Genomic DNA, 115,343 nt, shown 5'->3' with positions numbered 1-115,343 from the left:
CGCTTTTCGGAGCCATCAGTCTGGCAAGCGATTTGAGGATTGTCGATTTCCCGCAGCCATTGGCGCCGATGAGTGCAGTGATTTTTCCTTCTTCAATCTTTAAGTCAACACCGTCGATAATCACTGTGCTGTCATATGATAGAGTGAGCTGGTCTGCAGTCAATTTTCCCATTGTATTCTCTCCCTACTGTTTCCTCGCTTCGAATTTCAATAAATATAAAAAATAGGGCGCGCCGATCACGGCTGTCAATATTCCGGCCGGTATTTCAACCGGCGGCATGATGCCGCGTCCTAACGTATCTGCGATAAGTAATATAATAGCACCGATTAATGCCGATGCAGGCAGTAAATATTTGGCTTTTTCTCCGGCGAGCCGTCTGGCGATATGCGGGGCAAGCAGTCCGATAAAACCGATAGATCCGACAACGGCCACGCAGCTTCCGGCAAGCGCTACTGCGGTGAAAATCAGGATGAATCTCAGCCGATTAGCGTTTTCGCCAAGTCCTTGCGCAAGCTCATCTCCTAATGACATGAGATCAAGTTTTGGAATGAGGATGCAGACGATCGGCAAAAGAACCAAAAGCCATGGCGAAAGCAGCTTGACTTCTTCCCAATTTCTGCCCCAGAGGCTTCCTGTCAGCCAAATGAGCGCCGCATTCACATCACCCGGAAACTTCACCATCATATATTGCATGCCGGCGTGGCACACCGCGCCTAAGGCGATGCCTGATAAAGCCAATGAAGAGGGTTGAATGCTTTTTTTGCGGGCTATCAGTAATAATAGTACAGCAATAATGGCTGCTCCGGCAAATGCTGAGAACGGCAGCACGTAAACCGGAGATTTAGGAAAGATCAGGATGACGGCCATTGCCGCAAGACCTGATCCTTTTGAAATCCCTATCACGTCGGGAGAAGCAAGCGGATTTCGGATAACGCCCTGCAAAATTGCCCCCGCCGCAGCAAGTCCGGCACCGGCCAATATGGCTAAGATAATGCGCGGCAATCGATATTGCTGGATGATAAATTCAAAGGAGTCATCCAGTCCAAATAAGTTTGTAATCACCGCATCAGGTGAAATATATAATGCCCCGAATCCGATGCTGATCACGGAAAGAACGAGCAGGATCGCAGCCAGTATGAGTATGACGAACAAGGGGCGTTTTTGTTTTCTGGTTGTTTTCTTCATTTCAGATTTCGCCCTTTCCTTGCCAAGTATAAGAAAAATGGTGTCCCGATAATAGCTGTGACGATACCGACCGGAGATTCATAAGGAAAGGCAATCCATCTGGCCAGAACATCTGCGTATACCAATAAAATCGCGCCGAACAATGCGGAAAACGGAAGCACATACTTATAATTTTCTCCCGCGAGTTTGCGGACAATATGCGGAACAAGCAATCCGACAAAGCCGATCGGCCCGGCTACGGCGACAGAAGCACCTGAAAGGATCAAAATAATAAAACTGATCAGGATCCGGATTCCGTTCATATTTTGTCCGAGCCCTTTTGCCGTTTCATCACCAAGACCCAGAACAGAAACTGATCCGGAAAACACGAGGGCAAGAGCGATCCCGATGACTGAAAACGGGGCAATAGTCAGGACATCCTGCCAGCTGCTGCCGTCAATCGCTCCCGTCATCCAGTACAGAACATCCTCTCCGGACTCATTTAAAATAATGACCGCTTGTGTCATAGAAGACAGAAACAAATGCACCGCCATACCTGATAACGCCAGTTTGACAGGTGTCATTCCGCCTGATGAAGCAATCATATAAACGATCGCGCCGCCTGCTGCCGCGCCCGCAAAAGCAAACACAACAGAGGAGTAGGCTGACGCAGGCAATATGACAATTGAAGCAACGACAAAAAGGGATGCACCCGCGTTCACGCCGAAAATTTGAGGTGAAGCCAGAGGGTTTCTTGTCATAGCCTGCATCAGCGCGCCGGCCACAGCCAGGCTGGCGCCGACGAAAACGCCGATTAAGGTTCGGGGAAGGCGGAGGGTAGAGATGATGAGCTGTTCTTTTGACCCATCCCATACAAAAAGATATTTCAAAGCATCAATAATGCCGATGTCAGATGCTCCTACAGAAAGATTCAGCCCCAGCCCGAATATAAACAGGATAAGTGCGATGATAAAAATCATCAATCTAGATGCTGAGCGCCGTTTGGCTGAATGATACAACAGTCTCACTTCCTTATTGCGTCTGTTATCAAAAAGAAGCAAGGGATCTCCTCGCTTCTTTTTGGATACTACTTATTATACACTTTTTTGAGCACATCTTTGGCGCTTGTTTCACTTGACTGGATTCCTCTGAATCTTGTCCAAATATCACGGTCCGCGTCATAAATCTGGCCGTTTTTCACAGCTTTTAGGTTTTTCCAGAGCGGATTCTTTTTCCAATCGTCAACGATCGTTTTGCCCTCGTTAGCTGAAATAAATAAAATATCCGGGTCTATTTTGCTTAATTGTTCCAGGTTGACCTCTTGATAGGCGGTATCTGATTTGACAGCGTGTGTAAAGCCAAGCATTCTGAAAATTTCGCCGTCATATGAAGAAGATGTATGGAGCTGGAAGGAATCTGATCTTGCTACCCCGAGAACAATGCTGCGGTCTTCATCTTTCGGGAGCTCCGCTTTCAGGCCGTCAATTACCTTATTATGCTGCGTAAGCTTTTCTTTTCCTTCCTCTTCCTTGTTTAAAGCTTTAGAAATCGTTTTGTAGCTGTCAATTGTTTCGTCATACGTCGCTTCCCGGCTCTTTAATTCAATTGTCGGTGCAATTTGTTTCAGTTGTTTATAAATATTTTTATGACGCTCAGCGTCAGCGATGATCAAATCAGGTTTTAAGGAGCTGATCACTTCAAGGTTCGGCTCGCTTCGTGTGCCTACCGATGTGTAATCGATTGAGCTGCCGGCAAGCTTTTTAATCATATCTTTTTTGTTGTCATCGGCAATGCCAACCGGCGTTATGCCGAGATTTTTCACAGCGTCTAAGAATGATAGTTCAAGGACAACGACCTTTTTAGGAGTGCCGGTCACTGGCGTTTTTCCTTCTTCGTGCTGGATCACTCTGGAATTCTTATCGGATTTGCTGCCTTTGTTTTCTTGGCTGGATGAACATCCTGACACGATCAAACAGGCTAGTAATAAAACACTCATGATTGCAATGAATTTTTTCTGATAGGTACGCATTTTATTCTTCCCTTTTCTGATTTTTAATAATGAGAATCATTATCACAAATAAAACACTATAATAGTATGGCTTATCATGTCAAGATGTTTTAAGGAAACGATAATTATTGCTTTCTGATGAATGCGTCATCAGGAAGAAATAAATGGTATGCATTGGTGTCGTGTTTATTAGACAAAAATTCATTGGCATTTGCTTGAGAAGCAGCGAGCATATCAGCACTGACAAACGGAAGGAGAGCGCTGAGATAGCCGGACAGTTTTTCCTCTAACTCTTCAGAGGCGGCGAATTCAATGTCTCCGATATTCATAATAATAGAGAAAACAAAGTCAATATCGATATGAAAGGTTTCCTCTGCAAAGACTGCCAGCTCATGAATTCCGGCCGGGCTGCCAATACGCTGATGAAATACCTGTTTGACTAAATCACTCACAACCCACGCGTTGTATTGTTGTTCGGGTGAAAAATATTGTATGGGACCCACCTCCTGCTCGTACGGAACACGATCGGGCTTTCCGCGAACCATTTTTTACAAGTTTTGATTATTCTGAAAACAAGTAACGGTTAGTTTTACTTTAACATAGCAGGGAAATAAATATCTACTACCATTCTTCCTGTTTTCAGAGAGAAATGTTCTCCGGCTTGTTTAACAAAAAAACACACCGGGTATGAAATAAATAGAATCATCAAAGGAGGAATTCAAGATGAAACCGGTAGTAAGAGAATATACAAATGATGAAAAGCTAATGAAGGATGTCGAAGAGCTGAAACAGCTGGGCGTAGCGAAAGAAGATGTGTACGTCTTATCCCACGACGATGACAGAACAGAACGATTAGCCGACAATACGGACGCCAATACAATTGGGGCGAAAGAAACAGGGCTTAAGCATGCGGTAGGCAATGTCTTTAATAAAAAAGGCGATGAGCTTCGCAACAAAATCCATGAAATTGGCTTTTCAGAACAAGAGGCTTCACAATTTGAAGAACGCCTGGATGAAGGAAAAGTGCTTCTATTTGTAACGGATAATGAAAAAGTTAAATCATGGGCGTAATGCAGAAACTAAATCCCGAAAGGCGATAAATAAGCCTTTCGGGATTTTTTGCGCAAAAACAAATTTGCGGTCTCTGCGGTGATTTTTGCAGAATGCCGCAATCAGAATGGTATATATTTTCGGTTATGAATGCCCCTGAATTTGCTATTATGTTTCCGAGAGAAAATGGAATAAAATCTCACAAAATAGTAAATGGGGGTACATAGTTAATGAAAAAAATGGTATTAGCCACGGCTCTTTTTTTAGGTTTGACTCCGGTTGGGGCAAACGCGGCGGATTTGGGCCATCAGACGTTAGGGTCAAATGATGGCTGGGGAGCGTACTCAACGGGCACGACCGGCGGATCAAAAGCATCTTCATCCCAAGTATATACAGCCAGCAACAGAAACCAGCTTGTTTCTGCATTGGGCAAAGACACCAACACAACGCCAAAAATCATTTATATCAAGGGAACGATTGACATGAATGTGGATGACAATCTGAAGCCGCTTGGTTTAAATGATTATAAAGATCCAGAGTACGACCTTAACAAATATTTGAAAGCTTACGACCCAAGCACATGGGGCAAAAAAGAGCCGTCGGGAACACAGGAAGAGGCCAGAGCGCGTTCTCAGAAAAACCAAAAGGCCCGCGTTATGCTCGATATTCCTTCGAATACGACGATCGTCGGTTCGGGGACAGACGCCAAGATCCTGGGGGGAAACTTCCAAATCAAGAGCGATAACGTGATCATCCGCAATATTGAATTCCAAGACGCATATGATTATTTCCCGCAATGGGATCCGACTGACGGAAGCTCAGGAAACTGGAACTCACAATATGACAACATCACCATAAACGGCGGCACACACGTGTGGATCGATCATTGTACATTTAATGACGGCTCCCGCCCGGACAGCACATCTCCAAATTATTTCGGAAGAAAATATCAGCACCATGACGGCCAAACCGATTCCTCTAATGGCGCAAACTATATTACAATGTCTTACAACTATTATCACGATCATGATAAAAGCTCTATTTTCGGATCAAGCGACAGCAAAACATCAGATGATGGCAAATTAAAAATAACCCTTCACCATAACCGCTACAAAAATATCGTCCAGCGCGCACCGAGAGTCCGTTTTGGGCAGGTACACGTGTACAACAACTATTATGAAGGCAGCACAGGCTCTTCAGGTTATGCCTTCAGCTATGCGTGGGGAGTAGGAAAATCATCTAAAATCTACGCGCAAAACAATGCGATTGATGTACCGGGACTATCAGCGGCTAAGACGATCAGCGTGTTCAGCGGGGGGACGGCTTTATATGATTCCGGCACATTGCTGAATGGTACTCAGATCAACGCATCGTCTGCCAACGGGCTGAGTGCTTCTGTCGGCTGGACGCCATCGCTGCACGGATCAATCGGATCTTCCGCGAATGTGAAATCATATGTTACATCTCAAGCGGGGGCAGGTAAAATAAACTGAATTTTAAAAAACACAAAGGACTGATCCCCTTTGTGTTTTTTAATTAAGAAAAACGTTTATTAACTTAGTTAAGGAGTAAAATAAAAGGGGGGATGGGAAAACAAGTTTACAGGAGGAGACCTACAATGGCTTCAGAAAAAGACGCAGAAAAACAGTCAGCAGTAAAACTCGTTCCTTTACTGATTACTGTCGCTGTGGGATTAATCATTTGGTTTATTCCCGCGCCGTCCGGACTTGAACCTAAAGCTTGGCATTTGTTCGCGATCTTCGTCGCAACGATTATCGGCTTTATCTCCAAGCCCTTGCCAATGGGAGCAATCGCTATTTTTGCATTGGCAGTTACTGCTTTAACCGGAACGTTATCTATCGAGAATACATTAAGCGGATTCGGAAATAAGACTATCTGGCTTATCGTTATCGCATTCTTTATTTCCCGGGGATTTATCAAAACCGGACTGGGTGCGAGAATTTCGTATGTATTCGTTCAGAAATTCGGGAAGAAAACACTTGGACTTTCTTATTCACTGTTATTCAGTGATTTAATACTATCACCTGCTATTCCAAGTAATACGGCGCGTGCAGGAGGCATTATTTTTCCTATTATCAGATCATTATCCGAGACATTCGGATCAAGCCCGGCAGATGGGACAGAAAGAAAGATCGGTGCTTTCTTATTGAAAACCGGTTTTCAGGGGAACTTGATTACATCTGCCATGTTCTTGACAGCGATGGCGGCAAACCCGCTGATTGCCAAGCTGGCCCATGATGTCGCAGGGGTGGATTTAACATGGACAAGCTGGGCAATTGCCGCAATTGTGCCGGGACTTGTGAGCTTAATCATCACACCGCTTGTTATTTACAAGCTGTATCCGCCGGAAATTAAAGAAACACCCGATGCAGCTAAAATTGCAACAGAAAAGCTGAAAGAAATGGGACCATTTAAAAAATCTGAACTATCCATGGTTGTTGTCTTTCTTTTGGTGCTCGCTCTTTGGATCTTTGGCGGAAGCTTCAACATTGATGCCACGACAACAGCGTTAATTGGATTGTCCGTTCTTTTATTATCACAGGTATTGACTTGGGATGATATTAAGAAAGAACAAGGCGCGTGGGATACGCTCACATGGTTTGCGGCGCTTGTCATGCTGGCCAATTTCCTGAATGAGTTAGGTATGGTTTCTTGGTTCAGTAACGCTATGAAATCTTCAGTATCAGGATTCTCATGGATTGTGGCATTCTTAATCTTAATTGTTGTGTATTTTTATTCTCACTACTTCTTTGCAAGTGCAACAGCCCACATCAGTGCGATGTATTCAGCATTTTTGGCTGTGGTTGTGGCAGCGGGCGCACCGCCGCTTTTAGCAGCGCTGAGCCTCGCATTCTTCAGCAATCTGTTCGGGTCAACAACCCACTACGGTTCTGGAGCGGCTCCGGTCTTCTTCGGAGCAGGCTACATTCCGCAAGGCAAATGGTGGTCTATCGGATTTATCCTGTCGATTGTCCATATTGTGACATGGCTGGTCATCGGCGGATTATGGTGGAAAGTGTTAGGGATATGGTAGAAAAAAGGCAGACGCGTTCTCGCGTTCTGCTTTTTTTTGTCCAGAAATTGCATCTTGGCCAAAAATATTAAAATTTCTGAATAAAAAAATGGTATCATTTTAGGTAGAAAGGACGGCTGGTGTCTGTGGTCAAAAAGCGGTTCAACTTTTCTCTGCAAACAAAAATTATGGGTTTGATTGCGGTGCTGCTTATGTTTGTGATCGGGGTGCTGACGGTTACGTTTGCTGTTCAGCAAACAAAGGAAGGCCAAAAACAGGGAGAACAGCTCGCGGTCCAGACGGCGCGAACCATTTCGTATATGCCCCCGATTAAGGAATCCATACAAACAGAAGGCAATAGGATGAAAGAGGCACAAGAGGTCATTGAGCAAATGAAAGAACAGACCGGCGCCTATGCGATTTATGTATTGGATGAAAAAGGAGAAATCAAAACAACTTCAGAAAACAGCGGAAAAACAAGGCTGACCCCTAGCAGAGCGATATTATTCGGGGGATCTCACGTATCCGGAACAAAAGACGATGACCGCAAAGTGATCAGAGGAAGTGCGCCCATTATGCAAGAGCATAAGGGACATAGCCAGATTATTGGCAGTGTGTCTGTTGATTTCTTGCAAAATGAAACCGAACAAGGAATTAAAGATCACTTACGCGACTTAAGCTATATGGCAGTGCTCGTTTTGCTGTTAGGTTTTGGGGGTGCCGCCGCGCTCGCCAAAAGCATCAGAAAGGATACGCTTGGTCTTGAACCTCAGGAAATCGCCTCTCTTTACCGGGAACGGAATGCGATGCTTCGTGCGATTAAGGAAGGAATCATCGCCACCAATCGTGAAGGTGTCGTCACGATGATGAACTTATCGGCAGCCGAGATGCTCAAGCTTCCCGAGCCGGTCATTCATTGTCCTATTGATGAGGTGATGCCTGGAGCCGGGCTGATGTCTGTCCTTCATCAAAAAAAGATGCTGCTAAATCAGGAGGTCTGTGTCAATGATCAAGTCTTTATCTTAAATACAAAGATCATGACACAAGGCGGACAAGCATACGGGATTGTCGTGAGCTTCCGGGAAAAAACAGAACTGAAAAAGCTGATTGATGCCCTGACAGAGGTGCGAAAATACTCAGAAGATCTCCGGGCGCAAACACATGAATTTTCAAACAAGCTCTATGCGATATTGGGACTTCTTGAACTTGGTGAGTATGAAGAGGCGATCGATCTGATTAAAGAAGAATACGCTATCCAAAATGAACAGCACGATATCTTATTCCAAAACATTCATTCACAGCAGGTACAAGCCATTCTATTAGGGAAAATGGGCAAGGCGTCTGAAAAAAAGGTCAAGCTTTTCATTGATGAAAACAGCACGTTAGAACCGCTCCCAGAGCATATCGGTTTATCACATTTGATTACGATTATCGGAAACTTAATTGATAACGCTTTCGAAGCTGTGGCTGATAAGAAAATGCGACAGGTCTCTTTTTTCATCACGGATATCGGGCATGACATTGTGATAGAAGTTTCCGATACAGGTGACGGGGTACCGCCTGACAAAATGGATACCGTGTTTCAAAGGGGATACTCTTCAAAGGGGATGAAGAGAGGCTATGGGTTAGCCAATGTTAAGGAATCAGTAAAGGAAGTCCACGGATGGGTCGAACTGACAAATCAAAAAAACGGCGGGGCGGTATTTACTGTATTTATACCGAAGGAGAAATAAACAAAGGGGGAATCCATTTGATTAACATCGTGATTGCGGAGGACGATTTTCGAGTAGCGCAAATTCATGAGAGATTGATTGATCAGCTTGATGGATTCAATATCATAGGCAAAGCGGCCAATGCAAAAGAGACCATGTCGCTTTTGGCCGCCCAAAAGGCGGACCTGCTGCTTTTAGATATTTATATGCCTGATGAACTGGGAACAGCATTACTTCCGGTGATTCGAAGCCGTTTTCCGGCAGTGGATATTATGATCATTACAGCGGCCACAGAAACCCGTCTTCTGCAGGAATCACTCCGGGCGGGTATTTCACATTATCTCATTAAGCCTGTAACCGCAGATAAATTCAAACAGGTGCTTTTGCAGTATAAAGAAAAAAGACAGATGCTGCTGTCTCAAACAGAAGTGAGCCAGTCTGTGATTGACTATATTTTCGGAGGAAGCACCAGTGTGAAAGAAGCTGGGCAAGCCAAGGAACTACCCACCGGGATCAGCTCCATTACACTGCAAAAGATAAAAGATACGCTGCGCGGTGCACAAGAGGGGATGACGGCTGAAGAGCTGGGAGAAAAAATGGGCGCGTCACGGACAACGGCACGCCGCTATGCCGAGTATCTGGTCTCTAAGGAAGAAGCGCGCGCCGAATTGGAATACGGCATTATCGGCAGACCCGAAAGAAAATATTATCTGGCGGCGGAATAGGACGGGAAGATATGAAGAAGCTGGGGATTATGTTCATCGTTAGTCTGATCGTGTTGTCAGGGGATATACGGCACAAAACCGCTCCCCGTTTGCCCGACGGGCCGATTGAAATTGTCGTGCCCGCAGAACCATCCGGGGGCTGGGATTTAACAGCACAGGCTATCCAATCTGTGCTCAAGCAAAAAAACATTGTAAGAAATTCCGTTCACATTGTGTATAAGCCCGGAAGCGGCGGTGATAAAGGCTGGAATTACGTGAACACACAGGATAAACCCACCATCAGCATGACATCTAGCTTGATACTAAGCAATTACATTCTCGGCCAAAGCAAACTGAAGCCAGACGATTTCACTCCATTAGCCATTCTCGCAAAAGAATGGCAGACTGTCGCCCTGCCAAAAGGGTCGGCGATACAAAACGGAAAACAGCTGCTGCGCCATATTAAGCAACATCCAGGCGAGGTCAAAATCGGCTTTGCGCCCGGACTTGGAAATGATGATCAGCTATCGTTCGTCAGGGCGGCTGAGATGTACGGCATTGACCCCTTTGACATCCAATTTTATCAGTATGACAGCAGCGAAGAACTGATTCAGGGGCTCATCAGGCATGAGATAGAAGCGGCGTCGATGACGGCATCTGAAGCAAGAAAATACTACAGGACCGGCGAGATCACATTAGCGGCGGTGACATCAGAAAAAAGGCTCGCCGGCTTTGGCAGCGTGCCGACTTGGAAAGAGCAAGGCATTCCGTTTGTCTTTTCTCATTGGAGAGGTATCATGGGACCGAAAGACATGTCGGATGAAGAGATTTTATATTGGGATCAGGCGTTAAAAAAAGTCACATCATCAGCTGAATGGAAGCGGAAGATAAAGGAGCAGGACTGGGAAAGCTTCTATTTAAACAGCCAAGAAACGAAACGGTTCTTAGAAGAACAATCAAGGTTTTATAAAGACATCATGAGCGGAGACCAATGAGTATTCTGTAAACTTGCAGAATACTTTTTTTATGATCAAAATGAACAAAAAGGTTATAAAAAATTAAAAATATATAAAATTCACAATATTTACTTTAGTATTTTTTTCTCATAAGATGACAAAAAGGCAAAGCAAAGGGGAGCAGAGCCTTTCGAAATGAAAGCGGATTCATAACTAGGGGGGATACTGTGTTAGCAATCTTAGGCTTTTTTATGATGCTTGTGTTTATGTTGCTGATTATGACGAAACGGCTTTCTGTTCTGACGGCATTAGTCTTGACGCCGATTATATTTGCGCTGATTGCCGGGTTTAGATTCAACGCTATCGGCGACATGATGATATCGGGGATTCAGCAGGTGGCGCCCACTGCGGTCATGATTATGTTTGCGATTTTATATTTCGGCATTATGATTGATACAGGATTGTTCGATCCCATGGTCGCGAAAATATTAAATTTGGTCAAAGGCGATCCGTTAAAAATCGTGGTCGGGACTGCGGTGCTTACCATGCTTGTCGCTTTGGACGGAGACGGCTCGACCACCTATATGATTACGACAAGCGCCATGCTTCCGCTTTATTTGCTGCTTGGTATCCGGCCGATTATTTTAGCCGGTATTGCAGGCGTCGGCATGGGGATTATGAATACGATTCCGTGGGGCGGTGCGACACCAAGAGCGGCGAGCGCGCTGGGAGTTGATCCGGCTGAGCTCACGGGACCAATGATTCCTGTTATAGCAAGCGGGATGCTTTGTATGATTGCAGTCGCTTATGGTCTGGGAAAAATAGAAAGAAAACGTCTCGGCGTCATCGAGCTTAAGCAGCCCGCTCATACGAACGAAACGGCAGCCGCAGTAGAGGACGAATGGAAACGGCCGAAGCTTTGGTGGTTCAACTTATTGATAACGCTTACATTAATAGGGTTTTTAGTTTCCGGAAAAGTGAATTTGACTGTGCTGTTTGTTATCGCGTTTTGTGTCGCCTTGATTGTGAACTATCCGAGGCTTGATCATCAAAGAGAACGCATCTCTGCCCATTCCAGCAATGTGCTCGCAATCGGTTCAATGATCTTTGCGGCGGGTGTATTTACCGGTATTTTAACAGGAACAAAAATGGTCGATGAAATGGCGATTTCCCTGGTGTCTATGATCCCTGAACAAATGGGCGGGTTTATTCCGGTGATTGTAGCGTTAACGAGCGGCATATTTACGTTCCTCATGCCAAATGACGCGTATTTCTACGGGGTGCTTCCGATTTTATCCGAAACGGCTGTTGCCTATGGCGTGGATAAAGTTGAAATCGCAAGAGCCTCCATCATCGGGCAGCCTATTCATATGCTCAGCCCGCTGGTTCCATCTACACATTTGTTAGTCGGCCTTGTCGGCGTATCAATTGATGAACATCAGAAATTTGCGATGAAATGGGCCGTTCTCGCTGTCGTCGTGATGACGGTGTGCGCTCTCTTAATCGGCGCGATTTCTATTGTATAAACATAAATTCAATTTAAAAGACGCAGACTAATGGCATTCAACGTTATGACGGAGGTGCCAACAATGAGTGATCCTTATATGCCGCTGTCATCAGTGAGAAGCGGCATGGGGTTTGAAGCGGCAAAGGGCGTGCATGGTCTGACTGTGCAGATTGTGAATGTGTATTTTGTTCAAAATCCGTCGCAGCCTCATGAGTTTGTATTAATAGATGCCGGAATGCCGAAATCAGCCGGCATGATTATAAAAGAAGCGAAACAAAGGTTTGGAGACAACTGTACATGTAAAGCAATTATTCTGACACACGGGCATTTCGACCATATCGGGGCCATTGAGGAGATATTGGAGCAATGGAAAGTCCCGGTTTATGTTCATGAAAAAGAGCTGCCGTATGTAACGGGACAAGAGGATTATCCGCCGGCCAGGCCAGATAGTAAAAGCGGGCTTGTCGCAAAGCTGTCTCCTCTGTTCCCACGTCACTCCATTAATATCTCTTCCCATGTGCACACACTGCCGGAAGACGGCTCAGTTCCATTTCTTGAGGAGTGGGAATGGCTGTTTACGCCGGGACACACCCCCGGCCATATTTCTTTATTTCGTGAATCCGGCCGTGTGCTGCTGGCAGGTGATGCCGTCATCACGGTGGAACAGGAATCATTGGCCGATGTCGTCATCCAAAAGCAGGAGCTTCATGGCCCGCCGGCATATTTTACGATGGACACAGCATTGGCATCCGAGTCGATTCAAGGGCTTGCGAAGCTCGAGCCGGAAGCGCTGCTGACAGGACACGGCATACCGATGACGGGCAGGAACTATCGCCAAGACTTGAGTGCATTGGCAGAACGTTTGTCGGCCATTACGTAAACACCCCCAGCGGGTGTTTTTTTATGCCCTGTTTACCAAAAGATACAAAAAACAATTTATGTTCCATAACAAAAACGATACAATGAAAAGCATGAATTGTGTTATGAAGGAGAGAGTTTGTTGAAAGATCTAGAAATGCTCTGGTACGAAGCGAAAGAGTTTATTGCCGTTTGCTATCAGGAATTGGGGAAAAGAGGGGAAGAAGCGAAACAACGTCTTGAGGACATTAAGAACGAGATTGATCAGACGGGAAGTTATGTACATACAAGAGAAGAGCTGGAACACGGGGCAAAGATGGCATGGAGAAACAGCAACCGCTGCATCGGCCGTTTGTTTTGGAACTCGCTGAACGTCATTGACAGGCGGGATGTCCGGACGAAGGAAGAGGTGCGTGACGCATTATTCCAACATATTGATACCGCAACAAATAACGGGAAAATCAAACCGACAATTACGATTTTTCCTCCAGAGTACCAAGGAGAAAAACAGATTGAAATCTGGAATCATCAGTTAATCCGCTATGCCGGATATGAATCCGAAGACGGAAGAATCGGTGACCCGGCATCCGCTTCCCTGACGGCTGCATGTGAGAAGCTCGGCTGGCGCGGGGAGCGAACCGACTTTGATTTGCTGCCGATCGTCTTCCGCTTGAAGGGTGAGGCGCATCCGGTTTGGTATGAGCTGCCCCGTTCGCTCGTCATAGAGGTGCCGCTCTCGCACCCCGAAATAGAGTCGTTCTCAGATTTGGAGCTGAAGTGGTATGGTGTGCCGATTATTTCGGATATGAAGCTTGAAATCGGCGGCATTCATTACAACGCCGCTCCGTTCAACGGCTGGTACATGGGAACGGAGATCGGAGCAAGGAACCTCGCTGATGAAAAGAGATATGATATGCTGAAAAAAATCGCCTCCATCATGGGAATTGCCGCTGATTTTAATACCGATCTGTGGAAGGATCAGGCGCTTGTGGAATTGAACAAAGCCGTGCTTTATTCTTACAAAAAACACGGGGTGAGTATTGTCGACCATCATACAGCCGCAAGCCAATTTAAACGATTTGAAGAACAGGAAGAAGAGGCTGGCAGGAAGCTGACGGGAGATTGGACGTGGCTGATTCCGCCGATATCTCCCGCTTCCACTCATATTTTTCACCGTTGCTATGACAACACGATCGTCAAACCGAATTATTTCTACCAAGATAAGCCTTATCAATAAATGATGGAAAACTTGTGATGGCCTTCAAGGGTGCGCGATTCTGAAACAGAGACGTTTGTGACTTCTGAAAAAGGGCTGCCCTTTTTGACAGCGTTCAGAAAAGGCTTCAAGGATTCTTCGGAACCTTCCGCCAGAATCTCGACCCGGCCGTCATCCCGGTTTTTCACCCAGCCGGCCAACTTGTAGCGATCCGCTTCTGATTGAACAAAGTAGCGGAAACCCACACCTTGGACCCGACCGTCTGCAATGATTCGATATTGGAGCATGTCAAAACCACCTTTTCTTATTATGATAATCGAATGGTTCCTATCACTGCAAAGGATGTGTTTATATGAATTCAACGCGTTTTCCCATTCTTTCTATTAATATCGGCAAACCGCAAACCTATGAATTTGAAGGGGGAAAAGTGAAAACCGGGATTGTGAAGCGCCCGGCAGAGTCGGCTGTCATGCTGTACCGTGAGAATTTTGCAGGAGACGGACAAGCCGACCTAGTCAATCACGGCGGCCGTGATAAAGCGGTTTGTGTATACCCGTCCGAGCATTATCCATATTGGGAGAACGCCCTGGCAAGACAACTGCCGGAAGCGGCGTTTGGCGAAAACCTGACGGTAAAAGGACTGACGGAGCGGGACGTCTGGATCGGAGATGTGTATCAGCTAGACGAAGCGATTGTTCAGGTCAGCCAGCCGCGCCAGCCCTGTGTGAAGCTTGCGAAGAAATACGGTGTGAAGGATATGGTGCTTCAAGTTCAGAAAACGGGATATACAGGCTTTTATTTCAGAGTGCTCGAGGAAGGGAACGTCTCGCCGGGCGCTGAGCTGGAATTGCTGTCCCGCGGCGCGCAAAAGATTTCAATTTCGTATGCGAACCAAGTAAAATACCATGACGCAAAAAATCTGACGGCGATTGAAGCGATCCTGCGTGAGAACACACTGTCAGAAAGCTGGAGAACATCTTTTATCAAGAAACGGGACAGACTGCTGCAAGCTTGACCGCAAAAAAAGCCGGGCACTCAATGTGCGCGGCTTTTAAACGTTAGGATTGTTGGCTTTTTCTCGTTTCAAGCAAGTTGGCAAGAAAATAGGTTTTAAAGCTTTGAAGCTTTCTTCCTTCATAGTGTGTTACACCGTGTTTTTTTAATTCTTCTACATACCAGCCTTTACTGCCATAATGCATGTCAGAAAACTCCTTTCCCATCTCCTGCACAGGAGAGTTTGTTCAGTTTTTTTACCAAACTTTTGGCATTGTAACATCTATAAAAAGACGTTGAAAAGGGGTGTTTGGCAAACTGAGTCTTTCGGTCTAGAAGTGTGAAGTTCTCTAACATGTATATGTAAAGGACAAGCGCTTCATGCTTTAATGGCCGGTCAATTTTAAAAGCACGATGCCAAGCGTCATAATGCCGAACACGATTCCGATATAGATCAGCATCCCGTTTTTTTTCTTGATTCCAAAAAAGGTCAGGATGATGCTCTCAATGAAAAAAATGATCCCAAAAATAATAAACCACATGCGGACTGGCTCCTTTCACAACATCATGTATAGTGTACCATAATGGACAGCCTTGAGCCCGGGGCGTACACTAAAAATGCCGGGCACTGTACTGTGCCCGGCAGCCTATTATTCTGTATCAACCAGCTTGACAAGAAGCTGGGCCAAACGCTGCTTTTCATCCTCGTCTGCCACTCGCCACAACTCTTGCAGAAGCATTTCTTCTCCGTTTTGCGGCCCCTCGTGTTTGGCGAGATAGTCCCCGAGGATGGCGGCGCTTTTGATGATTTTTCCATCATCTAATCCGAATTTCTTTCCTAGGTCCACTTGTTTTTTCAAATAAGCTTTAAATTCTTCAAAGTCTTTTAAAATGTCCTTTTTATCTGTTCCGTGCATTGCATGCATTTCGTTTTCGATTTGGATTTTTTCTTTATCTCTGTTGATGACTATCCCTCCTTCGCCGATAGTATTGTTTTACCTGTTCTTGAAGGGGGATAAACATGCCGGATGTCGACCTGTTTTTACAGCATTGTTAAGATAATCGGTTTGTCTTTCGTAATCACGATCGTATGCTCAACTTGGGCGACTAGACTTTTGTCAGGTGTCTTAAAGGTCCAGCCGTCTCCGCTCTCAACAATGGTTTCTGCTTTCGTTGAGATAAACGGTTCGAGCGCAATCACCGTGCCATTTTTGAAAAGGGCGTTATCAAACGGATCATAATAATTCATGATGTGATTCGGCTCTTCATGCAGGCTTCTGCCGATACCGTGGCCCGTCAGTGTTTTAATGACGGTAAAGCCTTGAGAACGGGCTTCATGATATACGGCTCTTCCGATCTGGTTTTGGCGCTTGCCCGCTTTGGCCTGCTGGAGCCCTTTTTGAAAGGCGTCTTCAGCGCATTGGCAAAGCTTATGGAGGCGTTCTTCTCCTTCACCGAGAACAAAGGAAATGCCGGTATCCGAGTAAAAGCCGCCGAATTCAGCGGAGATATCAATGTTAACCAGATCGCCCGCTTTTAAAATGGTCGATGTGCTCGGAATGCCATGAGCCACTTCGTCATTTACACTGATGCATGTCACACCGGGAAAATCATATTCCTTTTCCGGAGCTGACACGGCCCCATGTTCATCAAGCACCGCTTTACCGATCAGGTCAAGATCTTTTGTGCTCATCCCGGGCTCTGCTTTTTGCTTCATTTCTTCTCGTGCCAAGGCAACGATTCGGCCAATTTTTTTAAGGCCTTCTAATTCTTGATCGTTTGTTACAATCATCTTCATTCCCGCTTTCTTTTTACATAATCTTATTTAAGCTTACCACAACTGGTTCAAAAATAGGAAACACGCCGGCCTGGTAAATATGAAAGTGATACAGGAAAATTGGTATAGATAACTAGTTATCTTATGTGGTATATTTGAAAAAAAGGGTTAGAGGGGGATGGGTGTTATGCTTCAGTTTTTGCAAAAACTCGGGAAATCATTTATGCTCCCGATTGCGGTGCTGCCCGCAGTCGGGATTATCCTTGCGATAGGGAGAGAGGATTTGTTTAATATCCCATTTGTGTATCAAGCGGGGTCAGCGGTTTTTGCTCATTTGCCGCTTGTTTTTGCGATCGGGATAGCTATCGGCATTGCCAAAGACAGCAATGGAGCGGCGGCCTTATCGGGTGCGATATCCTATGTTATGCTGGATGCCGCGACAAAAGCGATTGATAAAACGAACAACATGGCGGTGTTTGGAGGAATTATCGCCGGTTTAATTGCGGGTTATACGTATAACCGCTTTAAGGATACGAAGCTGCCGGAATACCTTGGGTTTTTCAGCGGCAGGCGTCTGGTTCCAATTGTAACCGCTATCGTGACGGTTATACTGGCAGGAATATTCGGTTTTGTATGGCCTCCGATTCAGTCGGCAATCAATGAATTTGGGGAATGGATGCTTGGACTCGGCGGAGTCGGGGCGGGAATATTCGGTGTGTTTAACAGGCTGCTGATTCCGATGGGGCTGCATCATGTGCTGAATAATATTTTCTGGTTCCAGTTTGGTGAATTTAATGGAGTCACAGGCGATTTGGCGCGATTCTTTGCCAAGGACCCGACAGCAGGCACATACATGACCGGGTTTTTCCCGATTATGATGTTCGGTCTGCCCGCGGCTTGTTTTGCGATGATTGTAACTGCTAAGCCTGAAAAACGGAAAGCGACAGCAGGCATGATGATTGGATTAGCGCTGACCGCTTTCATTACGGGAATTACAGAGCCGATTGAATTTTCCTTTATGTTTTTATCACCGCTGTTATATGTTGTTCATGCCATATTAACGGGATTGTCCTTATTTATCGTAAATGTTCTTGGAATACGGTCCGGGTTTACTTTTTCTGCCGGAGGCATTGATTATTTGGCCAGCTACGGAATAGCGGAAAAACCGCTGCTTTTGCTAGTGGTCGGGTTGTGTTACGCTGTTTTATACTTTGTCGTCTTTTATGTGCTGATCAGAGTATTGAACTTGAAAACACCTGGACGGGAAGATGATGATCCGGATGAAGTGCTGGATGAGGACACAGCGAATTCCGTCAATGACAACCTTATGCTGAGGGGCCTGGGCGGAAAAACGAATCTTCAAACCATCGACCACTGTGCGACAAGGCTTCGGCTGACTGTCAACAGCACGTCGTTGATAGATGAGGCCCTGCTCAAAAAAGCGGGAGCAAAAGGCGTTGTGAAAGCTGGCAGCAACTCGGTGCAAGTTATCATCGGGCCGAATGTGGAATTTGCAGCGGAAGAATTAAAAGCTGCGGTAAAAGATTGATGAAATAAAAAAAAGCGGAGAGGCTGCCCTCTCCACTTTTTTATTTGTCTTTATCGTCTGATGAAGTTGTTTCAGATTCATCATGCTTCGTATAATCATAGTCGGACGGGTTCACTTTTTCGAAACCTTTCGGTGTATAGAAACGCAGCAAATCGCCGTTTATGATTTTATCGGACATTTCGAGTTCTTTTTTGACAAGCGAGTCTTCTTTCTTATCGACTTCAGATTCTTCCAGAAGCTCTCCGGTCTTTGTATCATAATATTTACCGGATATTTTCGTGTACTTAGGAGAAATAAAGTCACCGTTTCGGAACGGAATCACTTCACGGTGCTCTTTCGATAAGATATCAGAGCCTGACATCAGATAATCCTTCGTATCCACTCCGAGTAAATGAAGAACAGTCGGAGCCACATCGACATCACCGGCGTATTTATGAACTTTCTCACCTTTTACGCCCGCAGCGTGAATAAATAATGGAACCCGCTGAAGCTGAGCATTATCATAATCGGTGATTTCGTCTTTGCCGAGTACTTTTGCCATTGCTGTATTGTGGTTTTCAGAGATGCCGTAATGGTCTCCGTACATCACAATAATGGATTTATCGTACAGACCGTCTTTTTTCAGATCATTAAAGAACTGCTCAATCGACTGGTCAAGGTAATTCGCGGACTGGAAGTAATTGTTGACGACAGAATCGCCAAAGTCTCCGGCCGGGAAGTCTGTATCCTCTTTATCCATTCCGAATGGGAAATGGTTGGACAGCGTAATGAACTTCGTATAGAACGGTTCTTGTAAGCTTTCCAAAAGCGGCATGGATTCTTTGAAATACGGTTTATCTTTCATACCGTAGTTTTTAATGTTTTCTTCACTCATGTCATAGTAAGCGGAATCGAAAAACTTATCAATGCCTTCCGCTTTGTACATTTCATTCCGGTTCCAGAAGGTTTGCGTATTGCCATGGAAAGCTGCAGACGTGTAGTCTTGAGATTTCAGAATGGCAGGAACCGATTGAAGCGTGTTTTGCGCTTTGTTTACAAATACCGATCCTTGAGACAATGGATACAGAGAGTTTTCCATCATAAACTCTGCATCAGAGGTTTTGCCTTGTCCCGTTTGGTGGAAAAAGTTATCAAAGTAGAACGTTTCGTTATCGTGTGCCAGTTTGTTTAAAAACGGCGTGACTTCCTTACCGTTAATTTTGTAGTCAATGATAAATGACTGCAGCGATTCTAAAGACACGTAAATCACATTTTTGCCTTCCGCTTTGCCGAAGTACACATTATTCGGCACGTCATAGTTGGCCTTCATATAGTTTTCAACGTCCGTTACATCGCTTGAATCCGCAAGTACACGCTGGCTGTTTGATTTCACATTTTGCACGGCGTCATAAATCGTAAAGTTATAGGTCCCCAGATATTTGACGAGATAGTTGCGGTCGAATGATCTTGTCAGCAATTCAGGACGGTCCGATTCAGCCACGGCAAGGTTGATTAAGAAAACCAGCACGGCAGAGGCAAGGACAATGCGGAAAGATTTTTTATTCGACGTTGTTTCGGCAGGCTTATTGACCTTGAGGGCCAAAATAATCAAAATGACCGTATCAATAAAATAGAAAACGTCAGTCGGGCTCATCAGCGAAAAGGCGCTGTCTCCAAGCTGCCCTCCGTTTGTTTTAGCCTGCATAATAACGGGAATGGTAATAAAATCATTAAAGAATCTGTAATACACAATGTTTGCGTACAGTAAAAAAGACATTAAAAAATGAATCACTATAATGGCTGTCTGCTGTAATCTTTTCTTGAATAAGAGTCCAAATCCAAGAAAGAACAGGCTGGAGCTGAGCGGATTCACAAAAAGCAATATTTTTTGGATCATGTTGTCAATTCCCAAATTGAAGTTCAGAACATAAGCGACATACGTTTTGATCCATAAGAGGACGGCGGCAACCAAGAAGAAGGCCAGTCCTTTTTCTTTTATAAATTTTTTCATTGTTACACTCCTTTTTCCCGATCACAGTTCAAGGCGGAACGATAGAAAAAACGAACGTAATTAAATATACCATGAATCCGGCGATTAGAAAAGTGAAAAACGGTTTATGGATAAAGTGCCGAAAAACACTGGCGAACCAACGTTTATCATAGGTTTTTCCGGCTTTTCTTGCGGTGTTGTTTATTTGTAAATATGGATGGATATGGGTTGGTATGCACGCATATGGTAAAATAGAAACAATAAATGAAAAAGGAGCGGGATCATGGATTTTGCGCAAATTGTGGCTGAGGATAAAATCAAACGCGCCATTCAAGAAGGAGAATTTAAAAGCCTGCCGGGGATGGGAAAGCCGCTTCCAAAGGATGACGCAGCCCACTTGCCGGAATCGCTCAGAATGGGATACCGCATCTTGAAAAATGCCGGAATGGCAGAAGGCGAAGGCGCGCTCAAAAAAGAGCTGATGACCATTAACCAGTTGATAGCCAAATGCTATGACGAAGAAGAGCGAAAGCAATTAATCAGGACGAAAACGGAAAAACAGCTCAGACTCGACAAGCTGATCAGCAAAAAAGGCATGTTTGCCAAGCCGGCTTCTGCCTTTTATAAAAGCAAGGTGGATGACAAGCTGGGACGGTAGTCATTTCAATCAGTTCCTGAAAAACGCCAAACAACGTTTACTTTCTTCCTATTGTGGTAATGACCCATAAATGAAAAAAAGGGTGATGGGATGGATCAGTTATTGCAATGGGTGGAACGTGTATCCGACTGGATGTGGGGCCCTCCTCTGATTATATTGCTGACGGGGACAGGACTGTATTTTACGATTTTACTGAAATTTTTTCAGTTTCGTTATCCGTTATATATTTTCAAACAAACGATCGGCAGTGTAGGAAAAGAGCCGAAAGGAGAGGGGACGGTCACGCCGCTGCAGGCATTGACGTCGGCTCTAAGCTCGACTATCGGGGCCGCTAATATTGTCGGTGTGCCGGCAGCCATTATGTTCGGCGGGCCGGGAGCAGTCTTTTGGATGTGGCTGATCGCTCTGTTTGCCATGGCGATTAAGTTTTCGGAAAGCGTGCTTGCCGTTCATTATAGAGAAAAAAATGAACAGGGCGAATTTGTCGGGGGACCGATGTATTACATAACAAAAGGGTTAAAGATGAAATGGCTTGGCGTCTTCTTTTCAGTGGCACTTATTGTGGAGTTGATTCCAAGTATTATGGTGCAAGGGAATTCCGTTTCTTCATCGCTTGCCTTAACCTTTTCCTTTAATAAATGGGCTGTAGGCATTGTCATGGCTGTTATTGTTGGATTCGTCGTGCTTGGCGGGATTACAAGAATCGGGAAAGTGACGGAGTGCTTCGTACCGCTGATGGCGGGAATTTACATAGGAGCGGGCGTATGGATTATGGTAACGAACGGCTCGAGTATTCCTGCATTTTTTTCACTGGTATTTTCTGACGCGTTTCAGCCTTCTGCCGCTGTCGGCGGTTTTGGCGGCGCCGCATTGGCGGAAACGATCCGCTGGGGTTTCGCCAGGGGGCTTTATTCCAACGAAGCGGGAATGGGAACGGCTCCGATTGCCCACGCCGCGGCGATGACCGATCATCCTGTCAGACAGGGTTTCTGGTCGATTATCGGAATTGTCATTGATACACTAATCATTTGTACGGTGACAGCGTTTGTCGTGGTGTCGTCAGGGGTATGGACGAAAGAGAATGCAGCGTCTGATCCTTCTTCTTTGACAGCAGCAGCCTTTGAACATTATTTCGGCGCTTTTGGCGGGTATTTGGTTGCTGTGTCTCTTGTATTCTTTGTGGTCTCAACGATATTGGTTTTGATTTTTTACGGAGCCAAACAGGCAGAATTTTTATTCGGCTTAAAAGCAGGCCCCGTGATGAAAGCTGTTTATTTAGCAGCCATCATTGTGGGTGCAGTCGGCGGCGCGAAGCTGATTTGGGGTTTTCTTGATCTTGCGCTGTGCGGCATTCTTCTGCCTAATATTATCGCGTTGCTTCTATTAAGTAAGAAAGTCCGCGCCTTATTTGACGAATTTTTTCAATCCGAACAGTTTTATTTACGGGATATAAAAAAAGCAAAATCATCTGAGAAAGTCGTAAAGTCCTGATATTCAGGGCTTTTTTTGTGTAAAGGTCTTTTGGCACGATTCTGGTATGAAAGCGCTATAAAAAGTTGTTGACTACATGTATATACAAGAATACAATAGATTCATAACATGTATATACAAGTTTATCAATAGAAATGAAAACGGTTACGGAGGGGTTGGCATGGGTGAGCTTACTAGATCTGTACAGCAGATTGTCGATGCTGTCGGCGGAAGAGAAAATATAGCAGCGGCGACTCATTGTGTTACACGTTTACGGTTTGCGTTACTGGATGATAGCAAGGTTGATCAAGAGGTGCTTGATCAAATTGATGTGGTAAAGGGATCTTTTTCAACAAACGGCCAGTTTCAGGTGGTCATCGGCCAGGGAACAGTCAATAAAGTATATGCGGAACTGGTGAAGGAAACGGGAATCGGTGAGTCGTCAAAGGATGAGGTAAAGAAAGCTTCAGAAAAAAACATGAATCCTTTGCAGCGTGCTGTGAAAACGCTTGCTGATATTTTTATCCCGATTCTGCCTGCGATTGTTACAGCGGGTTTGCTAATGGGGATCAACAACATTTTAACCGCTGAGGGCATTTTCTTCAGCTCAAAATCAATTGTTCAAGTCTATCCGCAGTGGGCGGATCTTGCGAATATGATTAACTTGATTGCGGGGACGGCCTTTACTTTTCTGCCTGCTTTAATCGGATGGTCGGCGGTGAAGCGGTTTGGGGGCAATCCTCTGCTCGGCATTGTGCTTGGCGTAATGCTTGTGCATCCGGATTTGTTGAACGCGTGGGGCTACGGTGCGGCAGAGCAAAGCGGCGAGATTCCGGTCTGGAATTTATTCGGCTTAGAAGTGCAAAAGGTCGGCTATCAGGGGCAAGTGCTTCCGATCCTGCTTGCTTCCTATTTATTGGCGAAGCTGGAGCTGTTTTTAACAAAACGCACACCTGAGGGCATACAGCTATTGGTTGTAGCGCCTATCACTCTGCTTGTCATCGGATTTGCTTCCTTTATCATTATTGGACCGATTACTTTTGCGATCGGCAATGTATTGACATCAGGACTCATTGCGGTTTTCGGATCATTCTCCGCGCTTGGCGGTCTGTTGTATGGCGGGTTATACTCGGCCCTTGTTATTACAGGAATGCATCACACGTTCTTAGCAGTCGATCTTCAGCTGATCGGTTCCAAGCTCGGCGGCACGTTCTTATGGCCGATGCTTGCGCTTTCTAATATCGCACAAGGCTCAGCTGCGTTAGCGATGATGTTTATCGTCAAGGATGAGAAACAAAAAGGACTTTCATTAACTTCAGGGATTTCTGCCTATCTCGGCATTACGGAGCCGGCGATATTCGGGGTGAATCTCCGTTACAGATTCCCGTTTATCATCGCCATGATCAGCTCAGGGCTGGCCGGCATGTACATTTCTACACAAGGTGTATTGGCAAGTTCAGTCGGCGTTGGCGGCGTGCCGGGGATCTTCTCCATCATGAGCCAGTACTGGGGTGCGTTTGCGATCGGAATGGCGATTGTGCTGATCGTGCCGTTTGCGGGCACATACGCCTACGCAAGATTGAAGCGAAAATAATAATAGAACGGGAGCGGGACGCATATACAGCAGTCCCTTTTCCCCTTTCAATAGAAAAAAATAGTGGTGGTGCTGAATATGAAAACAACGCAACAGCCATGGTGGAAAAAAGCCGTGGTTTATCAAATTTATCCGAAAAGTTTTAACGATACGACAGGAAACGGCATTGGCGATTTGAATGGTGTGATAGAGAAGCTTGATTATTTGAAGGAGCTTTCTGTTGATGTCATATGGCTGACGCCTGTTTATGACTCTCCGCAGTATGATAACGGTTATGATATAAGGGATTATTACAGCATTTATAAGGACTACGGTACAATGGAAGATTTTGAACGCTTATTAGATGAAGCGCACAATAGAGGCATCAAGGTTGTGATGGATCTTGTTGTGAACCATACCTCAGTTGAGCATCAATGGTTTAAGGACGCCGCTTCCTCAAAGGATTCTCCGTACCGTGATTTTTATATTTGGAAGGACCCGAGGGAAGACGGCTCGGCTCCGACTAATTGGGAATCGAAATTCGGAGGCTCCGCATGGAAATTTGACGCTTTTAGCAGGCAGTATTATTTGCACTTGTTTGATGTGACGCAGGCTGACCTGAACTGGGAAAATGAAGAAGTCAGAAAGCATGTATATGACATGATGCATTTTTGGTTTCAAAAGGGCATTGACGGTTTCCGGCTCGATGTCATCAATTTGATTTCCAAAGATCGGCGTTTTCCTGATGCAGAGAACGGAAGTGATGGGCGTTCGTTTTATACAGACGGACCTCGGGTGCATGAATATCTTCATGAAATGAACAAAGAAGTATTTTCCCATTATGACAGTATGACCGTCGGAGAGATGTCTTCTACATCGGTTGATCATTGCGTCCGGTATACAAATCCGGCAAGCAAAGAGCTTGATATGACATTCAACTTTCACCATTTAAAAGTAGACTATCCGAACGGAGAAAAGTGGGCGCTGGCTCCGTTTGATTTTCTGAAACTGAAGGAGATTTTGTCGGCATGGCAGACGGAAATGCATGCCGGCGGAGGCTGGAACGCTTTGTTTTGGTGTAATCACGACCAGCCGCGAATTGTCTCCAGATACGGAGATGACGGAATATATCGGGAAAAATCGGCAAAAATGCTGGCAACCGTGATTCATATGATGCAGGGCACTCCGTACATTTACCAAGGTGAAGAATTTGGCATGACGAATCCGAAGTTTCAGCAAATAAGCTCTTATCGGGATGTGGAATCGCTGAATATGTACCGTCTTATGAAGGAAAATGGTGTGGCGGAAGAGGAGATTCTGGCAATACTGAGAGAGAAATCCCGTGATAATTCCAGAACCCCTGTGCAGTGGAACGGCGAGGCGAATGCGGGTTTTACAACCGGGACGCCATGGATACCGGTTGCAGGCAATTACCGGGAGATCAACGCCGAAGCCGCACGCAAGGACAAACATTCGATTTTTCACCATTACAAAAAACTGATCCGGATCAGAAAAGAATATGATATTGTCACCGATGGGAAGTACGAACTGATCGAAAAAGACGATCCGAACATTTTTGCGTATGTAAGGCACGGTGAGAATGAAAAATTGCTCGTCATCAATAACTTTTACGGTACGGAAGCGGTTTTTACCCGTCCTGAGCAGCTTGAGCTTGAGCAATGGACGTATACGGTGCTTCTCACAAACGACGAAGAAATGAGGGAAGGATGCCCAAAACAGCTCACGCTCCGCCCATATGAATTCATCGTTTATCATCTGACAAAACCGTGCTAAACTATTCTGGGTGGTAAAAAATGAAAGCAAATAAATATATCTCGATTTATAAGGATATCGCACAGCAAATTGAATGGGAAAAATGGAAGGCGGAGGAGACTCTCCCGTCTGAAAATGACCTGTCCGTACAATACGATACATCCAGAGAAACCGTCCGCAAGGCGCTCAACATGCTTGCGCAAAACGGTTATATTCAGAAGATCAAAGGCAAAGGCTCGGTCATTCTGAACAGAGAAAAAATGCAATTTCCCGTCTCAGGCCTTGTCAGTTTCAAAGAGCTTGCGCAGACGCTCGGCAAGGAAACCGAAACAACCGTCCATAAATTCGGACTGATTCTTCCGCCTGATCTGATACAAAAGCAGCTTCAGGCACTTCCGAATGAGGATGTATGGGAAGTGATCAGATCGAGAAAGATTGACGGCGAGCACGTCATCTTGGACAAGGATTACTTCTACAGAAAACATGTCCCGCATCTGACAAAGGAAATTTGCGAAGACTCGATTTACGAATATATTGAAGGGGAGCTTGGGCTTGCCATCAGCTACGCGCAAAAAGAAATCGTCGCTGAGCCGTGCACAGATGAAGACAGGGACTATCTTGATCTATACGGATATGATCATATGGTGGTCGTGAAAAACTACGTCTTCTTAGAGGACACAACCCTTTTTCAATATACAGAAAGCAGACACCGTTTGGATAAATTCCGCTTTGTAGATTTCGCGAGACGGGGAAAATAAAGCGCGGCTGCCTTTGGCAGATCGCGTTTTTGTATTTGATTGGTATCAAAATTGATACTATCCAACAAAAATGTGCGTACTTTTACTTTTTAAAATAATGGCTACAATAGAAATCAGATTAACCAAAAGGAGAGGTGCTGACATGGCAGATTTAAAAACACAAATTATTGATGCATACAAATTCAGACACGCGACGAAGGAATTTGATCCTGCTAAAAAAATATCAGAAAGCGATTTTGAATTTATTTTAGAAACAGGCAGACTGTCTCCAAGCTCGCTCGGTCTTGAGCCTTGGAAATTCGTAGTCGTGCAAGATCCGGCATTGCGTGAAAAGCTTCGCGAATATACATGGGGCGCGCAAAAGCAATTGCCGACGGCAAGCCACTTTGTGCTGATCCTCGCGCGTACGGCAAAGGATATCACATTTGATTCCGATTACGTGAAACAGCATTTAAGAGAAGTGAAACAAATGCCGGAAGACATGTATGAAGGATATTTAAAAAAGACCGAAGAATTCCAGAAACATGATTTCCATTTGTTAGAAAGCGACAGAGCCATATTTGACTGGGCTTCAAAACAAACATATATTGCGCTTGGCAACATGATGACCGCTGCCGCGCAAATCGGAATCGATTCCTGCCCTGTCGAAGGATTCAATTACGACGAGATCCACCGTATCCTTGAGGAAGAAGGGTTACTTGAAAACGGAAGCTTCGACATCTCCGTTATGGCGGCATTCGGCTACCGTGTCAGAGAACCTCGTCCGAAAACAAGATCGGCTGTCGAAGATGTTGTGAAGTGGGTATAAAAAAAAGCTGCTCGTTATGAGCAGCTCTTTTTTTTATGCTTGATCCGCTTTATTCTGCTTTCTCCGCTGATACAGATACAGAGCGGTGCCGAGTGCGCTGAGCAAGAATCCGGCTAACAGAATGGAGTACATAGAGGTGGCGGTGTCAGGCAGTAAGCCGCCGCCCGGCGTGTCATCACCTGAACCTCCTGTTGTGTCTGTCGGTTTGGTGCCTGGCGGTGTTTGTGTGTCACTGCCATCATTCGGCTGTTTTCCGTCATTACCGCCGCCATCACTGCCGTTATTCCCGTCTGACGGGTTATCGGCTGGAAAATCAGGCGGTGTGCCGTCAGCTCCGGCGTTTAAGACGGTGTATTCACTAAAGTGATTCGTATATCCGGTGACAACGTCATGCCGAACGGAGCCATTGTCTGTTTTTGTGAATAGTTTCTTTTTCCGGTCAACATAGTAGACCGCGGGATTTTTCGCTTTTTTCATATCATTGATCCGAAGGGACAGCTGAACCGGTTCCTTGAAGGTGTTAACGTCTTTTCCGTTTTGCTCAATGCTGAAATCATACACATTTGTCAGTGCAGCGTCCATATCTTCTGTCGATTCAACCCCGATTGCGGCCTCGGCTGATTCGATGTTGGAAAGCGGAAGCTTCATGCCGAACCAATGGTTAAATATCGTGACAGTCGGATCGGTTTTCCGTGCTTTTAACAAATCAATTTGATTTTTCGTCAGCTTGAGATTGATTTTGTTTACAGTGCCTTCGTCCTTTTCAAAGTAGACCATCGCCGTGTTTGCGTTGTTTGCGTAAACGGAAAACGATTCATCATTGTCAAGCGTCCAGCTGCCATCTTTTTGCTTTGTCGGCAGGTAGACTTCTTTGACACGGTTTTCGATTTTCGGAGAAACTTTTTCTTCTTTTTCAAGCTGTTCCGTGAAAATCTCATAATCAACATAGCCTAAGTCTTCTCCGCGGGAAGCCTTTGTAAAGACGGAATACCCGTCACCGCCCGCTCCGACGAAATTATTTGTCGCCACACGGTAGGTGCGGTCCTCGTTTAGATTCTCTGTGCTTCCGTCGCCATTTACCATTTTGACTTCAATCACGCGTTTTCCCGGCTCATTTTGTAACGTGAAAGTATATTCAATGCCGGCCACGTGAGGGAAAGCGCCGCCTCCGTCTTCCACGCCGCTCAAGCCTTGCTCGAGGGCTTCTTTAATTTGTTTTCCTGTTAAGTCTGCGACATAAAGGGTATTGCCGAACGGCATGACGTTCAGAACTTCTCCGAGTGTGATTTTGCCCTTATCAATGCCCGCTCTGATGCCGCCGCCATTTGTGATGGCGATTTGTGCGCCCACTGATTCTTTCGCTTTTGCCAGCATGCCGTCAGCGATAAAGTTACCGAGATTGGTTTCCTTTGTTCGCACATGTTCACGCTGTCCGTCGAGCGGCACGTCGGTATAGCCGACTTTTTCATTTTTTACGTCTTCTAACTCGTTTTTGAACTTGCTGAGCTGATTTTTTGCATCTGGGTCTTCTTCAATGGTTTCATCGATCGGAAGAGCTTTGAGATTTGATTTGTCCGTCTGAACGATTCCGTCTTTATCAAACGCAAGATCCACCCGGCCTAAATACTGGCCATATTCCTTAGCTTGCGCCACGATTGTCGGTTCTTCATTGTCCACAACCGCCATCTTGTCAACGAGCGTATGAGTATGTCCGCCGACAATCAAGTCGATGCCTTTTACTTTTTTGGCCAGCTCAAGATCACGATTATGCCCGATATGGGTCAGGGCGATAATTTTGTTGACCTTCTCTTTGTCCTGAATTTCCTTCACTGTGTTTTGCGCTGTTTCAAAGGCATCATTAAAAACAATGCTTTTTCCCGGACTGGATGTTGTCGAGGTATCTTCTGTCGTGAGTCCGAATACGGCGACTTTTTCGCCGTCAACGTCAAGCAAAATATATGGGTGGATGCCTGCTTCCTTCTTTTCTCCCGCGGTGAATGTCTGCGGATCTTTCATGAATAGCTTCAGTTTAGGCTCTTTGGAGACATCCACATTGGCACTGACGATTGGAAACTCAGGCGCTTTGAATTGATAGTGGTTCGCCGGGTCGACGGCGGTGCTGTCTCCGCTGAGAAAATCAGCAAGCACTTTCGGGCCTTTGTCAAATTCATGGTTCCCAAAAGTCATCGCGTCATATCCCATCTTATTCATGAATTGAAGGTCAGCCAGCCCGTTCCATTTTGTGAAATAAAGGTCGCCGGAAAACACATCTCCCGCGTCAAGCAGAAGATTGTGATCCGTTTCGTTACGCACCTCGTTTACTTTCGTCATCCGTCTTGCTGCATCATCGAGGTGGGCGTGCGTGTCATTGGTATGCATAACCGTCAGATTCCATAAGTCATCATCCGGCGGATTTGTCACTGGATCTTCATCAAACTGAAGCTTGTACAATCCATAGCCCGCGTTAGACGATTCGCCCAGATAGGCAACGTCATCAGCTTCATCTGCGAACGGTTTAGCAAGCAGAGAAGACTCAAACGTAAGGTTCGTTCCCGCCACAGGGGCGATGGACCAGTTGTTATCCGCTTTTGGATTGATCTTTTTCTGATCAAGAATGTAATTCATCAACACCTGTCTGTTTTCATCAGCTGATGCATACACAATTTTATCATTGGACAAATGAGGGAAGCCTCCGCCGCCCGAAGCCCGGTAATTGTTTGTGACGACAAGAAACTCTTGATCGGCGTCTATCGGTTTTCCTTCGTAGGAAAGATTGATGATTCGGCCGGCATCGGAATTGATCATTTTGCCGTTTGCGTTATATTTAGCAGGTTTTGTGACATCAACTTGGTAGGTGACACCGTCAATCACATCAAAATTGTAAGAACGGAAGCTGTCATTCAGCAAAACCTGATTCCCGCCTTTATTAGGTGTGATCTGATTAAATTGGCCTGCGGACATTTCCAGCCAATCCTTAACCTCACTTCCGGTCAGTTTTACGATTTGCACGGTATTGTCATACAGATACAAATCACCTACATTTTTAATTGCCAGATCGCCTGCTGCGATGTTGGTGTAATAATTGGACCCGTTTCGCCCGCCTGCTTTAAAGGGCGCTCCTGCTGACAAAATCGGGAGGTCCTTATATTTTGAATCCTTCATGACATCCTGCGCATACCATTTCTGCGCGTCTGTCACGATTTGGATGGACGGGTCGTCTTTCACCTGTGCAAAAAAGCTATTGATATCGGCTTCCGTTTGCCCGACCGGTTTTCTGACATACTCCAGCGTGTTTTCATGTGTTTGCTTAATTGTGTTTGTTACCGTTTCATCTCTGCTTGTGACTGTACCTGCAATCGGTTCGATGCTCCCTTTGGAATCAGCGACTCGCCATGAGCCGTCCGATTGTTTCAGATTAAGATCAATGACGCCTAAATACTTGCCCCAGTTGCTCGGCATCACAACTGGAATGCCATTAATCGTACCTTTTTCAACATCGAACTTGTCGATTCCAGCATACTCTGCATCAGGAAAGAGTCCGTGCTGGTGGCCGGAGACGATGGCGTCAATGCCGTCTGTTTTTGTGGCAAGATCGAATACCGCATTTTCCGCACCGGTTGACTGTGCTTGTTTTTCAATGCCGGTATGGGCGAGGGCAATAATGACATCCGCGCCTTCCGCCTTCATTTGCGGAATTGTTTCATTGGCTGATTCGACAATATCCTGAACTTGGACGTTTCCTTCCAGATGTTTTTTATCCCATGTCATGATTTGCGGCGGAACAAAGCCGATATAGCCGACTTTAATGCTCTGCTTGTTTCCATTTTCATCTGTTACGGTTTTTTCATCAATCACATACGGCGTAAAGCGATGCTTGCCGCTGAGTGTTTTGACATTGGCGTTTACAATCGGAAAACCGGCGCCTTTTATCGTGCCGTCCAAAAAGTCAAGACCGTAATTGAACTCATGATTGCCGAGTGTGCCGGCGTCATAATCCAAGTGGTTCATGACATCGATAATCGGATGGGTTTTTGCGCCCGATATAATGTCGTCTTTTTCATATTTCACCGCATACTCGCCAAGCGGATTCCCCTGAATTAAGTCTCCGTTATCAACGAGAAGGGTGTTTGGGTTTTCTTTGCGGTGCTTTGCGATTAATTCAGCTGTTCTTGCGAGGCCGAATTCCGCTGTTTCTTTGTCGCTGTAGTAATCATAATCCATCATGTGGGCATGAATGTCCGTTGTCGCTAAAATACTAAGATTCACATGAGGATCGGCGTTTTCTTCTGCTCGAATGGGTGATGCTGGGAGGATTAGACTAAGTATCATAATTGAGGATAGCAGAATACGGAGAATCGTTTTGTTATTGCCTCGGCTTTTCTGTATTCCCACCTGTTCTCCACCTTTCAACCAAATTTATGTCACATTCCCTATTGTAAGAATGTTTTGTAAACTTTTGTAGATGTTTCGCCCCGATTATTGTAAAATGGTGAAAAAATGAGGATAATGGCGCATGTGTCCGACTTGTTGAATGAGCCTTATTGCTCAGAAGGCCTTTGTTTTTAGAAGACAATGTTTTACTTTAGTGTGGCTGGGGTACATTGTTTTATGTAGACACATTGAGCAGGAGGTAATCAACGATGGGTAAAAAAATTGCAGTTGTATTAACGGATTATTTTGAGGATGTTGAGTACACTGAGCCTGCAAAAGCATTTAAAGAAGCGGGCCATGACTTAACAGTTATTGAAAATGAAAAAGGGAAGACTGTAAAAGGAAAACAAGGTGATGCGGAAGTAACGGTTGACGCGTCTATTGATGAAGTAAATGCTTCAGATTTCGATGCGCTTCTCATTCCGGGAGGTTTTTCACCTGACATGCTGCGCGCGGATGATCGGTTTGTACAGTTTGCGAAATCCTTTATGGATGACAAGAAACCTGTATTTGCCATTTGCCATGGGCCGCAGCTGCTGATCAACGCAAAAACGCTTGACGGCCGCAAAGCAACAGGATTTACATCAATTCGTGTCGATATGGAAAACGCCGGCGCGAACGTGGTGGATGAAGAAGTTGTCGTCTGCCAAAACCAATTGGTGACAAGCCGTACGCCGGATGATATTCCAGCGTTTAACCGCGAGTCTTTAAAATTACTCGCCTAACTTAATAAAAAAAGCGGGCGCCCGTGCTGGTGTCCGCTTTTTTGTTGCTTCCGTACTCTGATTAAGAAGATTCACGGATTATCAGCTCCGGTTTTAAAATAATCCGCTGCTGCTTATGATTCGTATTGGACATTTTGTGGTGCAAAAGGTTTGCCGCCTCGGTCCCGGAACGGCGGGGAAATGAGGAGACCGTTGTTAAAGGGGGGTGGGAAATTTCCGCTTCAGGTACATTATCAAAGCCGACAATATCCACATCCTCACCAGGTATCAGGCCTGCCTGTCTTAACCCTTGCATCCTTCTTTTTATCTATGTCAAACTTGTGAACAAATATTTTTTTATTATTTAAACCGAGAATTTATTATTTAAACCAGGGCATACAAAAAGACTTACCGGTTTACGGCAAGCCAAAATTTTTGTTATTTGCGAAGAGAGGCAAGCTCTTGAGCGATCGCCTGCATTTCGCTTGGGCTGAATGATGCTTTTTTCATTACCATTTTATGAAGGTAGGTAAGATCCTCAATTTTTTCATCGCTGAAATCTTCCGCTCTGATCACGCCGACATTCAGCATGTTGAGCTTTTGGGAAATCTCTTCAATCATTTGGTTCAATGTCTCTGTGTTTTGGCTGGACAAATGCATCCATCCTTTCTTTAGGCCATATTTGTCCTTTATATTCTAACAGAATTCCCTGAGAAAAAAAGCGCGTTTTCACAGTGGTTATGTAAGCTGGCGTATCTTTTTAGGGGGCTGTTTCTCCGGCGATTTCCGAAAAGAGAATGATGAGTCCGCAGACCACATAAAATATAAAGCATCAAACCGGCTTGTACAGGACGCAGACAGTTTTAAAAAAATGACGGCAGATGTTGAAAACTTTTCGGTTTTCTTACTATGATATCCTAAAGGTTTCTTTTTATAGAAATGTGGGGAAAGATTAGGGAGGTCATACAACATGATAAAAGTTTTATTTGTTTGCTTGGGAAATATTTGCCGGTCACCCATGGCAGAGGCAGTGTTCAAGGATTTGGCCGAAAAAAACGGTCTGCAAGAGCAGATCAAAACAGATTCTGCCGGAATCGGCGGCTGGCACATCGGCAGCCCTCCGCATGAAGGGACACAGGAGATATTGAAGAGGAAGGGGATCAGCTTTGAAGGCATGCTGGCACGCCAAGTGTGTGAGCAGGATTTGGCTGATTTTGATTACGTGATAGCCATGGATGCGGAAAACATCGGACATTTGAGAAGCATGGCGGGTTTTAAAAAAGCACCCCGTCTGGGAAGGCTGCTTGATTATGTGAAGGAGTCAGATGCGGCCGACGTGCCGGATCCTTATTACACAGGAAATTTTGATGAAGTTTATCAGTTGGTTAAATCAGGGTGCCGGAATTTGCTGGAATCCATCAGAAAAGAACAAAATCTGTAATCGAAAACGAAAGGGGTTTTGTATGATGAAAAATGAACGAATGATGCTGAAAAATATGATGATCGGTGCGTCCATCGGCGCCGCATTGTCTCTTTTTCATAAACCGACAAGGGATGCGTGCGGGATGAAATGGATGATGTGCAAAAATAAGGTCCGGCTGTATCGGAGCAATCCGGAGCTTTTGAAACATTCGATGATCACAAAATTGGATGATACAAAAAAGCTCGCCCAATCGCTTTCAGATGATTTAGGCTTTTTGAATAAGCAAGTAAGCGAATTGAAGAAAACAACACCGAAAGTCATGGAGCTTGTTGAGGAAACCAAGGAGCATTTTTCAAAGAAAACAACTGACAATTGAGCTGAGGTGAGACAGACATGGACTTTATAAAAGAGCTATTCGGGAGATTTACCCTGCATGAAGGACAAAGCAAATCAGCAGAACTGGCGTATTTTTTTCTTCTATCTTTGTTTCCGTTTATGATCTTTATTTTAACGCTTGCCGCCTATCTCCCGCTGACATCGGATGACGTGCTCGGAGTAGTGGATCAATATGCTCCGGACGGCGCTATGTCGCTTATACAATCTATTACCGAGCAAACATTAAACAACCGCAACGGCGGGCTGCTTTCTTTCGGGATCATCGCGGCTCTCTGGTCGGCTTCAAACGGGATGAACGCCATCGTCAGAGCGTTTAACCACGCGTATGAAGTTGAGGAAAACCGCTCTTTTATCATTGTTCGTCTAACCTCTATTTTCTTAACGATCGGGATGGTATTTACCATTTTAGTTGCCTTGCTGCTGCCGGTATTCGGTAAGCAGATCGGGCTTTTAACCGCTGAATTTGTCGGCGCGTCTGATATGTTTTTAGCGGTATGGGCCGCGGTGCGCTGGGGAATCAGCCCTTTGATTTTGCTGATCGTATTTTCCGCTTTGTATTTATTCGCCCCGAACAAAAAGCTGTCATTGCGTTTTGTATTTCCAGGCGCGCTGTTTGCGACCATTGGCTGGATCGCGGTAAGCACATTATTTTCCTTTTACGTGGGCACCTACGCGAATTACAGTGCGACATACGGAAGCATCGGGGGAATTATCGTGCTGATGATCTGGTTTTACTTAAGCGGGATTTTAATTATTTTAGGAGGAGAAATCAACGCGCTTTTACATAAACGTAAAAAGCTTCCTGATGAAAATCCGGTTGATTCGAGCAACCTATAAATGAACAGATATTGTTCAATCAGGCATGCGGAGGGATCACCATGACAAAGCAAAAAGGCGGAAGCCATAACAAACAAAATTCGAAAAGCAAACCGAAACAAAAAACGAGCGGAAGTTCCAACGGACAAAACGGTTACCATTAGATAAAGAGGCGGCGCTTTGGCCGCCTTAAAAAGAGCTGGCTTTTAGCGTCAGCTCTTTTTTTAATGGGTGACAGAGTGTGACCCTCTATGGGAAGTATGTTTGGTTTTACCAAAAGCAATAGCAATCCAAACAACTGATAAAACAAAGGTGATGAAGTAAAACAGATTGGCATTTTTAAATATCTGCATATACCAGCCGCCGGCAATCGGACCGATGATGCTTCCGAGACTGAATGAGATACCGCAGAGCAAATTCCCCGCCGGAAGAAGGTGGGACGGCAAAAGGTCGGTCATATAACTGATCCCGAGTGTAAAGGTTGACCCAACAGCCATTCCGGCAATGAAAAAACAGCACCCCAATACATAAGGCGACGGGAACAGACCGGCTGTCAAAAAACATAATGCGCCCGTTAATAGAATGATGAGCAGGACGTTCCTTCTGCCGTATTTATCACTTATTATGCCAAGCGGAAATTGAAACACAATGCTTCCGATGGCAAAAGCCGGCAGGATGAGTGCCACCGCATCAACCGAAATTCCCAGACGCAGCGCGTACACGGGAAAACTGCCGTTTAACGCCGTTTCTAAAAAACCGTAGCCAAAGGTCGGCATAAAAGCGATCCACCCTAAAAGCACAGCCTGATAAAATCGTGAAAAACTATTTTCCGTCCCGGTTTCGTGAGGACTGGTTTCCGGGTATTCATTTTGTAGAAAGAACACAAAAACCCACGCAAACAGACTGATGCAGCCGGATACGATAAAAGGCAGCGCTGGATTTGACTGAACGAGCGGCACCATAAAAGGGCCCGCGGCAAACCCAAGGCCGAATGACAGCCCGTACAGTGAAAGATTTTTTCCGCGATTTTGTTTAGACGATCTGGTTGTCACCCATGTTTGGGTGGAAAAATGAAGCATGTGATCTCCGATTCCGATTAAAAGGCGCAGGAAAAACCAGATCCAAACGGATTGAAGCCAAATAAAGCTGAATAAACTGACAATAACAAGGGCGCCGCCGATCACAATGAGCGGTTTGAACCCAAGCTTTCGAAGCGGCGCCTCCATAAAAGGCGCCGCGAGCAATACGCCGATATATAATCCGGTCGCATGCAATCCGTTTACAGCGGCTGATTCGCCTTGTGTTTCAAAAATAATTGAGATCACAGGCAGCAGCATTCCTTGAGAAAATCCTGAAATTGAAACAAGCAGCACAAGAATGAAGAAATGAAATCGTGACATCGCGTTTTCTCCTTAGATGGGATCTATTCTTGATCGTACACCGATTTCCAAAAGACGGCAACAGGAAATTAGGCACGGAAAGGAGGTGAGGGCTGAAACGGACTTGGTGTAATCATGATGTTTTTTGAGAAGAATAAAAAATAAATCAATATGATAAAAGGAGCCAATCAAATGAATCGTATCTTTTTCATCTTAGTGGCGGCGGGGGTGCCGCTGTCAGTCATCGGCAGTTTTGTGCATTGGCCTGCGGCAATCTTATTTACCATCTATTGTATCACCATTATAGCGCTGGCAAGCTATATGGGAAGGGCGACAGAATCGCTGGCCATTATTGCCGGGCCCCGAATCGGCGGGCTTTTAAACGCGACCTTCGGCAATGCAGTTGAGCTTATCATTTCGATTTTCGCTTTAAAGGAAGGATTAACGGGCATCGTGCTCGCGTCTTTGACCGGTTCTGTTTTAGGAAATTTACTTTTGGTTGCTGGCTTATCGTTTTTTGTCGGCGGTTTGAAATACAAGCGGCAGGTATTCAATATTCATGATGCACGCCATAATTCCGGCCTTTTGGTTTTTGCCGTTATCGTCGCTTTTGTTATTCCTGAGATTTTTTCAATCGGTATGGGACATACAAGCAAGCTTAATTTAAGTGTCGGCATCAGCGTGATCATGATTCTCCTGTATGTGGCTGCTCTTTATTTCAAGCTTGTCACGCACCGAGGCGTCTATCAGCCGAAAAATGAAACAGCAAAACCGGAGGAAGAGGAACAGCCGGAATGGTCATTGAAAGCGGCTACTGCGGTATTGTTTGCGGCAACCATTGTCGTCGCCTACATTTCAGAAAATCTTGTGCACACCTTCCATTCCGTTGCGGCGCAATTCGGCTGGAGCGAACTTTTTATCGGGGTCATTATCGTTGCCATTGTCGGAAACGCGGCGGAGCACGCGTCTGCTATTATTATGGCCTATAAAAATAAAATGGACGTGGCTGTTGAAATTGCGGTCGGCTCCACATTGCAGATTGCGATGTTTGTTGCACCGATACTCGTCATCTGTTCGCTGTTTTTCCCGACAAGCATGCCGCTCGTCTTTACGCTGCCGGAGCTCGTCTCGATGGTATCGGCGGTGCTCCTGATGATTGCCATTTCAAATGACGGTGATTCCAATTGGTTTGAAGGAGCCACCCTGCTTGCGGCATATGTCATTATGGCGATCGGTTTTTTCCTGCTTTAACCTGAAAAAATAACGGATAACAATATAGAGGGCGGAAAAGACTAAAGGAAAATGCCATAGAAAGAGTGATATGATGAAAAAGCTATGTAAGGCCACACTCATTGTGTTATTATCCTTTAGTTTTTTCGGCGTTCAGCCTATCCATGCTACAAAACCGTTTAAGATCCCTGATTCTGTTGCAAGCATTTCTAAGGAAAATACGTATCCGAATGCTTCGCAAGATCAGCCGACTCTCCAGCCGAGTAAGCTGGCGCAAGAATTGCTAGATACATCAGAGGTGGCAATTGAAAACCCGCATCTGATTAAAATGCTGAACGAGTCCACCATCTCCGGAACACCTCTTGCTGTAGGCTACAGGGCGACAGTATTTCTTGGGAAATGGGCGCTCGGGTACGAATCAAACGAAACCGTCGCCAACTGGGAGTACAAAAAAATCAATACAAACCGCGCTGACAACCGAGGCGGAGAGCAAACGGCTGAAATGAGATATTCTCAGGAGCGGCAATTCAGAGTTAAAGGCGATTTGACGGCAAAGGTTCCGAACGCAGAAGATGTAAGAAGCATGATGATGCAAAAAGCCATGAAGAAAACCAGCCTTCCGCTCGCATTTGAGACAGTTGTGGGAGCCGGAACGAAGCGTGACCAAATGTATAAAATAGCAGCCAAAAAACTTGGTTACCTAAACGCTTATGCTCCGGCCGTAAATGAAAAGGGGAAAGTCACATACGGAGAAGTGTACTTGGTGCTGAAAGGCAATAAACGAAAGCTTGTTGTGAAAAATGTCACTTCACAAGGGATCGGCGCTTGGATCCCCGTTCAAGACCACGTTACTTTCAGCTTCCAGCTTTCCGCACAGCCGAGATAATAAAAAAAACTGATTCCGTCTTAAACGGAATCAGTTTTTTATTGGCTTTTTTCAACCCGGATCGCTTCCTCAAGCATTTGTACATTATGTTGATAAAGCTGACGGACAAGGACCCGTCTTACTGTGAGGCTGGCGCTGAAATAATCCTGATCCTTCACCATGCCCTTCACTGTAAACTCGATCCCGCGATTGATCTTATTCAAGCTTGTAATGCCGTGTACTTGAAACGGTTCTTCCGGGTTTAGAAACTCGTCTCTTTTTAAGGAATCGCGAAGCTCTTGGTTCAGCATATCGCACGCTTCCTCAAGCACGCGATACACGCGCTCGGGATCTTCCTTAAAGCTCACAAGAAGAGACTCAGTAATTCGCATGTAATTGATATTGTAGTTTTCAATTTGTCTGACTTCCCCATTGCTGATTGTTAAAAGCTTCCCGCTCCATTCCCTGATTTGCAGCGAACGAAGGCCGATTTCTTCCACAGTGCCGTTAAACAAATTGTTCACCGTCACATAATCGCCTTTATGGAGCTGGCGCTCGTATATTAAGAAAATCCCGGCCACTATATCTTTAATCAGTGATTGGGCGCCAAACCCGATAACGATACCCGCGACACCGGCTCCTGCGAGTATTTTTCCAAAATCATCCACAAACAGTGAAACTACATACAATATAAAGCCGATGGTCGCTGAATAACGGGTAAGCGAACGAACAAGGCTTTCAATTGTTTTCTCTTTCCGTTCTTCAATAAAGTCAGTCCGTTTAAAAAACGCCTGCACAAACCGATTGATGATAAACACACCAACCCAGAGCAGGGCGGCGACAATGAGTATATCGAATGTTTTGCTTTTCAGAATGTCAATAAACGTTTCTTTCATCCGCATCTAACTCCTGGCTTGGCGTACTGAAAAATCTTCATTTTGATAATAACTGTTTTTCACCAGAACATTCGGGCCGAGGCACCGCACATTTGGGCAATGGCAATTCAGCTCTTTAGCCAGCTTCGTTTCTCTCCACTTTTCATAAGCGGAAGGCAGGCTGTCTGTTTGGATATTGCCAAGCGGAGGTGTATCCCCAAAGTCTGTCACAATAATATTCCCATCAAAAATATTTACATTCAGGCGTGAACGGCCATCGGGATCATTTCGCACTGTCACATTTTTCGCCTGGCGCAGCCGCTTTAATAATGTCTGATCTTCTTCATCAGGGCTGCACGCATAAAACGGCAATGTGCCAAACAGCATCCACGTGTTTTCGTCACGCACATCTAGCAGTTTGTGAATGGCTTTTCTCATATCCTTTAAGCTGAGTGAATCAAGCGCACTGGCAAAATCACTTGGATACATCGGATGCACTTCATGGCGCTGGCACTTCATTTCTTCAACGATTTGCCGGTGAATATGCTCGATATGGGGAAGTGTGCGTTTATTCAGCATGGTTTCCGCTGAGACCATTACGCCGGCGTCGACCAAGGTGCGGCTGTTTTGAATCATTTTTTCAAAATATCTGGCGCGCTGTTCGAAGGTCGGTTTTTTATCCATCATCGCAAAACCGATATCGGCAAAATCCTCAACCGTTCCCCAGTTATGGGAAATATGCAGAACGTCAAGGTAAGGAATGATCCATTCATAGCGCTCGATATCAAGCGTTAAATTGGAATTAATCTGTGTCCGCACGCCGCGTTCATGAGCGTATTTTAATAAAGGGACAACGTACTCCTTCACCGATTTTAATGAAAGCATCGGTTCACCGCCGGTAATGCTGATTGACCGAAGAAGGGGGATTTCCTCAAGCCGCTGTAACAAAAGATCTATCGGAAGAGCATTGGGGTCCTTCGGCTGTAGCGTGTAACCGACAGCACAATGCTCACATCTCATATTGCACAGAGTCGTCGTTGTGAATTCAACGTTCGTCAGCTGCATGTCTCCATATTGGTCTACGTCCATATACGCTTCCCACGGATCAAATTGGGGCGTAATTGGACGGAGCTTCGTATTTTGCATCATGGTCTATCTAACTCCTTTATCATTGGGGCATACTAACGTCTGCCAACTGTTAATTTTAGACCTGATCCACAAAGATCGCAAGGGGCGAAGCCGTTGAAAAACAGGAAAAAATGAGCTACCATTAAAAAAATGAAAGGAGGAGAAAAATGGGGAATGCAATAAACAACAAGGATCAGCAGATTGATTATTTGAAGAACAGACTGGATATGTTTATGAACGTGATAGATTCATTAGACCCTGAATCAACAGACGTTGAAGATATAGACCGCCTCATCAGCATGCTTGACGATCTTGAAGCCAAATATGAACGATTCAAAAAAGATTGGGAATAACCGGGGCGGACGCCGCGGTTTTTTTATGCCAAAAAACGGCTGTACGGACATACCGACCTGGAAAGAAAGCAATGGTATAAAACAAAGCGCTCTACTGCAAAATAAGAAAAACTGCAGAAGGAGCGCTGACCATGAAATGGATTTGTTCTGTATGCTGCATTGCCGCTTTGCTCACAGGCGGAGTGAGCGGTGCAAAAGCAGTATCAAACGAACCGGTAAACTGGGGATTTAAACGAAGTGTCAATCACGCGCCGGCTGACGCGGGCAAACAACTGAACAGTCTGATCAAAAAATATGACGCGTTTTACTTAGGAAACACTAAAGAAAAGACGATCTATTTAACATTCGATAACGGTTACGAAAACGGTTATACGCCGAAAGTGCTCGATGTGCTGAAGAAGCATCACGTGACGGGAACCTTTTTTGTGACGGGCCATTTTGTTAAAGATCAGCCGGAACTCATCAAACGCATGTCTGATGAAGGCCATATTATCGGCAATCATTCCTTTCATCACCCTGATCTGACAACCAAAACGGCCGATGAAATTCAGGATGAACTGGATTCGGTGAAGGAAGAAGTGTATAAGATTACCGGGAAACAGGACAATCTCTATTTGCGTCCGCCGCGCGGCGTGTTCAGCGAATATGTGCTTCAGGAAGCAAAACGGCTCGGGTATCAAACGGTGTTTTGGTCAGTTGCGTTTGTGGACTGGAAAATCAATCACCAGAAGGGAAAACAATACGCCTACGACCATATGATGAAGCAGGCGCATCCCGGAGCGATTTATCTTCTCCATACCGTCTCAAAAGACAATTCAGAAGCGCTTGATGACGCGATCACTGACTTGAAGAAAAAAGGGTATACGTTTAAAAGCATTGACGATCTGATGTTTGAAAAAGAAATGCGCTTACCCAAGTTTTAATGCTGATAAAGCCTCTCCCGCACATTATAGGGAGAGGTTTTTGTTGATAGCGCGTTATTTTTGTTTTGACAAGAGTTCAACGCTTTTGATGAGAGCGGCCCAGTCCAACTCTCCCCAGCCTTTGTCTATCCCGCTTTCAAAATGAGTTTTTGCAAGTTCGGCTGTCGGGAGCTTGGCGGAAACCTGTTCGGCCGCGGCGAGCGCAAGGTTTGTATCTTTTAATCCTAATTTGAGTGTAAAGCCTGCGGGATCAAATGTCTGCTCGGCCATAATGGTCCCATAATTCTGATATACCGGAGAGCCAAAAAGCGCGTTTGTGATTTTTAAAAATTGTTTTTGCTCCAATCCGTACTTTTCCACCATGACAAAAGCCTCAGATAAGGCCTCCAGCATGGAAACAAGCAAAAAGTTGTTCCCGATTTTGGCGACATTGGCTGTGCGGCTTTCTTCGCCGACGTCAAACAATTGCTGGCCTAAGCTTTCAAGAAGAGGCTTCGCTTTTTTCTTTGCTTCCGCAGGACCGGCAACGATGATGCGAAGTGCGGCTTTCTCTGCGGCATCGGGGCGGCCGAGTACAGGCGCCGCGAGAAAGAACTGGCCCTTCTCTCTATGAGCTGACGACAGTTGTTGGGAACATTCGGCACTGATCGTACTCATAGATATGTGAATTGCTTTTTCTGACAAGCCTTCTAAAATCCCGTCGACTCCGAAGGTTACGGCGCTGACAGCCTCGTCATCAGTAAGCATTGTCAGCACGATGTCTGCTGTCTCCGCTGCTTTGCGCGGCGTATCCGCTGTGTGCGCTCCTTTTGATATCAGTTCTTCCGCTTTTTGTTTCGTTCTGTTGTACACAATCAATTCATAGCCCGCTTGTATGACATTTTCGGCGATAGGGCGGCCCATGTTGCCGAGACCGATGATTGCAATTTTCATTTGTATCACTCCACTATAGGTTTTTTCACATTATATATTTAATGGGAAGTGACAGCATAAAAATTGCCTGAGCATGACTCTGCTCATTCTGTATGGTTCGTAACGGTCAACTTCATGTCAGCAGAATCGCCTTCCATCTGTATATCTTTTTTTGAAATCCCGGTAAATCGGATGTTTAGATTCGTTTTAGATCGGGGACTGAGGGTAAAGGTTTTTGCTTTTATTTTGACATCCTGGGGTTTTATCATTTCTTTATCAAAATAAGGCTGAATCGCTACTTCGGTATCCTGTTTTCCGTAGTGATTGATGCGGAGAGTACATGTAATATGCACTTTCTTTTGTTCTATTCTATTGTGGCAATAGCTGCGCGGCTGAATGTATTCGACAGCGCTGCTGCCCTCAGCCGGCCTTTTAATGAAAAAAACAATATGTTCAGATAAGGGCTGCACAGCGGCAGCGGCTGTAAAACTGAGTAATAACAATGTAAAGCCCGCCGCGGGAAGCTTTTTCACAAAATGAAACGAACTCCAAACCCAACCGGTCAAAAACAAAACCAGGCCGCAAACCGCGCTAATATGCGAGCCTTTTTTCGGCCAATCTGAAAGGCCGGCCAGCTGAAAAACAAGATCGCCAAGAGTTGTGCCATTGTAAAGGGGGATGGAAGTGAGCAATCCGAATATCATCAGACAGAGGGCAATGACCCCTCTATAGGAAACCATACGTGTCATCCTCTCCAGAGGTTTTTTAATTACCATTATAAGGATGCGAATAAAAAAAGAACAGCCTAAAGCCGTTCTTTACTTAAATATTTTGAACCATCCTTTATGTATAAACCAAATCATCATTCCGACAACTACGGCTCCCATTACACCAAGCACGCCAAAATATCCGTATTTCCAGTGAAGTTCCGGCATATTGTCAAAGTTCATGCCGTAAACGCCGGCAATAAACGTGAGTGGGATAAAAATCGTCGACACGATGGTTAATGTCATCATGATGGCGTTCATCCGGTTTGAATTCATCGTCACATAGCTGTCTCTTAAATCAGATGTCATGTCGCGGTTCGACTCGACAAGCTCCGACAGCTTCAACAAGTGATCGTAAATGTCGCTGAAATATGCTTTTGTTTCGCGCTGGTCTTTTACATGATCAAGGCTTAAAATCCGATACAGCAAGTCACGCATCGGAATAATGGTCCGTCTGAGGTGCAGAAGATCTGTCCTCAGGTCAAACACCTCGCTCATCAGCGTGCCGTATGTCTTATGGCTGCGGCTGTCTTCAATCTCATTCAGCCGGTCTTCAATTTTATAAAGCACAGGGAAATATTCATCCACAAGCTGGTCTATCACCATGTATGAAATATGCCCGGGGCCTTTCTTTAAAATGTCCGGTGAAGCATAAACACGCTCTCTTACTTTGGCAATTCCCTGTGATTCATGCAAATGAAAGGTAACAACATAGTTTTCCCCTTGAAAGATATCAACCTCTTCTGTTTCCAGCGTATCCTGATTCAACGCATGCAGCACATAAAAGCGATAGCCGTCATAATGATCAAGCTTCGGCCGCTGCATATGCTGGAAGCAATCCTCAATCGCCAGGGGATGAAAATGAAAAAAATCCCTCAATAGTGCGGTTTCTGTTTCCTCAGGCCCGAAAAAATCAACCCAATACCATGCAATATCCGGCTGCTTAACCCGTTCGATCGGTATATTTTTCAGAAGCTGATGCTGTGTTGTGATTGCGGTAATGTTGATCATAAACAACCCTCCGATTGCCATTATATCATGCGGTGTTTTCGAGAAAAGTATACGGTGTTTTCAACCCTGTTCCCGGGACGTGTTATACTGAACAAAAAAATGGAAAAAGGGTTGATTACATGTGGAAGGAAAAGGTTTCAGTTACACCGCCGTACCATTTCGATCGCGTGTTGGCAAGATTGTCGTTAGACCCGCTGAATGCGGTTGATATCAAAGCGCGGGAAGTTCGTGTGCCGATCAGGAACCGGGCCAAAGACGTGTGTATTGTGAAGGTGCAAGCTTTAGGCCATGAAGACGAACCTGAGTTTCTTGTCAGCGGGGAAACAGATCAGGAAGACATAATGATGGAAATCAAGCGAATTTTCCAATGGGAGAATGACCTTCGGCACGTACTCGATCATTTCTCGAAAACGAGTCTATCCGCTATTTTTGAAGAGCATGCGGGCACGCCGCTTGTGCTGGATTACAGTGTGTACAATTGTATCATGAAGTGCATCGTCCACCAGCAGCTTAATCTATCCTTCGCCTACACATTAACCGAACGGTTTGTCCATACGTTCGGCGAGCAGAAGGACGGCGTGTGGTGCTATCCGAAGCCTGAAACGATTGCTGCGCTGGATTACCAAGACTTACGCGATCTCCAGTTCAGTATGAGAAAAGCGGAATATGCAATTGATACATCAAGAATGATCGCAGAAGGAATACTCGACTTATCAGAGCTGGCGCAATTGACGGATGAAGAAATTATGAAAAAACTGATCAAAATCAGAGGCATCGGCCCATGGACCGTGCAAAACGTGCTCATGTTCGGGCTTGGGCGCCCTAATTTATTCCCGCTTGCTGATATCGGACTCCAAAACGCAATCAAACGCCATTTTGCTCTCGATGATAAACCGGCGAAAGATGTCATGTCAGCGATGAGCAAGGAGTGGGAGCCGTATTTAAGCTATGCGTCGTTGTATTTGTGGCGGAGTATCGAATGAAAACGGCTGCCTTTTTGGCAGCCGCAGCTGGAGATTAATCTAGCTTCACTGTGATGTTCTGGCCTGAATCGGCACTTTTAACAGGGGAAAATGTAATTTTTAATTGATGGAGATCTTCCGCTTTTCCACTGTATACAGCTCCTATCACACCTTCGTTTTCTGTGTGCGGTGCGAAAACATGATCATTGTCTTTTAGTATGTTATTATCAGCAATTGTCAGCTTTTGTCCGTTATCTGTTTCTACAGATTCGATACCTTGCCAATCAATTTGTGTGTCTCCGGTATTCTCAGCTTTATAAGTGATCTGAATGTATCGAAGCGGTTCAGACACTTTTTGATCTGTCATTCTTTTAAAGAGTTTCAGCTGGAAGGGGCTGATATTTGTACGTGACAGCAATTTAACTTGATCGACAGTAATCGTTAAGGGCTTCATTGCTGTCTGTTTCTGGACATCAGCAATTTTGTCTAATGTAACAATTTCTCCATTGTCCTCGGTGGATGTTTCACCGGGCTTGGAAAGAATTTTATGCCCGCTGTCTTGGCTTGAATTATCTGTTTCATTGTCGGTATCCATCGGCTTATCACTTTCCTGAACCAGCTGATTCTTAAGATCAACAAACCGAATTGTCGGCTCGCTGCCGTCGTAGTAAGATGAATGCGTATATAAAGCGCGAAGAAACTGATCAAAGACAATCGCCAATAAACCATTTTCCATGGATTTTCCGTCTGAATTATTAAAGGTGACAACGACTGTATTGTTCTTTTTTACATCCGCTTCTTTAATCACTTTTTCTCCATTGGAATTGGCTTCTGTCATTTTTTCAATAGCGCCGTTGAAATCCTTTTTCGAAATGTGGATTTTTTCCCATTCTTCTTTTGTAATGCTGTTAAAACCCTTTTTCAGCAAATCTAAGTTTTTGCTTTCGTCTTCTTCTTTTGTTTCTGCTTTAGCAGAGCTTTCGCTGCTGTTTCCGCAGCCTGCCGCGCTGAACATCAATCCCAATGCACAGACAGCAATTAGAAATTTCTTCATCGAATCCCTCTTTTATCAAATAGTATACTTAAGGTGTATCAGTTAACTTATTGATTTATTGAGTAAATTTGGAAAAACATTTGAAAAACATGAAGGATTTCCGCTATGCGTGTTATACTAAAGAGATGTAATAGAACACAATATTACTTTCTGTAACTTGCAGAAAGCTTTATATAGAAACGGAGAGAACAACGTGAACCAACAAAACAAAAAGGCGCCCGTCGAACTGAAAGTCGGACAAACCTTTCCTCTGACCATTAAGCGACTCGGCATTAACGGGGAAGGCGTCGGCTATTTTAAGAAAAAGGTCGTTTTTGTCCCCGGCGCACTGCCTGGTGAAGAGGTTGTGGTCCAAGCGACGAACGTTCAGCCTAAGTTTTCGGAGGGACGGGTCAAAAAGATTCGCAAGCCTTCGGAGCATCGGGTCACACCGCCTTGTCCGGTATACGAGCAATGCGGCGGCTGCCAGCTTCAGCACCTTGCCTACACACAGCAGCTTCGGGAAAAACGCGATATCGTGATCCAGTCTCTTGAGCGACATACGAAATTTAAAGTTGAAGACATGAATATTAAAGAAACAATCGGAATGGACAATCCGTGGAATTACCGCAACAAAAGCCAATTCCAGATCGGACGCTCACAAAGCGGCAGCATCATCGCCGGTTTATACGGGATGGATTCCCATAACATCGTGCCGATCAAGGACTGTAAAGTTCAGCATCCAGCCACAAACAAAACAACAGGCATCGTCCGCCGGATTTTGGAGGACTTCAATGTGTCTGTTTATAATGAACGGAAACGAAAAGGCGACGTCCGCACCATCGTGACAAGAGTCGGTTTTGAAACAGGCGAAGTACAGGTTGTGCTGATTACGTCCAAAGAAACGCTTCCCCATAAGGATGAAATCGTCCAAGCCATCCAAAAGCGCCTGCCAGAAGTCAAATCGATCATTCAGAATGTGAACGGAGCAAAAACATCTGTTATTTTCGGAGACAAAACAAAAGCGCTTGCCGGAAACACGGTGATCCAAGAAGTGCTGGGCGATGTTTCATTTGAATTGAGCGCCCGCGCCTTCTTCCAGCTCAACCCGGAGCAGACCGTCAAGCTGTATGACGAAGTGAAAAAAGCAGCTCAATTGACAGGGAAAGAAAAAGTCGTTGACGCCTATTGCGGCGTCGGCACCATCGGCATGTGGGTGGCGGACGGAGCGAAGGAAGTCCGCGGCATGGACGTCATCAAGGAATCTATTGATGATGCGAAGAAAAACGCCAAAAAACACGGCATGACAAACGCAGCTTATGTGACAGGAACAGCCGAGCACTGGCTCCCGAAATGGACGAAAGAAGGTTTCCGCCCGGACGTCGTCATCGTAGATCCGCCTAGAACCGGCTGCGACGGAACATTCTTAGACACGATCAAAAAAGTAAAACCGAAACGCTTTGTATACGTATCCTGCAACCCATCAACATTAGCGAAAGATTTGCAGACGCTGTCGAAAGACTATCGCGTGGAATATATTCAGCCTGTGGATATGTTTCCGCAGACAGCTCATGTCGAAGCGGTGGCGCAGCTTGTATTGAAATCGTCTAACTAAAATAAACATCATCCAGTAAAAATAAACGATTCCTAATCAGGTCTGGATTTCGGCAGAATTAACATTGCCGATTTCCGGGTCTTTTTCATGCACAGCCCATCCAAGCTATTGTAAGAAAATTTGCAGGAACATACACTGAAACTTGAATAATGTACCTAACCCTATGACTCAAACTGCTTTTCTAGTCGGTTTCCTTTGTCACTTTTTATATGTTATTAGTAAAGATTTAAATGTTCAAAATTTACTATCGTTTGATAAGAAGTGCTTAAGCATGCTATAAGTGTAAAAGCAGCATGGTCAGCTTTTTAATTTTGGGATAAAGGTTTGGGTTGGTATCCCATAATGAAAGGATTTGAATGGAATGACGATAGATAATTTCTGGCGTGAATTACCACGGCCTTTTTTTGTACTGGCACCAATGGAAGATGTGACGGATGTTGTGTTTCGCCATGTAGTAAGTGAAGCAGGCAGGCCGGATGTGTTTTTTACAGAGTTCACAAACTCAGAGAGCTATTGCCACCCGGATGGGAAGGATAGTGTGCGCGGCCGTTTGACTTTCACGGAGGACGAACAGCCAATGGTGGCTCATATATGGGGAGATAAACCTGAAAACTTCCGGCAAATGAGTATTGGGATGGCGGAACTAGGATTTAAGGGTCTAGATATCAATATGGGCTGTCCTGTGCCTAATGTGGCAGGCAATGGGAAGGGAAGCGGCCTTATTTGTCGTCCTGAAGTTGCAGCAGAATTAATACAAGCTGCAAAAGCAGGGGGATTGCCTGTAAGTGTGAAGACAAGGCTTGGTTACACAGATGTAGACGAATGGCGCGATTGGCTGACACACGTATTGAAACAGGACATTGCTAATCTCTCTATTCATCTGCGTACAAGAGCTGAAATGAGCAAAGTGGATGCGCATTGGGAACTCATCCCGGAGATTAAGAAACTCCGTGACGAGGTGGCGCCAGATACTCTTTTGACGATCAATGGGGATGTTCCTGACCGCCAAACTGGCTTGAAACTCGCTCAACAATACGGTGTTGATGGGATTATGATTGGGCGCGGTATTTTTACAAATCCATTTGCCTTTGAAAAGGAGCCGAAAGAGCATAGCAGTAAGGAATTGCTTGATCTCTTAAGGCTGCATCTGGATCTCCATGATAAATATTCAAAATTAGAAGCCCGACCGTACAAGCCTCTTCCTCGCTTTTTCAAGATTTATCTCCGTGGATTCCGCGGGGCAAGTGAATTAAGAAATCAATGCATGAACACAAAGTCAACGGATGAAGTGCGGGCATTGCTCGATGACTTTGAGAGAAAGTATCTTGATGGGGTGGAGCAACAGTAAAAGTATCCTAATTCTTTGTTCAACTATGTCTAACTAAATAAACATCTCCCAGTAAAAATAAACAACTCCTAATAAGACCTGGATTTCGGTAAAATAAATAATTCCGATTTCCGGGTTTTTTTCAGGCGCAGCCCTTGTCCTAGCTGTCTTTTCTCGAATTTCTCTTCGTTTTCTTTTCGGAGATCTTTATATTAAATGAAGAAAAGAGGTGAAAAAGGGGCGAAAAACGGTCGATTTTGAACCGAAAAAGTGAAAATGGGGGTTTTAATATAGACGCGCTCCCAATTACAGAAAGCGCAGATACGGACTATGTTCCGTTCGCCAAGGGCTTCCGTCTACCGTGAAGTGTCCAGCTGCTGGAGCGGGCGGTAAATAAACTGCTGAAGAAGGAGAGACCTCTCTTTTTTTATTTAGACATGCAGGAAAAATAAAATAATGATACATTGATAGGAAATACCTTATCAAGGGGAAAAAAAAAATGAAACGACTATGCATCATCCCCTGCGGCAAGAAAAAAATTTGGGATGCTCATCCTGATGCGGGGCCGACGAGGGCGGAGGACGCTTATCTCAGCCCGTTTCATCTGGCGTGCGAGCGGTACGCGAAAGCTTTTTTTGACGAGTGGGTCATTTTGTCGGCGAAGCACGGATTCCTGCGTCCTGATGACATCGTCCCGAACAACTACGATGTGGCATTCGGGAGCGGTCATCCAGAGATCATGACAGCGGAGGAGTTAAGCCGCCAATTTCGTGAAAAGGGTTTTCTCGAAAAAGAAGAGCTCTTCATGCTCGGCGGGAAAAAATATCGTAAAGTCCTTAACAGGGTCGTCGGAGATCATCAGCACATCAACTGGCCGCTGGCACCGTACAAAGGCATTGGCTACATGCTTCAGGCACTGAACAGGGCGGTTGAAGAAAAACAAGAACTATAAAATGTACATATCCGGAAAAGAGTGTAAAAATGAAAAATTGTGTTTGGCTTCCTTGCCATTACGATATTTGGGAGCGAATGGCGGAAACCGTTAGAAAAACGCTTAATGAAAAGGGGTATACATACTCAAACGGCACGATACGATAGATTGCATGCAGAAGGATGGGGACGGCACCTCGTTTATGTGAAATATTCAATTGATTTTGCTCCCGAAACCGCCATTCAGACAAAAGATGCAGAGGTATTAGGAAGTTGAAAAGATTTCCGAGGAAATAAATATGTCGATCGACGTCAAAAGACCGGGCATCTGCCCGGTCTTTTTTATTTGGAATAAAACGAGACACATGGTTTCATATCGAGACAAAATGAGACACTTGTCTCAAACTGTCTCCTAGTATGAATATAGAAGGCTGGTTTTACGGGTCTCCAAAGGCTGGCACACTTCTTGCATTTATTATCGTGAACCCTAAATAGAAGGAGGCACACACAATGGAACTGTTAAAACGAGAAGGCTTGTCATTAACTGAGGAAAAAGCGCTGTGGATGTACCAAAAGATGCTGGAAATCAGGGGCTTTGAGGACAAAGTGCATGAACTGTTCGCAGAGGGAGTGCTTCCCGGATTCGTCCATTTGTATGCCGGTGAAGAAGCGGTAGCTGTAGGCGTGTGCGCTCACTTAGATGATGGCGACAGCATTACAAGCACACACAGAGGGCATGGCCATTGTATCGCCAAGGGCTGTGATCTGAACGGCATGATGGCTGAAATTTTCGGGAAAGCGACCGGGCTTTGTAAAGGCAAAGGCGGATCGATGCACATTGCTGATCTCGATAAAGGCATGTTGGGGGCAAATGGAATCGTCGGGGGCGGGTTTACGCTCGCATGCGGGTCAGCGCTCACGGCTAAATATAAACAGACTAAAAATGTAAGCGTTTGCTTTTTCGGAGACGGAGCAAATAACCAAGGAACCTTCCATGAAGGCCTCAACTTAGCGGCTGTATGGAACCTTCCAGTTGTGTTTATTGCTGAAAACAATGGCTACGGCGAAGCCACGCCATTTGAGTACGCGTCAGCCTGTGATTCAATCGCTGATCGGGCAGCTGCCTATAACATGCCGGGAGTAACCGTGGACGGAAAAGATATTTTAGCAGTTTACCAGGCAGCGGAGGAAGCAATTGAACGAGCAAGAAACGGCGGAGGCCCGTCTTTGATTGAATGCATGACCTACCGAAACTACGGCCATTTCGAAGGAGATGCCCAAACCTATAAAACAAAGGATGAAAGAGCTGAGCACCTTGAAGAAAAGGACGCTGTACAAGGCTTTAAAAACTATCTGTTAAACGAGACGGATGCAAAAAAACTGGCAGACATTGAACAAAGCGTGAATGAAGCAATTGAAAAAGCAGTCTCCTTCAGCCAAGACAGCCCATATCCGAAAGAATCAGAGCTGCTGACAGATGTATATGTCTCATATGAAAAAGGAGGAATGTAAGATGGCAAGAGTCATAAGCATGTCAGACGCGATCAACGAGGCGATGAAACTTGCGATGAGAAGGGACGAAAATGTGCTGTTGATTGGTGAGGATGTAGCCGGAGGAGCGGCAGTCGATCATTTGCAAGACGATGAAGCATGGGGCGGCGTATTAGGCGTCACCAAAGGGCTCGTTCAGGAATTTGGACGGAGCAGGGTGCTGGATACGCCTATTTCTGAAGCGGGCTATATGGGTGCCGCTATGGCTGCGGCATCAACAGGGCTGAGACCGATTGCGGAGCTGATGTTTAACGACTTCATCGGCACGTGCTTTGACCAGGTCATTAACCAAGGGGCAAAATTCCGCTATATGTTCGGCGGAAAAGCGCAAGTGCCAATTACCGTCCGCACCACATACGGAGCGGGTTTCCGGGCTGCGGCACAGCACTCCCAGGCGCTGTACGGCCTTTTCACAAGCATTCCGGGGCTGAAGACGGTTGTTCCATCGAATCCGTATGACGCCAAAGGTCTGCTGCTTGCGGCAATCGAAGACAACGATCCTGTATTCTTTTTTGAGGACAAAACGTCCTACAACATGAAAGGCGAAGTACCGGAAGAGTATTATACAATCCCGCTCGGAAAAGCGGACATCAAACGCGAGGGCAGCGACATCACGCTGTTTGCGATCGGCAAGCAGGTCAATACCGCACTCGAAGCGGCAGCACAATTATCAGAAAAAGGCATCGAAGCCGAGGTAATCGATCCCCGCAGTCTGTCTCCTCTGGATGAGCACGCGATTTTCACATCGTTAGAAAAAACAAACCGGCTGATCATCGTTGACGAAGCCAACCCGCGATGCAGCATAGCGACAGATATTGCCGCGATTGTGGCCGACAAAGGCTTTGATCTGCTAGATGCGCCGATTAAGCGGATTACAGCGCCGCACACACCTGTACCGTTTTCGCCAGTGCTTGAAGATCAATATTTGCCGACACCAGATAAAATCGTCAGCGTCACGCTTGAATTGCTTGGCGAGCCGGCAGTGAATTAAAGGGGGGACACATATGGCGGTAAAAGTAGTGATGCCAAAGTTGGGAATGGCCATGAAACAAGGAGAAGTATCAATTTGGAACAAAAAAGTGGGAGATCCGGTTGAAAAAGGAGAAAGCATCGCCAGCATTCAGTCGGAAAAAATTGAAATGGAAATTGAAGCGCCAGAAAAGGGCACGCTGATTGATATTAAGGTGAAAGAAGGGGAAGAGGTTCCGCCCGGTACGGCCATCTGCTACATCGGAGATGCCGATGAATCGGTGCAGGCAGAAACGGAAGAGCCGGCAGCTGAAGCAAGCAGGCAAGCAGATCCCCAGCCTCCTAAACATGAAAACAAACCCGCAAACACTAAAAAAGATAGACTGAAAATCTCTCCAGTCGCCAGAAAAATAGCGGAAAAAGCAGGGTTAGACCTGAAAAATCTGAAGGGCACGGGACCGGGCGGACGAATCGTGAAGGATGATGTCACAAAGGCGCTTTCTGAACAAAAAAGAGAACAGGCTAAGCCAGTTTCCGACCAAAAGGCGCAGGAAACGCCGGTTACAGGCATGAGAAAAGTGATCGCGTCCAGAATGCAGGAAAGCTTGGCAAATAGCGCCCAGCTGACGATTACAATGAAGGCTGATATCACTAAGCTGGCAGCGCTTCAAAAACAGCTTTCGCCGACAGCAGAGGAATGGCACGGCATGAAATTAACGATGACTCATTTTGTCTCAAGAGCTGCGGTGCTCGCTCTCCAATCACATCCTATGCTGAACAGCTTCTACAAAAATGAGCGCATTATCACACATCCTCATGTTCATCTTGGAATGGCTGTTGCTCTTGAAAAAGGGTTGGTTGTGCCTGTGATCCGCCATGCTGAAAACAAATCGCTGATTGAACTGGCTCAATCCATCTCGGAAAATGCCAAAAAAGCACGCGAGGGACGGGCGGGAAGCGAAGAACTGCAAGGCTCAACCTTCTCCATTACAAACCTTGGCGCTTTTGGAGTGGAGCATTTCACGCCGATATTAAATCCGCCGGAAACAGGCATTCTCGGCATCGGAGCAAGCTATGACACGCCGGTGTATCTAGGGGAGGAAATTGTCAGAAGCACGATCCTGCCGCTCAGCCTGACATTTGATCACAGAGTCTGTGACGGCGCTCCGGCCGCTGCCTTTCTGAAGGCGATTAAAACATATTTGGAAGAACCGGCAGCATTAATTTTATAGGAAAAGCAGGTGAAAACGACATGACACTAGCCATTATCGGAGGGGGACCAGCAGGCTATGCCGCTGCAGTCTCAGCGGCACAGCAGGGAAAAAAGGTGCTGCTCATTGACAAAGGCTCGCTTGGAGGAACCTGCCTGAATGAAGGCTGCATTCCGACGAAGTCTTTGTTAGAAAGCGCAAATATTCTCGATAAAATCAAACATGCCGGGCGCTTCGGAATTGAACTTCCGCCTGGTGCAATCTCGGTTGATTGGAACAAGATGCAGAGCCGGAAACAGCAGGTTGTCAGCCAGCTTGTCCAAGGCGTACAGTACTTAATGAAGAAAAATCAAATACAGGTCGTAAAGGGAGAGGCTTCCTTTCTTTCTGACAAGAAGCTCTTGATCAAAGGGGAGAACGGAAAAGAAATCAGAGAGGCGGAACAAATATTGATCGCAACCGGATCAGAGCCGATCGAGCTGCCCTTCGCCCCGTTTGACGGCGAATGGGTGATTGACAGCAAAGACGCACTCAACCTCTCTGAAATTCCCGCTTCGCTTGTGATTGTCGGCGGCGGTGTGATCGGCTGTGAGTATGCCGGATTGTTCGCGAGACTTGGATCAAAGGTGACGATTATTGAAACAGCCGGCCAGCTAATCCCGGCAGAGGATGAGGATATCGCCCGTCTCTTTCTGGAAAAGCTCGAGGAAGACGGAGTTGAAGTTCATACCTCCTCCCGGTTAGAGCGTGTTGATCAAGCAGCCAAAACGGCGATATGGAAAAGCGGACAGCGTGAGTTTAAGACAAAGGCCGATTATGTGCTTGTGGCGGTCGGCAGAAAACCTCGTCTGGATGGTTTGCAGCTTGAACAGGCGGGAATAGATTTTTCCCAAAAAGGTATTCCCGTAAATGAGCAGATGCAGACCAATGTGCCTCATATTTACGCATGCGGAGACGCGATCGGTGGCATTCAGCTGGCTCATGCCGCTTTCCATGAAGGGATCATCGCTGCTTCACACGCTTCAGGACGGGACGTCAAAATGAACGAAAAAAATGTGCCCCGATGTATTTATACATCCCCGGAAATTGCTTGTATCGGATTGACGGAAAAACAGGCGAGAAACGTTTACGGAGATGTACAGATTGGTGAATTTCCTTTTTCCGCAAACGGGAAGGCGCTCATCAAACACCAAGCAGAAGGAAAGGTCAAGATCGTGGCGGAGCCGGAGTTCGGTGAAATCGTCGGAGTCTCAATGATCGGACCGGATGTGACCGAGCTCATCGGCCAGGCGGCTGCCATCATGAACGGAGAAATGACGGCGGATATGGCAGAGCATTTTATCGCGGCCCATCCGACACTCTCGGAAACGCTGCACGAAGCGTTGTTAAGCACAATTGGGCTTGCGGTGCATGCATAATAAAAAAGCTGGCGAATCCGCCGGCTTTTTTTGTTGAAAGCGCTTTATTTTTCCCCTACAATAGATGAAAACGGCGTGTAAGGGAGGAACGATCAAGGAATGAATTCGATCCCGAACGATTTGCAAACCTGGAAACGTTTTGTGAAGGACGGCGTGCTGGACGAATCCCGAATAAGAAAAAGGATAGCCGAGTCTTGGCATCGCTGCAGAAAGGCTGAGGTTAACCCCTATTTAGAAAAAGGCCCGAAGGTTTTGCAGCAAACGGAACTGGATCAGCAGTCAAACAAACATTCATTCTTTTTTTCGACCGCAATGCCTTACCTGGAAAAACTGCTGCCCGCAATAAAAGAAATGGAAATGATGGCGCTATTAATTGATGCGGACGGCGTGGTGCTGGCGCTTGACGGCCATCGCCGCGCGCTGCATGAAGCCAAACGCATTAACTTTGTCGAAGGCGCGTGCTGGACGGAAACGGCGGTTGGCACCAATGCAATCGGCACGGCGCTTCACATTAGCGAGCCGGTTGTCATTCAAGGGTCAGAGCATTATTCTGTCGCCTCCCATCGCTGGAATTGCTCAGCAGCTCCGATTCATTATGAGGACGGCAGTCTTGCGGGGGTGATTGATATCTCTTGCCCGGCAGCGCACGCATACCCAAATATGCTAGGCATTGCCGCGGCGATTGCCTATGCCGCAGAAAGAGAATTGGCAGCCAAAAGCAGGGAGAAAGAGCTTGAACTGCTCAGCCGCTTTGCTGATAGGGCAGCGTCCCGTGTGCCGATAGTGCTTTGCAATGCCAAACAGCACATCATCGGCGCAAGCCTACCGATACGAACGTCAATACCGGATTGGCAAGGCCGGCATCTTTATGAGTTGAAGGAAAGGGGTTTTACGATCGAAAAAGCGGTCACCATGGGGAACAGCGGCACTTGTTTTTATTTATCGGAACAAAAGAAAAAGCCAGCCTTTCGATTTAATGGAGTCCTCGGACAAAGCAGGCAATCGCAAGTGATGCTCAAAATCCTCGAACGAGCGGCTTCGGCTGATGCGACAGTTTGTCTGTCGGGCGAAACCGGCACGGGGAAGGAAGTAGCGGCCCGCGCGCTCCATGAAAACAGCGGCCGTAAGCATGGCCCGTTTGTAGCCGTGAATTGCGGAGCGATCCCGTCGGATTTAATCGCAAGCGAGCTGTTCGGCTATGCAGAAGGCGCATTTACGGGAGCAAAACGAAATGGCTACAAAGGAGCCTTCCAAAAAGCGAATCATGGCACCTTATTTCTAGATGAAATCGGAGAGATTTCCCACTCGATGCAGGTAGCGCTTTTACGGGTGCTTCAGGAACGCAAGATTACACCGATCGGAGGAACAAAAGAAATCCCGATTGATATCAGAGTTGTAACTGCCACACACTGTGACTTGCGTGAGCTTGTCGAAAGCGGGAAACTGCGAGAGGATTTGTTTTACCGTCTTCACGTGTTTCCGATTCGGCTTCCTCCTTTACGAGAGCGACCCGAAGATATTCCCGCCCTCTTTGCTTGCTTTAAAGAAAAAAACAAGTGGAATGCAGAGCTTCCCCAAGAATTTCTGGAAACCTTGAAAGTGATGGAGTGGCCCGGAAATATTCGCGAGCTGTTTAATGTATTTGAACGTCTTTCGATCATCTTTCCGGACGGCCGACTGAAAAGCCGCTCGCTCCCATCATTGCTTCAAGCGGCAGGACTCCCGACAAATCACGAGCAGGCAGAGAAGGACAGCGCCGCTTCACTCACACTCCGTGAACATATCCAAAAAAACATTATCATCAGCGCTTTGGAATCTACAAATGGAAACGTATCAAAAGCCGCTGAGATGACAGGCATTCCGCGCAGCACATTTTATAAACGGCTTAAGAAATTCAAGGTGTCGCCATAGAATATTTTCATGTGTTCAAGGAAACGTTACCTTTATATTAAAAAAGGAGGCTGGAACATTGAACACACAGCGAGCAAAAGAAATTGCTGCGTCCGCCGAAATGGCGAATGTCACATATAATGGAGTTCCCATCTATATTCAGCATGTAGACGAAGACCACGGGCTGGCGAGAATCTTTCCGCTGGATGAGCCGCAGAAGGAACACGAGGTTTTGTTAACCAATTTAAAAGAACATTAATTTTCAGACGGCAAAAACCGGTGCTGCTTATATTTGCAGACCGGTTTTTGTAAAAAACTATCCTCTCGGAGCAAAAAGCATGATGCCAACTCCGAAGAGACAAATCAATGCCCCCGCCCAGTCATACAGATCAGGCGTTTTTCGATCAATAAGCCAGCCCCACAGCACGGACAGCACGATAAATACGCCTCCGTAAGCGGCATATACACGGCCAAATGAAGGGAACGTCTGAAACGTCGGAAGAACGCCGTAGACAATGAGAATCAGCGCCCCGGCAATCCCATACCCCACGGGTTTTGTCTCCCTAAGCCACAGCCAAATCAAATACCCGCCGCCAATCTCCGCTGCCCCGGCTGCGAGAAACAAAAGAATCGACAAAAGCATAGCAGCACTCCTAGTTACCAGTGATCGTTATTTCTTATTATATAGTAACAGGCAGTAATGACGAGAGGCGAGAAGAAATCACAGTTTCGGGTTATTTTCAAATTCTTTTAAATACACATTTCTCTGGACTTCAGTAAACTGGCTGATCCAATTGGTTTGCGCTTCACTGTTCATATGGGGCAGTATGTATCGCTCAACGGCTTCGAAAAACAAAGGGTTAGGAATGATGTTCCAAGTAGGAATTTGAATCATCTTATTTTCAACTGTTTGAATCATGATATCTTCTAAAAAAATCCCCTTTACACTGTTCTTATGTCGATTCATTTCAATCTTCTTAATGTCTTTGAACTCTACGGTGTGTTTATCAGTAAATATTTCACCATCTTCTCCTGTTTTCAATCGAAAAATCACATTTCCCCGCTTTGTAAATGCCGGAAACAAGATGATAAATAGATACAAACAAAACAAACTGAATAACAATCCGGCAGGTATTGCTATCAAATAGTATTTCGTCTGAAAGGTAATTCCCATATAAAAGAGCCATAAACAAGCCAAGCCCATACCGCCAGAGGCGGCAAATGCCCAGATTCTAAAGAACATTCTGCTTCTGACTTCAATGATTTCACTATTTCTCAATGATCTTCTCCTTTTAAGAATTCAGGTTGATGTTCTTTTCAAAAATGATTTCTTTGACATCATTTTTATGAGCAGGCACGATCGAGAATTCATTTTGAGTGATGCCGGTTACAAGCCATGTAAAGCGGTTGCCTGGAATAACAAATGCCATTTTTGCCACTTCCGGCGTGTTGTCTTTATCGTACAGGAGACGCATCATGGTATCCATTTTTCCTTTGCGCAAAGACAGATCCTGCACAAACTGAGATACGCCTTCTCGGTTACCATGCATATCAAGGAATTCCATCATACGTGATTGGTTCTCGGAAACGCCCTCAAGGAGCTGTTCAAATTCCTCTGATGTAAGTGTCAGGACTGGACCGCTCTGTTCTTCTGATTCTATTATATGTAAAAACTCGGATGCTTTTGCATATAATTCTTCTTTGGAAGCGATTGTCATGATTCTATGTACTTGCTGCTCATGTATTACTTCATGAGAATAGATCCCTGATTTTGATACATGACAGGAAAAGTTCAGCTCATTGCCGTTCTCATCAAATTTTGACATTTTCATCGTATAGTCAGCATCATTTAATACATGAATAAACGGGCGATATTCTTCCTTCAGCCGATATTGATGATTGCGGTACTCCGCGACCTCTTTAGCTAAAAGCGAACGGCAGGCCGCTTCAAATAAAAATCCGAGCTGCTCATCTTCCATGTCAGGAAAGTAGTTTTGTTTCATTGCCATGCCTTGTTCAAAAAACCCCTCGCTATAAAAACAAAAAATGAGTTCTTCAATACTGATCCTAAGCTGGTTCATTATCATTCTCCTATCCAAATGAAAGTTTGCCTCTGAGGAAATGGCTTGCGCCGATTAACAGTGATCCTGCTGTGTCCTTCGCCTTGTCCACGCCTTTTTTCGCGCTGTCTATTCCTTTATGAATCGTTTGGTTGGCCGTCTCTATACCATCATTCACCAACTTCACGGCTTTTCCGGCTGTTTCCCAGCCTTTTCTCCCTGTATCAATTACTTTGTGAATGGGGTCTTTCAGTTTTACCGCTGCTTTTTCGGCAAAACCTGCCGTGAATGTGGCGATTTTTTCTCCGGCTACTCCTCCTACAAATGAGCCGGCTGCGCCAAGCACAACTGTGCCTGCAGGGCCCGCTAAGCTGCCAATTGCACCGCCGACTACCGCTCCGACAGTTGACCCGCCCGTAATAAATACCGTATCATTTACAGCTTTTCCGACGGCTTTCGCATTTTCCCGCTTCAATACTTCAGGGTTGTTTTCGTATCTTGCATAATTATCGGCGATTTTTAAGCCCGCTCCGACTGTTTCGGTTGCCCCTGTTATGATGCCTGCCGTTATCATATTTCCTTTCGCAAATTTAAGGCATGTTTTCCCGACATCTTTTAGTGTTGAGCGGACCCCGGCTTCGTCTGCTAATCCCTTTGTATAACTCCTTACACTGTTTGAGAAATTCACCGCATCCTGCGGAAAGAACTTCGTGAATTTTTTGTGGACTAAATCTGCAAAGGGCTTGTTTGTCTTTTTATATAGATATTTCGGATTGAGAAGGACTCTGGCCGCTTTTTGATAACGAGAGCTATCGACAGTTCTGGAAATATCTAATAATAGCTTCGAGTGCTGGGCTGTATGCAAGCCGCTGCTTTGCTTTACAAATGTCGTCAGCCCTAATCCATAATATTTTCCCTGAGTAATCATGAGGGCTGATAAGCTTGCCATCATGCCATATTTGTCATATACGTTATAAAGCTTTCTTAACATATCATCTTTCTCAACAAATTGATCACTGGTTTTTCTGATAAAGATCTCATGATCACTTAGTTTGCTGACGAGCGCGCTTCCCGAGCCCCATGCATCGCCGACACCGGAAAAACAGCTGCTGTATTGCGGATCGCATTGTAAGATCAGCTGTGCCAGTTCGAGGTGTAAGTCTTTATATTTGTTTTCCATATCCTTTAATTCTGTGACAAAATCATTTGCCAAATGTTCTAGCTTATCGGGATCGACTGCAATTTTTCCTGACATGGCGGGTACCCCCTAATTCTATTTCTTTATTTCTCTTGCTTTTCTTTCGAGTTCTTCCATTCTGGCAATCTCTGCTTTTCGTTCTTCTATTTTCACAGCGGCTGCCTTGAGTTCATTGCTTGTTTCAATTAAATCCTGTTCAAATTGGTCGTAATCAGATTTTGTCTCCTCAAACTTTTGGTCGAACGTTTCTCTTGCTTTTCCTTGCCAAGCGCCGCCCAATGCAAATAAACGTGAATTCAGGAGCTGTTTTGAGTTTCTGACCTCTTCTGCCGCTTCACTATATTTGTTTGCCAGCTCGATTACTTTATTTGAGTCCAACTTTTGCCCCCCCGCCTTTCCTAATTTAACGCACAAATGGATGGTTTTATATAAATGATTATAAATAATTAGGCATATATTCGAATCATACAAAAGAACCTTTTCATAAAGGATAAAAGGGTGTATATCCACTTTTATTTTAAGGAAAAAGAGACTTTAAGCTTACTTGGAGGTGAATAGATCAATCTGTGAACACTTTCAATAAAACAACCGGGAATTTTCCCGCCTGCTGAGAAAATAAACTAAAACTGATCAAATGACCTAACTGCACCAAACGCGTTACGGAGAGGATCGTCCCATGATATAAATATAATGTAAACGTTATCAAGGAGGTCGTCATATGAAGAAAAAATCATTCTCGATTGTGATCGCAGGCGGGGGCAGCACGTTTACCCCGGGTGTTGTCTTAATGCTCTTGGATCATTTGCAGGAGTTTCCAATCAAAAAGCTGAAGCTATATGATAATGACAAAGCAAGGCAGGAACGAATCGCGGGTGCTTGTGACGTGTTCATAAAGGAAAAAGCGCCGGATATTGAATTTACAGCGACGACTGATCCAAAAGAGGCTTTTACAGATGTGGATTTTGTGATGGCGCATATCAGAGTCGGCAAATATGCGATGCGCGCGCTTGATGAACAAATTCCGTTAAAGTACGGAGTCGTCGGGCAGGAGACATGCGGGCCGGGCGGAATTGCGTACGGGATGCGTTCGATCGGCGGTGTGCTCGAGATTCTGGATTATATGGAAACCTATTCACCGGATGCGTGGATGCTGAACTATTCAAACCCTGCAGCAATCGTGGCCGAAGCGACGCGCCGCCTCAGACCGAATTCAAAAATCTTAAATATATGCGACATGCCGGTCGGAATTGAAGACCGCATGGCACAAATACTCGGCCTGTCCTCAAGAAAAGAGATGAAGATCCGTTATTACGGCTTGAATCACTTTGGATGGTGGACATCCATAGAGGATCAAGAGGGCAACGATTTAATGCCGAAACTGAAAGAGCATGTTCGTGAATACGGATATATACCAAAGACGGAAACCGAACAGGTGGAAGCAAGCTGGAATGATACATTCGGAAAAGCGCGCGATGTGCAGGCAGCTGATCCGGACACTTTACCGAATACGTATTTGCAGTATTATTTGTTCCCGGATGATATGGTCAAAAAATCAAATCCAAATCATACGAGGGCAAATGAAGTCATGGAAGGACGAGAGGCATTTATTTTCAGCCAATGTGACATGATTACACGTGAGCAGTCTTCTAAAAACAGTGACATTACGATTGATGATCACGCTTCTTATATCGTCGATCTGGCCCGAGCTATCGCTTACAATACGGGCGAAAGAATGCTGCTGATTGTAGAAAACAACGGCGCGATCGTTAACTTTGACCCTTCTGCGATGGTCGAAGTGCCATGTATCGTTGGTTCGAACGGCCCTGAACCTGTCACAGTCGGCAAAATCCCGCAGTTCCAAAAAGGGCTGATGGAGCAGCAGGTGTCTGTTGAAAAATTAACGGTGGAAGCTTGGGAAGAGAAATCATTCCAAAAGCTGTGGCAGGCGCTGATCCTCTCAAAAACAGTGCCGAACGCCCGCGTGGCGAGATTGATTTTAGAGGATTTAATGGAGGCCAACAAGGAGTACTGGCCTGAGCTTGACCAAAGCCCGAGCCGCATTTCTTAATAAGTTCCCCCATTTTCTTGGTCTATTATTGTATATAATAGAAAGAAAATGGGGGGATCATATGAGCTTGGAAGAATTGATCAATCAGCATTACAATAAATTAAATGATAACGATTTTTATATTTTAAAATATATCTTGAATCACAAGCACACATGCTATCTTCTAGGAATAAATGATCTGGCGAAAGAGTGCAGTGTGTCGCGTTCTTCGATCTTGCGCCTCTCCCAAAAGCTCGGCTTCAGCGGCTATAGCGAATTCCGTGTGTACTTGAAATGGGAGGATCAGACTGAAGAAGGGGAAAGCCTGAGCTTTGAAAAGCTGCTTGATGATATAGAAGCCAACCTGAAGTTTTTAAAGACGAAGGATATGACGGAAATGTGCCGGCTGATTGATGAAGCTGAACGAATCTTTGTCTATGGATCGGGGACGGCGCAAACAACGTGCGCCCGAGAGCTGCAGAGAATGTTTGTGTCCCGCCGCCGGTATTTGATTTTGATACAAGACAAAATAGAGTTTGATACGATGCTGGATGATTTCAAAGGTAATGACTTATTTATTATTATTTCACTCTCCGGAGAAACGCCGGAATTAATTCCGCAGGCCCGAATCCTTTCTGCAAAAGGGATTCCCTTTATTTCCATTACAAATTTGAAAAATAACGTGCTCGCCCAGACAACGCCATACAATCTGTATGCGACAAGCAAGCCCGTGACTTTAAGCGATAAAACGGAGATTGTCGCGTTTGCGCCATTTTTTCTCGTTGGAGAAGCATTGTTCCGGGCATATGTTGATTATAAAGAGGATGAGAAAAACAACATTGATTAACAGGGGGGTCATGGTATGATGCAAAAAGTGCAGCGCTTTGGAAGCGCCATGTTTGTACCTGTTTTATTATTTGCGTTTGCCGGTATTATTGTCGGCCTTAGCACAGTGTTTAAAAATGAAGCCCTGATGGGATCGCTCGCCGATCCTAAAGGGTTTTGGTATCAATGCTGGTATGTCATTGAGCAGGGCGGCTGGACCGTGTTTAATCAAATGCCTCTATTATTTGCGATCGGCATCCCGGTTGCATTGGCGAAGAAGGCTCAGGCGCGCGCATGTTTGGAAGCGCTTACTGTATACTTGACGTTCAATTATTTTATTAATGCGATCCTTACCGTGTGGGGCGGCGCATTTGGTGTTGATATGGATCAAGAGGTCGGCGGCACAAGCGGATTAACCATGATTGCGGGCATTAAAACGCTTGATACGAATATTATCGGAGCGATTTTAATTTCCTCCATTGTGGTCTATTTGCACAATCGTTATTTTGATAAGAAGCTGCCGGATTTTCTCGGCATATTCCAAGGCTCAACATACATCGTCATGATCTCATTTTTTATCATGATACCAGTCGCTTTGGCCGTTGCTTATATATGGCCGATGGTGCAGAACGGCATCGCTTCTTTGCAAGGATTTCTCGTCGCATCAGGAGCATTCGGGGTTTGGGTATATACCTTTTTAGAACGCATTTTAATTCCGACAGGCCTTCATCATTTCATTTACTCTCCATTTATTTACGGACCTGCTGTCGCAGAAGGCGGAATTGTCACCTATTGGGCGCAGCATCTCGGCCCATATTCAGAAAGCGCCAAACCGTTGAAAGAGTTATTCCCTCAGGGGGGATTTGCGCTTCACGGCAATTCAAAAATCTTCGGCATCCCGGGAATCGCTCTGGCCTTCTATGTGACTGCTTCAAAAGAAAAGAAAAAAATTGTCGCAGGCCTGCTGATTCCCGTCACGCTGACGGCCATCATCGCCGGCATTACAGAGCCGATTGAATTCACCTTTTTATTTATTTCGCCGTTATTGTTTGCAGTTCATGCGTTATTGGCAGCCACAATGTCTACGGTGATGTTTATGGCCGGGCTCGTCGGAAATATGGGGGGCGGCTTAATAGAAGTGGTCACCCTGAATTGGATTCCGCTTTTCAGCAGCCACGGAATGACCTATGTAAATCAAATCCTGATCGGGCTCGCTTTTACAGCCATTTACTTTTTCACTTTCAGATTCCTTATCCTGAAATTCAATATCGCCACACCAGGAAGGGAAAAGGACGATCAGCAGGAAACAAAGCTATATTCAAAAAAGGAATACAGAGAAAGAAAGAACACACAGCAGGAAACAGCCTCTGCAAAAGAAACAGCGGATGATGAGGCGTTTTTATACATTGAAGCTTTAGGCGGAAAAGATAATATTACAGATGTCACCAACTGCGCCACACGTCTCAGGGTCAGCGTAAAGGACGAATCAAAGGTCGAGCCGGACAACGTATTCCGGGCATTGGGCGCCCACGGCGTCGTAAGAAACGGCAAAGCGCTTCAGGTCATTGTCGGGCTGAGTGTTCCGCAGGTGCGGGAGCGTGTGGAGAGAATACTGAACGGTTAAATAATGCTGCAGAAGTCTATATGCAGAGTGGAAAGAGCGCTTGTTTATCCAGCGCTTTTTTTTTATGTTTTAAAAAGATGTATGAATTTGTCGTACCTTTGCCACCTGTACATGTAGAAGCGAATGACTTCTATGGTGTTCGTGTTTTAAATAACAATTAAAAAAATAGGAGGCAGGACAATGACAAACTATACTACTTTCTTAGGACTTTACAAGCCCGATAAAGCTGAGGGCGTTGAAGTTGAAAGCCTTGCTCAAAACTTTGAAGCGATTGACAGCAAAATCGGTGCCGCTCTTAGCAATGGTACGTCAACTTATGAAAACTTAAACGAAAGGCTTAAAACGTATGAAAACAGATTTGAACATGTTACAGAGCGCAACGTTATGGATTTTGGGGCTAAAGGAGACGGAGTAACAGATGATACGCAAGCATTTCATGATGCTATGGCTGACGGAGGCTATGTAGTAACAGTTCCCGCCGGTGTTTTCAGAACATCGGGATTATTTGTTCCTTCAAATACAATGCTTATCGGAGCAGGCAAGAAAAGAACGGTCATTAAATTATTAGACAAAACACCGGTCGGGCATTCTGTTCTTACCAACAGTGATTACACGAACGGTAATGAAAATATTTACGTCGGCCACCTCACACTGGACTGGAACAAGGATACGCGCCCTGCCGGCTGGAAGATTCCGAAAGGCCCCACTTCAAGCTGTTTGCTTTTTGCGAATGTTGACTATTCTTTTGTCGAGCATGTGTTTGCCAAGAATGGCGGCCTTCACGGCTTTGATTCGACAAGCCCGAACTATAATAGACATGGTGAAATGGACGACCCAACTTATTATCAGCCCAATGGCTGTAACTTTGTAACATTTTCACATTGTGAAGCAACAGGGTCCGGCGATGATAACTTTACTTGTCATTTTGGTAAACACACTACTTTCAGTCATTGCCTCTCTTACCATCCTATGGGGTTAAATGACGGAACTTCTAACACGAACTGTTTTGAAATTGATGACGGCTCTCAAGACGTAATGATTGATAGTTGTATCTCAATTGGAGGAGTCCGAGGTTTTGAGATTAAAGCACATGGTTATGCACCGGCAGCGAAGAGAGTCCAGCTTGTTAACTGTCGCGCATACGAAAATGCAATTGGATATAGCATTCGCCATATCGGTCACCACACAGCAAGCGATCCTCAGTCAGCGACAGCCCATGATGTGCAGCTCGCGAATTGTATCGCATATAACCCTAAACCAAATGACCTTTACAAAGGGGCGGGACCAAACGCGTTGCAAATCTCCGGATATGATGGTGTGAGTGTTATGAATTTCCATGCTATTTGTGATGATAGTTCAATTGATTATAAGGGTAATTCTGTAGTCAGTGTATTTTATAAAGGACGCTTAATGAGCTTGAAGAATATAACCATTCGCGGATTTAAGACTGCAGACAATGATTTATATATTGTCGGCGGGGATAACTCAGTAGGTAAAGTAATGGTAGATGGTGTCACCTTGATTGACTCCGGAAAAAATGGAGTTGCATTTGGCAGCGGAATGTACGAGTCTGTTGTTAGTAATGTTTGGGGGCAGAGATCTCCAAAAAATAATAGCGGTACAGTTGGAATTTATTCCTCAGATCCAGACCTTAATGTATCCAATTGTGATTTTTCAGGTTATGAAACTGACTTTCACATTGGAGGAGCAGTCACTCCTTATTTCTTATTCAAACATAAAGGAAGCGGAGTCATTGGCTCCCGTGAATCTCACGCTACAGGCAACAATAATTTTGTGGCTGGTTCTGTTCGGGGAAGAGCAACCGGAGCGGCTCAATCTTCAGTGCTTTCTTCGTACAATACAATTAACCCGAATTCAGATTCTGTAGCACTTGGCTGGGGTGCAGGCAGCACTCCGTCATCAGCAAACAGAAAAATTGAGCTTCATGCAAAAGAAGGATCAATTAAGGCCACAGGAAAGATAACAGGTTCCGCGACATTCTCTGACTATGCCGAGTATTTTGAGAGCCTGAGCGGGGAGAAGATTCCGACAGGAACACTGGTCACACTTGAAGGTGATAAGATCAGACCGGCTGAAAAAGGTGATCTCATGCTTGGAGTAATTTCCGAGACTGCCGGAGTGATTCTTGGTGAGTCGAGTTTCCATTGGTCGGGACGATACGTAAAGAATGAGTTTGGCGGCTACGTTTATGAAGAACAGAAAGATGCAAACGGCCAAATGGTCATGGCTCCCAAAGAAAATCCTGACTATCGACCTGAAGAAGACTATGCTTCAAGAGATGAGAGAGACGAGTGGAACATTGTCGGACTCATCGGCCAGGTATATGTCAGATGCGATGAGACGGTGAAAGCAGGAGATTTTATTCACGCTCATAACGGGATCGCAACAAAATCCGATTCTCCAAATCAGCGCTGGCAGGTCATGAAAGTGATCCAAGAGTTTGATGCTGATAAAGGATTTGGGGTTGCTTTCGTTTTTATTCGTTAAATGAAATGACACGCCATGAATGATCATCTGAATAGCGGACGCCTTTAAAGGCTCCGCTATTCATCTTAAAATAAAACACTCCGGTTCACGCTGGTAAAAAAAAAGATAAGTCAGCCTCCATATTTACATGCTTCAATCCTTCCTTTTTTATCTTCAATGATTTTCATTTTTTACACAAAGTACATAATAAAAGTGCGGGTTCAAGGGTTAATCCTTTATTCATTTAAGACAAACAAATAAAATAAAAATACATATTGATAAACAGGTTTGGGAGGCTTTCAGATGTCAAAGGCTTTATCATACTTAAAACCATACTATTTGATAGCGGGGATAGCTCTTGTCTTGATGCTGACTGAGCTTGCCGTAGAGCTTGTGCAGCCCCTCCTTATCGCAAAAATTATAGATGAGGGGATTTTAAAACAAGACCTTAGGACAGTCTGGGTATGGGGAGCTGTAATGGTCGGGCTTACACTGGTGTCATTTGCGGCGGGAATGTTGAATTCCTTCTATGCGGCTCATGTCAGCCAAAGCTATGCTTACGATACGAGAAAAGGGATATTTCAAAAAATCCAGTCCTTCTCTTTTTCTACTTTTGCGCAATTTTCCTCCTCATCATTTATTACGAGGCTGACCAATGACGTGACACAGGTTCAAAATATGATTTTTATGAGCCTCAGGTTTATGCTTCGGGCGCCTTTAATGATTGTCGGCGGTGTTATTTTATCATTGACCGTCAATGTGAAACTCGGTTTTTCTCTGCTTGTGACGATTCCGATTTTGATTCTTTTTTTACTTTGGGTATTAAAAAAAGGGGGTTCGCTGTTCCGCTCTGTGCAGAAACGGCTTGACCAAGTGAACACCATCATGCAGGAAAACCTGGCGGCTATCAAATTGATTAAGGCGCTGCTTCGCGGGAGCCACGAGATCAAACGGTTTCTGAAATCAAACACCATACTGATGCAAAAAACAGTATCGGCCTTTCGCCTCGTTGAAGCAACGATGCCTGTTTTGGTGCTGTTAATGAATATATGCATTCTGTTTATTTTGTGGCTTGGCGCCAATAGTGTGGCACAAAACGGTACGCAGGTCGGCGATGTTGTCGCGATTATAAACTACGCCACACGTATTACAGGCGCGTTGTCCGTTTTTCCGTTCTTGATTATGATTTTTTCACGGGCGAAAGCTTCCGGGGAAAGAATCGGAGAGGTGCTTGAGACAGAAGGCGACGAACGGGAGCGCGGCAAAACGGATGAGCCGCTGAGCGGCCGTATTGATTTTGAAGATGTGTCATTCCGCTATCCCGATATGGAAAGAGAAGCGCTTCAGCACATAACCTTTACAGCAAAACCAAAGGAAACGATTGCTCTCTTAGGAGCGACGGGCTCTGGAAAATCAACGCTCTTTCAGTTAATTCCGCGGCTATACAAATCGGATTCAGGCAGGGTTTTGATTGACCGGAAGCCGATTGGCGAATTTCCGGCTGAAGGGCTTCGGAAGCAAATCGGCTACGTTCCGCAGGAAGTGCTGCTCTTCTCGGGAACGATCAGAGAAAATATCGCCTGGGGCAAAGAAAATGCTTCACTAGATGAAGTAATGGAAGCGGCCAAAAGCGCGCAAATTCATGACACGATTATGAAACTCCCGAAAGGCTATGATACGGTGCTTGGGCAAAAGGGCGTCAATTTGTCAGGCGGTCAGAAACAGAGGATTTCCATCGCCAGAGCCTTTATCAGAAAGCCCGCCATTCTTTTATTGGATGACAGTACAAGCGCCCTCGACCTGCAAACAGAAGGAAAGCTGCTTGAGGCGATCAGCGCTTATGAGTGCACAACACTGATCATTACCCAAAAAGTCAGTACGGCCATGAAAGCCGACGTCATATTGCTTCTTGAGGACGGCGAACTGATTGAAAAAGGCACGCATCACGAGCTGCTTTCACAGTCTCATTTGTATCAGCTTATTTACGAGTCTCAATTCGGAAAGGAGGGGGCTGGTCATGCTGAAAGACATTCGTAGTCCTTTCCAATATAAAAAAATACCTATTGATCAAAAAGACCGCTCTAAAAAAAGAACGAAAGCAAAGGATGCCAAAGGGACGCTAGGCAGAATGTGGTCTTACTTAGCTGAGAAAAAAGGCATGCTCACACTTGTCATGATCATGGTTGTGGTCAGTGCTGTGTTTGGCTTGCTTGGGCCTATTGTGATCGGCCGTGCCATCGACCATTTTATTGTCGGCCGGACGGCAAGCGGGCTTTTTCCGGTATTGCTTGGTTTGTTAGGGATCTATGTCATCCAGTCCCTGTCTTTATGGTTTCAAAACTATTGGATGATTAATATTTCTCAAAGCACTGTATTCAGAATGCGGAGTGAGCTGTTCACCCACTTGCACGAGCTGCCGATACCGTTCTTCGATAAACAGCGGCACGGCGAGCTGATGAGCCGGGTGACGAATGATATTGAAAATGTCAGTTCAACTTTAAACACGTCGGTCATCCAAATCTTATCAAGCGTCATCACCTTTGTGGGAACGATCTCAGTGATGCTGTACATGAGCCCGCTGCTGACGCTCATCACGCTGATTATCGTGCCGATTATGGCAGTCAGCATCAAATGGATCACCAACCGTACGGGAAAGCTTTTTAAAGAGCAGCAAAAAAACCTTGGAGAGCTTAATGGTTATATAGAAGAATCCATATCAGGCGCCAAGGTCATCAAAGCTTATTCGCGGGAAGAACAGGTGACTGCTGAGTTTTTGGAAAAAAGTGATAGTCTGAAGGCATCCGGCTTTTGGGCACAGACGATCTCCGGCTTTATCCCGAAAGTGATGAACACGTTGAACAATCTAAGCTTTACGATTATTGCGGCCATCGGCGGTTGGTTTGCGTTAAAGGGCTGGATTACGATTGGCTCAATCGTGGTGTTCGCCGAGTATTCAAGACAGTTTACCCGCCCTTTGAACGATCTTGCCAACCAATTTAATACGATGTTGTCCGCCATTGCCGGAGCTGAACGTGTCTTCGATGTGCTCGATGAAAAAGAAGAACGGGAGGATGAAAAGAAAGCCTTACATCAGCCGATTCAAACAGGCGCAATTGAATTCAGGCACGTCTCTTTCGGATATGAGGAAGGGAGCCAGACGCTGAAACACCTCAGCTTCACAGTGCCGGCGGGACAATCCATTGCGTTTGTCGGCCCGACAGGCGCGGGAAAAACGACTGTCACTAATCTTCTCGCCCGTTTTTATGAACCGGATGAGGGAGCGATTTTGATTGACGGCATTGATATTAAGGACATGACGAGGTCCAGCCTTCGGAAACATATGGGGTTTGTCCTTCAGGATTCCTTTTTGTTTCAGGGAACCATCAGAGAGAATATCCGCTATGGCCGTTTGGACGCAACGGACCAAGAAGTGGAAGAGGCAGCAAAAAACGCTAATGCGCACAGCTTTATCGAACGGCTGCCGAAGGGATATGATACGGTGCTGACCCAAAACGGAGCAGGTATCAGCCAAGGGCAAAAACAGTTGATTTCCATTGCCAGAGCGGTGCTGGCAGATCCGGTTTTGCTGATTTTAGATGAGGCGACAAGCAACATTGATACAGTCACAGAAGTCAAAATTCAGCAAGCCCTTGCCCGCTTGATGGAAGGGAGAACAAGCGTAATGATCGCCCACAGGCTGAACACGATTCAAAGAGCGGATCAAATCGTTGTTTTAAAAGACGGAGAGATGATAGAAAGGGGCAGCCATGCCGAGCTTCTCCGGCAAAAAGGATTTTACAGCAATTTATATGAAAGCCAATTTAAAAGAGCCTAAGTGAGAAAAAAGACCTTTGTGCCGGCAGCAAAGGCCTTTTTTTTATATCATTTATGGTACTTTTATTTCATTTTCGTAAAATGTAACAAAATTACTTGACGTAAACAAGTTATCTATATATACTAACTTACACAAAGTAAGTGATAACACTTATCAAGGAGGAACATAATGAATAAATCATTTGAAATTGGCACATTACTTTTAAGGGCAGTTACAGGTATTATCTTTTTTGTTCACGGTTTATCAAAGTTTACGGCGATGGAGGGCACAATCCAATTTTTTGGAAGTATAGGGCTCCCAAGTTTTATGGCTTATATCATCGCAACCATTGAACTCGTCGGAGGAGTGCTTGTCTTTTTCGGATTAGCGACACGTATCGTGGGCGTATTGTTTGCCCTAACTCTGCTCGGAGCCATCTTTACAGTAAAACTTAAAGCGCCTTTCATGGGGAATTCTGAATTTGATTATCTTCTGTTGGTAGCATCTATCCATTTAGCTCTTTCAGGGAGCCGCTTCTTGGCGCTAGATTCGTTTGTTTTTAAAGCGAAAAAGGAAGAAAACGTTTCAGCATAAGAAGAGAGGCCACCAATATGACGAGTATCCACGAAGATACAAACATCGGTTATGTCAAATTAAACATCCGCAGCTTAGAGCGTTCCCTGCAGTTCTATTGCGGCGTGATCGGCTTTCAAGTGCTGAAGCAAACAGATACCGCGGCAGAATTGACGGCCGACGGAGAGCACGTTTTGCTTATCCTTGAAGAAAATCCGAGCGCTGTCGTCTTGCCTGAACGGACAGTAACGGGCCTTTATCACTTTGCGATTCTTCTTCCCGACAGAAAAGAACTCGGCATTGCCATCAACCGCCTGATTGAAAACGGCATCGCACTCGGGCAGGGGGACCACGGCGTGAGTGAGGCATTCTATCTGTCCGACCCGGACCAAAACGGCATTGAAATATATGCTGACCGGCCGCGCAGCACATGGCAGCGTGATGCAAAAGGAAACTATATCATGGGCACGGCGCCCGTTGATGTGGTAGGTCTGTTAGCCGAGGGGGGAGATGAGCGAAAAAGCTTGCTTCCGGAGGGAACGGTGATAGGCCACATCCATCTTCATGTAAATGATTTAAAAAAGGCGAAAGCATTCTACACAGATATATTAGGATTTGACATTACAGGCGACTACGCAGGGATGTCCGCCCTCTTCGTATCAGCGGGAGGCTACCACCATCATGTCGGCTTAAACATCTGGGCGGGGAAAAATGCCCCTCCGAAGCCGACAAACGCCAGCGGCCTGACTTATTACACCATTGTGCTCCCAAACAAGGAAGAGCTCGAAAAGGTGGCAGACAGGCTGCAGAATGCCGGATACTCCGTTGAAGAAAAGCACGAAGGATTATATGTAAAAGATCCGGCTTCAGGCGCAGGTATCGTATTTGTGATCTGACAAAAAAAGTCCCCTTGCATAGCTCGCAAGGGGGCTTTTTTTATGTGCGTGGGCAAATATTTATCTGAAGTTCGCCATCGCCATTGATGCCAAAAATCGCGGCAATGAAGAAACATTGCAAAATCTCATTTATCCTGACATTGATGCCGGACTGGAAGGCATTCGCTGGATTGAAAATGGTGTGCGTTCAGCAGAAAATGGTTCAGTGTGGGTGGATTTTGTGTAGCCGAAAAGAATAAATTTGAAGTGCACACTCAGCTTGAAGAGAAAACAGTTTCTCTTTAAGCTTTTTTCTTTTTGCCAGACCCCTGTATTACTCCTCCCCTGCAGCCTGAACGAAGACCATTTATTTTTTCGAAACATCTGTCAAAAATTTCAGCAGGAAGGTATGATAGAAAATGGAATTTATTGCGGGAGTGAACCAACATGTCGACTCTTCTATTTACAAGGCTATTTACGTTATTGGTGATTTGTTCAGTTTATTTGTTTGTTGCAGCTGACAATCTGTACCATTACATATTTATATGCGGCGGGGCATGTATATTTTTGTCCAACCATTTCTTACTGATAAAAACAAAGCCCCCACTTATTTTTTGTCTTATTGATATTATTGTGGGTTTTTCATTCGCTTTCGTTTTTCCGGGGACAGGTTTATATATTACGCTGCTCAGCCCTGTCGCGGTTACATTTTTTTTGAAGGGATTTAAACGAAGAACAGTATGGTCTGTCTTGTGTCTTTGTACCATCCTGTGGCTTATTGTGCTGTTCCGTACCTATCAGCTCTTTGGAAATGAACATGTCATGGACCATTGCATCAGTATGACATTTGTTGTGTTCTGCGGAGTGGTCGGCAAATTGATCCGCAAACTAATGGAAGCGCAGGAAACAACAAAACAGCAGTATCAGGAATTGACCGATTCTCATCAAGCCCTCTCTGCGGCCCATCAAGAGCTGCATCTGTACGCGAAACAAGTGGAGGAGCTGACGGCTATTCATGAACGGAACCGAATGGCGAGGGACATCCATGATACTGTCGGCCACAAAATGACAGCCTTGCTCGTTCAGCTTCAGCTCCTGAGAGAATGGCAAAAACGGGACAGCCAAAAAGCGGAGCAAACGGTGGGCGTATGTGAAGCTTTGTCACGTGAAGCATTAGAGGAAATCCGGCTATCCGTCCGGACGCTGCAAGCCGAAAACAGCCAGCCGTCTTTTGTCGAAACGCTTAAACAGCTGACTGAGGATTTTTATCAAAACGCGAGGGTGGCGTCCGAGATCGCGCTAAACGGCGATCCCTCACTGATACCGCTATCACTCCAGCCAGCCATTACAAGAACGGTGCAAGAGGCTTTAACAAATGCCAAACGCCATGGGGGAGCGGCAAGATGCGGCATTCATTTAACATGTGAACCAGATAAGATCAGCGTGATAATCGTGGATGACGGCAAAGGCAATCATGAGGCGGAAGCCGGATTTGGCCTTTTGAATATGAAAAAGCGGGCGGCAGAGCATGGGGGAACAATCCGTTTTGAAAGCGAACGGGGTAAAGGTTTTAAAGTAATAGCGGAATTTTCACTGGCCATAAAGAAATGGAGCTTTGGGCCGGTTCAGCAAAAGGAGAGCTTGTCATGATTAGGATTATGATTACAGATGACCAGGATATTATCAGAGAAGGAATGGCATCCTTGCTTCAGCTTAGGGAGGAGCTGGATGTTGTCGCCACCGCAAGCAGCGGGCAGGAGGCTTTTGAAAAGGCAAAAGAATACCAGCCTGATATCGTGCTAATGGATATCCGCATGCCGATCTCAAGCGGAGTGGAAGGAACGAGACTGATTACAAGCAGCCTCCCAAATGTCAAGGTGCTGATGCTGACTACATTTAAAGATAACGAGTTGATCATTGAGGCGCTGCAAGAGGGCGCAAGCGGGTATCTGTTAAAGGACATGTCGGCAGATACAATCGTAAAAGCCATCATGACTGTGCAATCTGGGGGAATGGTTCTCCCGCCCGAACTGACCGCGCAAATGCTGAACGAATGGAAGAGTGAAAAGAAGCTTAAAGGAATAGAAGAACAAGCGAAGCCGAAAGAGCTGCTCGAATTGACGGAGAGAGAAACGGAAGTACTGGCTGAGCTCGGCCGCGGCCTGAACAATAAAGAGATTGCCGAAAAACTTTTTATTACAGAAGGCACGGTGAAAAATCACGTTTCAAGCATTATTAATAAATTGGCTGTAAGGGACAGAACCCAGGCAGCGATTTATTCTGTCCGTTACGGTGTGACCATTTTTCAATAGATTATATGACTTTTGGCATATAGAACGCTCCGGAAAGGCCTGTCACAGGCTTTTTTTTTATGCCTGATTTTCTATCGCGCGCCACATGTGCAAACCATCTGCATTTTTTAGACTAGGGTAGGTGACAAAAAAGGAGTGAACACAAGTGCTGCAAGTAGAAAATATCGAAAAAGCTTATGAAAAGAAACTGATCGTAAAAGGGATTTCTTTTACATTAGAAAAAGGCGAAGCATTCGGTTTGTTAGGGCCGAACGGAGCTGGTAAGTCAACAACTATCTCAATGATTGCAGGCCTCGTGCCGTCTGACAAAGGTGAAATTACAGTCGGCGGCTGCATTGTCGGAAAAGATACAAATCAAGCCAAACAGAAAATCGGTGTGGTTCCGCAGGATATCGCTCTTTATCCGACGTTAACAGCGAAGGAAAACTTGCTGTTCTGGGGAAAAATGTATGGCTTAACGAGTGCCAAAGCGAAAAAACGGGCCATTGAAGTTCTCGAATATGTCGGATTGACAGAACGGGCAAAGGATAAAATTCAGACGTTTTCCGGAGGAATGAAACGCAGAATCAATATCGGCGCCGCTTTAATGCATCGGCCTGAACTGCTCATTATGGATGAGCCGACAGTCGGCATTGACCCCCAATCAAGAAATCATATTTTGCAAACAGTCAAACAGCTGAATGAAGAGGGGATGACGATCATTTATACAAGTCATTACATGGAAGAGGTAGAGTATTTGTGCGATCGAATTGGAATTATGGATAAAGGCGACATGATTGCCATCGGAACAAAAACGGATTTGTGCACACGCTTGGCAGGGGGAACCATCATTCATCTCGCCGTACAATCTATCAATGATGATTTTATTTCCGCGATCCGCTCTCAGGAAAATGTCAGTGATATAGTGGTCCATTCCGATGAGAACAAAATAGACATTCTCGCCAAGCAGCATGAAAGAGTAATCAGCGGCATCCTTGCCCTGGCGGCCGCTCACCATGTCAGCTTGAAATCCCTGCACGTCCAAGAGCCGAATCTCGAGCGGCTATTCCTACACCTGACCGGACGCGCGCTGCGAGATTAGGAGGGAGAAAAATGAAAAAAAGCCTAGTGATCGCATGGAAGGATTTCACCATTAGAATGAGGGACCGAAGAGGCTTTATGATGATGATTTTGATGCCGGTTTTATTAACCGTAATTTTGGGTGCTGCACTCGGATCAATGTTTGACGGGGGAAATGAGCTTGATCACATCACAATCGGCTATGTGCAATCAGATCAGTCTGATGCAGCGGTCACCTTCAAAAAGCAAGTCCTGAAAAAAATGGATATGGTAAAAGTGAAGAACGCTGACAATCTGCAAGAATTGAAGAAGCTGCTGAAGGATAAAAAAATAGATGTCGGCCTCGTCATTCCTGAAAACTGGGAAGATACAAAGCAGCTCCCATCCATCTATGCAGATGCAGAGCACAATCTGAAAGCATCCGTTGTGGAATCCATAACCGTCTCGTATGCAGACCAATACAGCACGGTACAACATGCAGCGTCATCTTCTATGGCGTATATCGCACAATCTGAAGCGATGAAAGAAGGCAAGATTGATGCTACATCCTTTAGCGCAAGCCTCGCCAATGACCTTCAAAAGGCTGCGGCTGCCAAGCTGAGTGTAACAGAGCAATCCGCCGGAAAACACTCGGCGACATCCTTTCAATATTACGCAGCTGCCATGCTTTGTATGTTTATGCTGTTTAATATCACCATCGGCGCTAAATCGCTGCTTCAGGAAAAGGACACGGAGACGTTTGCCAGATTGCTTGTCACACCAACAGCGAAATATTCGATCCTGTTTGGAAAATTTCTCGGTACATATCTGTTTGCCATTATTCAATTTTTTATTTTCATGGCGGTGACCGCATTGCTGTTTGACATCGATTGGGGAGACAATTATCTTGCAGCTATTCTTGGGCTTTCCTACGGGGCGGCAGTGTCTGGTATTTCTGTGATGCTGGCTTCGTTTATCACTGATATGAAAACGGCTGATATTGCAGGCGGCTTCGGCATTCAATTGCTTGCCGTTTGCGGCGGTTCGATGCTTCCGCTTTATCAATTTCCCGCCTTTGTGCAGACGATTTCAAATGCGGTGCCGAATAAATGGGCGCTGGAAGGCTTTATTTCGATGATGGAAGGCGGAGGATGGGCCGATCTGCGCATGCCCGTCCTTTTGTTTGCTGCTGTCTGCGTGTGCTCCCTCGCCATCGGCCTGAAACGTCTTCATACACGATAAGGAGGAAAACCAGTGAAAAAAATGATAGCAATTTGCAGTATTGAACTCGCTCTGATCTTAAAAAAACCGCAAAGCTACCTCATGATGTTTGCGGCGCCATTGCTGCTGACATTTGTATTCGGAGGAATCATGGGAAGCGGCGAAGAAAAGCTGAAGCTTGCCATTGTGGACCTGGATGATACGCTGCTCTCTCAGCATTACATAAAGCAGCTTAGAACAAACGATGATGTATACTCATTCGAAAATATGCCGGAGAGTGAAGCAAAGAAAAAGCTGAAGCAAAAGAAAATCGCGGGTGTCATCATGTTGCCCGCTTCGTTCCAGACAGCGCTGGAAAAAGGCCAAAATCCGAATATGACGTTTTTGCACGGACCGGAGCTGGCAGAAACGCAAATTGTGCAGCAGTATGCTGAAAGCAGCCTGTCCAAGCTGAACATACAGGTCACCGCGGCAAAAGAAGCGGGGGCCGCTGTAGGGGAAAGCTGGAAAGCGGCATATAAAGATGTCATCGCGAAAAATACAGATGGCACAAAGTCTGAAGTAAGGCGGACGGGTATTGATGATCAAGGAACCGTAAGTAACACAGATGCAAGAGCGGCCGGATTTGCGATTCTCTTTGTTATGCTGACCATGATCAGTTCAGCCGGAACCATTTTAGAAGCGAGAAAAAACGGCATATGGACACGGCTGTTCACAACGCCGGCCAGCCGCGCCCAAATTTCTGCCGGGTATTTGCTTTCATTTTTTATCATCGGCTGGCTCCAATTTGGCATACTGCTCCTGGCCACGCATTGGATATTCGGGGTCAGCTGGCGTGATCCTTTCGCTGTCATCATACTAGTCTCGCTGTTCCTCTTAGCCATTGTCGGCATCGGACTGATGATCGCAGCCCTCGTCAAAACACCTGAACAGCAAATGGCTTTAGGAAACCTGTTTGTAATTGCGACATGTATGGTAAGCGGAATGTACTGGCCGATCGAAATCGAGCCGAAGCTGATGCAGTCTGTTGCCGAGTTTCTCCCTCAGAAATGGGCGATGAACGGCTTTACCGACATTATCGCAAATGGCGCGCATATCTCGGATGTACTTGGAATATACGGTATTTTGCTGGCATTTGCCGCCGTGTTTTTTGCAGCGGGAGTGAAAGCCTTGCGATAAAAATAAGAAAAAGGCGAAGCAGCCCGCTTCGCCTTTTGTTACTGTTCATTCTTCATCACAGCGAGTATGTCCTTCAGCCAAGATACGTAATTCTTTTCTCGCTCCAGCGCTTTCGTCAGAACAAGGTAATGGCCGAAATCCGGTGAAGAAAACGACATGGGCTGTTCCGATGATTCGATCAGCTCATTGTAGCTATGTTGTAAATCAGACAGCTTCAACTGTCGTTTCAAAAGCTGATCTGTAAACAAATCAACAGCTTCCTCTTGAGTTAAAGAAGAAATGAAATACGCCTTCAGCATAAATTCATCCTTTACCGTTTCCGGAATCGGGTCCTTTTTTGTCAGCCAAGCGTGCAGTTCCTGTTCGCCGCTTTCTGTCAGCGTGTACATTTTTTTCTCAAGCTTCGTGCCTTGAATCGCTGTTCGAAATTCGATAAAGCCTTCATCCGTCAGCTTTTTCAGCTCGGGATAAATCTGGCTGTGTTTTGCGCTCCAAAACTGCCCGAGCTCCTCTTTAAAATAATTTGTAATATCGTATCCGCTCAATTCGCCTTTACGCAATAGCCCTAAAATGGCGTATTTTAAAATTCTCATGATGTCCTCCATGCAAGCACATTTTGACAGTTAGTATACCATACGCATGCGTGAATCGCAGTTTGCTCATCTTTTTTTACGTTCATACTACGAGACAATAGAATATAAATATTGGAAAATGTCTTCAAAAGGTGTATAACCAAGTTCGCTGCCACCTCGGATAACATGACATTCAGACCGCCGCGGATAGGAACTAATGCTCTTTTTTGAATTGGCTGATTAAGGTAATGTACAAACATCCAATTGTTTTAAATTTGAAAAAAGGAGCGCGAGTATGCAAATTAAAGAAATCTTTGTCATCCGCTGCATTTCCTGTCTGAGTGTCGTTCTTCTTCATATTATCTCAATGGTTCTCATTCTTCAGGCTGAAGCTCTGGCTGACATCTCTCACACCGTAGATTCTTATCGCACCCTGCTGATGTTCAGTACTCCGGCATTCATCTTTATCTCGGAATTTTTGCTGGCCCGCTCTTATCCCAGAGGGGTGCCGAAAGGTTTTCTGAAGAAAAGAGGAAAAGTGATTTTTGTGCCTTTTTTATTTATCGCTGCCGTTGATGCGGTACTGATGGGGAGTATGATGATGCAGGGGATCGACTTTCTCGCAATCGTGAAAAACTTCCTGGCAAATGTATTTTTAGGCCATTTCATCGGCTACTTTATATTGGTGATTTTTCAATTTTATTTACTCCATATGTGCTTTCACACATTTTTGGAAAAGGCGCAGCCAAAGTGGGTGCTTACCAGTTCATTTGTCATCACTGCTGCTTATTTAAGCTATTTTTCATTTGGGAGTTCTTCTTCCTCCGCCCCGGATTCTGCTTTTCCTTTCTTCTGGGTTCCTTTTCCGGGCTGGCTGTTCTACTTCTGTCTCGCTTATTATTGCGGAAAACAGTACAAGAGTTTTTTAGCGTTACTGAATAAGTACCGTTATGCGGTATATGGCGCTGCCGCGGTGTCAGCTGTTTTTATTGTTGCCGTTTCCTATTTCGGCGAATTCGGCATGATCAGCTCCAAACGGCCGGACATCATGCTGTATTCAACAAGTATGATTTTCCTGTTCTTTCAGCTGTTTTCAAAACTTCAGTCCGTCCCGAAAATCATTATGTTTATCAGCAACTATTCTTTTTCTATCTATCTGCTGCACGCTTATTTTATGATCATCGGTTACGTGCTTGTAGCGAATATCAATGACATTCCTGCCGTGTGTGCTGTTGTGCTGCTGTTTGTCATTTGTGTAGGCGGCCCGATCCTCACATCTTGGGTGATGAATAAGTTTAAATACGGTTATCTGTTTGTCGGCAAAATCTATCAGCCGAAGCGGGATAAATCGAAATTGGAAGTCCGCGATCATGCGGGCTGAAATAAAGGACGGCAGGGCATCGGCCCGCCGTTCTTTGCATTATACCATCCGGTTTTTTTCTAAATCGCCTCGTGAAGCGGTAGATGGGTTTTTTAGTTGACAGAATGTAAAATAATAGAGAAAGTAGAGTTAGAAAAGAAGTGAACAAACAGCAAAGGAGATGAGCCATGAACAAAATCATCATTAATGGAGAGCAAATCCGGGATGTGAAAAACCTTCACAGGCAGCTGAAACAAGATTTGGAATTGCCCGAGTATTACGGTGAAAATCTTGATGCGCTCTGGGATTGTTTGACTGGATGGGTTGAGTTTCCGATCGTCATAGAATGGAAGCAGTTTGATCAAAGCAAAAAGCTGCTTGGCAGCTCAGCCGAAGCCTTTTGGGAGGTATTTCAAAGCGCCATAGCAGATGGCTATGATATTACCATAGTGAAATCATAAGCACATGGTTTCATAACTGTTTTTTCAGTGAAACACAAAAAGAACAAAAGGAGTGAATCACATGAAAGCAGTAGGATTACATCGTTATTTGCCCATTGACGAGCCTGATAGTCTGATAGAAGAAGAGATTGAAAAGCCTGTACCGAAAGGCCGGGACCTGCTAGTCAAAATCGCCGCAGTCTCAGTCAATCCCGTCGATACGAAAATCAGATCGCCGAAAGCAGAGAAGGAAGATGAGCTGAAAATTCTTGGCTGGGATGCCTGCGGAACCGTTGTACAAACAGGTGAGAATTGCAAATGGTTTCAAGAAGGCGACGAGGTATATTATGCGGGGGATGTAAACCGCCAAGGGTCAAACAGCGAGTATCAGCTTGTCGATGAGCGTATTGCCGCCAAAAAGCCGGAGTCGCTGTCCCGCGCAGAAGCCGCCGCCATGCCTTTGACGACTTTAACAGCGTGGGAGGCGCTTTTCGACCGTCTCCGCATAACAAAAGAGGATGAAGGGAAAACGATTCTGATCATCGGAGGAGCCGGGGGTGTCGGTTCGATTGCAACCCAGCTTGCGAAGCAGGCCGGATTAACTGTTGCAGCTACCGCATCCAGAGAGGAAACGAAGGACTGGTGCTTTAAAATGGGCGCTGATCATGTCATCAACCATCACCAAGAGCTCCTGCCCCAACTGAAAGCTGCGGGGATAAAAGGGACAGAATACATCCTTTGCTTAAACGATACAGACGGGCACTGGAAAGGAATGGCTGACATCATCCTGCCACAGGGAACCATCTGCTCCATCGTCGAAAATCAGCACCCTCTCGATCTTAATCTGCTGAAAAGCAAAAGCGCCGGCTTTGTCTGGGAGTTCATGTTTACAAGAGCGATGTTTCAGACGGATGACATGATCAAACAGCGAGAGATATTAACAAAAGCCGCAAAAAAATTCGATCAAGGAAAGCTTCGCCATACACTGACGACAGTGTTAAAGCCGTTCAGCGCAGAACAGCTGAAAAAAGCCCATGCTAAACTGGAGTCAGGCAAAATGATCGGCAAACTCGTCGTAGAATATTCATAAAACAAAAGGCAGCGGTGCGGCTGCCTTTTTAGAAGGAGACATGGAACAACATGAAAAAAGACAATCTAAGTTATCCGATAGGCGAGTATCAGCCGAAGGAATACATATCAGACCAGCAGAAAACAGAATGGATCAAAGCGCTGGAAGAAGCGCCCGCGTTATTGCAAAATGCCATTGGCGGTTTGACGGACAATCAGCTGGACACGCCGTACCGACCGGGCGGATGGACCGTCCGCCAAGTGGTGCATCATCTGGCGGACAGCCATATGAACAGTTATATCCGTTTTAAGTTAAGCCTTACAGAAGAAACGCCTGCGATTCGTCCATATGATGAAAAAGGGTGGGCCGCCCTAGAGGATTCCAAAACAGCCGATCCAAGCGGTTCGCTGTCTCTGCTTAAGGCTCTTCACGGAAGGTGGACGGCGCTTCTGCGTTCTATGACAGACGAACAATTTAAACGCAGCTTTTATCACCCTGATACAAAGCAAAGCGTCACGCTTGAAAATGCTCTCGGCCTGTATGTCTGGCATTCTCATCATCATATCGCGCACATTACGGGGCTTGCGGGCCGAATGGGCTGGAATTAGCAGGATTTTCGGCGATAGAAAGCCAGCAGACTGATAGAGACAATAACCAAAAAAGAAATGACGGCGGCTGAGGCATATAAATGGCTAAAGCCGCTGCCGACACTTACATGAATGGCTTCGGTGATCGCATGTCTGACCTCAGGCGCGGGAATGTGCTGAAGCTGTTCTTGAAATGAAGCCGATTGCCCGCTGCTGATGTCGGGAATAGGTATATCTTTTGATGAAAAGCCGCTGTCTGATAAACGGCTGCTCACTTCATCTCCGACACGGTCAAATCCGGCCGTGATAAACCCGGCATAAAAAGCCGGCGCCAATGTCAACCCGACCTGCCTTACCAGTGACAGCGTGCCGAGCGCCGTACCTTTATTCACGTCCGCCGCTTCTGATACTAAGACATTCAGCGGCGCGCCGAGAAGAAAACCAAAACCGGCCCCAGCGATCATACTCGCAATGACAAATTCCCATTTCTCCGTTACCCACAGCGGAAATAAACCAAATCCAATCATTGAAATGATTCCCGACAGCAAAGTTGTTTTGACAGGGCCTTTTTTGTCGGTAAACGCTCCGCCCAGCCAAGCACCGACTCCGGATGCCAGAGCGAGCGGCGTCATCCAATACCCCGCTTTCGCAGCAGATACCCCTAAATATTGCTCCACATAAGACGGTATAAAAATAACAGCCGCCAATAAACCCCCTGACAAAAAACCGATGACAAGGGTCCATTGAAAGACTTTATTTTGCAGCAGCGAATAAGCGAGAATCGGATCTCCGCCTCTTAACTCGACTCGTTTTTCGTACCATAAAAGAAGCGCAAAAAGCCCGAGTCCCAGAACCATAAATCCATAGACATTAAGCTCCGTTATACTGCTCAGCAGCTTTGCCCCGTCAAGATTTGTAATCCCGTACATTACAGACAAGATCGACAGCGACAAGATGAGTGAGCCGAGAAAATCCAGCCGTTTGGCTTCCGAAGCTTTTGTTTCTATAATAAACAGGCCTCCGAAGATAACCAAAAGAACGGCAATCGGCAAATTAATCAAAAACAGCCAATGCCAAGACCCGCTCCAATCAAGCAAAAAACTGCCGATATTAGGACCGAGCACAGCCGCCATCCCGTTCATAGCGCCAAGCAGTCCAAGCGCCTTCCCTTGCCTTTCCTTCGGGAGCGTGGCAAGGATGTGAGAACTGCCGATAATAAAAATGCCGCCGCCTCCCAGTGCTTGAATGAGACGCGAAATCAGAAACATCGGAAAGCTTTGGCTTAACGCAACAAGCAATGAACCGAGACCAAAAAGGCCGACTTCAATCATAAAAAGCTTTTTCCTTCCGTAGCGGTCAGAGAGTTTCCCGACGATCGGAACGCTGACGCTAAGCCCCAATGTATAAAGCGTGATTCCCCATGATCCCCAGGAAGGAGAGACGCCGAATGAACTGTTAATTGTGGTGAGCGCCGCTGAGATAATCCCGTTATCAAGAGCCGCCATAAAAACCCCGATCGTAAATAAACTGATCGCCCATTTCTGTCCGCCTTCCAGGGATTTTGGATTTTCCATATTATCAACTCCTTTTTTAATTCACTTTAAATATATTATTCATTCGAAGTGAACTAAATGTCAAATAAAAAAAGCCTGTGACCGGAATTCCAAGTCAGACAGACTTTGATTTTTATTCTGCGTTATCAGGTGCAAGTGCTTTAGCGAGAATGGAAAGGCCTTGAGTAACAGCTGCTTTTTCATCAGCGGTCAGCTTTTCCAAAGACCGTTTCAATTTGGTGTGGCCTTTCTCATAGAGCCCCCGAAAAATACTCTTCGCATCCTCTGTTAATTGAATCACGACCGAGCGGCGGTCCGTCTCAGAGTGTGAACGTTTAATAAAACCTGATTTCTCAAGGCGGTCTAGAAGGCCGGTTGTGTTGGACAGGGAAGCGCCCATTTTCTCAGCAATGTCACTGACCTTTAGTGTCCCGTGATTATTCAAAAGCATCAGCACTTTCATTTGCGGCATGCTCATATCAAGCTTCATCCATTCGGATACATCTCCAAGCCCCGCGGCAGTCAGCACCTTCATATAAAGCACCCATATTTCCCGTTCCTCAGATGATAGGATGTTTTCGTTTAATACGGTCGTGTCATGTAAGTTGTAATCCATCTTCTCACTTCCTCATCATTTGCTCCTGCTTCCATATTACTGATTTTTACGGAAGAAAGAAAGTTGCATTGACTGGGTTTTGTCCGCAAATGATGTGGTAGTGTATAATATGTTGAAGATTATTGGGGGAAACATAACAAAATAGCTGTAAGACGATTGGAGAGATCATTGCTGATTAAAAAAAATGCCTTATCGATATTAAAAATTGTATTTCCTATTGCTGTTTTGCTCTTTGTGATCTATGCGTTAAAAAATGAACTGACGAACCTGTCTTTCAAAAGAACTCTTATGGTCATCAACGGCTTGCAGCGGACGGACTTATTTATTCTTGTATTAATCGGACTGCTCGCGGTTGCGGCGATGTCTTTATACGATTTTGTGCTTAAACGCTCACTGCGCCTTTCCATCTCGAATGCGAAGGTTTTCAGAGTATCATGGATTGCCAATTCATTTAATAATGTGCTGGGCTTCGGCGGATTGGCAGGCGTCGGCTTAAGAACGATGTTTTACAAGGAGCATACGAAGGATGTAAAAGGCCTGGTCAAGGGAATCGCGTGGCTTACATCTTCTATGGTATTAGGCCTGTCTGTCTTCAGCATTCTCGTGGCTGTGAGAGTGCTGCCTGTAGAAGAAGTCATGAATGAAAAACCGTGGCTCTGGATTGTAGTAATCGGCTTTGCCCTTGTCGTTCCCGTATCCCTCATCGCGGCAAAGGTGAAAAATGCAAAAACGGAGAACACCGAAGAAACGGCTCAGGTTAAAAATCCGATAGTTTCCTATATCGGAGCTTCATTTGCAGAATGGCTCGCTGCGGGCATGGTCATGTATTTGTCCTTGTTCGCCATGGGGATTCATGCTGATGTGAGGCATGTATTTGGCGTATTTGTGATCGCTGCCCTCGGCGGATTGATCAGCCTTGTGCCCGGAGGCTTCGGTTCATTTGACCTGCTGTTTTTACTCGGTATGGAGCATTTAGGCTTTCATCAAGAAGCCATAGTCACATCGCTCGTGCTTTATCGCATTGTGTATTCCTTTATTCCATTTGTGATTGGCCTTTTCTTCGCGGCTGGCGATTTAACTGAGAATACGATGAAGCGGTTTGAAACGAACCCGCGTATTGCCCCGGCGATTGAAACGACCAATGTGCTGCTGATTCTGCAAAGGGCGATTTTAATCCGGCTGCTGTATGGCTCACTCTCGCTCATTGTGTTTGTTGCGGGGGTTATTGTCCTCGTCTCGGTATCTCTGCCGATAGATAAGCTGACCGTCATCCCGCACATTCCGCGTCCAGCCTTGCTGCTGTTTAACGGACTGAGTTTAAGCTCTGCTTTAATTTTGCTCATTTTGCCGATTGAGCTGTATAAACGGACAAAACGCTCTTATATGATGGCGGTCACAGCGCTTGTCGGCGGATTTGTATTCAGCTTTTTGAAAGGGCTGAATATCAGCGCTATATTTATTCTGCCGATCGTAATTGTGCTGTTCGTGCTTCTGAAAAAACAATTTGTCAGAGAACAGGCATCTTATACCCTCGGACAAATGATTTTTGCCGTTGCACTTTTCGTTGTGGCCTTGTTCAACTATAACATCATCGCGGGATTTATTTGGGACCGGATGAACCGGCTCCTTCGCCATGATTACTTTGTGCACGATACTTCACATATCACGCATGCAACCATCATGGCCGTCATTATCGTTCCGCTGTTTTTCTTATTATTCACGGCGTTCTATCATAAAAAAACAAAAACAATCGGTGAACAGGCCGACCCAGAGCGCCTTCAGGAATTTTTGCAGGAAGAGGGGGGCAATGCGCTCAGCCATCTCGGATTTTTAGGAGATAAGCGGTTTTATTTTTCGAGCGACGGCAAAGCGCTTCTGCTGTTTGGAAAAATATCCAGACGATTGGTGGTGCTGGGCGATCCGTCCGGTCAGAAGGAGTCATTCCCGCTTGTCCTTGAAGAATTTTTAAACGAAGCGCACCAGCATGGTTTCAGTGTGATGTTCTACCAGATTGAGCGGGAGGATATGGCGTTATACCATGACTTCGGCTACAACTTTTTTAAACTCGGAGAAGAAGCCATCGTGGATATGACCGCCTTTACCCTGTCAGGCAAGAAGAAGGCGGGACTCAGGGCGATTAACAACAGGTTTGAAAGAGAAGAATATACTTTTCATGTCGATGAGCCGCCTTTTTCTGAAGCATTTATAGAGGAATTGAAACAGATCTCTGATGAATGGCTCGGCCCGAAAAAAGAGAAAGGCTTCTCACTTGGATATTTTGATGTTTCTTATTTGCAAAAAGCACCTGTCGCTTATATGAAAGACCCGGAAGGAAAAATCATTGCGTTCGCCAGTGTGATGCCGATGTACCAAGAAGGAGAAATCTCGGTGGATCTCATGAGGTATAAGAAAGAAGCGCCAAACGGCATCATGGACGCCCTGTTTATCCGGATGTTTCTGTGGGCGAAGGAACAAGGCTACACGGCCTTTAACATGGGGATGGCGCCCTTGGCGAATGTCGGCACGTCCTTTACGTCCTTTGGGTCAGAACGGATTGCCGCCGTCATTTTCAATAATGTGCGCTATATGTACAGCTTCAGCGGCCTCAGGGCATTTAAAGAGAAATATAAACCGGTGTGGCGCGGAAAATATCTCGCGTACCGCAAAAACAGATCGCTGCCTGTCACGATGTTTCTCGTGTCACGGCTGATCGGGAAAAGCAAGCGTAATAGGTAATATGAAAAAGCTCCGTCTGGCGCAGACGGAGCTTTTTTCTGTTTAATTTGTTTTTAAAAAGGTTGTTTCAATATCATCCAGAAGCAGGTTCGCCGCTTTGATTCCGCCGGCTGTCGTCCAGACGATATCATCCACCTCATGAGAGTTTCCGGATTTTACCGCCTTCAGGTTTTTCCAAAGAGGGTCGCTCGTCCACTGATTCTGCCATTTTACATTATCTTTGGCGTTATCAGCTGTATACGTAAAGTAGAACAGGACATCACCGTCCATGTCAGGGATGGATTCTTTACTGTCGGTTGAAAAAATAAATTGATCCTTCTGTTTTTTGAACAATTCCTTCTGTTTTTCCGGACGCTTGAAGCCAAGTTCGTCTAAAATGATGCCTGAAAAAGAGTCTTTATAATAGATTCTGGACTCGCCGGACATAAAACGGACGACTGAAACCGTTTTGTTTTTCTGGTCGCCAAGTTTTCCGCTGATGTAGGACACACGTTTATTAAATGTTTGAATGACTTCTTTTCCTTTATCCGCTTTGTTGACTGCATTTGCATAAAGAGTCAGATTATCTTTCCAATTGCCCGCCAAAGACTCGGCAAAGACAGTCGGCGCTATCTTATTCAGCTGGTCATAAATCTTTTCTTGGCGCACTTTATTTCCGATAATTAAATCAGGCTCTAATTCCGCAATCGTTTCCACATTCGGCTCGGTTTCAAGCCCCACGTCTTTTACATTTTTCATATCGTTTTTAATATAGTCATACCACGGGTCGCCTTTCCACGATCTGACTGCCCCAACGGGAGTAATTCCGAGAGCTAAAAGCGCTTCCGTTCCTTCATTCGTCAGCACCACGATTCGCTTTGGATTCGCGGGAATGTTAGTTGACGTCCCCATCGCATGCTTAATCGTTCTTGTTTCACTGCTGTTTCCCTTGCTGTCATTTGAACTCCCGCTGCTGTTACAGGCAGAAAGTACCATGATTGCCATAACGAATACGAATAGCATGGTGATTTGCTTTTTCATTTTTTTCCTCCCACATTGAAATCTGTTCTCAATTAGATCATAATTATCAACAATCTGACTGTCAATCATTAATTGAGGTTGATTTTCAAAATCACTAGAGTCTGATAAAATTAATAAGGATGTATACATAGTGAAAAATAGGAGAATTGGACGATGCTCTTTCGTAAGACGTATTTTAAAGTTCTGGTTTTGATTAGTCTTCTTATTTTGTTATTGGCAGTAAACTGTGCGAGTGTCGTGTATGGATATACAGATACCTCATGGCGATTGGTCTATCAAGCGTTTACATCTTTTGACGGATCAAACGAACACTTAATCGTGCAAAATGTAAGGCTGCCGCGCGCCCTCGTAGCCACAGCGGTCGGGGCCTCGCTGGCTGTCGCCGGAGCTTTAATGCAGGCGCTGACAAAAAATCCGCTCGCTTCTCCGGGGATTTTCGGAATAAACGCGGGGGCCGGATTTTTCGTGGTCGCCGGTTCATTCTTTCTCCATATCCAATCGCCCCATGCGCTGGGGTGGAGTTCTTTTATCGGCGCAGCCTTTACCGCGGCGATTGTGTATGGAGCTGGCTCATTGGGGAGGGAAGGGTTAACTCCGGTTAAGCTGACGCTGGCCGGAGCTGCTATGGCGGCGATGTTTTCCTCTCTGACTCAAGGGTTGCTCGCTGTGAATGAGCTTGAGCTTGAACAAGTGCTTTTCTGGCTCACAGGCTCTGTACAGGGACGCAGTCTCCATTTGCTTTTGTTAATGCTGCCTTATGCCGCTGTTGCGCTGATCATCAGTTTTTTCCTCGGACAAAAAATAAATTTGCTGTCAATGGGAGAAGACGTAGCCAAGGGCCTTGGGCAAAAAACGGGTCTGTTAAAATTAGTTATGGCGATATGTATCGTTCTGCTTGCCGGTTCGGCAGTTGCGATCGCCGGGCCGATTTCATTCATCGGGATTATCATTCCTCACTTTGCCCGGTTTGTCATCGGAAATGACTACCGCTGGATTTTGCCTTTTAGCGCTGTGCTGGGCGCGATCCTGCTTGTGACCGCAGATATTGGCGCGCGCTATATTATTATGCCGCAGGAAGTTCCGGTCGGTGTAATGACGGCGATTATCGGAATGCCGATCTTTGTTTATATTGCAAGAAGGGGGAAGACTATATGAAACAGATTCGGACGCTTCGTTTCGGCAGCGGAAAAGTCATGACGGCAGCCGAAAAAAAAGCCTTGTCCGTCTTCTTGATTTTACTCATCTTGACGGCGGCAACACTGTTGATAAGCGCGGGTCTCGGCCAGCGGTTCATTTCCCCGTGGCAAGTGGCAAAGACGTTGTTTGGGGCAGGCACAACACTCGATGAAATGATTGTGCAGTCATTCCGTATGCCGAGGATTTTGGTCGCTTTAGTAGCGGGGATTTGTTTGGCCGTTTCCGGCGCGATTTTGCAAGGGCTGGTCCGCAATCCATTGGCTTCTCCTGATATTATCGGAATAACAGGCGGCGCCGCTGTGGCGGTTATGCTTTTTCTCTTGCTCTTTTCAGACAGCAATGATTCGCTGACCGTCAGTCTGTCCTGGCTTCCCGTCGCCGCCTTTATCGGCGCCGCGCTCGTAGGGCTCATCATTTACGTATTAGCGTACAAAAACGGCGCCTCGACCTTCCGTCTCGTGTTGATCGGCATAGGATTTTCCATGTGCGCGCAGGCGATGACGACACTGCTGATGATTAAAGGCCCTATCTACAGGGCGTCTCAAGCCAATGTTTACATTACAGGCTCTGTTTACGGGTCAAACTGGCAGCATGTGAAAGTGGCTGCGGTATTTTCAATTGTACTCTTAGTGATTTGTTTTCTTTCGCTTAAAAATATGAATATACAAGGGCTTGGTGAGGATGTGGCGGCTGGTGCGGGAAGCTCTGTTCAGCGAAACCGTTTTTTTCTGCTGCTGTTAAGTACCGCCTTAACCGGCTGTGCGGTTTCTGTTGCGGGCACCCTCGGTTTCGTAGGATTAATGGCGCCCCACATTGCAAGGCGGCTTGTCGGTTCGTCGTTTGGCGCGCTCTTGCCTGTATCTGCACTGATCGGCGGTTTGCTTGTCTTATTGGCCGACATTGTCGGGAGAACGTTCTTTTCCCCGGTGGAAGTCCCGGCTGGCGTCTTCACAGCTGCGATCGGCGCACCTTACTTCATTTATCTGTTATATAAAACAAGAAATAACTGATTTAGAAAACTCATTTTCAGAAGAAAATGAGTTTTTTGTTTTAAAATACTAAATATTCTCATTTCTTGTTTGTTATACTAAACGTGACAATGAAAGCAGAAAGGGATGGCTTGACATGAGAGAGGCAAAGGTATTGAAATATGAAGCATTTGCGAGCGAACCTAACCAAGGAAATCCGGCGGGAATTGTGTTTGACGGAGACAGCTATTCAGAAGATGATATGCAAAAAATCGCTGAAATGACAGGTTATTCGGAAACCTCCTTTCTATTGAAAAGCGATTCGGCCGATTTAGAAATCCGCTATTTTACACCTGGACACGAAATGAACTTATGCGGACATGCAACCGTCGCCTCATTATTTGCATTGTGTGAAAAAGGCGGTCTTGAAAAGGGGAAGACATATAACATACAAACGAAAGCCGGCATTTTGCCTGTGGAGATTTCAGAAAGGGAGGGGCGTATACATATTACCCTTGAACAGGCTTCTCCCCAATTTAAAGCTTTTACAGGAGATAAAGAAAAGCTGGCGGCCTCTCTTGGCTTAACAATCAGCGACTTTCATGACGAACTGCCGATTGTTTATGGCAATACGGGGATCTGGACGACAATTGTTCCGTTAAAAACCTTAGATGCTTCAAAAAGAATGAGGCCGAATAACAATCAATTCCCAGACGTTTTAATTGATCTTCCCAAAGCTTCCGTCCATCCGTTTACGTTTGAAACGATTCATCCCGATTGCGATCTGCACGGCCGCCATTTCTCCTCGCCTTATTCGGGAACAACGGAAGACCCCGTAACCGGCACAGCTTCCGGCGTGATGGCTGCCTATATGAAAACTTACGGCCATTCGGATCAGCAGGTTTTCACAATTGAACAAGGACAAGAGAGGGGAAAAGACGGAAAAGTTGAAATTGCTGTCCTTGAAGAAAACCAAGAAATGAAAATAAAAATGACAGGAACCGCCGTATATGCGGAAACCCTGATACTTAACATCTGATTTTAGTTTACAAAAGGCATTCCTTTCCGTTATCATTACTAATGATAATCATTTTCAATTGTATAGGAAGGTGAATCGGCATGCCTCACACCGAACAAATAAATCAACATTCATCCATTCGAGATATTATCCGAAATAGAAGATCAATCAGAAAATTCAAAGCTGAACCAGTTGCTTCAGATATCATGCTGGAGATGCTTGATTCCGCTGTATATGCGCCAAACCACAGACTGACGGAGCCGTGGAGATTTATTTACGTCTCAAGCGAAACAGGTAAAAAAAATCTTGCAAATCAGTATATATCTTTTTTCAAACGAACAAAACCCGACCTGACAGAAGAAAAGGTGCAAAATGTGAAAAACACGCTGAGTGGTGTGCCCGGTTTTCTTCTTGTTGTATGTAAAGTGGATGAAAATGAAAGAGCAAAAGATGACGACTTTGCAGCTGTCAGCTGCCTCATCCAAAATCTTCAGCTCCTTGCCTGGGAAAAAGGAATCGGCATGGTGTGGAAAAGCGGCCCAATCCTTTACGATAAAGAGATGCACAAGGCATTCGGATTGAAGGACGACGAACGCTTTGCCGCTATCATCCAAACCGGCTATCCTGATGAAATGCCGAAAGTCAAAGACCGCACACCTGTGCGCGAGCGGTTTACCGAACTGTAAAAAAACCCCGTCTCAAGAAGAGACGGGGTTTTTGCCGGTTAACGGTTTTTATTTTTCGCCCGATTGTCAGCGGCTTTCATACGCGCTTGTGCTTCACGGTCTGCTGAATCAGCAAGCTCGCTTGAGTATTCCTCATAGACGCCGTCAGCTTCACGTTTATATGCATCAGGAACTTGAGGAAGTTTTTGTTTGTTTTTATCACGGTTTTTGTGGATATGATTTCTGCCCATTGCACATTCCCCCTGAAAAAAGTGATATCAAACAAACATAGTATCTGCCGCTGACGCGTTTCTATTCAAAGCAAAGTTTATTTGCGTTTGGCAGCTTTTTCTGCTTTTTTAAATTCGCCGGAATAAAGTACTTCCTGCATTTTTTTCAGATTCGCTCCCTGCTGATGCTTCTCCCGCTTCTTTTCCATAAAAGACCCTCCTTTATGATAAACAGTGTATGCTTAGGGTGATGCATTCCTGCTAATTTTATACAGCGTTCTGGTTCTTTAATAGATGGGAGAGTGCAAAGCCGAGATCCGAATAGGTGTAACGGAACCCCTCTACAATGGCTTTTTTAGGCAGAGCGCGCTGTCCTTTCACAATAAGCAGGCTCATTTCGCCCAGTGCTTTTGTTAAAAAGAATTCCGGCACGGGAAGCCAGTGTGGACGGTGTTTGATGTGTGCGATCGTTTTGCCAAACTGTTTCATTTCGACAGGATTTGGTGATGTTACATTAACGGGGCCGGATACGCTGTCATGTTCGATCGCGAAAGAAATCAAGTCGGCCGCATCGCCTACATGGACCCATGACAGCCATTGATCCCCTGAACCGATCGTCCCCCCGGCGAACAGCTTGTATGGCAGCACCATCAGGGGCAGGGCGCCTTTTTCTCCAAGCATGACGCCGAATCTTGCATAAACGGTGCGAATGCCGAGCGCTTCGATCCTCTGTCCTTCGCGCTCCCATACATGCGCCGTATGGCTGAGAAAGTCTTCATTTGATGTGGGGGAATCCTCCGTAAAGGACTCGCTGCCGCTCGTACCGTAAATGCCGACAGCGCTCGCCTGAATGAGGACGTCCGGTTTTTCCGTTTGTTTATGAATAAGCCTTCTCACTTCTCTCGTTGAATCAACGCGGCTGGAGAGAATCTTCTGTTTTGTATCTTCCGTCCAGCGGTCAAAAATGGATTGTCCCGCGAGATTCACCCACGCGTCAATATGGGGAAGCTCATGTTCAGGCGCAGCATCCTCAGTCAGCCATTGAACATACGTGATATTTTTTTGTTCAGTTTCTTTCGGTTTTCTTGATAGAATATAGACATGGTGTCCTTGCCGGGTGAAAACACCTGTCAGATGCTGACCGAGAAATCCGGTGCCGCCCGTCATCGCAATATTCATAAACATCTCTCCTCAAGATTCTGATAGTTATACTTTACCTCATTTTAATAAAAGAAAACGCCTGACATGGGCGCAAGAAGGGAGATCGGCATGCCGTTTATCACGAAAATCACAACGCAGAAAAAAACGACCGAGCGCTTTAACATTTTTCTCGATAATAAATATGCTTTCAGTGTGGATGCAGACGTACTCGTCAAATTCGACCTGAAAAAAGGAAAAGAACTCGACGACCTTGATATCGTTGAGATTCAATACGGGGATGAAGTAAAGAAAGGCTTTAACCGGGCGCTTGAATTTTTATCATACCGGATGCGCTCAACAAAAGAGGTAACGGACTATTTAAAGAAAAAAGAAATATCAGATCCGGCCATTACAGAAATCATCCATAAGCTGAATGATTATCGCTATCTGAATGATAAAGAGTTCGCAGAAGCTTATGCGAGCACACATAAGAAAACAAATGGAAAGGGACCGGACGTTCTTTATAAAGAGTTAAGGTCAAAGGGGATCGACGATGATACGATCAAAGAGACATTGAGCACATTTTCTTTTGAGGAACAGACAGAAGAGGCGCTGAAGCATATCGGAAAAATCTTGAAAAAAGAAAAAAAGCTCTCTACAAAAGAAATCAAGCAGCGAGCGCAAATGTTTCTGCAGCGAAAGGGCTTCTCCTTCGACGTCATCACAGCGGCGCTTGAGCAGACCGAGTATGCAAACGATGAAGATACAGAAAGGGAAGCGTTACGGCAGCACGCTGAAAAGGCGCTAAGAAAATACCGATATGACGGCTCCTACGAGAGCAAGATGAAGGTAAAACAATATTTATTCAGAAAAGGATTCTCACTGGATATGATTGACCAATTTCTGCAGGAAGAGGAGTAATTACAGAATGGATAAACGATACAGCCAAATGACTGAGCACGAATTGCATACAGAAATTGCCGGACTTTCTGAAAAAGCGAGAAAAGCGGAACAGCTTGGAATCGTAAATGAACTGGCGGTGCTGGAACGGAAAATCACGATGGCAAAAGCATATTTGCTGAAACCGGAAGACTTTTCACCGGGCGAAAGCTACCAGATAGAAGGTGCAGAGGACGAGTTTCATATCAGCTATTTAAACGGAGTGTTTGCATGGGGGTTCCGGAAATCTTCTCCCGAACAGGAAGAGGCCCTGCCGATATCTGTCTTAAAAGAAAAAGGTGAAAGAAGAGGCTGAAAACAGGCCTCTTCTTTTTTTTGAAAAAAAGGCACCGGCACATTAGCTATAATATTTTAGTGAAAAATGATTGAATTCGCCTCTGATATCTTTTAAGATGAAATCTGTTGTTTTTTAAAAAGGAGGCGATTTGCGTTGAGTATCAAAAATAAGCAGGCATCAGTTAAACTGATCATTTTCGTATTAATGATCTGCACCTTTTCGATCGGGTATACCGAATATGCTGTGATGGGTATTTTGACGTCGATTGCCGATGACTTTAACATACATGTATCCTCTGCGGGGCTTCTTGTCACCGCGTATGCGGCAAGCGTCTGTCTGACAGGCCCGCTCGTAACGATTATTTCAGTCAAACTGCCGAGAAAACCTGTGCTTCTCGGATTAATGGGAATCTTTGTCCTGTCTAACCTGATCAGCGTGTTAGCGCCTAATTTTGCTGTATTGGCTATTTCGAGAATCTTATCAGCGTCGATACACGGTGCCTTCTTTGCTATCGCAATGGTATTTGCAAGTGAAATGGTGCCGCCTGAAAAACGTTCAGCCGCCGCCGCATCCATGAACGGCGGTTTAACAGTAGCCTTAATGCTCGGCGTTCCGTTCGGCTCCTATTTAGGAGATATCATGAATTGGCGATTTGTCTTTGGAATTATTACCATCCTTGGCGCAGTCGGTTTTATCGGCCTTATGCTGACTGTTCCGAACCGGAAACCAAAAGTCATTCCGATGCTTATGAATGAATGGGGCGTGTTCAAACAAAAGCAAGTGCTGTATTCGTTTGCGATTACCATTCTGGGTTATTCAGGCGTATTTATCGCTTATACGTTCATTGAACCGATGCTCAGACATTCAGCAGGATTTGGCACCGTGGGCATCACGGGCGCTTTATTTGCCTACGGGTTGGGCGGAGTCGCAGGAAACTTTTTCGCAGGAAAAGTGCCGCTTCATCTGCTGACACGTACGATGATTGGCGTCATGATCGGCTTAATCGGTGTGCTGTCTGTTTTTCCATACATGGCGGTATATCCGGCAGCGGCCATTTTAGCCACGTTCTTATTCGGGGCTTGCGCGTTCGGCACCCCTCCGCTCTTGCAAACAAAGGTGATATCATCTTCTAATAGCGGAACAACCATTGCCGCAGCTGTCAGTGTATCTGCGTTTAACCTCGCCAATGCGCTCGGAGCGTGGATCGGCGGAATCATCTTAAGCGGAACCGGGTCTTATCACTGGCTGTTTGCCGGCGGAGCGCTGGTGACCGCTCTGGGCCTAGTTCTCTCCACATTCGCGCATTTTTCTGAAAAGAAAAGCATGTATCAATATGAAATCAATAAAAGCTAGACACACAAAAACAGCTGCAGACACCCGCAGCTGTTTTTCCTTATTGTTTACCGGATGCTCTCATTCTTTCTTGAGGATGCGTATTCGTTGATCCGTCGGGGCGCTTTGAAGCAAAGTCATCCTTCGCTTTCGGTTCGCCTTCAAATTTATTGTTGTTTAAGTTAGGAAAGCCTTTTGCTTTGTTCCGTACCATATCATTACCCCCAGTCAAGATCAAAAAGTTGCGTCTCATCATCTGAAGACGTAAGGTTAGTATACGGAGAACAAGCCGTTTTAAAGCGTAATTTTTTTCTTGGAAGGAGTTTAACGATGAATACATATATTGAGAAGCTGACAAATTTGCTGCTTGAGAAAAATGAGATGCTCAGCTATATACAGGCGAAAACTTGGGTTGAGCTGTTATGGGGAGATTTTGAAGCGACCTATGCCAAAGCAGGACACACTTATAAAGGCGAAGAAATGACGGAGCGGATCGTAAAAGAATGGATTGACCACTACGGCAGCCAGCTCCACATGTTTCAAAGCGCGCGTGAAGATGTGAATGATTATCTGAATCAAAGCAGAGGACTGCTGCATTAAACGAAAACAAAGACCTGCCGGATGGTTTCCGGCAGGTCTTTTCTTATTCATAAGAAAAAAGGTTTAAAACTGAATCAATGGTGGAAATACCTACTATATCTTGTCAATATGCGAGGAGGAACTACATATGAAAATGAAAAAAGCACTGATCGCTTTTACCGCGGCCGCTGGACTGGGATTCACAGCAGCAGGCAATGTTCCTTTTGATTCCATTCCGACAGCACAAGCAGCATCATCTCACCAAACGAATGTCACAATGCCAACAGATTCATATATGATTAAAGCAGGCGAACTGAACGTCCGAACACAACCCAATCATAAAGGGAAAATTCTCGGCACCTTGAAATCAGAAGACAAAGTGAATGTGAAAGGTTTTGCAGGCGCCGACTGGGCCGAGATTCAATTCAAAGGCCAAAAAGCGTATATATCCACTCATTTCTTAATGAAACAGACAAGTCTCGCAAAAACAGCAAATAAAACAACTTTTTATTCACCGACACCAGAAGTCGGCAAAAAACAAAGCATTTCTTCAGGCACCCAAGTTTCTTTCTTAGGATGGGGATTCGGTGAGAATGGCGGATTTGATTTCAAGTGGGCATATGTTGATTATGATGGAGTAAGAGGTTATATCCATACTGACGATTTACAGTTGAATATTAAGTAAAGGCAGACTCAGCGTGTGCACAAACCGAATCAATCGCTAAAACGCGGGCGTCCTCCGATGGCCCGCTATCATCGGCTGCAAGCAAAAAAGTCAGATCATTTACCATGACCTGGCTTTTTTAAAGGAAACATTTTCCCGACTTCTTTCGTAATACTAAGAAAGGAGAGTGGTCACATGATTGGTTTAATCGGCGGCGGATTAATGGTAATTGCGGGTTTCTTGGTTAAATGCTTCCCGCCTCGGCATATCAACAGCTTGTACGGTTACAGAACGAGGCTTTCAATGTCAGAGGATACGTTATGGAAAGAAGGCAATCGGTACAGCGCAAATGTCATGCTAATCAGCGGATTGTTCGTCATGGGGGCTGGTTTTGTGAGCGACACAATTTTAGGACCGGAGACCGTCATTAATATCATCCTCCAGTTCATTTATCTGCTCACGGCATGTAGTCTGACGTTTTTCACAACGCAAACCAGGCTGAAAAAGCTGAAATATGGAGGGGAAACAGATGGCAGACATTGAATTTCAATATGTGAAAACAAACGGAGTCACGCTGCATGTAGCTTCAGCAGGACCTAAGGACGGCCCTTTAGTTGTGCTTCTGCACGGGTTCCCGGAATTCTGGTACGGGTGGAAGAACCAAATCAAACCGCTGGCAGAAGCGGGCTACCGAGTGATCGTGCCTGATCAGCGAGGATACAATTTGAGTGAAAAACCGGAAGGCATCAGGAATTATATGCTCGACACATTAAGAAATGACATCATCGGCCTCATTACCCAGTTCACGCATGACAAAGCGGTTGTGATCGGACATGATTGGGGAGGAGCTGTAGCTTGGCATTTGGCAGCCACCCGGCCTGAATATGCAGACAGACTGATTGCTGTCAATATGCCTAACCCGACAGTGATGAGAAAGGTAACGCCTGTTTATCCGCCACAGTGGAAAAAAAGCTCCTATATCGCCTTTTTTCAGCTTCCAGATATACCGGAGGCGTCTTTAGAACGGAACGATTATCAAGTATTGGATCAGGCTATCGGCTTAACAAACCGCCCTGAACTTTTTTCAAGCCGGGATGTAAGCAAGTATAAAGAAGCTTGGAGCCAACCAGGAGCGCTCACATCCATGCTGAACTGGTACAGAGCAATAGGAAAGGGCGGATTAAGGGCACTTCAACCGAAACACACGGTACCTTACAGGCTGATATGGGGGATGGAAGACCGTTTCTTAAGCAGGAAGCTTGCGAAAGAAACCGTCAGACGCTGTCCGAACGGCCATCTCATTTTTGTGGATGAGGCAACACATTGGATCAACCATGAAAAACCTGACATTGTGAATAGGCTGATCCTAGAATTTATAAATAACAACACATTGTAAAGTCTGTCTCTTTCGCAGACTTTTTTCTTTTTTTCTCATAGATGGTTGAAAACATGACAAAATAACAATAAAAACATACGCAAATTGAAATTTTTTAAACAAAATGTAACAAATAATAGGTTTAAACGACTTTTAAAAAAGGAAAAGCCTTACTGAAGAATTTGCGTACACCTCCCATAAGGCAATACTTAAAAAAGAATATACCAAAAGAAGGTGCCTTAATGAAACAAGGATTAATTTCAATTATTATCCCGTCCTATAACGAAGGTAACAACGTCAAACTCATTCATGAATCCTTGAAAAAGGAATTCAAAAGCATTCATTATGATTATGAAATTTTCTACATAAACGACGGAAGCAAAGATGACACACTTCAGCAGATCAAAAGTTTGACTCAAATTTGTGACAGAGTCAAATATATTTCCTTTTCCCGGAACTTCGGAAAAGAAGCTGCGATTCTGGCCGGTTTTGAGCATGTTCAGGGCGAGGCTGTCATTGTGATGGACGCGGATTTACAGCATCCGACGCATTTGCTGCATGAATTTATTAAAGGCTATGAGGAAGGGTATGACCAAGTGATTGCCCAGCGAAACAGGAAAGGGGATAATCCGGTTCGCTCCGCACTTTCATCGCTTTACTATAAATTTATAAACAAAGCTGTGGAAGTGGATTTAAGGGACGGTGTCGGTGATTTTCGCCTGCTGAGCCGCCAGGCGGTCGATTCTTTGCTGAAATTAAGTGAAGGCAACCGCTTCTCGAAAGGGCTGTTTTGCTGGATCGGCTTTGATCAGAAAATCGTTTTTTACGAAAATGTCGAACGGAAAAACGGTACTTCCAAATGGTCATTCAGCAATCTCTTTAACTACGGAATGGACGGTGTCGTATCTTTTAACAACAAGCCGCTGCGCATTTGCTTTTATACGGGAATCTTTATTTTACTGCTATCCATTGTTTATATCATCAGCACATTCGTTAAAATCATGACCAACGGCGTGGCAGTGCCGGGTTATTTCACCATTATTTCAGCCGTTTTGTTTCTCGGGGGCATTCAGTTGTTAAGCCTTGGGATCATCGGAGAATATATCGGCAGAATCTATTATGAAACGAAAAAAAGACCGCATTATTTAATTCAAGAAGCGAATATCCCTAATGGAGATCAAAATGAAACGAATTGAAGTAAATAAAGAGACAAAAAAGAAGCATCAACATTCCGCACTGAAAGTAATGAACAAGAGATGGCAGTGCTCTTTTTGTATGCGCGGCTTTTATGGATGGAAGGCTGTGGCAGCGAAATGAAAAAAGCATATCTGATTGCTGCAAGCCTGCTCATTTCGATTTGCGCCCACGCTTTTTTTCTTAAAGAATGGGCTGAGGGCCGATATATGACAGGACCGGGGGACGGTCTTGCACAAATGATCGTCTTCAAAAAAATGCTTTTTGAACAATACATGCAAGGCAACTTTTTTTACAATTATTCATTTGGACTTGGCGGCGGAGTCTACAGTCAGCTTGGCTATTATTTTTCTGTTTCCTTTCTATTTATCCTGACTTCTGCCGTCGTCCGAATTCTTCAGCTTGTCCATCTGGCGGGGGAAGCTGATACGCTGTTTTGGGCGCAGGCGGCCGTTTTTATCAGCATTGCAAAGCTCAGCCTTATTATATTTACTGCCGCCGGTGTGTTGCGTTATATCGTTAAACATACAGGAGCGGCTTTTGTCGGGGCCGTATTATACGGGGTATCCATTATTTATTTTCGCCATGAAGCATACTGGGAGTTTTTTACCGACACCATGATATGGCTTCCGCTACTCGTCTACGGAGCGGAAAAAATCATCAGGGAACGCCGGCCTGCGTGGTTTATCGCGGCCTGCGCGCTGACTTTAATCAATAACTTTTACTTCGCATATATGAATCTGATCTTTATCGGCATTTACATTCTATTCAGATGGCTGATCAGGCTTGAGGAAGGCGAGATAAAAAAACTCGCTCAATTTAAAATGTTTATGATCTCAGGCCTGATTTCTTTCGGCATCAGCGCGGCGGCCTTTGTTCCTGTTGTATACGGATATTTACATAACCTTCGCCCGCCGTACAGCGGGCAGATTGAGTGGTTCGATTTCTCTGACAATATTTTATTTTCAAGCCGAATTATCGTGCTTCCCGCGATTTTTCTGCTGTTTCTGTTTACGTTCTCCTTGTACAGAAATCGAGTATTCCGCCTATTTGCGGGGCTCAGCGTGCTTTTCATCATGTTTCATTACAGTCCTTATGCCGCAAGTATCTTTAACGGCTTTTCAGCTCCTCAATACAGGTTTGAATATGTGTTGTCCTTTACCCTTGCAGGAGCTGTCGCCGCAGGTTTGTCTAAGCTGTCTGAGGTAAGATGGAAGGAAATGCTGGGAGCGAGCGTCATCGCCATCCTGTTTTACTGGTACAATGAGCACCGGCACGGGCTTGATCTGACAAGACCGGCATATACCAGTGTCATCCTGTTCTTATTTCTGACAATTGCCGCCCTTTTCGTGTCAAAGCTGACTTTTAAAAAGTCACGTCTCACCGTATATGCAGTGATTGTCCTGTCAGCTGTGCTGATTGCCAACATCTATCAAAAATATGCATTGTCAGAAGGAGGAGGCCTTCAAACCGTTTCAAACGCCTATTTAACAAGCACAGAGTATAAAGGCGAAGAACAAACGGAGCTCATCAGCCGCCTGCAATCTAAAGATATCGATCCTTTAGCCAGGTTGGATTGGATGAATGGCGTCCGCAATAATACGCCCATCATGTATGGATTTAACGGATTTAGCGCTTATTCCAGCATTTTGAACCAGAATCTCCTGTCTTTTTATTGGAATGATCTCAATATAGATATGGGGAGAGAAAGCGTCAGCCGTTACGCATCAATGGGAGGCAGAGCGAATTTGTACAGCCTGCTTTACGGAAAGTACTTCATGACGGAAAAAACGAACACAGCCAATGTCCCTTACGGCTTTACAAAAATAATGGAATCAAAACATTACGCTGTCTATCAAAATCAACATGTGCTTCCGTTCGTGAAGACCGCCGGCCAGGTGTACAATGAAACAGATTTTGACGGGTCTCCGGCGCTTGTGAAAGAACAGGCGATGTTACGGGGAATTGTCATAAAAGATCCTTCAGGAAAAACTGAGAAACCGCCAAAGCTGAACAATTTGATCTCACATTCAAACATTACAGCAAAGCATGCGGAATATAAAACCGGACAGCTGACGGTAATGGAATCAACCGGACAACTGACCATCACGCCGGAATCTCCGTCAAAACAACCGGGCGATTACTATCTCAGTTTCTATTTGAAAAGCAAGGCGAAGGACAAAGGCTTTACGTTGAAAGTGAATGATTATGTAACAACAAGAAAATCAAACAAATCCATTTATAAAACTGGAGTAAACGACCTCACCATCAGAGTGCCGAAAACAAACCAAATCACAATCGAGCTGCCGAAAGGAACCTATGAGCTTAAGCGTTTTACACTCTATGAAGAAACCTATCAAACCTTAAAAGCCGCTGCCGAAAAAGAAGAACAGCCGGCTAAAATAGACTGGAACAAAAATAAGCTCAACATCACATATCAAAATAAGGAAAATGCTAGATATATCAAGCTCCCAATCCCGTTTGAGAAAGGCTGGGAGCTGAAGATTAATGGGAAAAAACAGCCGGTGGAGCAAGCTGATTATTCCTTTATCGGTTTCCGCGCCCAAAAAGGTGAGAACCGCATTGAGCTGACCTACTATCCTCCCTATTTTAAACCGGCTGCAGCCGTCACTTTGGTCAGTCTGGCCATTGCTTGTTTTTATATCAGGAAACGAAAAAAGCCCGGCTCTAAATAGAGCCGAGCTTTAATTTTTTCTGAAGCTTTTCTTCGCTGAATATCCACCCTGTGTAAGACGATTTAAGCTCAAGATCATGGGTGAGGTGAACGATTGCGACAAACGGATAGTGCCCTTTGCTGCGATAGCGGAGATCAATAAACCGGACCTCATAATGGTCCTTGTATGTGTCAACCTCCCACCTGTACACAGGTGAAAACGATAGGAACGCAGCGATGTTTTCATCCTGCTGCGCGGCCTTCATAACATCTGTTTCAGGCACGGGAACCCGGTTGAACGTATCAAGTATAACGACATGGCCGTCAAGGCTTCTGCCGACATAAAACGCATGGGCGGTCGTAACCGCAATCCGCCATTGTCTGAATTTCATCGTCGGAGATATAATAATGGTTTCGATGTCCTCGTCAATCAGCTCCCGCAGCCTTCTTTTAATCCTCAGCTGCATGATAAACCTGACACCGTAATAACCGATCAGTACAGCATATAAAATCAAGAAGGTGATACCGGGATGGCCGCCGACATACCAAACGGCAATCGCCGCCAGATGACTGATGAAAATAAATGGATCAAACGTATTAATTAAACCGAGAGCTACCCATTTTTTTGAAAAAGGCCGGATTGCCTGTGTTCCATATGCATTGAATATATCAACGAAAACATGCAGCACAACGGCCAGCAGCGTCCACAGCCACAAGTGAAGAAAATTCCCATGAGGATAAAACAACATCAATATCCCCGGAATCGCTACTGACCAGAACAAAACAGCGGGAATTGAATGAGTGAAACCTCTGTGGTTTCTTATATAAACAGCATTATTCTTCAGCTTTAACACTGTGTCAATATCGGGAGCCTGAGAGCCCGCAAGCGCTGCGATCATAGCGGCGTGAGCCATCGAAGTATCCGTGCCGATAACCGGGTCCAGAGTCGCAATACCGCCGAGAGCGATGCCCATGACAACATGAGTGCCAGTATCCATTAGTGACCTCCTTGCAGGTAAAATCGTATAGCCTGCACATACACATTAAAGATATTCCCCATTTTCCATTTGCCAAATCATAAAACAGACTTGTTCTCATATGTTTCCGCTTTTTCTTTATCTATATTTAATGTAACATATTATCGTACTGTGCCCTAAGTGTACAACAAAAAACAGTCTTAAGAAAAGCGGGGCGCGATTGAGGCAACGAAAGACCGAGGAGAAACTCAAAATGAACGCACTTGAAGAAAAACTACAACAAAAAGATATAGACATGTTTCGTGATGATTTAATTACATGGTTTGAAAGAGAACAAAGAGTTCTGCCGTGGAGAGAAGATCAAGACCCGTATAAGGTGTGGGTATCAGAAGTGATGCTGCAGCAAACAAGAGTAGAAACGGTTATCCCTTACTTTCTGCGGTTTGTTGAGCAATTTCCCAACGTCGAAGCATTGGCGGAGGCCGATGAAGAAAAAGTTCTTAAAGCATGGGAAGGGCTTGGGTATTACTCGCGAGTCAGAAATCTGCAAAGCGCCGTAAAAGAAGTGCAGCAGCAGTACGGGGGGACCGTCCCTTCTACGGAAAAGGAATTCGGCGGCTTAAAAGGAGTCGGTCCTTATACAAAAGGGGCTGTGCTCAGCATTGCCTATAACAAACCGATACCTGCAGTTGACGGAAACGTAATGCGCGTGATGTCCAGAATCCTTTCCATCTGGGATGATATTGCCAAACCAAAAACAAGAACCATTTTTGAGCAAGCGGTTCATGCATTTATTTCTAAAGAAAAACCATCTGAATTTAATCAAGGGCTGATGGAGCTCGGAGCGATCATCTGCACACCGAAGTCGCCGTCCTGCCTGCTGTGCCCGGTGCAGAAGCATTGCTCAGCCTTTGCGGAAGGCTCTGAACGAGAACTTCCCGTCAAAAGCAAAAAGAAAAAACCGGGGATCAAGACAATGGCGGCGGTTGTCCTGACAGATGATGAAGGAAATATATATATCCATAAACGTCCGTCAAAAGGCTTGCTTGCCAACCTGTGGGAATTCCCGAATGTTGAAACACAAAAAGGAATCAAAACAGAACGCGACCAGCTCGTCTTATTTTTAGAAAATGAAATGGGGATAAATGCGGAGATTGACGAATTACAAGGTGTTGTCGAGCACGTTTTCACCCATCTTGTCTGGAATATTTCTGTATTTTTCGGTAAAGTAAAACAAGTGTCGGAAAGCACCCGTCTGAAAAAAGTAACGAAAAAACAGCTTGAGGAATTCGCATTTCCCGTTTCTCATCAAAAAATATGGAAAATGGCTGTTGAGGCAGCCGAGTAGCATAAACCGACTGCCTTAAGCCTTAATCATAACTGATGCGTGTGCCGTGGCTGTAATCTGCTTCATTTCGTTTCAGTCCGCCGCGCGCTTCAATTTCTTGATTTAATTCACGATATTTTGATTGGCCTTCTTCATTCAAATAAGGCATAATTTGTTGGAAGGCATGATGAAAATAAGAGAGCTCACTGTTTTTCCAATCTTTTTTGGATATCATACTAAGTTCGCCCATATCACGTCCGACATACATAACAGAAGACCCCCTTTTTCCGTTCTTATCATTATTATTTGTGGAAATGAAAGAACTATACACAACAAGGAGCTGAGGAAAAAATGGAACAAAATAAATGTGCGCTCGTCACAGGAAGCAGCCGCGGTGTCGGAAAAGCAGCCGCAATAAGACTTGCTGAGCAGGGCTATAACATCGTTATTAACTATGCACGAAGCAAAAAAGCGGCGTTAGAAACTGCTGAGGAAATTGAAAAGCTCGGCGTTAAAGTGCTTGTTGTCAAAGCGAACGTCGGACAGCCTGCAAAAATAAAAGAAATGTTTCAGCAAATTGATGAAACATTCGGCAGACTTGATGTTTTTATTAACAACGCTGCGTCAGGCGTATTAAGACCTGTCATGGAGCTTGAAGAAACCCATTGGGACTGGACGATGAACATTAATGCGAAAGCATTGCTTTTCTGCGCCCAGGAAGCGGCCAAGCTTATGGAAAGAAACGGAGGCGGGCATATTGTCAGCATCAGTTCATTAGGCTCCATCCGTTATCTTGAAAACTATACGACAGTCGGCGTGTCAAAAGCCGCTCTTGAAGCATTAACACGTTATCTGGCGGTCGAGCTTTCCCAAAAACAGATTATCGTCAATGCGGTTTCCGGCGGAGCGATTGATACGGATGCACTTAAGCATTTTCCAAACAGGGAAGACCTATTGGAAGACGCGCGCCAAAATACGCCTGCCGGACGAATGGTCGACATTAAAGACATGGTGGATACCGTTGAGTTTTTAGTTTCTTCAAAAGCGGATATGATCCGCGGGCAGACTATCATCGTCGATGGCGGACGTTCTCTGCTTGTTTAAAATTTTTTTCAAAATATGAATAGCCCGTTTGTCTCCTGCACATTCTAATTGTCGTGGAGGTGATAAACATGGCTAACTCAAACAACAAAACAAACGCTCAACAAGTAAGAAAACAAAACCAACAATCAGCATCTGGCCAAGGTCAGTTTGGTACAGAATTTGCTAGCGAAACAAACGTACAACAAGTTAGAAAACAAAACCAACAATCAGCTGCTGGACAAGGACAATTCGGCACTGAATTCGCTAGTGAAACTGATGCTCAGCAAGTAAGACAGCAAAACCAATCTGCTGAACAAAACAAACAACAAAACAGCTAATCACTGAAACAGAAAAAAAGCACTTCATCCTCGGGTGGAAGTGCTTTTTTCTTTTTATAAAACGACAAAACTTGTGAAAGCTCAACATAAAGAGTCAAAGGGATTTATTCAGCAAAATAGAAATCATACTATATGGAAAACCATATACCCTGCACCAGGCATGAAGGAGGAACCGGATGTCAGAATTTGAAAGACTGGTAAGCGAACAAATGAAGATTATGGATAAGCTTCTCGACCTGCAGGCAGAGCTTGACCGGTGCAAACAAGTTGAATCAGAACTCCGGCATTTGGAACGGGATGCAAGGCTGCACATCATTCAGGAGGAGATTGCGATAAAACGAAAAGATCTGGCTGACATACAGAGTGTATTTCAAAAGCAGACCGAACAGGTTATTCGCTCCTATCGCAGATCGGAAAAACCATCTTCTTATGTGTAGCGCTTAAAATGTGCCATTCCGACACCGGAATGGTTCTTTTATTTTCATTTTTTAATTTGTAACGTTATAATAAGTAAAAGACGTTGTCATAAAGGAAATTTGGACATACTAACCGCAGGGCTTTATAGAAAGTAGGGGAGAAAAATGGGCTATCCCAAGGAAGGAGAAACCATTCAAATTCACAGCTATAAGCATAACGGGCTGATTCATAGAATTTGGAATGAAACGACGATTTTAAAAAGTACAGAAATGTGTGTCATCGGCGCAAATGACCGGACGATGGTGACAGAATCAGATGGCCGGACATGGGTGACAAGGGAGCCCGCAATCTGTTATTTCCATGCGCGACAATGGTTTAATGTCATCGGGATGCTGAGAGAAGACGGAGTTCACTATTATTGCAATATCAGTTCGCCGTTTGCCTATGATGACGAAGCGATTAAATATATTGATTATGATTTGGATGTCAAAGTATTTCCTGATATGACTTATAATATTCTTGATGAAGATGAGTACGATGACCATCGAAAATTAATGAATTATCCAAAAGAAATCGACAGTATTTTGAGAGAATATCTGAACACGCTGCTGCATTGGATTCACCAGCGAAAAGGGCCGTTTGCTCCAGAATTTGTAGATATGTGGTATGAACGGTTTCTGCGTTATACAAAATAATTCTTAATGAAAAACCTGTTGGGGGTGCAACAGGTTTTTCACATGGGCTCGCACATCATGATAAAGAGAGAGGGGGATGAAGTGTGGGTGTTATTAAACGCTATATGCATTTTGTAAAACCTTATAAGAAGCAGATTGTCATTACAGTATTAATCGGAATCGTGAAGTTTTCTATTCCTCTTGCTCTTCCGCTCCTGCTGAAATATGTCGTGGATGATATTATTCAGGGAGGCGGGAGCGCCCACGATAAAACAACATCATTATTTACCATTATGGCTGTTATGTTTGCCATATTTTTAGTGCTCCGGCCTCCTGTTGAGTATTATCGGCAATATTTTGCCCAGTGGACAGGCAGCAAAGTGCTCTATGACATTAGGGCGAAGCTGTTTGACCATATTCAGAAGCTGAGCTTGCGTTTTTACGCCAATACGAGAACGGGTGAAGTCATTTCCCGGGTTATAAACGATGTGGAACAAACAAAGGATTTTGTCATTACCGGTTTAATGAATATCTGGCTCGACATGCTGACGATTTTGATTGTCATTTGTATCATGCTTACCCTGGATATCAAATTGACGCTCATATCCATTGTGTTGTTTCCGTTATACGGTATATCGGTTAAGTATTTCTACGGACGGCTGAGAAAGCTGACAAGGGAAAGATCCCAAGCGCTTGCCCAAGTTCAAGGCCACTTGCATGAACGGATTCAAGGCATGCCGGTGATCAGAAGCTTTGCGATAGAAGACCATGAACAAGAGAACTTTAACGAAAAGAACGGACATTTTTTAGATAAAGCAATCAGTCATACCAATTGGAACGCGAAAACCTTCGCTGTCGTCAATACCATTACAGATCTGGCGCCCCTCATCGTCATTGCATTTGCAGGATACTTTGTCATAAACGGCCCGCTCACCGTAGGAACAATGGTTGCATTTGTCGGTTATATTGACAGAATGTACAATCCCGTGAGAAGGCTGATCAATTCTTCCACTACATTGACACAGTCGATCGCATCCATGGACAGGGTGTTTGAATTTATTGACGAACCATATGAATTGACAGATAAACCGAATGCTAAAAAAGCAAATCACATTAAAGGCGAAGTAGAATTCCAAAATGTTTCTTTCCAATATGAGAAAGAAAAAGAGGATATACTGACTGATGTGACCCTGAAGGTGAATAAGGGAGAAACCATAGCGCTCGTAGGAATGAGCGGCGGCGGAAAATCAACGCTCGTCAGCCTGATTCCGCGGTTTTATGATGTATCAGGCGGGAGCCTGCTGATTGATGGCACCGATATCCGGGACTATGAGGCGAGAAGTCTGCGGAATCAGGTGGGAATGGTGCTTCAGGATACGTTTTTATTCAGTGAAACGATTCGGGAAAACATTGCCATCGGCCAGCCGAATGCCAAGCTTGAAGACATTATCGAAGCCGCAAAAGCTGCCAATGCCCATGAATTTATTATGAATTTCCCTGAAGGGTATGAAACGAGAGTCGGAGAAAGAGGAGTCAAGCTGTCAGGCGGGCAAAAGCAGCGGATCTCAATCGCGCGGGTCTTTTTGAAAAATCCGCCTCTCTTAATATTGGATGAAGCTACCTCTGCGCTTGATCTTGAAAGCGAGCACTATATTCAGGAAGCCATGGAAAAACTGGCAAGGGACCGCACGACATTCATCGTCGCCCACAGGTTGTCTACCATTACACACGCTGATAAAATCGTCGTGATGGAAAATGGAACGATTATTGAAACCGGCACCCATGACGAACTGATGAAGCGGGACAGCCATTACAAACACTTATTTACCATCCAAAATTTAAACTGACATGTAAAACTGATATCGCTCCTGCGATATCAGTTTTTTTTCGTACAAAAAAACCCGGTTTCATTAACCGGGCTACTCCTCTGTTTCCAACTCACTGTCTTTCGGATGATAGGTCTGAAAGCTTGTGATTAATGTATCTAAATGTTCAAGCTGCTCACGATACTCCACCGTGCTTGCCATAATGTTAAGCATATTATAATCAAGCAGTTCATCCTCGGCGTTTTGCTGGTTTTTTAAAAATGATCTTGTTAAAAGCTGTTTGTACTGTATGCCTTCTTCCTCAAAATCATCATGCGGCTTAACTTTGCCGACAAACCGCATCAAAATCCGTTCATGCCAATGAAGCAGGTAATCAATCTCTTCTGTCAAAGTCGTCTGAAACTCCTCAGGCATGTGATAGATTTCGTTTTCAAGCCTGTGCAGTTTCTTTAATGTATCCAATGCTCGATTGGCTGTAATAATGGCTTGCCTGAACAGGACGAGCTTTCTCGATTTTACATATGTCGTTTTTTTGAAGTAGCTTCTTTCTTCTTTATATAGAAGGTATGTCTGATCGAGTTTAATCATTTTTTCCTTAAGCTTTTCGATATCCTCTTTCAGAATAGAATGCTCCGTTGACTGACGCATCGTCAGCCTGATCCATTTCATGATTTCATCGGTGTTCTCCACAGTATTATTGATTAGCTTGGTCTCGTACTTAGGCGGAAGAAACACCAGATTCACGATAAAAGAACAGAGAACCCCCAGAATGACTGTGCCGGTTCTAATCAGGGCAAATGTTAAAAAATCGCCTCCGGCAGTTTCTAAAATCGCAATAACTGTAACGAGCGCGATTGAAATCGTGTGTTCAATTTTAAGCTTTAACATAATGGTAATGACAATAACTGCTGTCAGTCCGATCATAATTGGACTGGGACCAAAAATAAGGCCGAATAGGGTGGCGATGACAGCGCCGATAATATTTGCCTGAACCTGATCAATAATAATAAGAAAAGACCGGTAAATAGACGGCTGGATCGCAAATATCGCTGCAATCCCGGCAAAAATCGGCGAAGGAATTCCGATCCACGAAGCTAAATAAAGAGCAAGCGTAATCGCTATCCCTGTTTTTAAAATGCGGGCACCAAGTTTCATTAGTTTGTGCGTGCATTCCTTTCTATAGTAAATTGTTTTACATAGCAAATGTATAACACTTAAAATCCCCTGTCAGTTTATTTGCTAAACAATAAAGTAATATACAGGGATCATACCAAATATTCAAGGTCTTTTTTGAGAAAAGACCAATATTTTACACATTGTTTCTGGAAATAAGAAAAAACAGGAGCGAAAGTCGCTCCTGCATGTCTAGTGTCTTTACTTCTTTAAATGTTTAAAGGCATCTTCAACAGCTGCGAGAGTATTCTTAATATCCTGCTCTGTATGGGCTGTTGTAATAAACCATGCTTCATATTTAGAAGGTGCGAGATTGATTCCGCGTTCAAGCATGAGTTTGAAGAACGTTGCGAATGTTTCTCCGTCTGTTTGTTCCGCTTGCTCATAATTTTCCACTTTTTCATCAGTAAAGTAAACGGTGAGCGCGCCTTTCAGACGATTGACTGTGATTGTAATACCATGTGTTTCAGCATGTGCGAGTATGCCTTCTTCCAGCATTGCGCCGAGCTGATCAAGCTTTTCGTAAACGCCTTCCTCTTTCAGCACTTCAAGACATGCAATGCCTGATAGGATCGAAGCGGGATTTCCCGCCATCGTTCCGGCCTGATAAGCTGGGCCGAGCGGAGCGACTTGCTCCATAATTTCTTTTTTGCCCCCGTAAGCCCCGATCGGAAGACCGCCGCCAATGATTTTTCCAAGTGCGGTTAAATCAGGCTTAACCTGCAGAAGATCTTGCGCGCCGCCATACATAAAGCGGAACGCCGTAATAACCTCATCGTAAATAACAAGTGCGCCCGCATCGTGCGTCAGTTCATTTACCTTTTCTAAAAATCCTTCTTTAGGTTCGACGATGCCGAAATTGCCGACAATCGGTTCAACGAGGACTGCTGCAATCTCGCTGCCCCATTTATCAAGCGCCTCTTTGTAGCTTTCAATATCATTAAAAGGAACCGTGATGACTTCGCTGGCAATGCTTTTTGGAACTCCGGCCGAATCAGGGGTGCCGAGAGTGGACGGACCGGACCCGGCAGCCACAAGTACAAGATCCGAATGACCATGGTAGCAGCCTGCGAATTTAATGATTTTTGTTCTGCCGGTATAAGCCCGGGCCACCCGAATCGTCGTCATTACTGCTTCCGTCCCTGAATTGACAAACCGCACCTTATCCATCGCCGGAATCGCTTCCTTCAGCATTTTGGCAAAGGTAACCTCATGAGCTGTCGGCGTCCCGTATAATACGCCGTTTTCCGCTGCTTTCTTGATGGCTTCCGTAATATGCGGATGGGCGTGCCCGGTAATAATCGGACCGTATGCCGCCAAGTAATCAATGTATTGATTTCCGTCCACATCCCAGAAGTAAGCGCCGTTAGCTTTCTCCATGGCAATCGGAGAGCCTCCGCCTACCGCTTTATAAGATCGGGAAGGGCTGTTTACGCCTCCGACAATATGCTCTAAGGCTTCACTATGAAGTTCAACTGATTTCGTATACAAAAATAATACCTCCTATATCTCCTTGCGTCATTTCTATTGTAGCATGCTTCAAAACGAGCACAACGGTTCAAGGTCCGGCAAATAGAAAAACGGTGAGGGAGGGTAAGAGTTGTAATCTGCTATGGAATTGGATACGCTTATTAAAAACACCTTGGAGGTAAAGAAAATGGCTGTAGAAATCGGACAAGAAACACCGGACATTGAATTAAAGGGTGACAATGGTGAGAAGGTAAGATTATCGGACTTTAAAGGAAAATACATCGTCCTTTATTTTTATCCGAAAGATATGACGCCGGGATGCACCACTGAAGCATGTGATTTCCGTGACCATCATGAAAGCTTTGCAAAGCTTGATGCTGTCATTATCGGCGTAAGCCCTGACAGCGAAGAAAAGCATGGAAAGTTCAAGGAAAAGCATGATCTTCCTTTTCTGCTGCTAGTTGATGATGAAAACAAGCTGGCGGAAGCGTTCGGCGTCTGGAAGCTTAAGAAAAACTTTGGTAAAGAATATATGGGGATTGAGCGGTCAACCTTTATAATTGACAAAGAAGGACGGCTGATTAAAGAATGGAGAAAAGTAAAGGTGAAAGATCACGTAGCTGAAGCGCTTCAAGAGCTGAAAGAAGTTTCAGCAAAATAAAAAGCGCAGGGAGCCTGGCCTGCCGTAAAGATGGGCTTTTGTATCTTTTATCCTGATTATAATTGACAAAGAATCATAAAAAGAGTTACACTAATTATAAACATTATAATGTAAGAATCTTTTTTAGAAGAGAGGTGCATGACGGATGGCTGCACATGAACTAAAAGAAGCCTTAGAAACGTTGAAGGAAACTGGGGTTCGCATTACTCCTCAACGTCATGCGATTTTGGAATATCTCGTGGATTCTATGGCTCATCCAACAGCGGACGATATATATAAAGCTCTGGAAGGGAAATTCCCTAATATGAGCGTAGCGACGGTATACAACAATTTACGCGTGTTCCGGGAGTCTGGTCTTGTGAAAGAATTGACGTATGGCGATGCTTCAAGCAGATTCGATTTTGTGACTTCAGACCATTACCACGCCATTTGCGAAAAGTGCGGTAAGATCGTTGATTTTCACTATCCGGGTCTTGATGAAGTGGAGCAGCTCGCTGCACATGTGACCGGCTTTAAAGTAAGCCACCACCGTTTAGAGATCTACGGCGTCTGCCAAGAATGCCTGAAAAAAGAAAACCATTAAAATAAGCTGACCGTGTCAAAGCGGCCAGCTTATTTTATTTGGCGTTTCTTTTGCTGTTATAAGACTCGTCGAAAGCCTTGCCTTCAAGATTTTTGTCTAATGTAAGCGGCTCTCTGCAATGCATGCACATATCGACTCTTCCTAAAATCTTTGTTTCTTTCCCGCAAGCGGGGCACACCACCCGGACTGCTTTCGTGGAAAGCATGCCGATCCAAAAATAAACGACAGTGCTGAGTCCGATGGATAAAAGCCCGAGTAACATAAATAAGCTCGCAAGCAGTACAGACTCCTTAAAGAAAATCCCGATGTACATAATGACAAACCCAACGAAAACCAAACTTAACGCAAACGTTCTGATTTTATTAATTTTGCTGGAGTATTTCGCCATGTCCATCCCCCTCTGTTTAAATATAGCATATTCACACTGGGAGTTTCTTCATGTTTTCAGCCGGAATTGAAACTTTGCTGTAGAGACATACCGCGAAATTGTTTATAATAGTTCAATATGTTTAGAAAAAAGGATTTTCCGTTTTCATCATAGAAATGAATGGAAGAGTAAAAAATATAATAACTGACACATTTGCACTGGAGGAATGGGAATGGAAAATCTTCTCCGTCCAATTTACCAAGAAAGAGCAAGTCATCCGAATACATTGGCTGTCATAATGATTGAGAGAAGAAACAAAGCATCTTCCATAACGGATAATTTTGATGCGGCTTTACTTGTTATTGTAAAACAGGCGGAAGAGCCTCTCTTTATAAAGCATTATGAGTTTGAACACCAAACGGCTTCTTTAAATATTGTAACGGACGCACAAGTTCAAGAATGGATTTTGCTCGGGACCAATAGGAGAATCATAGATTGGATCCTAAATGGGAGAGCCCTGTTTGATCGGAATGAATATATTGTTGAACTGATTGACAGGCTTAATACATTTCCGTTTGCAGAGCGGAAATTGAAAATCGGTCTTGAATACGGAAAGTTAATCAGAAGGTATATAGAAGGCAAAGCCTTTTTTGAAGCGAATCAGTTTTTAGATGCTTACAATGCGATAGTGCATGCTCTTCATCATTTAGCCCGTATTGAAGTAATTGACAGAGGGTTTCATCCTGAAACAACAGTGTGGAATCAAGTCCGGCAGATGGAGCCGCAGGTATACAAGCTGTACTCTGAACTGATTGAGAGTCATGAAAGCCTGGAAAAAAGGCTTGAATTATTATTCTTAGCAAATGATTTTCTAATTCATTCTAAAGCAGAGATCGGTTCTGCCCATCTATATCAAATAATGAAGGAAAAAGACATTTGGCAATTCGGAGAGCTTCTACAACATACGGACTTAAAGGATTTCACACCAGACCTTGGCGTTCTGCTTGATTATCTGACTGAAAAAGGTTTTATCGAAGTATGTCAAATAGAGACCAAGAGCCAGGCAATCTATCATCGGGGATATTCTTTTAAAAAAGATGTTGACTCTGTTTCATAGCCATGGTATATTATTAAACGTCGCTGATGCGCTTCTGAAAAAAAGCTCACAGCGGCGGAAAAATAAAATCAAAAAAACATTTGACATAATGATGAGAAAATGTTATATTGATAAAGTCGCTTCACTGAGAAGTGAGTCATGATCTTTGAAAACTAAACAAGACAAAACGTACCTGTTAATTCAAAGTTTTAACG

Annotated in this window: 113 protein-coding genes and 4 pseudogenes (1 of these 117 running past the window's edge); 78 read left to right on the top strand and 39 right to left on the bottom strand. The window is 45.0% G+C overall.

Annotated features, from left to right (window positions below; all coding sequences use genetic code 11):
- The 5 genes from yfmF to GXP75_RS17790 form a co-directional block, all read right to left on the bottom strand.
- Positions 1 to 172 carry the start of a Fe(3+)-citrate ABC transporter ATP-binding protein YfmF gene (gene yfmF / locus GXP75_RS17810; RefSeq protein WP_106045892.1) on the bottom strand. Its footprint begins 626 nt before the window's first position, so only the first 172 of its 798 coding nucleotides appear in the window; its start codon is at positions 170 to 172; its stop codon lies beyond the left edge, outside the window.
- A gap of 12 nt (positions 173 to 184) precedes the next feature.
- Positions 185 to 1,186 (bottom strand): Fe(3+)-citrate ABC transporter permease YfmE, encoded by a 1,002-nt coding sequence (yfmE, locus tag GXP75_RS17805; RefSeq protein WP_242557446.1) that lies wholly within the window; start codon positions 1,184 to 1,186, stop codon positions 185 to 187.
- Complete coding sequence (fecD, locus tag GXP75_RS17800; protein ID WP_106273482.1) at positions 1,183 to 2,184, bottom strand: Fe(3+) dicitrate ABC transporter permease FecD; 1,002 nt, start codon at positions 2,182 to 2,184, stop codon at positions 1,183 to 1,185. The genes yfmE and fecD overlap by 4 nt, the downstream gene beginning before the upstream one ends.
- Before the next feature lie 68 nt (positions 2,185 to 2,252).
- Positions 2,253 to 3,194 carry an ABC transporter substrate-binding protein gene (locus GXP75_RS17795; RefSeq protein WP_242557445.1) on the bottom strand — a complete coding sequence of 314 codons (942 nt, stop codon included), beginning with the start codon at positions 3,192 to 3,194 and terminating at the stop codon, positions 2,253 to 2,255.
- A 104-nt stretch (positions 3,195 to 3,298) separates the two neighbouring features.
- The gene (locus GXP75_RS17790) at positions 3,299 to 3,667 is read right to left on the bottom strand and encodes a DUF3212 family protein (protein ID WP_061573427.1); all 369 of its coding nucleotides are present in this window, start codon (positions 3,665 to 3,667) and stop codon (positions 3,299 to 3,301) included.
- A 229-nt stretch (positions 3,668 to 3,896) separates the two neighbouring features.
- On the opposite strand from GXP75_RS17790, the gene GXP75_RS17785 reads away from it, so the two are divergent.
- The 9 genes and pseudogenes from GXP75_RS17785 to nosA all read left to right on the top strand — a co-directional run bounded on the left by GXP75_RS17785 (position 3,897) and on the right by nosA (position 14,231).
- Positions 3,897 to 4,244, top strand: coding sequence for a YflT domain-containing protein (locus GXP75_RS17785; protein ID WP_003328334.1), 348 nt, complete (start codon positions 3,897 to 3,899; stop codon positions 4,242 to 4,244).
- Between the two features lie 209 nt (positions 4,245 to 4,453).
- Positions 4,454 to 5,716 (top strand): pectate lyase, encoded by a 1,263-nt coding sequence (locus GXP75_RS17780; RefSeq protein WP_242557444.1) that lies wholly within the window; start codon positions 4,454 to 4,456, stop codon positions 5,714 to 5,716.
- Between the two features lie 125 nt (positions 5,717 to 5,841).
- Entirely contained in the window at positions 5,842 to 7,278 is a 1,437-nt protein-coding gene (locus tag GXP75_RS17775; protein WP_013390434.1) for an anion permease, read from the top strand.
- Between the two features lie 125 nt (positions 7,279 to 7,403).
- Positions 7,404 to 9,015: pseudogene (locus GXP75_RS17770) on the top strand (sensor histidine kinase).
- Complete coding sequence (locus GXP75_RS17765) at positions 9,008 to 9,694, top strand: response regulator (RefSeq protein WP_214916925.1); 687 nt, start codon at positions 9,008 to 9,010, stop codon at positions 9,692 to 9,694. Before GXP75_RS17770 ends, GXP75_RS17765 begins: the two are co-directional and overlap by 8 nt.
- Before the next feature lie 11 nt (positions 9,695 to 9,705).
- Positions 9,706 to 10,668: a tripartite tricarboxylate transporter substrate binding protein gene (locus GXP75_RS17760; RefSeq protein WP_061573326.1), complete on the top strand. Its 963-nt coding sequence runs from the start codon at positions 9,706 to 9,708 to the stop codon at positions 10,666 to 10,668.
- A gap of 188 nt (positions 10,669 to 10,856) precedes the next feature.
- On the top strand, positions 10,857 to 12,155 hold the full coding sequence (gene citM / locus GXP75_RS17755; RefSeq protein ID WP_214916928.1) for an Mg(2+)/citrate complex secondary transporter CitM: 1,299 nt from the start codon (positions 10,857 to 10,859) through the stop codon (positions 12,153 to 12,155).
- Between the two features lie 63 nt (positions 12,156 to 12,218).
- On the top strand, positions 12,219 to 13,016 hold the full coding sequence (locus GXP75_RS17750) for an MBL fold metallo-hydrolase (RefSeq protein ID WP_242557443.1): 798 nt from the start codon (positions 12,219 to 12,221) through the stop codon (positions 13,014 to 13,016).
- Between the two features lie 135 nt (positions 13,017 to 13,151).
- The gene (nosA, locus tag GXP75_RS17745; protein ID WP_395940588.1) at positions 13,152 to 14,231 is read left to right on the top strand and encodes a nitric oxide synthase; all 1,080 of its coding nucleotides are present in this window, start codon (positions 13,152 to 13,154) and stop codon (positions 14,229 to 14,231) included.
- Here the strand turns inward: nosA and GXP75_RS17740 are convergent.
- Entirely contained in the window at positions 14,225 to 14,497 is a 273-nt protein-coding gene (locus GXP75_RS17740; protein WP_003328622.1) for an acylphosphatase, read from the bottom strand. The two genes, nosA and GXP75_RS17740, sit on opposite strands and share 7 nt — an antisense overlap.
- A gap of 65 nt (positions 14,498 to 14,562) precedes the next feature.
- Between GXP75_RS17740 and GXP75_RS17735 the strand changes: the two genes are divergently transcribed.
- The gene (locus GXP75_RS17735) at positions 14,563 to 15,225 is read left to right on the top strand and encodes an MOSC domain-containing protein (protein ID WP_242557442.1); all 663 of its coding nucleotides are present in this window, start codon (positions 14,563 to 14,565) and stop codon (positions 15,223 to 15,225) included.
- Positions 15,226 to 15,268: 43 nt separating this feature from the next.
- On the opposite strand, the gene GXP75_RS17730 is transcribed toward GXP75_RS17735, so the two are convergent.
- From GXP75_RS17730 to map, 4 genes are all read right to left on the bottom strand, one after another.
- Positions 15,269 to 15,409 (bottom strand): YflJ family protein, encoded by a 141-nt coding sequence (locus GXP75_RS17730; protein ID WP_003328624.1) that lies wholly within the window; start codon positions 15,407 to 15,409, stop codon positions 15,269 to 15,271.
- A 180-nt stretch (positions 15,410 to 15,589) separates the two neighbouring features.
- Positions 15,590 to 15,745 (bottom strand): hypothetical protein, encoded by a 156-nt coding sequence (locus GXP75_RS17725; RefSeq protein ID WP_003328625.1) that lies wholly within the window; start codon positions 15,743 to 15,745, stop codon positions 15,590 to 15,592.
- Between the two features lie 108 nt (positions 15,746 to 15,853).
- Complete coding sequence (locus tag GXP75_RS17720; protein ID WP_242557572.1) at positions 15,854 to 16,168, bottom strand: DUF3243 domain-containing protein; 315 nt, start codon at positions 16,166 to 16,168, stop codon at positions 15,854 to 15,856.
- Between the two features lie 77 nt (positions 16,169 to 16,245).
- Positions 16,246 to 16,995, bottom strand: coding sequence for a type I methionyl aminopeptidase (gene map / locus GXP75_RS17715; RefSeq protein ID WP_061573332.1), 750 nt, complete (start codon positions 16,993 to 16,995; stop codon positions 16,246 to 16,248).
- A 172-nt stretch (positions 16,996 to 17,167) separates the two neighbouring features.
- Here map and nagE point away from each other — a divergent pair, with 172 nt between their 5' ends.
- Positions 17,168 to 18,529 (top strand): N-acetylglucosamine-specific PTS transporter subunit IIBC, encoded by a 1,362-nt coding sequence (gene nagE, locus GXP75_RS17710; protein ID WP_214916935.1) that lies wholly within the window; start codon positions 17,168 to 17,170, stop codon positions 18,527 to 18,529.
- Between the two features lie 40 nt (positions 18,530 to 18,569).
- Here the strand turns inward: nagE and ltaS are convergent, their stop codons facing one another.
- The gene (gene ltaS, locus GXP75_RS17705; RefSeq protein WP_003328630.1) at positions 18,570 to 20,519 is read right to left on the bottom strand and encodes a lipoteichoic acid synthase; all 1,950 of its coding nucleotides are present in this window, start codon (positions 20,517 to 20,519) and stop codon (positions 18,570 to 18,572) included.
- On the opposite strand from ltaS, the gene GXP75_RS17700 reads away from it, so the two are divergent.
- The 7 genes from GXP75_RS17700 to GXP75_RS17670 all read left to right on the top strand — a co-directional run bounded on the left by GXP75_RS17700 (position 20,519) and on the right by GXP75_RS17670 (position 27,538).
- Positions 20,519 to 20,671 carry a hypothetical protein gene (locus tag GXP75_RS17700; protein ID WP_242557441.1) on the top strand — a complete coding sequence of 51 codons (153 nt, stop codon included), beginning with the start codon at positions 20,519 to 20,521 and terminating at the stop codon, positions 20,669 to 20,671. The genes ltaS and GXP75_RS17700 overlap by 1 nt on opposite strands.
- A 110-nt stretch (positions 20,672 to 20,781) precedes the next feature.
- Positions 20,782 to 21,156, top strand: a complete 375-nt coding sequence (locus tag GXP75_RS17695; protein ID WP_242557440.1) for a DnaJ family domain-containing protein — start codon at positions 20,782 to 20,784, stop codon at positions 21,154 to 21,156.
- A gap of 90 nt (positions 21,157 to 21,246) precedes the next feature.
- On the top strand, positions 21,247 to 22,647 hold the full coding sequence (locus tag GXP75_RS17690; RefSeq protein WP_061573335.1) for an alanine/glycine:cation symporter family protein: 1,401 nt from the start codon (positions 21,247 to 21,249) through the stop codon (positions 22,645 to 22,647).
- Between the two features lie 160 nt (positions 22,648 to 22,807).
- Positions 22,808 to 24,220: a PTS system trehalose-specific EIIBC component gene (gene treP / locus GXP75_RS17685; RefSeq protein ID WP_242557439.1), complete on the top strand. Its 1,413-nt coding sequence runs from the start codon at positions 22,808 to 22,810 to the stop codon at positions 24,218 to 24,220.
- Between the two features lie 78 nt (positions 24,221 to 24,298).
- Positions 24,299 to 25,993: an alpha,alpha-phosphotrehalase gene (treC, locus tag GXP75_RS17680; RefSeq protein ID WP_242557438.1), complete on the top strand. Its 1,695-nt coding sequence runs from the start codon at positions 24,299 to 24,301 to the stop codon at positions 25,991 to 25,993.
- Between the two features lie 20 nt (positions 25,994 to 26,013).
- Positions 26,014 to 26,730 (top strand): trehalose operon repressor, encoded by a 717-nt coding sequence (gene treR / locus GXP75_RS17675; RefSeq protein WP_242557437.1) that lies wholly within the window; start codon positions 26,014 to 26,016, stop codon positions 26,728 to 26,730.
- 142 nt (positions 26,731 to 26,872) lie between these two features.
- Positions 26,873 to 27,538, top strand: a complete 666-nt coding sequence (locus GXP75_RS17670) for an NAD(P)H-dependent oxidoreductase (RefSeq protein WP_242557436.1) — start codon at positions 26,873 to 26,875, stop codon at positions 27,536 to 27,538.
- 33 nt (positions 27,539 to 27,571) lie between these two features.
- Here GXP75_RS17670 and GXP75_RS17665 read toward each other — a convergent pair whose 3' ends face one another.
- A complete protein-coding gene (locus GXP75_RS17665; protein ID WP_242557435.1) occupies positions 27,572 to 31,930 on the bottom strand; it encodes a multifunctional 2',3'-cyclic-nucleotide 2'-phosphodiesterase/3'-nucleotidase/5'-nucleotidase in 4,359 nt (1,452 codons plus the stop codon).
- Positions 31,931 to 32,178: 248 nt separating this feature from the next.
- Here GXP75_RS17665 and GXP75_RS17660 point away from each other — a divergent pair, with 248 nt between their 5' ends.
- Positions 32,179 to 32,694 carry a type 1 glutamine amidotransferase domain-containing protein gene (locus GXP75_RS17660; RefSeq protein WP_214916948.1) on the top strand — a complete coding sequence of 172 codons (516 nt, stop codon included), beginning with the start codon at positions 32,179 to 32,181 and terminating at the stop codon, positions 32,692 to 32,694.
- Between the two features lie 61 nt (positions 32,695 to 32,755).
- Here the strand turns inward: GXP75_RS17660 and GXP75_RS17655 are convergent.
- Together GXP75_RS17655 and GXP75_RS17650 are read right to left on the bottom strand one after the other, a co-directional pair.
- Positions 32,756 to 32,989: pseudogene (locus tag GXP75_RS17655) on the bottom strand (substrate-binding domain-containing protein); the annotation flags it as partial.
- A 122-nt stretch (positions 32,990 to 33,111) separates the two neighbouring features.
- Positions 33,112 to 33,327, bottom strand: coding sequence for a DUF1128 domain-containing protein (locus tag GXP75_RS17650; RefSeq protein WP_004430468.1), 216 nt, complete (start codon positions 33,325 to 33,327; stop codon positions 33,112 to 33,114).
- A 316-nt stretch (positions 33,328 to 33,643) separates the two neighbouring features.
- On the opposite strand from GXP75_RS17650, the gene GXP75_RS17645 reads away from it, so the two are divergent.
- The 3 genes from GXP75_RS17645 to GXP75_RS17635 are packed head-to-tail and all read left to right on the top strand — an operon-like array spanning position 33,644 to position 35,329.
- The gene (locus GXP75_RS17645; RefSeq protein ID WP_242557434.1) at positions 33,644 to 34,114 is read left to right on the top strand and encodes a low molecular weight protein-tyrosine-phosphatase; all 471 of its coding nucleotides are present in this window, start codon (positions 33,644 to 33,646) and stop codon (positions 34,112 to 34,114) included.
- A 25-nt stretch (positions 34,115 to 34,139) separates the two neighbouring features.
- Positions 34,140 to 34,472: a hypothetical protein gene (locus GXP75_RS17640; protein ID WP_242557433.1), complete on the top strand. Its 333-nt coding sequence runs from the start codon at positions 34,140 to 34,142 to the stop codon at positions 34,470 to 34,472.
- Positions 34,473 to 34,489: 17 nt separating this feature from the next.
- Positions 34,490 to 35,329 (top strand): YihY family inner membrane protein, encoded by an 840-nt coding sequence (locus GXP75_RS17635; protein WP_004430476.1) that lies wholly within the window; start codon positions 34,490 to 34,492, stop codon positions 35,327 to 35,329.
- Positions 35,330 to 35,532: 203 nt separating this feature from the next.
- On the opposite strand, the gene GXP75_RS17630 is transcribed toward GXP75_RS17635, so the two are convergent.
- On the bottom strand, positions 35,533 to 36,708 hold the full coding sequence (locus GXP75_RS17630; RefSeq protein WP_214916967.1) for an MFS transporter: 1,176 nt from the start codon (positions 36,706 to 36,708) through the stop codon (positions 35,533 to 35,535).
- A 171-nt stretch (positions 36,709 to 36,879) separates the two neighbouring features.
- Here GXP75_RS17630 and cax point away from each other — a divergent pair, with 171 nt between their 5' ends.
- Entirely contained in the window at positions 36,880 to 37,938 is a 1,059-nt protein-coding gene (gene cax / locus GXP75_RS17625) for a calcium/proton exchanger (RefSeq protein ID WP_106045866.1), read from the top strand.
- A gap of 70 nt (positions 37,939 to 38,008) precedes the next feature.
- Positions 38,009 to 38,803, top strand: coding sequence for a YfkD famly protein (locus GXP75_RS17620; RefSeq protein ID WP_010787950.1), 795 nt, complete (start codon positions 38,009 to 38,011; stop codon positions 38,801 to 38,803).
- A gap of 38 nt (positions 38,804 to 38,841) precedes the next feature.
- On the opposite strand, the gene GXP75_RS17615 is transcribed toward GXP75_RS17620, so the two are convergent.
- Together GXP75_RS17615 and yfkAB are read right to left on the bottom strand one after the other, a co-directional pair.
- Positions 38,842 to 39,684: a mechanosensitive ion channel family protein gene (locus tag GXP75_RS17615; RefSeq protein WP_088116737.1), complete on the bottom strand. Its 843-nt coding sequence runs from the start codon at positions 39,682 to 39,684 to the stop codon at positions 38,842 to 38,844.
- Positions 39,685 to 40,806, bottom strand: coding sequence for a radical SAM/CxCxxxxC motif protein YfkAB (yfkAB, locus tag GXP75_RS17610; protein ID WP_010787952.1), 1,122 nt, complete (start codon positions 40,804 to 40,806; stop codon positions 39,685 to 39,687).
- A gap of 146 nt (positions 40,807 to 40,952) precedes the next feature.
- Between yfkAB and GXP75_RS17605 the strand changes: the two genes are divergently transcribed.
- Positions 40,953 to 41,138 carry an SE1561 family protein gene (locus GXP75_RS17605; RefSeq protein WP_004430493.1) on the top strand — a complete coding sequence of 62 codons (186 nt, stop codon included), beginning with the start codon at positions 40,953 to 40,955 and terminating at the stop codon, positions 41,136 to 41,138.
- Between the two features lie 131 nt (positions 41,139 to 41,269).
- Positions 41,270 to 42,061, top strand: coding sequence for a delta-lactam-biosynthetic de-N-acetylase (gene pdaA / locus GXP75_RS17600; RefSeq protein WP_150224959.1), 792 nt, complete (start codon positions 41,270 to 41,272; stop codon positions 42,059 to 42,061).
- A 54-nt stretch (positions 42,062 to 42,115) separates the two neighbouring features.
- Here the strand turns inward: pdaA and GXP75_RS17595 are convergent, their stop codons facing one another.
- The 3 genes from GXP75_RS17595 to corA form a co-directional block, all read right to left on the bottom strand.
- Entirely contained in the window at positions 42,116 to 42,994 is an 879-nt protein-coding gene (locus GXP75_RS17595) for an NAD(P)-dependent oxidoreductase (RefSeq protein WP_242557432.1), read from the bottom strand.
- 83 nt (positions 42,995 to 43,077) lie between these two features.
- On the bottom strand, positions 43,078 to 43,713 hold the full coding sequence (locus GXP75_RS17590; protein WP_242557431.1) for a hypothetical protein: 636 nt from the start codon (positions 43,711 to 43,713) through the stop codon (positions 43,078 to 43,080).
- 78 nt (positions 43,714 to 43,791) lie between these two features.
- Positions 43,792 to 44,751 (bottom strand): magnesium/cobalt transporter CorA, encoded by a 960-nt coding sequence (gene corA / locus GXP75_RS17585; protein WP_214916981.1) that lies wholly within the window; start codon positions 44,749 to 44,751, stop codon positions 43,792 to 43,794.
- A 119-nt stretch (positions 44,752 to 44,870) separates the two neighbouring features.
- Between corA and GXP75_RS17580 the strand changes: the two genes are divergently transcribed.
- Positions 44,871 to 45,734 (top strand): DNA-3-methyladenine glycosylase family protein, encoded by an 864-nt coding sequence (locus GXP75_RS17580; protein ID WP_214916983.1) that lies wholly within the window; start codon positions 44,871 to 44,873, stop codon positions 45,732 to 45,734.
- A gap of 34 nt (positions 45,735 to 45,768) precedes the next feature.
- Here GXP75_RS17580 and GXP75_RS17575 read toward each other — a convergent pair whose 3' ends face one another.
- The gene (locus GXP75_RS17575; RefSeq protein WP_214916985.1) at positions 45,769 to 46,767 is read right to left on the bottom strand and encodes a hypothetical protein; all 999 of its coding nucleotides are present in this window, start codon (positions 46,765 to 46,767) and stop codon (positions 45,769 to 45,771) included.
- Between the two features lie 193 nt (positions 46,768 to 46,960).
- Here GXP75_RS17575 and rlmD point away from each other — a divergent pair, with 193 nt between their 5' ends.
- From rlmD to GXP75_RS17525, 10 genes and pseudogenes are all read left to right on the top strand, one after another.
- Positions 46,961 to 48,361: a 23S rRNA (uracil(1939)-C(5))-methyltransferase RlmD gene (gene rlmD / locus GXP75_RS17570; RefSeq protein ID WP_242557430.1), complete on the top strand. Its 1,401-nt coding sequence runs from the start codon at positions 46,961 to 46,963 to the stop codon at positions 48,359 to 48,361.
- A gap of 361 nt (positions 48,362 to 48,722) precedes the next feature.
- Positions 48,723 to 49,709 carry a tRNA dihydrouridine synthase gene (locus GXP75_RS17565; protein ID WP_242557429.1) on the top strand — a complete coding sequence of 329 codons (987 nt, stop codon included), beginning with the start codon at positions 48,723 to 48,725 and terminating at the stop codon, positions 49,707 to 49,709.
- Between the two features lie 478 nt (positions 49,710 to 50,187).
- Positions 50,188 to 50,640, top strand: a complete 453-nt coding sequence (locus tag GXP75_RS17560) for a DUF6884 domain-containing protein (protein ID WP_214916989.1) — start codon at positions 50,188 to 50,190, stop codon at positions 50,638 to 50,640.
- 74 nt (positions 50,641 to 50,714) lie between these two features.
- Positions 50,715 to 50,895: pseudogene (locus GXP75_RS17555) on the top strand (hypothetical protein); the annotation flags it as partial.
- A 233-nt stretch (positions 50,896 to 51,128) separates the two neighbouring features.
- Entirely contained in the window at positions 51,129 to 52,130 is a 1,002-nt protein-coding gene (gene acoA, locus GXP75_RS17550) for an acetoin:2,6-dichlorophenolindophenol oxidoreductase subunit alpha (RefSeq protein ID WP_242557428.1), read from the top strand.
- A gap of 1 nt (position 52,131) precedes the next feature.
- Positions 52,132 to 53,160: an acetoin:2,6-dichlorophenolindophenol oxidoreductase subunit beta gene (gene acoB, locus GXP75_RS17545; protein ID WP_242557427.1), complete on the top strand. Its 1,029-nt coding sequence runs from the start codon at positions 52,132 to 52,134 to the stop codon at positions 53,158 to 53,160.
- A gap of 13 nt (positions 53,161 to 53,173) precedes the next feature.
- Positions 53,174 to 54,370 (top strand): dihydrolipoamide acetyltransferase family protein, encoded by a 1,197-nt coding sequence (locus tag GXP75_RS17540; protein WP_242557426.1) that lies wholly within the window; start codon positions 53,174 to 53,176, stop codon positions 54,368 to 54,370.
- 20 nt (positions 54,371 to 54,390) lie between these two features.
- A complete protein-coding gene (lpdA, locus tag GXP75_RS17535; protein ID WP_242557425.1) occupies positions 54,391 to 55,767 on the top strand; it encodes a dihydrolipoyl dehydrogenase in 1,377 nt (458 codons plus the stop codon).
- Positions 55,768 to 55,866: 99 nt separating this feature from the next.
- The gene (acoR, locus tag GXP75_RS17530) at positions 55,867 to 57,678 is read left to right on the top strand and encodes an acetoin dehydrogenase operon transcriptional activator AcoR (protein ID WP_242557424.1); all 1,812 of its coding nucleotides are present in this window, start codon (positions 55,867 to 55,869) and stop codon (positions 57,676 to 57,678) included.
- 58 nt (positions 57,679 to 57,736) lie between these two features.
- Positions 57,737 to 57,916, top strand: coding sequence for a small acid-soluble spore protein H (locus tag GXP75_RS17525; protein WP_242557423.1), 180 nt, complete (start codon positions 57,737 to 57,739; stop codon positions 57,914 to 57,916).
- Positions 57,917 to 57,973: 57 nt separating this feature from the next.
- Here the strand turns inward: GXP75_RS17525 and GXP75_RS17520 are convergent, their stop codons facing one another.
- The 5 genes from GXP75_RS17520 to GXP75_RS17500 all read right to left on the bottom strand — a co-directional run bounded on the left by GXP75_RS17520 (position 57,974) and on the right by GXP75_RS17500 (position 61,293).
- Positions 57,974 to 58,300 (bottom strand): YnfA family protein, encoded by a 327-nt coding sequence (locus tag GXP75_RS17520; RefSeq protein ID WP_242557422.1) that lies wholly within the window; start codon positions 58,298 to 58,300, stop codon positions 57,974 to 57,976.
- Between the two features lie 78 nt (positions 58,301 to 58,378).
- A complete protein-coding gene (locus GXP75_RS17515) occupies positions 58,379 to 58,936 on the bottom strand; it encodes a YfjD family protein (RefSeq protein ID WP_242557421.1) in 558 nt (185 codons plus the stop codon).
- A 13-nt stretch (positions 58,937 to 58,949) separates the two neighbouring features.
- On the bottom strand, positions 58,950 to 59,738 hold the full coding sequence (locus GXP75_RS17510) for a hypothetical protein (RefSeq protein ID WP_242557420.1): 789 nt from the start codon (positions 59,736 to 59,738) through the stop codon (positions 58,950 to 58,952).
- 10 nt (positions 59,739 to 59,748) lie between these two features.
- Positions 59,749 to 60,972, bottom strand: a complete 1,224-nt coding sequence (locus tag GXP75_RS17505; protein ID WP_242557419.1) for a hypothetical protein — start codon at positions 60,970 to 60,972, stop codon at positions 59,749 to 59,751.
- Between the two features lie 18 nt (positions 60,973 to 60,990).
- Positions 60,991 to 61,293: a WXG100 family type VII secretion target gene (locus tag GXP75_RS17500; protein ID WP_106045848.1), complete on the bottom strand. Its 303-nt coding sequence runs from the start codon at positions 61,291 to 61,293 to the stop codon at positions 60,991 to 60,993.
- Between the two features lie 340 nt (positions 61,294 to 61,633).
- On the opposite strand from GXP75_RS17500, the gene glvA reads away from it, so the two are divergent.
- The 14 genes and pseudogenes from glvA (at position 61,634) to GXP75_RS17430 (ending at position 78,910) form a co-directional block, all read left to right on the top strand.
- Positions 61,634 to 62,983, top strand: a complete 1,350-nt coding sequence (glvA, locus tag GXP75_RS17495) for a 6-phospho-alpha-glucosidase (protein ID WP_242557418.1) — start codon at positions 61,634 to 61,636, stop codon at positions 62,981 to 62,983.
- Between the two features lie 61 nt (positions 62,984 to 63,044).
- The gene (locus tag GXP75_RS17490; RefSeq protein ID WP_242557417.1) at positions 63,045 to 63,809 is read left to right on the top strand and encodes a MurR/RpiR family transcriptional regulator; all 765 of its coding nucleotides are present in this window, start codon (positions 63,045 to 63,047) and stop codon (positions 63,807 to 63,809) included.
- Between the two features lie 15 nt (positions 63,810 to 63,824).
- Positions 63,825 to 65,411, top strand: a complete 1,587-nt coding sequence (locus tag GXP75_RS17485) for an alpha-glucoside-specific PTS transporter subunit IIBC (RefSeq protein WP_242557416.1) — start codon at positions 63,825 to 63,827, stop codon at positions 65,409 to 65,411.
- A gap of 180 nt (positions 65,412 to 65,591) precedes the next feature.
- Positions 65,592 to 67,919: a peptidase G2 autoproteolytic cleavage domain-containing protein gene (locus GXP75_RS17480; protein ID WP_214917018.1), complete on the top strand. Its 2,328-nt coding sequence runs from the start codon at positions 65,592 to 65,594 to the stop codon at positions 67,917 to 67,919.
- 282 nt (positions 67,920 to 68,201) lie between these two features.
- On the top strand, positions 68,202 to 69,935 hold the full coding sequence (locus GXP75_RS17475; protein WP_242557415.1) for an ABC transporter ATP-binding protein: 1,734 nt from the start codon (positions 68,202 to 68,204) through the stop codon (positions 69,933 to 69,935).
- Complete coding sequence (locus tag GXP75_RS17470; RefSeq protein WP_242557414.1) at positions 69,916 to 71,733, top strand: ABC transporter ATP-binding protein; 1,818 nt, start codon at positions 69,916 to 69,918, stop codon at positions 71,731 to 71,733. The genes GXP75_RS17475 and GXP75_RS17470 overlap by 20 nt, the downstream gene beginning before the upstream one ends.
- A gap of 168 nt (positions 71,734 to 71,901) precedes the next feature.
- The gene (catD, locus tag GXP75_RS17465) at positions 71,902 to 72,306 is read left to right on the top strand and encodes a DoxX family oxidoreductase CatD (protein ID WP_242557413.1); all 405 of its coding nucleotides are present in this window, start codon (positions 71,902 to 71,904) and stop codon (positions 72,304 to 72,306) included.
- 17 nt (positions 72,307 to 72,323) lie between these two features.
- The gene (gene catE, locus GXP75_RS17460; protein ID WP_242557412.1) at positions 72,324 to 73,181 is read left to right on the top strand and encodes a catechol 2,3-dioxygenase; all 858 of its coding nucleotides are present in this window, start codon (positions 72,324 to 72,326) and stop codon (positions 73,179 to 73,181) included.
- A 46-nt stretch (positions 73,182 to 73,227) separates the two neighbouring features.
- Positions 73,228 to 73,407 (top strand): annotated as a pseudogene (locus tag GXP75_RS17455) (gfo/Idh/MocA family oxidoreductase); the annotation flags it as partial.
- A 200-nt stretch (positions 73,408 to 73,607) separates the two neighbouring features.
- Positions 73,608 to 74,810 carry a sensor histidine kinase gene (locus GXP75_RS17450; protein WP_242557411.1) on the top strand — a complete coding sequence of 401 codons (1,203 nt, stop codon included), beginning with the start codon at positions 73,608 to 73,610 and terminating at the stop codon, positions 74,808 to 74,810.
- Entirely contained in the window at positions 74,807 to 75,472 is a 666-nt protein-coding gene (locus GXP75_RS17445; RefSeq protein ID WP_214917030.1) for a response regulator, read from the top strand. The genes GXP75_RS17450 and GXP75_RS17445 overlap by 4 nt, the downstream gene beginning before the upstream one ends.
- Before the next feature lie 145 nt (positions 75,473 to 75,617).
- Positions 75,618 to 76,553, top strand: a complete 936-nt coding sequence (locus tag GXP75_RS17440; RefSeq protein ID WP_242557410.1) for an ABC transporter ATP-binding protein — start codon at positions 75,618 to 75,620, stop codon at positions 76,551 to 76,553.
- An 11-nt stretch (positions 76,554 to 76,564) separates the two neighbouring features.
- Entirely contained in the window at positions 76,565 to 77,752 is a 1,188-nt protein-coding gene (locus GXP75_RS17435) for an ABC transporter permease (RefSeq protein WP_242557409.1), read from the top strand.
- 12 nt (positions 77,753 to 77,764) lie between these two features.
- Positions 77,765 to 78,910 carry an ABC transporter permease gene (locus tag GXP75_RS17430; protein ID WP_242557408.1) on the top strand — a complete coding sequence of 382 codons (1,146 nt, stop codon included), beginning with the start codon at positions 77,765 to 77,767 and terminating at the stop codon, positions 78,908 to 78,910.
- Between the two features lie 38 nt (positions 78,911 to 78,948).
- On the opposite strand, the gene GXP75_RS17425 is transcribed toward GXP75_RS17430, so the two are convergent.
- Complete coding sequence (locus GXP75_RS17425; RefSeq protein ID WP_242557407.1) at positions 78,949 to 79,503, bottom strand: PadR family transcriptional regulator; 555 nt, start codon at positions 79,501 to 79,503, stop codon at positions 78,949 to 78,951.
- 274 nt (positions 79,504 to 79,777) lie between these two features.
- Here GXP75_RS17425 and GXP75_RS17420 point away from each other — a divergent pair, with 274 nt between their 5' ends.
- The 4 genes from GXP75_RS17420 (at position 79,778) to bstA (ending at position 82,959) form a co-directional block, all read left to right on the top strand.
- Positions 79,778 to 80,863, top strand: a complete 1,086-nt coding sequence (locus GXP75_RS17420; RefSeq protein ID WP_242557406.1) for an acyltransferase family protein — start codon at positions 79,778 to 79,780, stop codon at positions 80,861 to 80,863.
- 167 nt (positions 80,864 to 81,030) lie between these two features.
- On the top strand, positions 81,031 to 81,303 hold the full coding sequence (locus GXP75_RS17415) for a barstar family protein (RefSeq protein ID WP_242557405.1): 273 nt from the start codon (positions 81,031 to 81,033) through the stop codon (positions 81,301 to 81,303).
- Positions 81,304 to 81,364: 61 nt separating this feature from the next.
- The gene (locus GXP75_RS17410; RefSeq protein WP_242557404.1) at positions 81,365 to 82,372 is read left to right on the top strand and encodes a zinc-binding alcohol dehydrogenase family protein; all 1,008 of its coding nucleotides are present in this window, start codon (positions 81,365 to 81,367) and stop codon (positions 82,370 to 82,372) included.
- A 50-nt stretch (positions 82,373 to 82,422) separates the two neighbouring features.
- A complete protein-coding gene (gene bstA / locus GXP75_RS17405; protein ID WP_214917058.1) occupies positions 82,423 to 82,959 on the top strand; it encodes a bacillithiol transferase BstA in 537 nt (178 codons plus the stop codon).
- On the opposite strand, the gene GXP75_RS17400 is transcribed toward bstA, so the two are convergent.
- Positions 82,956 to 84,512: an MFS transporter gene (locus GXP75_RS17400; RefSeq protein WP_242557403.1), complete on the bottom strand. Its 1,557-nt coding sequence runs from the start codon at positions 84,510 to 84,512 to the stop codon at positions 82,956 to 82,958. The two genes, bstA and GXP75_RS17400, sit on opposite strands and share 4 nt — an antisense overlap.
- Positions 84,513 to 84,624: 112 nt before the next feature.
- Positions 84,625 to 85,107, bottom strand: coding sequence for a MarR family transcriptional regulator (locus GXP75_RS17395; protein ID WP_004430569.1), 483 nt, complete (start codon positions 85,105 to 85,107; stop codon positions 84,625 to 84,627).
- A gap of 168 nt (positions 85,108 to 85,275) precedes the next feature.
- Here GXP75_RS17395 and mprF point away from each other — a divergent pair, with 168 nt between their 5' ends.
- Positions 85,276 to 87,843, top strand: coding sequence for a bifunctional lysylphosphatidylglycerol flippase/synthetase MprF (mprF, locus tag GXP75_RS17390; protein ID WP_214917062.1), 2,568 nt, complete (start codon positions 85,276 to 85,278; stop codon positions 87,841 to 87,843).
- Between the two features lie 42 nt (positions 87,844 to 87,885).
- On the opposite strand, the gene GXP75_RS17385 is transcribed toward mprF, so the two are convergent.
- The gene (locus GXP75_RS17385) at positions 87,886 to 88,863 is read right to left on the bottom strand and encodes an ABC transporter substrate-binding protein (RefSeq protein WP_242557402.1); all 978 of its coding nucleotides are present in this window, start codon (positions 88,861 to 88,863) and stop codon (positions 87,886 to 87,888) included.
- A gap of 153 nt (positions 88,864 to 89,016) precedes the next feature.
- Here GXP75_RS17385 and GXP75_RS17380 point away from each other — a divergent pair, with 153 nt between their 5' ends.
- From GXP75_RS17380 to GXP75_RS17365, 4 genes are all read left to right on the top strand, one after another.
- Entirely contained in the window at positions 89,017 to 90,018 is a 1,002-nt protein-coding gene (locus GXP75_RS17380) for a FecCD family ABC transporter permease (RefSeq protein WP_061573403.1), read from the top strand.
- Positions 90,015 to 91,070 carry a FecCD family ABC transporter permease gene (locus tag GXP75_RS17375; RefSeq protein ID WP_242557401.1) on the top strand — a complete coding sequence of 352 codons (1,056 nt, stop codon included), beginning with the start codon at positions 90,015 to 90,017 and terminating at the stop codon, positions 91,068 to 91,070. Before GXP75_RS17380 ends, GXP75_RS17375 begins: the two co-directional genes overlap by 4 nt.
- A 115-nt stretch (positions 91,071 to 91,185) precedes the next feature.
- Positions 91,186 to 92,067 carry a PhzF family phenazine biosynthesis isomerase gene (locus tag GXP75_RS17370; protein WP_242557400.1) on the top strand — a complete coding sequence of 294 codons (882 nt, stop codon included), beginning with the start codon at positions 91,186 to 91,188 and terminating at the stop codon, positions 92,065 to 92,067.
- Between the two features lie 80 nt (positions 92,068 to 92,147).
- Positions 92,148 to 92,732 carry a nitroreductase family protein gene (locus GXP75_RS17365; RefSeq protein WP_061573406.1) on the top strand — a complete coding sequence of 195 codons (585 nt, stop codon included), beginning with the start codon at positions 92,148 to 92,150 and terminating at the stop codon, positions 92,730 to 92,732.
- A gap of 38 nt (positions 92,733 to 92,770) precedes the next feature.
- Here GXP75_RS17365 and GXP75_RS17360 read toward each other — a convergent pair whose 3' ends face one another.
- From GXP75_RS17360 to GXP75_RS17350, 3 genes are all read right to left on the bottom strand, one after another.
- Positions 92,771 to 92,962, bottom strand: a complete 192-nt coding sequence (locus tag GXP75_RS17360) for a YfhD family protein (RefSeq protein ID WP_004430587.1) — start codon at positions 92,960 to 92,962, stop codon at positions 92,771 to 92,773.
- Between the two features lie 77 nt (positions 92,963 to 93,039).
- The gene (locus GXP75_RS17355; protein WP_003223230.1) at positions 93,040 to 93,150 is read right to left on the bottom strand and encodes a YfhE family protein; all 111 of its coding nucleotides are present in this window, start codon (positions 93,148 to 93,150) and stop codon (positions 93,040 to 93,042) included.
- 58 nt (positions 93,151 to 93,208) lie between these two features.
- Entirely contained in the window at positions 93,209 to 94,120 is a 912-nt protein-coding gene (locus tag GXP75_RS17350) for a TIGR01777 family oxidoreductase (RefSeq protein ID WP_242557399.1), read from the bottom strand.
- A gap of 90 nt (positions 94,121 to 94,210) precedes the next feature.
- Between GXP75_RS17350 and recX the strand changes: the two genes are divergently transcribed.
- The 3 genes from recX to GXP75_RS17335 all read left to right on the top strand — a co-directional run bounded on the left by recX (position 94,211) and on the right by GXP75_RS17335 (position 96,671).
- On the top strand, positions 94,211 to 95,002 hold the full coding sequence (recX, locus tag GXP75_RS17345; protein WP_061573408.1) for a recombination regulator RecX: 792 nt from the start codon (positions 94,211 to 94,213) through the stop codon (positions 95,000 to 95,002).
- Between the two features lie 7 nt (positions 95,003 to 95,009).
- Positions 95,010 to 95,336 carry a YfhH family protein gene (locus GXP75_RS17340; RefSeq protein WP_061573409.1) on the top strand — a complete coding sequence of 109 codons (327 nt, stop codon included), beginning with the start codon at positions 95,010 to 95,012 and terminating at the stop codon, positions 95,334 to 95,336.
- A gap of 135 nt (positions 95,337 to 95,471) precedes the next feature.
- Entirely contained in the window at positions 95,472 to 96,671 is a 1,200-nt protein-coding gene (locus GXP75_RS17335) for an MFS transporter (RefSeq protein WP_061573410.1), read from the top strand.
- 40 nt (positions 96,672 to 96,711) lie between these two features.
- Here the strand turns inward: GXP75_RS17335 and GXP75_RS17330 are convergent, their stop codons facing one another.
- A complete protein-coding gene (locus tag GXP75_RS17330) occupies positions 96,712 to 96,864 on the bottom strand; it encodes a small, acid-soluble spore protein K (protein ID WP_004430596.1) in 153 nt (50 codons plus the stop codon).
- Positions 96,865 to 96,980: 116 nt separating this feature from the next.
- On the opposite strand from GXP75_RS17330, the gene GXP75_RS17325 reads away from it, so the two are divergent.
- From GXP75_RS17325 to GXP75_RS17300, 6 genes are all read left to right on the top strand, one after another.
- Positions 96,981 to 97,250: a YfhJ family protein gene (locus GXP75_RS17325; protein WP_004430597.1), complete on the top strand. Its 270-nt coding sequence runs from the start codon at positions 96,981 to 96,983 to the stop codon at positions 97,248 to 97,250.
- A gap of 127 nt (positions 97,251 to 97,377) precedes the next feature.
- Positions 97,378 to 97,914 (top strand): SH3 domain-containing protein, encoded by a 537-nt coding sequence (locus GXP75_RS17320; protein WP_242557398.1) that lies wholly within the window; start codon positions 97,378 to 97,380, stop codon positions 97,912 to 97,914.
- A 174-nt stretch (positions 97,915 to 98,088) separates the two neighbouring features.
- Positions 98,089 to 98,436 (top strand): SdpI family protein, encoded by a 348-nt coding sequence (locus GXP75_RS17315; protein ID WP_061573412.1) that lies wholly within the window; start codon positions 98,089 to 98,091, stop codon positions 98,434 to 98,436.
- Positions 98,423 to 99,289 (top strand): alpha/beta fold hydrolase, encoded by an 867-nt coding sequence (locus tag GXP75_RS17310; protein ID WP_242557397.1) that lies wholly within the window; start codon positions 98,423 to 98,425, stop codon positions 99,287 to 99,289. Before GXP75_RS17315 ends, GXP75_RS17310 begins: the two co-directional genes overlap by 14 nt.
- Before the next feature lie 221 nt (positions 99,290 to 99,510).
- Complete coding sequence (locus GXP75_RS17305) at positions 99,511 to 100,464, top strand: glycosyltransferase family 2 protein (RefSeq protein ID WP_063638870.1); 954 nt, start codon at positions 99,511 to 99,513, stop codon at positions 100,462 to 100,464.
- A gap of 117 nt (positions 100,465 to 100,581) precedes the next feature.
- Entirely contained in the window at positions 100,582 to 103,158 is a 2,577-nt protein-coding gene (locus GXP75_RS17300; protein ID WP_242557396.1) for a YfhO family protein, read from the top strand.
- Here GXP75_RS17300 and GXP75_RS17295 read toward each other — a convergent pair.
- Positions 103,151 to 104,134, bottom strand: a complete 984-nt coding sequence (locus tag GXP75_RS17295) for a metal-dependent hydrolase (protein WP_242557395.1) — start codon at positions 104,132 to 104,134, stop codon at positions 103,151 to 103,153. The two genes, GXP75_RS17300 and GXP75_RS17295, sit on opposite strands and share 8 nt — an antisense overlap.
- A gap of 232 nt (positions 104,135 to 104,366) precedes the next feature.
- On the opposite strand from GXP75_RS17295, the gene mutY reads away from it, so the two are divergent.
- On the top strand, positions 104,367 to 105,461 hold the full coding sequence (gene mutY / locus GXP75_RS17290) for an A/G-specific adenine glycosylase (protein ID WP_242557394.1): 1,095 nt from the start codon (positions 104,367 to 104,369) through the stop codon (positions 105,459 to 105,461).
- Between the two features lie 22 nt (positions 105,462 to 105,483).
- Here the strand turns inward: mutY and GXP75_RS17285 are convergent, their stop codons facing one another.
- Complete coding sequence (locus GXP75_RS17285; protein WP_004430607.1) at positions 105,484 to 105,708, bottom strand: hypothetical protein; 225 nt, start codon at positions 105,706 to 105,708, stop codon at positions 105,484 to 105,486.
- 83 nt (positions 105,709 to 105,791) lie between these two features.
- Here GXP75_RS17285 and fabL point away from each other — a divergent pair, with 83 nt between their 5' ends.
- The 5 genes from fabL to GXP75_RS17260 all read left to right on the top strand — a co-directional run bounded on the left by fabL (position 105,792) and on the right by GXP75_RS17260 (position 109,799).
- Positions 105,792 to 106,544 carry an enoyl-[acyl-carrier-protein] reductase FabL gene (gene fabL / locus GXP75_RS17280; RefSeq protein ID WP_004430608.1) on the top strand — a complete coding sequence of 251 codons (753 nt, stop codon included), beginning with the start codon at positions 105,792 to 105,794 and terminating at the stop codon, positions 106,542 to 106,544.
- 68 nt (positions 106,545 to 106,612) lie between these two features.
- A complete protein-coding gene (locus GXP75_RS17275; protein WP_004430614.1) occupies positions 106,613 to 106,861 on the top strand; it encodes a gamma-type small acid-soluble spore protein in 249 nt (82 codons plus the stop codon).
- Positions 106,862 to 107,037: 176 nt separating this feature from the next.
- Positions 107,038 to 107,298, top strand: coding sequence for a YgaB family protein (locus GXP75_RS17270; RefSeq protein ID WP_088116776.1), 261 nt, complete (start codon positions 107,038 to 107,040; stop codon positions 107,296 to 107,298).
- A gap of 144 nt (positions 107,299 to 107,442) precedes the next feature.
- Positions 107,443 to 107,973, top strand: coding sequence for a nucleoside tri-diphosphate phosphatase (ntdP, locus tag GXP75_RS17265; RefSeq protein ID WP_004430623.1), 531 nt, complete (start codon positions 107,443 to 107,445; stop codon positions 107,971 to 107,973).
- Positions 107,974 to 108,056: 83 nt separating this feature from the next.
- Positions 108,057 to 109,799, top strand: coding sequence for an ABC transporter ATP-binding protein (locus tag GXP75_RS17260; protein WP_242557393.1), 1,743 nt, complete (start codon positions 108,057 to 108,059; stop codon positions 109,797 to 109,799).
- A 72-nt stretch (positions 109,800 to 109,871) separates the two neighbouring features.
- On the opposite strand, the gene GXP75_RS17255 is transcribed toward GXP75_RS17260, so the two are convergent.
- Together GXP75_RS17255 and GXP75_RS17250 are read right to left on the bottom strand one after the other, a co-directional pair.
- Complete coding sequence (locus GXP75_RS17255; protein ID WP_061573419.1) at positions 109,872 to 110,933, bottom strand: FUSC family protein; 1,062 nt, start codon at positions 110,931 to 110,933, stop codon at positions 109,872 to 109,874.
- Between the two features lie 219 nt (positions 110,934 to 111,152).
- A complete protein-coding gene (locus GXP75_RS17250) occupies positions 111,153 to 112,442 on the bottom strand; it encodes a glutamate-1-semialdehyde 2,1-aminomutase (RefSeq protein WP_242557392.1) in 1,290 nt (429 codons plus the stop codon).
- Positions 112,443 to 112,608: 166 nt separating this feature from the next.
- On the opposite strand from GXP75_RS17250, the gene bcp reads away from it, so the two are divergent.
- Positions 112,609 to 113,082: a thioredoxin-dependent thiol peroxidase gene (bcp, locus tag GXP75_RS17245; RefSeq protein WP_242557391.1), complete on the top strand. Its 474-nt coding sequence runs from the start codon at positions 112,609 to 112,611 to the stop codon at positions 113,080 to 113,082.
- A gap of 145 nt (positions 113,083 to 113,227) precedes the next feature.
- Positions 113,228 to 113,665: a peroxide-responsive transcriptional repressor PerR gene (gene perR / locus GXP75_RS17240; protein WP_004430646.1), complete on the top strand. Its 438-nt coding sequence runs from the start codon at positions 113,228 to 113,230 to the stop codon at positions 113,663 to 113,665.
- Between the two features lie 34 nt (positions 113,666 to 113,699).
- Here the strand turns inward: perR and GXP75_RS17235 are convergent, their stop codons facing one another.
- Positions 113,700 to 114,053, bottom strand: coding sequence for a YgzB family protein (locus GXP75_RS17235; protein WP_242557390.1), 354 nt, complete (start codon positions 114,051 to 114,053; stop codon positions 113,700 to 113,702).
- A 211-nt stretch (positions 114,054 to 114,264) separates the two neighbouring features.
- Here GXP75_RS17235 and GXP75_RS17230 point away from each other — a divergent pair, with 211 nt between their 5' ends.
- Positions 114,265 to 115,149: a nucleotidyltransferase-like protein gene (locus tag GXP75_RS17230; protein ID WP_214917090.1), complete on the top strand. Its 885-nt coding sequence runs from the start codon at positions 114,265 to 114,267 to the stop codon at positions 115,147 to 115,149.
- The last annotated feature ends 194 nt before the right edge of the window (positions 115,150 to 115,343 follow it).

The sequence above is a fragment of the Bacillus sp. HU-1818 genome (assembly GCF_022695965.1).
In the GTDB taxonomy this organism is placed as follows: domain Bacteria; phylum Bacillota; class Bacilli; order Bacillales; family Bacillaceae; genus Bacillus; species Bacillus atrophaeus.
This window is presented reverse-complemented; position numbering and strand designations above follow the sequence as displayed.

Bases quoted from the DNA above. Each gene is read 5' to 3' on its own strand.
- yfmE (WP_242557446.1), bottom strand. From the start codon at position 1,186: ATGAAGAAAACAACCAGAAAACAAAAACGCCCCTTGTTCGTCATACTC.
- GXP75_RS17795 (WP_242557445.1), bottom strand. From the start codon at position 3,194: ATGCGTACCTATCAGAAAAAATTCATTGCAATCATGAGTGTTTTATTA.
- GXP75_RS17785 (WP_003328334.1), top strand. From the start codon at position 3,897: ATGAAACCGGTAGTAAGAGAATATACAAATGATGAAAAGCTAATGAAG.
- GXP75_RS17780 (WP_242557444.1), top strand. From the start codon at position 4,454: ATGAAAAAAATGGTATTAGCCACGGCTCTTTTTTTAGGTTTGACTCCG.
- GXP75_RS17775 (WP_013390434.1), top strand. From the start codon at position 5,842: ATGGCTTCAGAAAAAGACGCAGAAAAACAGTCAGCAGTAAAACTCGTT.
- GXP75_RS17760 (WP_061573326.1), top strand. From the start codon at position 9,706: ATGAAGAAGCTGGGGATTATGTTCATCGTTAGTCTGATCGTGTTGTCA.
- GXP75_RS17750 (WP_242557443.1), top strand. From the start codon at position 12,219: ATGAGTGATCCTTATATGCCGCTGTCATCAGTGAGAAGCGGCATGGGG.
- nosA (WP_395940588.1), top strand. From the start codon at position 13,152: ATGCTCTGGTACGAAGCGAAAGAGTTTATTGCCGTTTGCTATCAGGAA.
- GXP75_RS17740 (WP_003328622.1), bottom strand. From the start codon at position 14,497: ATGCTCCAATATCGAATCATTGCAGACGGTCGGGTCCAAGGTGTGGGT.
- GXP75_RS17735 (WP_242557442.1), top strand. From the start codon at position 14,563: ATGAATTCAACGCGTTTTCCCATTCTTTCTATTAATATCGGCAAACCG.
- GXP75_RS17730 (WP_003328624.1), bottom strand. From the start codon at position 15,409: ATGCATTATGGCAGTAAAGGCTGGTATGTAGAAGAATTAAAAAAACAC.
- GXP75_RS17725 (WP_003328625.1), bottom strand. From the start codon at position 15,745: ATGTGGTTTATTATTTTTGGGATCATTTTTTTCATTGAGAGCATCATC.
- map (WP_061573332.1), bottom strand. From the start codon at position 16,995: ATGATTGTAACAAACGATCAAGAATTAGAAGGCCTTAAAAAAATTGGC.
- nagE (WP_214916935.1), top strand. From the start codon at position 17,168: ATGCTTCAGTTTTTGCAAAAACTCGGGAAATCATTTATGCTCCCGATT.
- ltaS (WP_003328630.1), bottom strand. From the start codon at position 20,519: ATGAAAAAATTTATAAAAGAAAAAGGACTGGCCTTCTTCTTGGTTGCC.
- GXP75_RS17695 (WP_242557440.1), top strand. From the start codon at position 20,782: ATGGATTTTGCGCAAATTGTGGCTGAGGATAAAATCAAACGCGCCATT.
- GXP75_RS17690 (WP_061573335.1), top strand. From the start codon at position 21,247: ATGGATCAGTTATTGCAATGGGTGGAACGTGTATCCGACTGGATGTGG.
- treP (WP_242557439.1), top strand. From the start codon at position 22,808: ATGGGTGAGCTTACTAGATCTGTACAGCAGATTGTCGATGCTGTCGGC.
- treC (WP_242557438.1), top strand. From the start codon at position 24,299: ATGAAAACAACGCAACAGCCATGGTGGAAAAAAGCCGTGGTTTATCAA.
- treR (WP_242557437.1), top strand. From the start codon at position 26,014: ATGAAAGCAAATAAATATATCTCGATTTATAAGGATATCGCACAGCAA.
- GXP75_RS17670 (WP_242557436.1), top strand. From the start codon at position 26,873: ATGGCAGATTTAAAAACACAAATTATTGATGCATACAAATTCAGACAC.
- GXP75_RS17660 (WP_214916948.1), top strand. From the start codon at position 32,179: ATGGGTAAAAAAATTGCAGTTGTATTAACGGATTATTTTGAGGATGTT.
- GXP75_RS17645 (WP_242557434.1), top strand. From the start codon at position 33,644: ATGATAAAAGTTTTATTTGTTTGCTTGGGAAATATTTGCCGGTCACCC.
- GXP75_RS17640 (WP_242557433.1), top strand. From the start codon at position 34,140: ATGAAAAATGAACGAATGATGCTGAAAAATATGATGATCGGTGCGTCC.
- GXP75_RS17635 (WP_004430476.1), top strand. From the start codon at position 34,490: ATGGACTTTATAAAAGAGCTATTCGGGAGATTTACCCTGCATGAAGGA.
- GXP75_RS17630 (WP_214916967.1), bottom strand. From the start codon at position 36,708: ATGTCACGATTTCATTTCTTCATTCTTGTGCTGCTTGTTTCAATTTCA.
- cax (WP_106045866.1), top strand. From the start codon at position 36,880: ATGAATCGTATCTTTTTCATCTTAGTGGCGGCGGGGGTGCCGCTGTCA.
- GXP75_RS17620 (WP_010787950.1), top strand. From the start codon at position 38,009: ATGATGAAAAAGCTATGTAAGGCCACACTCATTGTGTTATTATCCTTT.
- GXP75_RS17615 (WP_088116737.1), bottom strand. From the start codon at position 39,684: ATGCGGATGAAAGAAACGTTTATTGACATTCTGAAAAGCAAAACATTC.
- yfkAB (WP_010787952.1), bottom strand. From the start codon at position 40,806: ATGATGCAAAATACGAAGCTCCGTCCAATTACGCCCCAATTTGATCCG.
- GXP75_RS17605 (WP_004430493.1), top strand. From the start codon at position 40,953: ATGGGGAATGCAATAAACAACAAGGATCAGCAGATTGATTATTTGAAG.
- pdaA (WP_150224959.1), top strand. From the start codon at position 41,270: ATGAAATGGATTTGTTCTGTATGCTGCATTGCCGCTTTGCTCACAGGC.
- GXP75_RS17595 (WP_242557432.1), bottom strand. From the start codon at position 42,994: ATGAAAATTGCAATCATCGGTCTCGGCAACATGGGCCGCCCTATCGCC.
- GXP75_RS17590 (WP_242557431.1), bottom strand. From the start codon at position 43,713: ATGGTTTCCTATAGAGGGGTCATTGCCCTCTGTCTGATGATATTCGGA.
- corA (WP_214916981.1), bottom strand. From the start codon at position 44,751: ATGATCAACATTACCGCAATCACAACACAGCATCAGCTTCTGAAAAAT.
- GXP75_RS17580 (WP_214916983.1), top strand. From the start codon at position 44,871: ATGTGGAAGGAAAAGGTTTCAGTTACACCGCCGTACCATTTCGATCGC.
- GXP75_RS17575 (WP_214916985.1), bottom strand. From the start codon at position 46,767: ATGAAGAAATTTCTAATTGCTGTCTGTGCATTGGGATTGATGTTCAGC.
- GXP75_RS17565 (WP_242557429.1), top strand. From the start codon at position 48,723: ATGACGATAGATAATTTCTGGCGTGAATTACCACGGCCTTTTTTTGTA.
- GXP75_RS17560 (WP_214916989.1), top strand. From the start codon at position 50,188: ATGAAACGACTATGCATCATCCCCTGCGGCAAGAAAAAAATTTGGGAT.
- acoA (WP_242557428.1), top strand. From the start codon at position 51,129: ATGGAACTGTTAAAACGAGAAGGCTTGTCATTAACTGAGGAAAAAGCG.
- acoB (WP_242557427.1), top strand. From the start codon at position 52,132: ATGGCAAGAGTCATAAGCATGTCAGACGCGATCAACGAGGCGATGAAA.
- GXP75_RS17540 (WP_242557426.1), top strand. From the start codon at position 53,174: ATGGCGGTAAAAGTAGTGATGCCAAAGTTGGGAATGGCCATGAAACAA.
- lpdA (WP_242557425.1), top strand. From the start codon at position 54,391: ATGACACTAGCCATTATCGGAGGGGGACCAGCAGGCTATGCCGCTGCA.
- acoR (WP_242557424.1), top strand. From the start codon at position 55,867: ATGAATTCGATCCCGAACGATTTGCAAACCTGGAAACGTTTTGTGAAG.
- GXP75_RS17520 (WP_242557422.1), bottom strand. From the start codon at position 58,300: ATGCTTTTGTCGATTCTTTTGTTTCTCGCAGCCGGGGCAGCGGAGATT.
- GXP75_RS17510 (WP_242557420.1), bottom strand. From the start codon at position 59,738: ATGAACCAGCTTAGGATCAGTATTGAAGAACTCATTTTTTGTTTTTAT.
- GXP75_RS17505 (WP_242557419.1), bottom strand. From the start codon at position 60,972: ATGTCAGGAAAAATTGCAGTCGATCCCGATAAGCTAGAACATTTGGCA.
- glvA (WP_242557418.1), top strand. From the start codon at position 61,634: ATGAAGAAAAAATCATTCTCGATTGTGATCGCAGGCGGGGGCAGCACG.
- GXP75_RS17490 (WP_242557417.1), top strand. From the start codon at position 63,045: ATGAGCTTGGAAGAATTGATCAATCAGCATTACAATAAATTAAATGAT.
- GXP75_RS17485 (WP_242557416.1), top strand. From the start codon at position 63,825: ATGATGCAAAAAGTGCAGCGCTTTGGAAGCGCCATGTTTGTACCTGTT.
- GXP75_RS17480 (WP_214917018.1), top strand. From the start codon at position 65,592: ATGACAAACTATACTACTTTCTTAGGACTTTACAAGCCCGATAAAGCT.
- GXP75_RS17475 (WP_242557415.1), top strand. From the start codon at position 68,202: ATGTCAAAGGCTTTATCATACTTAAAACCATACTATTTGATAGCGGGG.
- GXP75_RS17470 (WP_242557414.1), top strand. From the start codon at position 69,916: ATGCTGAAAGACATTCGTAGTCCTTTCCAATATAAAAAAATACCTATT.
- catD (WP_242557413.1), top strand. From the start codon at position 71,902: ATGAATAAATCATTTGAAATTGGCACATTACTTTTAAGGGCAGTTACA.
- catE (WP_242557412.1), top strand. From the start codon at position 72,324: ATGACGAGTATCCACGAAGATACAAACATCGGTTATGTCAAATTAAAC.
- GXP75_RS17450 (WP_242557411.1), top strand. From the start codon at position 73,608: ATGTCGACTCTTCTATTTACAAGGCTATTTACGTTATTGGTGATTTGT.
- GXP75_RS17445 (WP_214917030.1), top strand. From the start codon at position 74,807: ATGATTAGGATTATGATTACAGATGACCAGGATATTATCAGAGAAGGA.
- GXP75_RS17435 (WP_242557409.1), top strand. From the start codon at position 76,565: ATGAAAAAAAGCCTAGTGATCGCATGGAAGGATTTCACCATTAGAATG.
- GXP75_RS17425 (WP_242557407.1), bottom strand. From the start codon at position 79,503: ATGAGAATTTTAAAATACGCCATTTTAGGGCTATTGCGTAAAGGCGAA.
- GXP75_RS17420 (WP_242557406.1), top strand. From the start codon at position 79,778: ATGCAAATTAAAGAAATCTTTGTCATCCGCTGCATTTCCTGTCTGAGT.
- GXP75_RS17415 (WP_242557405.1), top strand. From the start codon at position 81,031: ATGAACAAAATCATCATTAATGGAGAGCAAATCCGGGATGTGAAAAAC.
- GXP75_RS17410 (WP_242557404.1), top strand. From the start codon at position 81,365: ATGAAAGCAGTAGGATTACATCGTTATTTGCCCATTGACGAGCCTGAT.
- bstA (WP_214917058.1), top strand. From the start codon at position 82,423: ATGAAAAAAGACAATCTAAGTTATCCGATAGGCGAGTATCAGCCGAAG.
- GXP75_RS17400 (WP_242557403.1), bottom strand. From the start codon at position 84,512: ATGGAAAATCCAAAATCCCTGGAAGGCGGACAGAAATGGGCGATCAGT.
- GXP75_RS17395 (WP_004430569.1), bottom strand. From the start codon at position 85,107: ATGGATTACAACTTACATGACACGACCGTATTAAACGAAAACATCCTA.
- GXP75_RS17385 (WP_242557402.1), bottom strand. From the start codon at position 88,863: ATGAAAAAGCAAATCACCATGCTATTCGTATTCGTTATGGCAATCATG.
- GXP75_RS17380 (WP_061573403.1), top strand. From the start codon at position 89,017: ATGCTCTTTCGTAAGACGTATTTTAAAGTTCTGGTTTTGATTAGTCTT.
- GXP75_RS17375 (WP_242557401.1), top strand. From the start codon at position 90,015: ATGAAACAGATTCGGACGCTTCGTTTCGGCAGCGGAAAAGTCATGACG.
- GXP75_RS17370 (WP_242557400.1), top strand. From the start codon at position 91,186: ATGAGAGAGGCAAAGGTATTGAAATATGAAGCATTTGCGAGCGAACCT.
- GXP75_RS17365 (WP_061573406.1), top strand. From the start codon at position 92,148: ATGCCTCACACCGAACAAATAAATCAACATTCATCCATTCGAGATATT.
- GXP75_RS17360 (WP_004430587.1), bottom strand. From the start codon at position 92,962: ATGGGCAGAAATCATATCCACAAAAACCGTGATAAAAACAAACAAAAA.
- GXP75_RS17355 (WP_003223230.1), bottom strand. From the start codon at position 93,150: ATGGAAAAGAAGCGGGAGAAGCATCAGCAGGGAGCGAATCTGAAAAAA.
- GXP75_RS17350 (WP_242557399.1), bottom strand. From the start codon at position 94,120: ATGAATATTGCGATGACGGGCGGCACCGGATTTCTCGGTCAGCATCTG.
- recX (WP_061573408.1), top strand. From the start codon at position 94,211: ATGCCGTTTATCACGAAAATCACAACGCAGAAAAAAACGACCGAGCGC.
- GXP75_RS17340 (WP_061573409.1), top strand. From the start codon at position 95,010: ATGGATAAACGATACAGCCAAATGACTGAGCACGAATTGCATACAGAA.
- GXP75_RS17330 (WP_004430596.1), bottom strand. From the start codon at position 96,864: ATGGTACGGAACAAAGCAAAAGGCTTTCCTAACTTAAACAACAATAAA.
- GXP75_RS17325 (WP_004430597.1), top strand. From the start codon at position 96,981: ATGAATACATATATTGAGAAGCTGACAAATTTGCTGCTTGAGAAAAAT.
- GXP75_RS17320 (WP_242557398.1), top strand. From the start codon at position 97,378: ATGAAAATGAAAAAAGCACTGATCGCTTTTACCGCGGCCGCTGGACTG.
- GXP75_RS17315 (WP_061573412.1), top strand. From the start codon at position 98,089: ATGATTGGTTTAATCGGCGGCGGATTAATGGTAATTGCGGGTTTCTTG.
- GXP75_RS17310 (WP_242557397.1), top strand. From the start codon at position 98,423: ATGGCAGACATTGAATTTCAATATGTGAAAACAAACGGAGTCACGCTG.
- GXP75_RS17305 (WP_063638870.1), top strand. From the start codon at position 99,511: ATGAAACAAGGATTAATTTCAATTATTATCCCGTCCTATAACGAAGGT.
- GXP75_RS17300 (WP_242557396.1), top strand. From the start codon at position 100,582: ATGAAAAAAGCATATCTGATTGCTGCAAGCCTGCTCATTTCGATTTGC.
- GXP75_RS17295 (WP_242557395.1), bottom strand. From the start codon at position 104,134: ATGGATACTGGCACTCATGTTGTCATGGGCATCGCTCTCGGCGGTATT.
- mutY (WP_242557394.1), top strand. From the start codon at position 104,367: ATGAACGCACTTGAAGAAAAACTACAACAAAAAGATATAGACATGTTT.
- GXP75_RS17285 (WP_004430607.1), bottom strand. From the start codon at position 105,708: ATGTATGTCGGACGTGATATGGGCGAACTTAGTATGATATCCAAAAAA.
- fabL (WP_004430608.1), top strand. From the start codon at position 105,792: ATGGAACAAAATAAATGTGCGCTCGTCACAGGAAGCAGCCGCGGTGTC.
- GXP75_RS17275 (WP_004430614.1), top strand. From the start codon at position 106,613: ATGGCTAACTCAAACAACAAAACAAACGCTCAACAAGTAAGAAAACAA.
- GXP75_RS17270 (WP_088116776.1), top strand. From the start codon at position 107,038: ATGTCAGAATTTGAAAGACTGGTAAGCGAACAAATGAAGATTATGGAT.
- ntdP (WP_004430623.1), top strand. From the start codon at position 107,443: ATGGGCTATCCCAAGGAAGGAGAAACCATTCAAATTCACAGCTATAAG.
- GXP75_RS17255 (WP_061573419.1), bottom strand. From the start codon at position 110,933: ATGAAACTTGGTGCCCGCATTTTAAAAACAGGGATAGCGATTACGCTT.
- bcp (WP_242557391.1), top strand. From the start codon at position 112,609: ATGGCTGTAGAAATCGGACAAGAAACACCGGACATTGAATTAAAGGGT.
- perR (WP_004430646.1), top strand. From the start codon at position 113,228: ATGGCTGCACATGAACTAAAAGAAGCCTTAGAAACGTTGAAGGAAACT.
- GXP75_RS17235 (WP_242557390.1), bottom strand. From the start codon at position 114,053: ATGGCGAAATACTCCAGCAAAATTAATAAAATCAGAACGTTTGCGTTA.
- GXP75_RS17230 (WP_214917090.1), top strand. From the start codon at position 114,265: ATGGAAAATCTTCTCCGTCCAATTTACCAAGAAAGAGCAAGTCATCCG.